Origin of the sequence: Pseudomonas sp. ICBG1301 (assembly GCF_016918385.1) — a bacterium.
Lineage (GTDB): Bacteria > Pseudomonadota > Gammaproteobacteria > Pseudomonadales > Pseudomonadaceae > Aquipseudomonas > Aquipseudomonas palleroniana.
The window spans coordinates 510756-609888 of the sequence record NZ_JAEKGB010000004.1; the positions used below are offsets into that span (position 1 = coordinate 510756).

The window sequence follows — 99133 nt, forward strand, 5'->3', positions numbered from 1 at the left end:
GCTCGACGGCACGGCCAAAGGTGGCGTGATCTTCGCCTTGGCAAAACAGTTCGGGTTGCCGATTCGCTACATCGGCGTCGGTGAAGGCATCGACGACCTGCGCACCTTTGAAGCCGAACCCTTTGTACAGGCACTGTTTGCCGAACGGGAGCGTTCATGATTCGATTCGAACAGGTCGGTAAACGCTATGCCAACGGGCATGTGGGCTTGCATGAGCTGAGCTTTCGAGTGCGTCGCGGCGAATTTCTGTTTGTCACCGGCCATTCCGGCGCCGGCAAGAGCACCTTGTTGCGCCTGCTCTTGGCCATGGAGCGCCCTACCACCGGCAAACTGCTGTTGGCCGGGCAAGACCTGGCAACCATCAGCAATGCGCAGATTCCGTTCCTGCGTCGCCAGATCGGCGTGGTGTTCCAGAACCACCAATTGTTGTTCGATCGCACGGTGTTCAATAACGTCGCGCTGCCGTTGCAGATCCTCGGGCTGTCCAAGGCCGAGATCATCAAGCGCGTGGACTCGGCCCTGGAGCGTGTCGCGTTGTCGGACAAGACCGATCTTTATCCTGGCGACCTGTCCACCGGCCAGCAACAACGCGTCGGCATTGCCCGCGCCATCGTCCACCGCCCGGCCTTGCTGCTGGCGGACGAACCTACCGGTAACCTCGACCCGCGCCTTGCGGCCGAGATCATGGGCGTGTTCGAAGACATCAATCGTCTGGGCACCAGCGTGCTGATTGCCAGCCACGACCTGGCACTGATCGCCCGCATGCGTCACCGCATGCTGACCTTGCAGCGTGGCCGCCTGATCGGTGACGGGGAGGCGGGTGTATGAGTGCAACACGTAGCCCTAAAGTTTCCGAGCGCGTGGCGCCGAAAGCGGCTGACCCACAACCGCAGAAGAAGAAAAAACGCGACGATGATGAGGGCCCGGACTTCGGCACCCTGCTGCACGCCTGGATCGAAAGCCATCGTGCCAGCTTGCTCGACAGTCTGCGCCGCCTGGGCAAGCAGCCGATCGGCAGTTTCTTCACCTGTCTGGTGATGGCAGTGGCATTGAGCCTGCCGATGGGGTTGTCGCTGCTGCTCAATAATGTGGAGCGCCTGGGTGGCTCCTGGCAGCGTGCGGCACAGATTTCCCTGTACCTGAACATCGACGCCAGTGCCAAAGATGGCGAGGACCTGCGCGATGACATCAAGCAATTGCCGGGTGTCGCCGATGCTGAATACATAAGCCGTGACCAGGCCCTTGAGGAATTCCAGCAACAATCCGGGCTGGGCGAGGCACTCAAGGAGTTGCCGCAGAACCCGCTGCCGGGTGTGGTGCTGGTGACGCCCAATGAAGTCGACAAGCCGGCCCTGGAAGCCCTGCGACAAAAACTCGCAGAGATGCCCAAGGTGCAACAGGCGCAGCTTGATCTAGTCTGGGTGGAGCGCCTGGCCGCGATCCTCAAGCTGGGTGACCGCTTTGTATTCGGCCTGACGGTGCTGTTGGTGTCTGCATTACTTTTGGTGATAGGTAATACCATTCGTCTTCATATTGAAAACCGTCGCACCGAGATAGAAGTGATTAAACTGGTCGGCGGCACAGACAGCTATGTGCGTCGTCCTTTTCTGTACATGGGCGCGCTTTATGGCTTTGGTGCAGGGATTTTGTCCTGGGGCGTGCTGGCGTTTGGCCTTGACTGGCTGAACGACGCGGTTGTCGGGCTTGCCGGGTTGTACGGCAGCGATTTTGCCTTGGCCGGCGTGCCGGTGGCCGATGGTCTGAGTCTCTTGCTTGGCGCTGTCTTGTTGGGGTATATCGGTGCGTGGATTGCGGTCGCTCGTCATTTACGCGAGCTGGCACCGAAGTAGTTAATGTCAGATTAATGTGGTTTCGTTTGTATTGACCGTATGGGTGGTTTAGGGAACTTGTCCTACGGTTCCCGGTCAATTTTCGCAGTGCTTAATTGCACGAGTTATGTGAGTCGGAGGTTTTTTCGTATGACCACTTCTTTGCAACCTGCTTATGCCTTGGTCCCGGGTGCGAACCTGGAGGCCTATGTGCACACGGTGAACAGCATTCCATTGCTGACGCCCGAGCAGGAGCGTGAACTGGCCGAGAGTCTCTACTATGAGCAGGATCTGGAGGCGGCTCGGCAGATGGTGCTCGCCCACCTGCGGTTTGTCGTACATATCGCCCGTAGCTACAGCGGCTACGGTCTGGCCCAGGCTGACCTGATCCAGGAAGGCAACGTTGGCCTGATGAAGGCTGTAAAGCGCTTCAACCCGGAAATGGGTGTGCGCCTGGTGTCGTTTGCCGTGCACTGGATCAAGGCGGAAATCCACGAGTTCATCCTGCGCAACTGGCGCATCGTGAAAGTCGCGACCACCAAGGCCCAGCGCAAGCTGTTCTTCAACCTGCGCAGCCAGAAGAAACGCCTGGCATGGTTGAACAATGAAGAAGTCCACCGCGTGGCCGAAAGCCTCGGCGTGGAGCCACGTGAAGTGCGCGAGATGGAAAGCCGCCTGACCGGCCATGACATGGCCTTCGACCCGGCCGCCGAAGCGGACGACGACAGCGCCTTCCAGTCGCCGGCCAACTATCTGGAAGACCACCGGTATGACCCGGCCCGTCAACTGGAAGACGCCGACTGGAGCGACAACTCCAACCACAACCTGCACGAAGCGCTGGAAGTGTTGGACGACCGCAGCCGTGACATCCTCTACCAGCGTTGGCTGGCGGAAGAAAAAGCCACGCTGCACGACCTGGCGCAGAAGTACAACGTGTCGGCCGAGCGGATTCGCCAGCTTGAGAAAAGCGCGATGAACAAGCTGAAGTTGTCCATCGCTGCTTAAAGCGCGGCCTGGTCAAAATGTGGGAGGGGGCTTGCTCCCGATAGCTGTGTTTCTGCCAGTTCATCTGTGACTGACGCACAGCAATCGGGAGCAAGCCCCCTCCCACAGTTGTTTCTGCGTTGTGTCAGTCGGACCAGGGGGCTTTTCTGGAGTTGTTCAGCTCAGCCAGGTAACCATCCCCACCCAGCTGGCTCATTTGCTGGCGAATCCAAGCTGCCCGTCTTGCCACATAGGCTGTTGGATGACTTGCACTCCATACTCGTGGGTTGGGCAGCACTGCAGCCAGATAACTGGCCTGCTGGCGAGAAAGCGCCTTGGCACTCACTCCAAAGTGATGCTCTGCTGCCGCTTGCGCACCAAATACCCCTTCATCCCATTCCACGCTGTTGAGGTACACCTCAAGAATCCGCTGCTTGGGCCACAACACCTCGATCAGCCCAGTGAACCAGGCTTCCAGGCCCTTGCGGAAATAGCTGCGGCCGGCCCACAGGAACAGGTTCTTGGAGACCTGCTGGCTCAGGGTACTGGCACCGCGAATGGAGCCGCCGCGCTCGTTATGCAGAATCGCCGCCTGGATCGCGCCGAAATCAAAGCCCCAGTGTTGCGGGAAGCGCTGGTCTTCACCGGCCATCACCGCCACTTTCAGTTCATCGGAGATCTCATCCCACGGCACCCAGGTGCGCTGCAGGTCAATCGGCTCGCCATCAATCCAGGATTCGATCTTGCGCTCCACCATCAGCGCCGTGAACGGTGGCGGCACGACACGCAACAGCAGCACCAGCAATACACTGCCGATGGCAAACCATTTCACGACTGTGAGGAAACGCTTGAAGAGGAAACGCAGCATAGAGATGGCTTGGCCGAACCCGTTGAGCGGGCCATTATACAGACCCGGCCCTTTGAGTCTGACTGGAGTTCCTCATGCTGCGTAGCTTTCTGATGCTGGCTGCCTTTTTCGGCTTTACCGGGGTCGCCCTGGGGGCTTTCGCCGCCCACGGCCTGAAAAACCGCCTGAGCGCCGAGTACCTGGCGATCTTCCATACCGGCGTGACCTATCAGTTGGTGCATGCCCTGGCGCTGTTCGGCGTGGCGTTGCTGGCTGCGCATATCCCGGGCCGATTGGTGACTTGGGCGGGGCTCTCATTTACCGTCGGCATCCTGCTGTTCTCCGGCAGCCTGTATGTACTGACCCTGACCGGGATCAGCAAACTGGGGATCATCACGCCATTTGGCGGGCTGGCGTTTCTGCTCGGATGGTTCTTCCTTGGCTTGGCCGCGTGGCGCTTGCAACTGACCGCTTGACGCTTGGAGCTGACCTTGAGGTCTCAATCGCGCTAGAATGCTGGCCCCTAAAAACGATGACGGCCCGTGGCATGCGCATTCTGTTGAACGGCGAATCCTTTGAACTGCCCGACGGTGAAACCGTTGCGGCCCTGCTGACCCGCCTGGACCTGACCGGGCGTCGCGTCGCAGTGGAGCTCAACCTGGATATCGTCCCGCGTAGCCAGCACGCCGAGACCGCGCTCACCGAAGGTGACCAGGTCGAAGTGGTCCACGCCATCGGCGGCGGCTAGCCGTCAGGCGCTCAATCGCGCCAACCCGCATTCTGCAGAACCTCACCCCATTTCGAGGATTTCCCATGAGCATCGTTCGTAGCGACAAGCCCTTCGTTCTGGCCGGTCGTACTTACCAGTCCCGTCTGCTGGTCGGTACCGGCAAGTACCGCGACATGGAAGAAACCCGTCTGGCCATCGAAGCCTCGGGCGCCGAGATCGTCACGTTTGCCGTGCGCCGCACCAACCTGGGCCAGATCGAAGGCGAGCCGAACCTGCTCGACGTGTTGTCGCCGGATCGCTACACCTTCCTGCCGAACACCGCCGGTTGCTACGACGCCATTGAAGCCGTGCGTACTTGCCGCCTGGCCCGTGAGCTGCTCGACGGCCATAACCTGGTGAAACTGGAAGTACTGGCCGACCAGAAAACCCTGTTCCCCAACGTGATCGAAACCCTCAAGGCCGCTGAAACCCTGGTCAAGGAAGGTTTCGACGTGATGGTCTACACCAGCGATGACCCGATCATCGCGCGCCAACTGGCAGACATCGGCTGCATCGCCGTGATGCCGCTGGCCGGTCTGATCGGTTCCGGCCTGGGTATCTGCAATCCGTACAACCTGCAGATCATCCTTGAAGAAGCCAATATCCCGGTATTGGTGGATGCGGGCGTGGGGACTGCCTCCGACGCCACCATCGCCATGGAACTGGGCTGCGACGCGGTGCTGATGAACTCGGCCATCGCCCATGCCCAGCAACCGGTCATGATGGCTCAAGCCATGCAACATGCCATCGTCGCGGGTCGCCTGGCGTATCTCGCCGGCCGCATGCCGAAAAAACTCTACGCCAGCGCCTCCTCGCCGCTGGATGGTCTGATCAAGTAAGAGCTATTGATGACTGAATCAAACGAAACGCCAAACACCGTGGAAGAAGGTGACGAGTCCAAGCACCGCCGTATCAAGAGTTTTGTGATGCGCGCCGGTCGCATGACCGAAGGCCAGCAAAAGGGCCTGGAGCAGGGCACGCCGCTGTTCGTATTGCCACTGGCTGACGCGCCGGTGGATTACGACCAAGTGTTCGGCCGTTCGGCCCCGCGTTCCCTGGAAATCGGCTTCGGCATGGGTCACTCCTTGCTGGAAATGGCCGCCGCTTCGCCGGAACAGGATTTCATCGGTGTGGAAGTACACCGTCCGGGTGTCGGCGCGCTGCTTAATGGCGTATTGACCCAGGGCCTGACCAACCTGCGAGTCTATGACTGCGACGCGATTGAAGTGCTCAACCGCTGCATCGCCGACAACAGCCTCGATCGCCTGATGCTGTTCTTCCCTGACCCGTGGCACAAGGCTCGTCACCACAAGCGTCGCATCGTCCAGGCTTCCTTCGCGGAACTGGTACGCAGCAAGCTGAAAGTGGGCGGTATCCTGCACATGGCGACCGACTGGGAGCCGTATGCCGAATACATGCTGGAAGTGATGAACGTCGCGCCCGGCTACCGCAACCTGGCCGAAGACGGCAAGTGCGTGCCACGCCCGGCCGAGCGTCCGATCACCAAGTTCGAACGCCGCGGCGAGCGATTGGGGCATGGGGTGTGGGATTTGAAGTTCGAGAAACTGGCCTGACCCGGCTGCAGTTTTGAAATGCGGTAAAAAATGTGGGAGCTTGCTCCCACATTTGTTTTTGCAGTGTGCTTGGAATTAGCGGCGGTCTGCGACAACGCCAATCAACACCAGCACGACCACCAGCACCGGTGCCAGGCTGTAGTTATTGAACTGGCTCAACCCCCGCACAATCCACGGCGTGGCATAGATCAGCGCCGCGCCGCTGCCGATCATGCACACCAGCGCCATCAGCGGTACGCGCAAAGCGCCAGCAATGCTGCCCAGGCGCGCTTCGACCCAACCCTTGATGTCGGCGCCGAACAGCACCAGCAAACAGCCCACGAGGGCCAGGGAGATTTCCGACAGGTTGCTACGGCTCCAGCGGGACACGGTGGCGAGCAGGTCGAGTACCAAATCCATGTGATTTCCTTAAGAGCGATCAGCTCAAAAACTTCTGCAACAGGTCATTGAGAAAAAGTTGCCCGCGGTCGGTCGCCGCCAGGCGTGACGGTTCGACCTGCATTAAGCCACTTTGTTCTGCCTCGCGGCGGCCTTCGTCGAGGCTTGCCAGGTCAAGGCCGGTGCGTTCGGCATAGAGTCTGGCTTCGACACCTTCGGTGAGGCGCAAGGCGTTCATCAGGAACTCGAACGGCAGTTCCTCGTTCGTCAGCTCTTTGGCTCCAGCCTGGAAGCTTTTGGCCGGGTTGAGGTAGTCCTTCGGCGCTCGCGTCTTCCAGGTGCGCACAATACGCCCGTCCGGGTGGCTGAGCTTGCCGTGGGCGCCGGCGCCGATGCCGATAAAGTCACCAAAGCTCCAGTAGTTCAGGTTATGCCGCGCCGGGCGACCCGCCTGGGCATAGGCCGACACTTCATATTGCCGGTAGCCATGTTCAGCAAGCAGCGCCTGGCCGGCTTCCTGGATGTCCCACAGCGTGTCGTCTTCCGGCAGCGCAGGTGGCTGGTTCCAGAATACGGTGTTGGGCTCCAGGGTCAGTTGGTACCAGGACAGGTGCGTAGGCTTGAGCGCAATGGCCTGGCGCAGGTCGCTCAGGGCGTCGTCCAGGGACTGATCGGGCAGGCCGTGCATCAAGTCCAGGTTGAAGTTATCAAAGCCCGCCTGACGCGCCATATCGGCAGCCCGTACGGCTTCATCGCCATTGTGGATACGCCCCAGGGCTTCGAGCTTCGCCTGCTGGAAGCTCTGGATGCCGATGGACAGCCGGTTGATCCCCAGCTTGCGGTACGCGACAAATTTTTCTTGCTCGAAAGTCCCTGGGTTGGCCTCCAGGGTGATCTCGATGTCGTCGGCAAACCGAATGCGCGCTTGCACGCCTTCGAGCAAGCGCCCCAACGCGGCGGCGCTGAACAGGCTGGGCGTGCCGCCACCAAAGAAGATCGAACTCAGCTCGCGGCCATACACCGCATGCAGGTCCTGATCGAGGTCGGCCAGCAAGGCATCCACATACTCCTCTTCCGGCAGCACGCTGCTGGCGGTGTGGGAGTTGAAGTCACAATAAGGGCATTTGCGCACGCACCACGGAATGTGGATGTACAGCGCCAGGGGCGGCAAGTGGGGCAGGGCCGCCCGTGGTGTTCGCGCGCCGCCGTGAATCAGCGGCTGCGCGGAGGTGTTTTGAGTCATTTCAGGCCCAGGCGTTGGCGCAGCAAATCCATTGCGCGGGCGCGGTGGCTGATCTGGTTCTTGTCGGCCGGGCTCAGTTCGGCGCTGGAGACATTGCGCTCCGGTACCCAGAACAGCGGGTCATAGCCAAAGCCGTGTTCACCGCTGGGCGCGTGCAGGATACGCCCGTGCCACAACCCTTCGCAGAGGATCGGCAGCGGGTCGTCGGCGTGTCGCACCAGCGCCAGTACGCACACAAACTGCGCGCCACGCATGGCGTCCGGCACATCCTTGAGCGCGTCCAGCAGCTTGGCATTATTGGCCGCGTCGCCCTTGCCATCGGCATAACGCGCCGAGTAGATGCCAGGGGCGCCGCCCAGGAAGTCCACCGCCAGGCCCGAGTCATCGGCCAGCGCCGGAAGGCCGGAGAGGCGTGCGGCATTGCGCGCCTTGAGGATGGCATTTTCGACGAACGACAGGCCGGTTTCTTCCGGCTCGACCTGGCTGAATTCGCCGATCGAGCGCAGCTGCACGGAGCCACCGAGCATGGCTTGCAGTTCTTTGAGCTTGCCGGCGTTATGGCTGGCCAGTACGAGTTGGGTGAGGTTCATCATTCGGCCGGGAAAAGTTCTTGGACAAAACTGAAACCGTGGGCCTTGCCGCCGGTTTCAACATTGATGGTGAAGGTCTTGAATTCCTGCTGCGGCACCGAGTAGGGCGCGAGGTAGTTGGTTACGCCTTTTTCGGTGATCTGCTTGAAGGTCAGTACTTCGCTCTTGCCGAGCGAGTCCTTGATGGTGCCGGTCACTTGCGCCGCCACGGGCGTCACGCCCTTGAACACCGACACGTTGATCAAGCCCTTGTTCTTGCTGCGCACTACGCCCACTGCCTGGGCGGTTTCCGGCTGCAGGAAGCTGGAGGTGAAGGTGTTGTAGCGCACGGTGATATCGCCGAATTCCTTCGTGCGATTAGGGTCGATAACGTCGGCGGCCATGGCGTTGACGCCAAGCAGTGCGGTCAATAGAACAACAGCCAAACGGCTCATGTGCGTCCCTCTGGAAAATGATTAGACGGCAATCTTATGGTCGGCCAGGCCAGGACTACTGACCCGGTAAATCCCGATTTCTCCCAACAGGTTCGGCCACAGCTTACTCGCCCAACCGTGGCGGTGCTGTTGATCGACGGCAAGGCGGTTGATCACCTTGGCTTCACGCTCGCCGCACAGGGCTTCGAAGTCTTCGAAGGTGCAGAAGTGGATGTTGGGCGTGTTGTACCACGTGTACGGCAGGAAGTCCGAGACCGGCATGCGGCCCTTGGTCGCCAGGTACCAGCGGCAGCGCCAGTGGCCGAAGTTGGGGAAAGTGATGATGCACTGGCGGCCCACGCGCAGCATTTCGTCGAGGATGCGGTCCGGGTAGTGCACCGCCTGCAGGGCTTGGGTCATCACCACGATATCGAAGCTGTTGCTGGCAAAATTGCCCAGGCCCTTGTCCAGGTCCTGCTCGATCACGTTGATGCCCTTGGCCACGCACTGGGCGATGTTGTCCGGGTCGTTTTCCAGGCCATAGCCGGTGACTTGCTTGTTGTCACGCAGCCAGCTCAGCAGTTCGCCGTCGCCGCAGCCCAGGTCGAGCACGCGGCTGCCGGCGGGTATCCAGTCTTGGATGATTTCCAGGTCAGCTCTCATGGCGTTCTCATACAGTAATACGGTTCATGTAGTTGCCGAACGCCTGCAAGTAACGCGGGATCGGGATCAGGAAGGCGTCGTGGCCTTGCGGAGCGTCAATCTCCAGGTAGCAGACGTCCTTGCGTGCCGCCATCAGCGCGTCCACCAGCTCGCGGGAGCGGGCCGGCGAGAAGCGCCAGTCGGTGGTGAATGACATCACGCAGAACTTGGCCGTGGCATTTTCGAAGGTTTTCGCCAGGTCGTCGTCGTGGTTGGCCGCCGGGTCGAAGTAGTCCAGGGCCTTGGTCATCAGCAAGTAGGTGTTGGCGTCGAAACGCCCCGAGAACTCCTCGCCCTGATAACGCAGGTAGCTTTCCACCTGGAACTCGACGCTGTGGAAGTCGTAGTTGAGCTTCTCGCTCTTGAGGCCGCGACCGAATTTCTCGCCCATGGAGTCATCGGACAGGTAGGTGATATGCCCCACCATCCGCGCCAGCATCAGGCCGCGCTTGGGGATCACACCGGCTTCCTGGAATGAACCGCCGTGGAACTCGGGGTCGGTGAGGATGGCCTGGCGCGCGACTTCGTTGAAGGCGATGTTCTGTGCCGAGAGTTTTGGCGCCGAGGCAATGGCCAGGCAATGGCGCACGCGATCCGGGTAGGTGATGGTCCATTGCAGGGCCTGCATTCCGCCCAGGCTGCCGCCGATCACCGCAGCCCATTGGCCGATGCCCAGCAGGTCGGCAAGGCGAGCCTGGCTGTGTACCCAGTCTTCCACGGTCAATACCGGGAAGTCGGCACCGAAGGGTTTTCCGGTTTCCGGGTTGATACTGCTCGGGCCGGTAGAACCGTTGCAGCCGCCGAGGTTGTTCAGGCTGACCACGTAAAACTTGTTGGTGTCGATGGGCTTGCCGGGGCCGATGCAACTGTCCCACCAGCCGGGCTTGCGATCATCGGCAGCGTGGAAGCCCGCCGCGTGGTGATGGCCGGACAGGGCGTGACAGATCAGCACGGCATTGCTCGCCGTGGCGTTCAGTTGGCCGTAGGTTTCGTAGATCAGGTCGTAGGCGGGCAGCGAGCGGCCACAGGCCAGGGCCAGCGGCTCGCTGAAGTGCGCCACTTGGGGTACGACCAGTCCAACGGAATCGGGGGGAAAGGCAGCTGGCATCGACCCTGCTCTCGTTTAAATGAGGCGTAAGTCTAAAGAGCGCTGCACCCAGCGGCAAGCAAACCCTTCCCGGCGGATCGTTCCCACGCTCTGCGTGGGAATGCCTTTTGTGATGCTCTGCGTCACGCTTCGGGACGCGGAGCGTCCAGTGCTGCGTTCCCACGCGGAGCGTGGGAACGATCGTTGCGTGTCAGATCAGGCCGAACAGTTCCTTGGGCATGAACGCGTAGTAAGCCAGGCGTGGAATCACCCAGCTTTGCAGGAGCTGGATCGCGATAAACGCGAAGATCGGCGAGATATCCAGGCCGCCCAGGTTAGGGATCAAGCGGCGGAAGGGCGCCAGCACCGGCTCGGTGATCTGGTACACCAATTCGGCGCCCGGGCTGCGGCTGCCAGGTGCGACCCACGACAGGATCACGCTGATGATCATCGACCAGAAGAGGATCTTCAAAAACAGCGAGAAAATGCCGATCAGGCCCCACGGCAACAACAACACCGTGTTGGCCTGGTAGCCGTTGAGCAGCAGGATCACGGCGAACAGCAGGATCTGCAGCAGCAGCGCCAGCACCAACGAAGACATGTCCAGGCCGAACATGCTCGGGATCACCCGGCGCAGTGGCTTGAGCAGCGGTTGGGTGGCCTTCACCACGAACTGGCACAGCGGGTTGTAGAAGTTCGCCCGCACCAGTTGCAGGATAAAACGCATCAGCACGATCAGCAGGTACAGGCTGCCCAGGGTCTGGATGATGAAAATGGCAGCGTCATTGATTCCGAGCATGTTGGTTTCCTAATGAAGGGGACGACTATTTGCCCAGCTGTTCGGCCATTTCAGCCGAACGATGCGCCGCGGCACCCAGTGCTTTTTCCACCAGGGCTTCAAAGCCCCCGGCCTGGAAGGATTCGATGGCGGCCTGCGTGGTTCCGCCTGGGGAGGTTACGCGACGGCGCAGCTCGGCGGCATCCACCTCGCTGCCGACGGCCATGTGCGCGGCCCCCAGCGCGGTTTGCTCGGCCAGTTGTTCAGCTACTTCGTGGGACAGGCCCAGCTTGACGCCGGCGGCGGTCATGGCCTCGATCAGCAGGAAGAAGTACGCCGGGCCGCTGCCGGAGACGGCGGTGACGGCATCCAACTGCTGCTCCTGTTCCAGCCACAGGGCGCTACCCACGGCGGACAGCAGCTCCTGGGCCTGGTCGCGTTGTTCGGCGCTGACGCTGGAAGTTGCATACAGGCCGCTCACGCCCTGGCGCAGCAGCGCCGGGGTGTTGGGCATGCAGCGCACAATCGGCTGGGCGCCGAGCCATTGGCTCATGCTGGCGCACGTGATGCCGGCAGCTATCGACACCACCAGTTGCTGCGGTTGCAGGCTCGGGCGCAGGCTTTCGCACACGGCCTTCATGGCTTGCGGCTTGACCGCTAGCACAATCACGTCGACGCCCTGGATGGCTTCGGCGTTGTCGGCGAACGTTTCGATACCGTGCTCGGCGCTGACGCGGGCACGGGTTTCGGCACCGGGGTCGCTGGCACGGATCTGCTGGGCTTGCAGGCCCTTGGCCCGCAGGCCGCCGATCAGGCTGGCCGCCATGTTGCCGGCGCCGATAAAGGCAATACGCGTGTTGCTCATGACAGGTCCTTATTCAGAGAGAAGTCAGCCATTTCACGGCTGGCCGTAGTCGCGGGCGCCAAACAGGGCGGTACCGATCCGCACCCAGGTGGCGCCTTGGGCGATCGCCGACTCAAGGTCATGGCTCATGCCCATCGAAAGTGTGTCGAGCGGGAGGTTCAAGCTCGCTTGCAGGTCTCTGACCGTTGCGAACGCCGCATCTTGCGCCGCGCGGTCTTCAGTCGGCTCGGGGATCGCCATCAACCCGCGCAGCTTCAAGCGTGGCAGGGCGCTGATGGCATGGGCCAGGGCCGGCAGGTCGGCGGGCGTGCAGCCGGACTTGCTGGCTTCGCCACTGACGTTGACCTGGATGCAAATGTTCAGCGGCGGCAGGTCGGCCGGGCGTTGTTCGGACAGGCGTTGTGCGATTTTCAAGCGGTCCACGGAATGCACCCAGGCGAAGTTCTCGGCGATCGAGCGAGTCTTGTTCGATTGAATGGGGCCGATGAAGTGCCAACTCAAGGGCAGGTCGGTTAATTCGGCCTGTTTGCCCAAGGCTTCCTGCAGGTAGTTTTCGCCAAAGTCGCGCATTCCGGCGGCAAAGGCTTCGCGCACGGCTTGCGCGGGTTTGGTCTTGCTCACGGCCAGCAGATGGATGCTGTGTTCATCACGTTGCACGGCATGGGCCGCGGCACGGATCCGCTCGCTAACCAAGCCAATGTTGTCTGCTATCGTCGACATTCAAGATGCACCCGTGGATATGGAGTCCGCGGCATTCTACTGGAAATGGAAAGCCCTATGGATATCACGCAATTGCTCACGGCCAGCGTGCGCCGTGGCGCCTCCGACCTGCATTTGTCCGCCGGTCTGGCGCCGATGCTGCGCATCGATGGCGAAGTCTGGCCCCTGGAGGGGTCGGTACTTTCGCCACCGCAAGTTGCGGACTTATTGAGCCCTTTGCTCAATCAACACCAACAAAAGGATTTCGAAACATCTCTTGAAACGGATTTTGCATTTGAATTGCCTGGCGTGGCGCGCTTCCGGGCCAATGTGTTCCGACACGATCGCGGCATGGGGGCGGTGTTTCGTACCATTGCTCAGGTGCGAAGCCTGGAAAGCCTGGGCCTCGGGGAGGTGTTCCAGCGTATCGCCCAATTGCCTCGTGGGCTGGTACTGGTGACCGGGCCGACCGGGTCGGGCAAGTCCACGACACTGGCGGCGATGATCGACCACCTCAACCAGCATCGGCGCCAGCACATCCTCACCCTCGAAGACCCTATCGAATTTATCCACAAACCCAAATCGGCGTTGATCAACCAGCGGCAGGTGCACCGTGATACCCACAGCTTCTCGGCGGCCCTGCGTTCGGCGTTGCGCGAAGACCCGGATGTGATTCTGGTGGGAGAGCTGCGCGACCTGGAAACCATCCGCCTCGCGCTGACGGCGGCCGAGACCGGGCACCTGGTCCTGGGCACCCTGCACACCGCGTCCGCGGCGAAAACCGTGGACAGGCTGGTGGATGTATTCCCGGCGGGGGAAAAGGCCATGGTGCGTTCGATGCTGTCGGAGTCTTTGCAGGCCGTGGTGTCCCAGGCGCTGGTCAAGAAGATCGGCGGCGGGCGGGTAGCGGCTCACGAGATCATGCTGGGCACGCCGGCCATTCGTAACCTGATCCGCGAGGACAAGGGTGCGCAGATGGTTTCAGCGATCCAGACCGGTGGGACATTGGGGATGAAGACGTTGGATATGAGCTTGAAGGCGCTGGTGAGCGAGGGGCTGGTCAGCCGGGAGGCTGCGCGGGAGCTGGCGAGGGTTCCCACAGACATATAGCTTCTGGGGGCCAGTGAAAGCCAAAATGTGAGAGGGGGCTTGCTCCCGATAGCAGAGTGTCAGTCAACACATGTTTGACAGATCTACCGCTTTCGGGAGCAAGCCCCCTCCTACATTTACTGCATTTCAGCCTGAGATCAGCGTTGTACCACGCGCAGGTTGTTCTGCTCTTTAGGCAGGACCCGCTTGGCGATCACGTAGTTCTTGTCCCAGAACGGTTTTTTCAGCGTGTCGATGCTGACCGACTTGCCACGACGCGGTGCGTGGATGAAGCGGTCGTTGCCCAGGTAGATGGCGACGTGGTTGACCTGGCGGCTCTTGAGTTTGAAGAACAACAGGTCGCCCGGTTTCAGGTCCTTGCGATCTACCTTCAGCCCGTGGCCGGCAGCCATGGCGTTGGAGGTGCGTGGTAAATCCACCGCTTTGACGTCATTAAATGCATATTTCACCAAACCACTGCAGTCGAACCCTTTACTTGGGCTGCTTCCGCCCCAACGATAAGGAGTACCCAGCACGTTGACGGCGCGGCTGAGCACGGTGCTGCTTTGCTTGCCGTTCGCGGCCAGTTGGGTATGAAGCGTTTTACCGTGGGCCTTGCTCACTTGAGTCGGGCGGTTGACGGTCAGCTTTACCGACTTGGCAGTGCTGGGTGTGCTGTGGACTTTAGGGGTGAAACCGTTGACGTTCGGAAGTCGTTGCTCACGATTGGTGGCGTGGGCGGCCAGTGGCATTAATAGGCAAATGGTTAGCCATGTCTTGAAAAATGGTCGCATTAGGCGTGGCTCATATAGGTTTGCGCGCAACTTTATAACAGCTTTTTGTGCCGTTCTCAGGCCGTTTGTCGACTGAACCTTGGGGTCAAATACAGGAAAAGCGCGACGTTTTATCGCAATTGTCCTACACAAGTCAGGCGGTACAAGGCTTTGAGGGGAAGGAAGATACCATTTGCCGTACGTCGGGCGCCCGTAAAAAAGTCACAAAGAAAGTGAAAAAATTTATCTATCGAGGCAAAAGAGGTACTTCATGAACACCTATCGACAGGATGTTTCGCAGCAAGACACCCACAGCAAGGTGATTGGTTACCTGCTCTGGATTTTCGGTTTTACCGGTGCCCATCGCTTCTATTACGGCAAACCGGTCACCGGTACGATCTGGTTTTTCACCTTCGGCCTGCTGGGTATCGGCTGGCTGATCGACTTGTTCCTGATCCCGGCCATGGACCGTGAAGCCGACCTGCGTTTTACCGCTGGGCCCATCGAATACAACGTGGCCTGGGTACTGCTGGCATTCCTGGGGGTGTTTGGTTTGCACCGCATGTACCAGGGCAAATGGATCACCGGCCTGATCTACCTGCTGACCGGCGGTTTGTTCCTTGTGGGGGTGTTGTATGACTTCTGGACGTTGAATACCCAGATTTCCATCCGCAATGCCGAGCGCATTAGCGGCCGTTGAGCTTGCTATCCATAGCGAGATCCAAATGTGGGAGGGGGCTTGCTCCCGATAGCGGTGGATCAGCCAGTTTTTCTGTAGCTGACCCACTGCAATCGGGAGCAAGCCCCCTCCCACACTTGAGGTGTGAACGATTAAATCGGGTAGGTGATCCGCCCATCCACCAGGGTGTAACGCACCGTCGCCGGCAGGCTATGGCCGATGAACGGGCAGTTTTCGCCCTTGGACAGCCAGTGTTCCCCGGCTACCGTGGAACTGCCTGTGTCAAACAGCACCAGATCCGCCGCAGCCCCCACCGCCAACTTGCCTACCGGCAAGCGCAGCGCCTGGGCCGGGCCTGTGCTCAGGCGTGCCAGCAATGTCGGCAAATCGAGCAAACCTTCATCGACTAACGTCATGGCCAGTGGCAGCAGCAACTCGACGCTGCTGATGCCCGGCTCTGTCGCGCCGAAGGGTGCCAGTTTGGCATCGCGCTCATGGGGTTGGTGATGGCTGGAGATCGCCGACACCACGCCGGACTTCACCGCCGCCCGCAAACCTTCACGGTCGGCACGGGTGCGCAGTGGCGGCTGCACGTGATACAGGCTGGAGAAGTCGATCAGCGCCTCATCCGTCAGGATCAGTTGATACAGCGCCACATCCGCCGTCACCGGCAAGCCACGGGCCTGGGCCTGCGCGATCAAGGCGACGCCCCGGGCGCTGGTCAGTTGGCTGAAGTGTGCGCGTACGCCGCTTTGTTCCACCAGCAGCAGGTCGCGGGCCAGGGCGACGGTTTCGGCGGTCTCCGGGATGCCCGGCAAACCGAGGAAGCTGGCGACGGCGCCTTCATGGGCCAGGCCGCCTTCGGCCAGGTCGTGGTCCTGGGAGTGGAAGACCACCGTCAGGTCGAATGTGGCCGCGTATTCCAGGGCGCGTAACAGCGTGCGGGTGCTGCGAAAGCTTTCCAGCCCATTGCCGAAGGCCACGCAACCGGCGTCGCGCAGGGCGATCAGCTCGGCGAGTTGCTCACCGTCCAGGCCCTTGCTCAAGGCGCCGACAGGGAACACTTTGCAATTGCCGGCTTCGCGGGCGCGGTCGAGGATCAACTCGGTCACGGCCGAGGTATCCAGTACCGGCTTGGTATTCGGCGGGCAGCACAGGCTGGTCACGCCACCGGCGGCGGCGGCGCGGGTTTCGCTGGTGATGTTGCCTTTGCGGCTGTAGCCCGGTTCACGCAGGGCGACGTTCAGGTCCACAAGGCCCGGAGCGGCCACCAGGCCCTTGGCGTCGATGGTCTCGTGGGCGCTGAAACCGCTGGGCGCGGCACCGATGGCGATGATCTTGCCGGCTTCCAGGTGAAGATCGACAACTTGATCCAGGCCACTGGCCGGATCGATGACACGGGCGCCGAGAATGCTGAGCTTCACTGGGCGTTCTCCTGCTCGAATTGACGTTGCGCGGTTTGCCCGCTCATGGCCATGGACAGTACCGCCATGCGGACCGCGATGCCGTAGGTCACCTGGTTCAAGATCACCGACTGCGCACCGTCGGCCACCGCCGACTCAATCTCCACGCCACGGTTGATCGGGCCTGGGTGCATCACTATGGCATCCGGCTTGGCGCCGGCCAGGCGCGTAGTGGTCAGGCCGAACAGGCGGTAGAACTCGCCTTCGCTGGGCAGCAGGCCACCAGCCATGCGCTCGCGTTGCAGGCGCAGCATGATCACCACATCTACATCCTTGAGCCCTTCGGTCATGTCGGTATAGACCTTCACGCCGTATTGCTCGATGCCGATGGGCAGCAGGGTTTTCGGGGCGATCACACGGATGTCCGGGCAGCCCAGGGCTTTCAGGGCGAGCATGTTCGAGCGTGCAACCCGCGAGTGCAGGATGTCGCCGACGATGGCCACCGAGAGGTTTTCAAAGCTGCCCTTGTGCCGACGAATGGTCAGCATGTCGAGCATGCCCTGTGTCGGGTGGGCATGACGGCCGTCGCCGCCATTGATGATCGCCACCTGCGGGCATACGTGCTCGGCGATGAAGTGCGCGGCGCCGGAGTCGCCGTGGCGGACCACGAACATGTCGGCGGCCATGGCTTCCAGGTTACGCAGGGTGTCGAGCAGGGTTTCGCCCTTGCTCGCCGACGAGGTGGACACGTTCAGCGTGATCACGTCGGCCGACAGCCGTTGGGCGGCCAGTTCAAAGGTGGTGCGGGTGCGGGTGGAGTTCTCGAAGAACACATTACAGATCGTCTTGCCGCGCAGCAGCGGGACCTTCTTCACCGCCCGGCCACCGACTTCGAGGAACGAGTCGGCCGTGTCGAGGATTTCGGTGAGCAGTTCGCGGGGCAAACCGTCGAGGGACAAGAAGTGTTGCAACTGACCCTGAGCATTGAGCTGCAGCGGGCGCTTGGCATCTAGAGGCGTCATCGCGGGGACTCTTTACAAGGCGGTTTAAAGGGCGAGGTCTTGCAGTTCGAGTTCGAGCGGCGTGGGACCGGACAATTTTACCCGCTGGTGGGCCTGCAGCGACAGTGTGGCACCGACCACATCCGGGCTGATCGGCAATTCGCCAGCATCCAGGTCCAGCAGGCACACCAGCGTCACGCTGGCTGGGCGACCGTAGTCGAACAATTCGTTCATGGCGGCACGGATGGTGCGTCCGCTCATCAGTACGTCGTCGATCAACACCAGGTGCTGGCCTTCAATCTCGAACGGCAGGGCCGAAGGGCGTACTTGCGGGTGCAGGCCGTTCTGGCTGAAGTCGTCGCGGTAGAAGGACACGTCCAGAGTGCCGAGCGGCGACTCGCTGCCCAGCGCTTCCAGCAAGGCTTGAGCCACCCAGACACCGCCGGTGCGGATGCCGATGAAGCGCGGTTCGCTGATGCCGCGGTGTTGCAGATGGGCCGTAAGGCGCGTCGCCATCTGGCTGATCAGGTCGGCGGGATTGGGCAGGCTCATGGGTGCTCCTTCTAGGTCTCGCGCTGGCAAGATCCGGGCTCAAACGTAAAAAGACGCGGCAAGCCGCGTCAGTCAGGATTCAAATAAAGCGGTGTTTTCGTCCAGCCAACCCTGCAGCAACAGGGCGGCGGCAATAGCGTCCACGGGGTTGTCGCGGTAGCTGCCTTTCTGGCCGCCACGGTCGCGGCGCTCGCCCTTGGCTTCAAAGGTGGTGAGGCGTTCATCATGGGTATAGAAGGGCAGGTTGTAGCGCCCATTGAGGCGGCGGGCGAACTTTTCGGCGCGCAGGCACATGTCGCTGGGGGTACCGTCCATGTTCAAGGGCAGGCCGACCACGACGGCGTCGGGTTTCCACTCCTTGATCAGGGCTTCGACCTGGTTCCAGTCCGGCACGCCGTTCTGGGCTTTCAAGGTACACAGCTCGCGGGCCTGGCCGGTAATCACCTGGCCGACCGCTACGCCGATCTGTTTGGTGCCGTAGTCAAAACCGAGGATCAGACGCAAAGCCATCAGGCGTGCCCCGCCTGGCTGGTCAGCAGGTTGAGGTTGACGCGCAGCTTGGCGGCGGCCGCTTCCAGGCGCAGTTCACTGGCGGTGTTGAACAGAATGTCGGCATCGAAGGGGCAGGTCAGCCAGGCGTTACTGGCCAGTTCCGCCTCCAGTTGCCCGGCCTCCCAGCCGGCGTAACCGAGGGTGATCACGCTTTGCTCAGGGCCAACGCCGTCGGCAATGGCGAACAGCACATCCTGGGACGTGGACAACGACACACCTTCCAGGTCGACCGTGGCCTGGAACTTCGGCCCGGTGGGGTGCAGCACAAAACCGCGATCGGTTTGTACCGGCCCGCCGATGTAGATCGGTACGCCCTGGCAGCGGGCCGGTGGGTCAACCTCCGGTCGCAGTTGCTCGAGGATGTCGGCCAGGTTCAGCTCTTGCGGGCGGTTCACCACCAACCCCATGGCACCCTTGGCGGTGTGCTCGACGATATAGGTCAGGGTCTGCGCAAAGTTCGGGTCGGCCATATGGGGCATGGCGATCAGGAATTGGTGCTTGAGGTAGGTCGGGTTGACGTTTTTCATGTCCACTAGTGTGGCGTTGGAGGGGCTAACTGACAAGCTGGGGATGTGCGGCAAATGGCAATTGTCATCAATTGCTGGACAACCGATCACCCCGGGCAAACTTCCAGGTGCGGATGATTTCCAGGCGGTCCACGTCGTTCAAGTCACCGCTGAACGGCGCAAAGGGCGCTGCCAGGCGCACGATGCGCTGGGCGGCCTGGTCGAGCAGGGGCTGGCCGGACGACTCCAGCACTTGCACTTCATAGAGCGTGCCGTCGCGGTTGATCGACACCAGCAAGCGAAGATTGCCGTAGATCTGCTGGCGCCGTGCCTCATCCGGGTAATTGAGGTTGCCGATGCGTTCGACCTTCTTGCGCCACTCGTCCTTATACCAGGCACCCTTGTCGCGCATGGTCGAGGCAGCGTTCAAGCGATAGATGCGTGGGCGCTTGGCATAAAGTTGTTGTTCGTTGGCCAGCTCCGCCTCCAGGCTGGAAATCTGGTCGGAGAGCTGCGAGCTGTCGAAAGTCGGCGCCGGTTTCACCGGCTCGGGTTGCGGCTCGGTCTTGGTCTTCTCGCGCTGGGCCGGGGCTTTTTGCGGTTTGGGTGCGACGGTGGTCACGGCAGGTTTGGGCGTGGCTTGCTTGACCTCGGGCTTGGGCGTCGGCGGTGGGGTGACTTTATTGACCTTGTTGTCCTGGAATGGCGCCACTTCGGTGGTCTTGGGCACCGCTTTCTTGTCCAGGGTGCCGCTGCCTTGCTGGTTTTCCTGTGCCAGAAAGTCTGCTTTCTCGGGCTTTTTCTCGCTCTTGAACGTGGCGAGGGTGATCTCCAGGGTCTTGGTGATCTGCTTGGGTTCGGCGAAAGTGAAACCCAGGCCGAGGAGCAATGCGAGGTGGACCAGTGCCGCGAGGAACAGGGTAAATCCGAGCCGATCAGCCGGGCGCACGCCGCTGTGGGAGAGTTCGGGGGGCAGATTGGACGGGAGGGTCATGGCAAGAAAACCAACATCGCGCGTTTCACAGGTGGCGCATGATAACGCAATGTTGGTTTGTGTCCGGCTGTTCTATGTCACTTGGCTTGTAGCTTGCGCTCAATCGCCGCCATCAGCATTTCGCCGATATTCGTGCCGAAAGCATTGTCGATCTCGCGAATGCAGGTCGGGCTGGTGACGTTGATTTCGGTGAGGTTTTCGCCGATGACATCCAACCCGACGAACAGCAGGCCCTTTTCACGCAGGGTGGGGCCGACCTGGGCTGCAATCCAGCGATCCTTGTCCGACAGAGGGCGCGCTTCACCGCGCCCCCCGGCCGCCAGGTTACCGCGCGTCTCGCCCGCCGCCGGGATGCGTGCCAGGCAATAGTCCACCGGTTCTCCGTCGATCATCAGGATGCGTTTGTCGCCGTCCTTGATCGCCGGCAGATAGGCCTGGCCCATGATCTGCTGGGTGCCCAGGGCGGTCAGGGTCTCCAGGATCACCGACAGGTTCGGGTCGCCGGCGCGGTGGCGGAAGATCGACGTACCGCCCATGCCGTCCAGCGGCTTGAGGATCACGTCACCGTGCTTGGCGGCAAATTCACGCAATACATCGGCGCGACGGCTGACCACGGTCGGCGGCGTGCACTGTGGGAACAGCGTGGCGAACAGCTTTTCATTGCAGTCACGCAGGCTCTGCGGCTTGTTGACGATCAGTACCCCGGCGCGCTCGGCCTGCTCCAGCAGGTAGGTGGAGTAGACGAATTCCATGTCGAACGGCGGGTCCTTGCGCATCAGGATCACATCCAGATCGCTCAGCGGGCTGTCGATTTCGTCCGCAAGTTCGAACCACTTCTCAGGGTTGGCAAACACCTGCAGCGGGCGCATGCGTGCGCGGGCCTCGCCGTCGCCCTGGTACAGGTCGCGCTGCTCCATATAGAACAACGTCCAACCGCGGGCCTGGGCGGCCAGGAGCATGGCCAGCGAGCTGTCCTTTTTATAGGAAATGCTGGCGATAGGGTCCATGACAATGCCGACGCGAACGCTCATGGGGGATTTCCTCTAGCAAATAAGGGCGCATAAAAGTGGCGTCAGAGTGGCGCTGCGGCTGTTGTGGGTCAAGGAAAAACCACTGGGCGGGCCGCTCGATAGATTGCGCCCTGAGACTGTGCTAAAAAGACTGCCACGGCGCAGCAGCCCTCCAATTCCAAGGCTTCTGGCGTTCATCCTGTGCAACATCAGGCAGTACACACCGAAAACCGATTCGCTGTGGCGATGGTAGAGCAGATATGGAACAGCATTCCCACGCCTTGAGAGTGATGGTGATCGACGATTCGAAAACGATCCGCCGCACCGCCGAGACCCTGTTGAAGAACATGGGGTGCGAGGTCATCACGGCCATCGATGGTTTTGATGCCTTGGCGCGGATCGTGGATCATCACCCGCACATTATCTTCGTCGACATCATGATGCCGCGCCTGGATGGCTATCAGACCTGCGCACTGGTGAAGAACAACCCGGCGTTCAAGTCGATCCCGGTGATCATGCTGTCCTCCAAGGATGGCCTGTTCGACAAGGCCAAGGGGCGTATCGTGGGTGTCGATCAGTTTTTGACCAAGCCTTTCAGCAAGGAAGAGCTGCTGAGCGCGATCAAGGCCTACGTGCCTGCCTTCGCCGCAGTAGAACAAGCACACTGATACCGCCTCACAAGGGCCGGCATCCATCAAAGTAATGGGGAAAACCATGGCACGTGTTCTGATCGTCGACGATTCGCCGACCGAAATGTACAAACTGACCGGCATGCTGGAAAAGCATGGCCACCAGGTACTGAAAGCCGAAAACGGCGCGGACGGCGTGGCCCTGGCCCGCCAGGAAAAACCCGACGCCGTGCTGATGGACATCGTGATGCCGGGCCTCAATGGCTTCCAGGCCACCCGTCAGTTGTCCAAGGAGCCGGAAACCAACGGCATCCCGATCATCATCATCACCACCAAAGACCAGGAAACCGACAAGATCTGGGGCGCGCGCCAGGGCGCCAAGGATTACCTGACCAAGCCCGTGGATGAAGACACCCTGATCGCCACCCTGAACAAGGTGTTGGCCGGCTGACGGTTCACCATCATGACCGAGTCGCAAACCGCCTTCGAGTTGCTGCTGGACATCGACCGCCGCTGCCGCCTGCTGGCCGCCGACCTGCCGTCCCAGGAAACCCGCCAGCAGCGCTGGAGCGGGATCGCCTTTCGCGTGGGGCCGAACGGTTATGTGGCGCCCATGGGCGAAGTCGCCGAGGTGCTGCATGAACCGCGTTGCACCTTGATGCCCGGGGTCAAACCCTGGGTCAAGGGCGTGGCCAACCTGCGCGGGCGCCTGCTGCCGGTGATGGATCTGGGTGGGTTCCTCGGCCTTGAGCGGTCACCGGCACCCAAGCAGCGGCGGGTGCTGGTGGTGGAGTTCAACGACCTGTTCGTCGGTCTGCTGGTGGATGAGGTGGTGGGCATGCAGCATTTCGCGCAAGACGCATTGATGGCGAGCGCCAACCCCGGCGCGCCGTATATTCAAGGCCAGTTCGACGGCGACCCGCCGTGGCAGGTCTTCAGCCCCTTCGCTTTGGCCCAGGCCCCAGGTTTCATGGATGTTGCCGCATGACCACCGCTACCACGTCCAAACCCGAGGCTGGGTCGCGCAGCCGTTCGCAGATCATCGTGCTGTTTATCGCGTTGATCGTGTTCATCATGCTGCTGTTTGCCAACTTTGCGTACCTCAACACCCAGTCCACCTACGACAAGCAGTACATCGGCCACGCCGGTGAATTGCGCGTGCTGTCGCAGCGTATTGCCAAGAACGCCACCGAAGCCGCCGCCGGCAAGGCCGCGGCGTTCAAGTTGCTGGGCGATGCGCGCAATGACTTTGCCCAGCGTTGGGGTTACCTGAAAAAAGGCGACCCGCAAACCGGCCTGCCGGCGGCACCCCACGCCGTGCGTGCCGAAATGCGTGCGGTGCAGACCGACTGGGAAGCGCTGCTGAAAAATACTGACGCGATCCTTGCCAGCGAACAGACCGTGCTGTCCCTGCACCAAGTGGCTGCGACCCTGGCCGAGACGGTGCCGCAGTTGCAGATGGAGTCGGAAAAAGTCGTCGACATCCTGCTGCAACGCGGCGCCCCGGCCAGCCAGGTGGTGTTGGCCCAGCGCCAGTCGCTGTTGGCCGAACGTATCCTCGGCGCGGTGAATACCGTGCTGGCCGGCGACGACACCTCGGTACAGGCCGCCGATGCCTTTGGCCGCGATGCCAACCGTTTCGGCGAAGTGCTCAATGGCATGCTCCAGGGCAACCCGGGGTTGCGCATCAGCCAGGTCGAGGACCACGACGCCCGGGCGCGGCTGGCGGAAATTGCCGAGCTGTTCGAGTTCGTCTCCGGCTCCGTGGATGAGATCCTTGAAACCTCGCCGCAACTGTTCCAGGTACGGGCCTCGGCGAGCAATATCTTCAACCTTTCGCAAACCCTGCTCGATGAAGCCTCGCACCTGGCCACCGGCTTTGAAAACCTCGCCGGCGGGCGCAGCCTCGACACCATTGGCGGCTACGTGCTGGGCCTGCTGGCGCTGACTTCGATCATCCTGATCGGCTTGGTGATGGTGCGCGAAACCAACCGGCAGCTGCATGAAACCGCCGAAAAGAATGAGCGCAACCAGAACGCGATCATGCGTCTGCTCGATGAAATCGAAGATTTGGCCGACGGCGACCTGACCGTCACGGCCTCGGTGACCGAAGATTTCACCGGCACCATTGCCGACTCCATCAACTATTCCGTGGACCAATTGCGCGACCTGGTCGCCACCATCAACCTCACGGCCGGGCAAGTGGCCGGTGCGGTGCAGGACACCCAGGCCACCGCCATGCACCTGGCCCAGGCTTCGGAGCACCAGGCCCAGCAGATCGCCGAGGCCTCCACCGCAATCAAGCAAATGGCCCAGTCCATCGATCAGGTGTCGGCCAATGCCGCCGAATCCTCGGCGGTGGCCGAGCGCTCGGTGGAGATTGCCAACAAGGGCAACGAGGTGGTGCACAACACCATCCACGGCATGGACAACATCCGCGAACAGATCCAGGACACCGCCAAGCGCATCAAGCGCCTGGGTGAGTCGTCCCAGGAAATTGGCGATATTGTCAGCCTGATCGACGACATCGCCGACCAGACCAACATCCTCGCCCTCAACGCCGCGATCCAGGCGAGCATGGCCGGGGATGCCGGGCGCGGGTTTGCGGTGGTGGCCGATGAAGTACAACGGCTGGCCGAGCGTTCGTCGGCCGCGACGCGGCAAATCGAGACCCTGGTGCGCGCGATCCAGGCCGACACCAACGAAGCCGTGATCTCCATGGAACAGACCACCACCGAAGTGGTACGTGGCGCGCGACTGGCCCAGGACGCCGGCGTCGCGCTGGAAGAGATCGAGGGCGTATCGAAAACCCTGGCGGCGCTGATCCAGAGCATCTCCAACGCGGCGCAACAGCAGACGTCGTCGGCTGGGCAGATTTCCCTGACCATGAACGTGATCCAGCAGATCACCACCCAGACGTCGTCGGGTTCCACCGCCACCGCTGAAAGCATTGGCAACCTGGCGAAAATGGCCAGCCAGTTGCGCAGGTCGGTATCCGGGTTCACCTTGCCGGCGGCCAAGCAAACTGATGATTGAAACGCGATGCAACTGTGGGAGGGGGCTTGCTCCCGATGGCGGTGCATCAGTCACCTGAGCCATTGGCTGAACCACCGTCATCGGGAGCAAGCCCCCTCCCACAGTTGGCCGCCGCAGGCCACAGGTTTCAAGAACACCAGCCACTCATGAATTCTAAGCGGAGCAGTTATGGTTGATCGGCACGACTACGTGGCCCTCGAATGGGTCAAGGGCGACATTGCCGAAACCCTGAAACAGGCTCGTTCGGCGCTGGACACATTTGTCGAAACCGGCGACAGCGAAGCCATCGACGAGTGCCTGGCCGGCATCCACCAAGTGCAGGGTGCGCTGCAAATGGTCGAATTCTACGGTGCCGCCTTGCTCGCCGAAGAGCTCGAAGAGCTGGCCCTGGCGTTCCAGGCTGGGCGTGTCGGCCAGCGCGATGAAAGCATCCGCCTGCTGCAACAGGCCCTCGGCCAATTGCCGCTGTATCTGGACCGCGTCCACAGTGCCCGGCGTGACCTGCCGCTGGTGGTACTGCCGCTGCTCAACGACCTGCGCAGCGCGCGCGGTGAAAGCCTACTGTCGGAAACCAGCCTGTTCAGTCCGCAACTGCTGACGATTGCGCCGTTGAGCGATGAGGTCCTGGCGCAACGTGCGCCGCCTGAACTGCATGAGCAACTGCGCCAGTGGCACCAACTGCTGCAACAAGCCTTGGCCGGCCTGCTGCGTGAAGATCACGGCCCCAGTAACCTGGTGGACATGGCGCGGGTCTTTGCGCGCCTCGAAGCGTTGTGCCAAGGCGCGCCGTTGTTGCCGTTGTGGCAGGTCACCTCGGCGCTGGTCGAAGGCATGCTCACCGGGGTGATCGCCAACAGCCCGGCTTTGCGCAGCCTGCTCAAGGCCAGCGACAAACAACTCAAGCGCCTGCTGGCCCAGGGGATCGGCGGGATCAACCAGCCGGCACCGGATGAACTGCTCAGGAGCCTGCTGTTCTACGTGGCCAAGGTCACTCGGCCGACGCCGCGCATGCAAAGCCTCAAGGAACGCTACGGCCTGGACGAAGCCTTGCCCGACAGTGCCGTGGTTGATGCCGAGCGTGCGCGCCTGGCCGGGCCGGATCGCGACGGCATGGGTTCGGTACTCGGCGCTTTGTGTGAAGAGCTGGTGCGGGTCAAGGAGCGCCTGGATCTGTTCGTGCGCAGCGACCGGCAACACACCAGCGACCTTGATGCGTTGCTGGCACCGCTGCGCCAGATTGCCGATACCCTGGCGGTACTCGGGTTTGGTCAACCGCGAAAGGTGATCATCGATCAATTGGCCGTGGTCCTAAGCCTTGTCCAGGGGCAGCGTGAACCCAACGATGCGGTGCTGATGGATGTCGCCGGCGCCTTGCTGTACGTCGAGGCCACCCTGGCGGGCATGGTCGGCACCGTGGAACCGCAAAGCCGTGAAGAAAGCCGTCTGCCCACGACCGACCTGACCCAGATTCACCAACTGGTGATCCGCGAATCCTGCCAATGCCTGCGGCAAGCGCAGGAGCTGGTCATCGACTGCATCGAAGCGGCCTGGGACCGCCAGCGCCTGGAGTCGCTGCCGCAGCTGTTGAGCCAGGTGCGCGGTGCCCTGGCGATGATTCCCCTGCCACGGGCGGCCAGCCTGATGCGGGGTTGCTCGGATTACGTCGACGAACAGTTGATGCTCAGCGACAGCCCACCTGCCGAGGTGCAATTGGGGCACTTTGCCGAGGTGGTCAGCAGCCTGGAATACTACCTGGAGCGCATGCTCCAGGACCCTGACGCTTCGGGTGAGCGGGTGCTTGAGCTGGCGACCCAGGGTCTGGCCGCGCTGGGCTACCTGCCTGCCGAAAAGCCCTGGCGCCAGGCGCTGGTCGCGCCCGATGGGGCGCTGTCGGCCGAGATCATCCCCAGCCAGTCCCAGTTCGATGCGTTGGCCAGCCCGGCCTCGCGCTTGAACCCGCCGGCCCTGCACCGCCCCGGCAGCTTGCTGCCGCCACCGGCCGACGAAGAACCGATTGACGATGAGCTGCGCGAGGTCTTCCTCGAAGAAGTCGACGAAGTGCTCGAGGTGTTGCACCGCTACCTGCCGGACAGCGCCGACAAAACCGCCCAGGGCGAAATGCGCCGGGCGTTCCACACCCTCAAGGGCAGCGGTCGCATGGTGCGCGCGCTGGTCCTGGCCGAGCTGGCCTGGGCGGTGGAAAACCTGCTCAATCGGGTCCTGGAGCGCAGCGTGACCCTTGGCCTTGAAGTGCAACAGGTGCTGGATGAAGCGGTGGCCCTGTTGCCGACACTGGTCGCCGACTTCGCCAACGACGAGCAGCGCCAGCGCGATGAAGTCGATGCCCTGGCGGCCCGCGCCCATGCCTTGGCCAGCGGCGCCGAACCGCATGACCCGCTGTTGCTGGAGATCTTCCGCAACGAAGCCCAGAGCCATCTCGAGAGCCTCAACCAGTTCCTGCAACAGGCCGCCGAACACGTGCCGCTGCAAGTCAGCGATGAGCTGCAACGCGCCCTGCATACGCTCAAGGGCAGTGCCTATATGGCCGGTGTGCTACCCATCGCCGAACTGGCGCGCCCCCTTGACCACCTGACCCGTGAATACAAAGCCCACCGCCTGCCGCTGGACCTGGACGAAGTGGAGTTGCTGCTGGAGGCCGAAGGCTTGTTCCAGCGTGGGCTGCGTGATTTGGACAGCGACCCCCTGGCGCCGATAAAAGGCGCGCAAGACCTGATCAGCCGTACCCAAGGCCTGCTCGATCAACAACTGCAAGCGTTGCTCGACGCACCCAATACTGGTCTGCGTACCAAGCGCGACCCGCAATTGATCACCAACTTCCTGGCCCAGGGCATGGATATCCTGCTCGACGCCGAAAGCCTGTTACGGCGCTGGCAGCAGCACCCTGGCGAGCGCCAGGAACTGACGGCGCTGCTGGACGAATTGACCACCCTGGGCGAGGGCGCACACGACGCCGACCTGCACAGCATCGACGCACTCTGCGAAGCCTTGCTCGACCTGTATGGCGCCGTGGAAGAGAGCAGCCTGGCGGTCAGCGAACGGTTTTTCCAGGAGGCCGAACAGGCCCATGAAGCGCTGATCAACATGCTCGACCAACTGGCCGCCGGCCAGGAAATCAGCCCGGCACCGGCGCGGGTCGAAGCCTTGCGCGAGCTGCTGGATGAAGCCCTCGACCCCTCCGCCACCGGCCTGATCAAACGTGACGGCAGCCGCGCTCCGAGCATTACCGAACTGGGCGCCGCGACTGCAAGGCTCGACCATGACACGGCCGTGGACGATGAACTGGTCGAGATCTTCCTGGAAGAAGCGGTCGATATCCTCGACAGCGCCGGGCAATCGCTCAAGCGCTGGTTGCTGGAGCCCGACAGTGCCGCGCCGTTGTCGTCATTACAACGCGATCTGCACACCCTCAAGGGCGGTGCACGCATGGCCGAAATAGGGCCGATCGGCGACCTGGCCCATGAGCTGGAGGGCCTTTATGAGGGCCTGGTGGACCGCCGCTACAGTTATTCCACCGAGCTGTCCCAGGTGCTGATGGCCTGCCACGAGCGGCTGGCCTTGCAACTCGAAGAACTGCAGCACCACCAGCCCTTGAGCGACAGCGGCGAGCTGGTCGCCAGGGTGCGCACATTGCGCCAGGGCAGCACTGCGCCCGCTGCCGCCACGGCAGCGCCCACCCAGGGTGCCGACCCTGAGCTGCTGGATATCTTCCTCGAAGAAGCCGCCGATATTCTCGACAGCTCCGGCAGTGCACTGGCGCGTTGGCAGGCTGAGCCGAGTAATCGTCAGGAAGTGGAAACCCTGCTGCGTGACCTGCACACCCTCAAGGGCGGTGCACGCATGGTCGAAATCGCGCCGATTGGCGACTTGGCGCATGAACTGGAATTTCTCTGCGAAGGGTTATCCGCCGGCCAGCTGGCGCCTTCCGCCGAACTGTTCGCGTTACTGCAAGGCTGTCATGACCGCCTGGCGCAGATGATCGACGCCGTGGCACAGGGGTTGCCGGTAGGGTCGGTGGACAAGCTCATCGGGCGCATCAAAAGCCTGGTGCAGGCCGGCGACGAGCCGCCGGTACCGGTCGCCTTGCCCGGCGGCAAGACCGAGGCTGCGGTCGACCCTGCGGCGGATATGGTGAAAATCTCCGCCGACCTGCTGGACGACCTGGTTAACCTGGCCGGCGAAACTTCGATCCTGCAGGGGCGCATCGAGCAGCAAGTCAACGACGCACGCGTTGCCCTCAATGAGGTGGAGACCACGATCGAGCGCATGCGCGACCAGTTGCGTCGCCTCGAGACTGAAACCCAGGGCCGTATCCTCAGCCACCAGCAGGCCGAGGCCGAGCGCCTGGGCTATGAGGAGTTCGACCCGCTGGAAATGGACCGCCATTCGCAGCTGCAACAATTGTCGCGAGCGCTGTCGGAGTCGGCGTTCGACCTGTTGGACCTCAAGGAAACCCTCGACCGCCGCAATCAGGACGCCCACAACCTGTTGCAGCAACAAGCCCGCATCAACACCGAGTTGCAGGAAGGCTTGATGCGCACGCGCATGGTGCCGTTTGAACGGATGCTGCCGCGCCTCAAGCGTATCGTGCGGCAGGTGGCGGAGGAGTTGGGCAAGGACGTGGAGTTCGTGGTCGGCAATGCCGAAGGCGAAATGGACCGCAACGTGCTGGAACGCATGGTGGCGCCGCTGGAACACATGTTGCGCAACGCCGTCGACCATGGCCTGGAGTCGCGCGAGGTACGGCTGTTGGCCGGCAAGCCGGAGAAGGGCCGCATCACCTTGGACCTGACCCACGAAGGCGGTGATATTGTCTTCGACATGCGCGACGACGGCGCCGGCGTACCCTTGGACGCGGTGCGGCGCAAGGCGATCAAGCGCGGCCTGCTGGCTCCTCAGCAGGAGATGAGCGACCGTGATGTGTTGCAGTTCATTTTGCAGCCAGGCTTTTCCACTGCGGAAAAAATCACGCAGATTTCCGGGCGAGGCGTCGGCATGGACGTGGTGCATGAAGAAGTGCGCCAACTGGGCGGCTCGATGGTGATCGACTCGACACCGGGCATGGGCGTGCACTTCCGTATTCGCCTGCCGTTTACCGTCTCGGTCAACCGTGCGCTGATGGTGCAATGCGCCGACGATCAATACGCGATCCCGCTCAACACTATTGAGGGGTTGGTGCGCGTGCTGCCCCATGAACTGGCGGGGCACTATCAGCAAGACCCACCGAGTTATGAATACGCCGGCCAGCGCTACGAATTGTTTTACCTTGGCGATCTGTTGCATACCGGCGCCCGCCCGAAATTGCTCGGCCAGTACCAGCCGGTGCCGGTGCTGCTGGTGCAATGCAATGAACGTCACGTGGCGGTACACGTGGACGCCATGGCCGGTACGCGAGAGATCGTGGTGAAAGCCCTGGGGCCACAGTTTGCGGGCGTGCAGGGTTTGTCCGGCGCGACGATCCTGGGTGACGGACGCGTGGTGCTGATCATCGACTTGCTCGCCCATATCCGCGCCCGGCAACCGGCCTTGCCGGCCCAGGTGGTCGATGCGCCGCTGGTGCTCAACGACCCGCTGAAAAAGCGCCCGCTGCTGGTGCTGGTGGTGGACGACTCGGTCACTGTGCGCAAAGTCACCAGCCGCCTGCTGGAGCGCAACGGCATGAACGTCCTCACTGCCAAGGACGGCATCGATGCCATTGCCGTGCTTGAAGAACACACGCCGGACCTGATGCTGCTCGACATTGAAATGCCGCGCATGGACGGCTTTGAAGTGGCGATGCAGGTGCGCAACGACCCGCGCCTGATGCGCCTGCCGATCATCATGATCACCTCGCGCACCGGCCAGAAACACCGCGATCGCGCCATGGCCATTGGTGTCAACGACTACCTCGGCAAGCCGTATCAAGAGTCGGTGCTGCTGGAAAGCATCGCCTATTGGAGCAAGTCCCATGCTTGACCACCGTGCCAGCCTAGTCACCGGCCTGCTGCTACCTCTGGCTGACCGCCACCTGGTGTTGCCCAACGTCGCCGTGGCCGAACTCATCGACTTCCAACGCGGCGAACCGGCCAGCGATGCACCCCCTTGGTATTTGCGGCAAGTCACCTGGCGTGATCGGCAGTTGCCGCTGATCAGTTTTGAAGCGGTGTGCGGTGAAGCCATCGTCACAAGCGAACGCTCGCGGATCGTCGTGCTGAATACGCTGGGTGGGCGGCCGACATTGAAGTTCATTGCGATGGTGATCCAGGGGATTCCCCGCTCGTACAAGCTCGACAGCCAGTTGAGCTATGTGGACGTCCCCCTGTGCCCCCTGGAGTTGGCGGCGGTGCAGGTGGGGGAGCATGTGGCGAAGGTGCCGGACTTGGTGGGGCTGGAAGCGCTGCTGGTCGAGTCCGGCCTGGCCTGAATTGCTCTGTTTTCAGGCCTTGTACGAATCAACGTGTGGGGGGAGGCCACGTCGCGGGCCGGTTGATCTGCTGCGTCTGTACGTTCGTGTTTGCTACTCAGGCCGCACAAACCGCTCAATCACCGGCTGCTCCCGATGTTCGGCCTGCCACAGGTCGTAGGCACTTTGCATCGACAACCATAACTGGGCAGTACTTACGCCGGCCCGTTCCAGCCGAACGGCAAGGTCCGGGCTGACCGGGGCGCGGCCATGCAAGATCCTTGAAAAGGTTTCTCGCGCGAAGCCGAGGCGCCGCGCCATTTCCGTGATAGTGATACCCAGCGAGGGAACCACATCCTCAAGCAGAATTTCACCTGGGTGAGGTGGGTTGTGCATACCCATATCGATACCTCCACTCAGTGGTAGTCAAGATAATCGACCAATTCGACCTGGTCGTCGAACATCCGAAAAATGATGCGCCAGTTACCACTTATGCTGACGGACCAGTAGTCGATCAGGTCGCCCTTCAAACGATGGAAGCGCCAGCCAGGCATGTCCAGCGCATCAGGGTGCTCGGCTTTGTCCAGAATGAGCAGAACACGGCGCAAGCGCTTTGCATGGTTTGCGTTGATGCCTCTGGTTGAACCGGTCTCATAGAAGGCCCTAAGGCCCTTATGTTTCCAGCTGACGATCATGGCGTAATTGTGATGTGATGCATCACGCCCTGCAATGACCTTGCATCGAATTTAACAGTCGGATTCATGATGCCTGCCCGTGGCACGATTCGGATGGAAAAGGCTAGAGAGGCGAGTTCCGAGCAACAACCTGAAAAGCCTGTCGGAGCATTCTTTGCTGCCTGTAGGGGTAATGAGGGGAGGCGGTTGCTCAGGATTTTTCCTGCAAGATTTTGGGCCGTGCATGAACTTGTCGCGTGCAGTCGGCGCGCCTAGTCTTCGTCCCGTCATCGCAAAAAACGGTGACACGGACGTGCAAGTCCGGTTACATGTCGGCGCACCAGCGCCCATAGCCATTCAGTGGGCGTTTTTATGTCTGCTGTACTTGTTATGGCGGCTGTGCGTGGGAGATTCTTCGGAATCTGCCGGGGTCCGATATGCCCGGTCTTGCACACCTGCGCACGGCTGCCACCTTAATTCGCGTGCAAGCGGAAGAGGGCAGTTTCCATCCCATATCGGAGCTGCGAATCATGATCAAACCTACGCCTCACCCACCAATCTTCACCGTAAACCCTCATCAAAACACCGAAACCCTGCTGGTCAACGCCAGCGAAACCCTGTCCTCCCTCAACGTTCTCACCTGCAATCTGGCTTTTGACCTGGACACGTCCCAGCGCGCCGTTATGCTCGGGATCCAGCAAATGGTGGAGTTGGGGCAGTTGTTGGTGGATCGTGCGCTGGAGCAAGTCAGCCCGTCGCCGGAAGTGTGAAGCGGTCCCTCTGCGGGACTGCTTACTGACAAACACCACTGAGCGAGTGTGGGAGGGGGCTTGCTCCCGATAGCGGTGGGTCAGCCAAGGATGTATCGACAGGTAGCAAGCCATCGGGAGCAAGCCCCCTCCCACACACAAATATGTTCGTTTCCAGACCTAGGCATGCCATAGGTCGTAGGCACTTTGCATCGACAGCCAAAGGCGTTCGGCAACTTCAACTATGGGGTTACCGGCACGGTGCTGGGCATTCCGGAAGGCGTGCTGTTGCGAGCGGCCGGTGCTGCGCAAAAGGCGGCGGGGACGTCCCGGGCGGAGTTTGGAGACTGGTGGGGAGACGCGCCGTACGGCGATGATCAGATTGACCAGCACTGGATCAAGGAGGGTATCGAATATGCGAAAAGCCAAGGATATTAAATGGCCGGCTCAAGGCCTGCTCAACGGGCTGCTGGTGATGTGTCTCGGGTACTTGGCGATCAGTTGGTTGATGAGCTCCGGTACGCCGCAGTTGGATGAGGTAGTACTCAAGTATTCCCTGGGTAACGGCACCTCTATCTACGGCGCTCGGGATGGTCAGGGGGGCGCGACGGTGGGTTTTTCCTACAGGTACTACGTGCATAAGGATCTGGGAAATGATCAGGAACTACTCAAGACATTGGTCTCGGCGCATCCCTTTCTGAAAACCCAGGAGCCCACTGTGCAAGTCAGTGGGCATGAGGGCGTGCTTCGCTTGGATGTTCGGGGGCGAGTGTATGAGTACAGCAGCTACGTTCTTGAAAGCCTTGGAGGAGTCAAGGTGGTGATGGCGTTGTGATTGACCGATGCTGCGCGTTGGGCCTGCAATATTCAATGTAGTGAGCGGGCTTGTCCCGCGTTGGGTGGCGCAGCCGCCCCAAACCCAGGCGCCTCGGTCTATCTGAAACACCCCAGCGTCCCTGTTGGGGCGGCTTCGCCACCCAGCGCGGGACAAGCCCGCTCACTACAGGAAGTGTTTTTGCCTTGAGCACGTGGGCGCACCAGCGTCTATGGCCATTCAGTGGGCGTTTTTTATGTCTGCTGTACTTGTGATTGCGGCTGTGCGCGGGAGATCCCTTGTGCTTTAAAACTTGATCGTTCCCAAAATGGGACCTATCGTTCCCTTTTTGGGACTCTCTGGCCGCCTTCATGCATACCTTGCCGCTCAGCACTGTGCTCTTTACCGTCACTCAGCAAAAAGTGCTTGGCCTGCTTTACGGCAAGTCCGATCAAAGTTTCTTTACCAATGAAATCGCACGCTGGGCCCAAGTGGGCAAGGGCAGTCTCACCCGTGAGCTGGAGCGTTTGCAGTTGGCAGGTATCTTGAGCATGACGCGCCAGGGCAATCAGACCCACTACCAAGCCAACCCCCAATGTCCGATTTACTCGGAGTTGTTGGCCATCGTGCGCAAAACCTTGAGCCTGGACGAGCCATTGCGCAATGCACTGACACCGTTTGCCGAACAGATAACCTGGGCCTTTATCTACGGTTCCATTGCCAAGGGCGAGGCGCACTCATCCAGTGACATAGATCTCATGTTGGTTGGCGAAAGCCTCAACTACAGTGAAGTCATGGAGCAGTTGATGCCGCTGGAAGAACAGCTGGGCCGCACCATCAACCCGACGCTTTACACCCCTGAAGACTGGATAGGCAAATGGCATGCGGGGAACAGTTTTGTACGGCGGGTCATGCAGCAGGACAAGATCAACCTGATTGGGGACAACCCCCTGGAACCCACGGATGGACAACAAGGCAAACCTGGAGAACCTGCAACGTAGTGGTGGCCTAAAGGCTGTGATCGACGGCGCGACGACATTGCTGAGTAGCGTGGAGTATCTGTTGGCGAGCTATCAGTGGGAATGACTTGATCAAATGTGGGAGTACTGGAAAACCGCGAACCTCCCACAGAAAGTGAAGGCCTGTATTCATTCGGGTTATCGTTAACCCAAGCGTAACAGTCCAACGACCAGCTTGATTGATACCCCCCAGTTTCACTCCTAAGGTACAGCCCACGACAGCAATCCTCGTGGAGCGACCATGACAACAACAATCACCCCCGACTCGCGCTGGACGCGGCGGCGCGACGAGAAGCAGCGGCGCCTCGGGTTGGTCCGGCAATACGCAGACGGGGCCGTGTTGGCCAGTGACAAAATCGTCGAGGCCCTTGAAGCCCTGATCCTCCCCGGCGACCGTGTCGTGCTGGAAGGCAACAACCAGAAGCAGGCCGATTTTCTCTCGCGCTCCCTGGCCAAGGCCGACCCGGCCAAGCTCCACGATTTGCACATGATCATGCCCAGTGTCGGCCGTTCCGAGCACCTGGACCTGTTTGAAAAAGGCATCGCCCGTAAGCTGGATTTCTCTTTCGCCGGCACCCAATCCCTGCGCATCAGCCAGTTGCTGGAAGATGGCCTGCTGGAAATCGGCGCGATTCACACCTACATCGAACTCTATGCGCGACTGGTGGTGGACCTGATCCCCAACGTGGTGCTCTCCGCCGGTTTCATGGCTGACCGCGCCGGCAACATCTACACCGGCGCGAGTACCGAAGACACCCCGGCTTTGATCGAGCCCGCTGCGTTCAGCGATGGCATCGTCATCGTGCAGGTCAATCAGTTGGTGGACGACGTTACTGACTTGCCCCGCGTCGATATCCCGGCGAGCTGGGTGGATTTTGTGGTGGTGGCCGACAAGCCGTTCTACATCGAACCGCTGTTTACCCGCGACCCGCGTCACATCAAGCCGGTGCATGTGCTGATGGCGATGATGGCGATCCGTGGCATCTACGAAAAACACAACGTGCAGTCGCTCAACCACGGGATCGGTTTCAACACCGCCGCGATTGAATTGATTCTGCCCACCTATGGCGAATCCCTCGGTCTCAAAGGCAAGATCTGCCGTAACTGGACCCTCAACCCACACCCAACCCTGATCCCGGCCATCGAAAGCGGCTGGGTGCAGAGCGTGCATTGTTTCGGCACCGAGCTGGGCATGGAAAACTATATCGCCGCACGGCCCGATGTGTTTTTCACCGGCCGTGATGGCTCGATGCGCTCCAACCGGATGTTCTGCCAACTCGCCGGCCAATACGCGGTGGACCTGTTTATCGGCGCCACCCTGCAAGTGGACGGCGATGGGCATTCCTCCACCGTCACCCGTGGCCGCCTCGCCGGTTTCGGTGGCGCGCCGAACATGGGCCACGACCCACGCGGCCGCCGGCATGGCACACCGGCCTGGCTGGATATGCGCCACGACGACGCGCCGGAAGCCTTGCTTGAGCGCGGCAAAAAACTCGTGGTGCAAATGGTCGAGACCTTCCAGGAAGGCGGCAAACCCACCTTCGTCGACACGCTGGATGCGGTGGAAGTCGCCCGTAAAAGCGGCATGCCGCTGGCGCCGATCATGATCTACGGCGATGACGTCACCCACCTGCTCACCGAAGAAGGCATTGCCTACCTGTACAAGGCGCGCTCGCTGGAAGAGCGCCAAGCGATGATCGCCGCCGTTGCAGGCGTAACGGCCATCGGCATGCGCCATAACCCCAAGGACACCGCACGCATGCGTCGTGAAGGTTTGATCGCCTTGCCCGAAGACCTCGGCATCCGCCGTACCGACGCCACCCGCGAGCTGTTGGCCGCCAAGAGCGTGGCCGATCTGGTGGAGTGGTCCGGTGGTTTGTACAACCCGCCCGCCAAGTTCAGGAGCTGGTAAATGCGCGCCCTCAAACTGCATGAACTCAGCCTTGCCGATCGACTGGCCGACCTGGCCGTCGATGCGCTGATCGATGAGGCCGACCTGTCGCCCAAACCCGCCTTGGTGGACCGTCGCGGCAACGGCGCCCACAGCGATCTGCACCTGGGCCTGATGCACGCCTCGGCGTTGTCGTTGTGGCCGATGTTCAAGGCCATGGCCGAGGCGGCGATCGAATTCGATGAAATCGGCCTGCCCCTGCGCGAAGCCCTTGGGCAGATTGGTCGCGAAGGTGAGCAAGCGATGCTGATCACCACTCAAGGCGTGAACACTCATCGTGGGGCGATCTGGGCGCTCGGTCTGCTCACCGCCGCCGCCGCGTTGCAACCCCGCGCTGTCACGCTGACTGCCGCCAGGCTGGCCCTGCTCAATGACCGCTATGCGCCGCAGCCCTTGAGCCACGGCGTACAAGTTGCGCAACGTTACGGCGCGCGTGGTGCTCGCGAGGAAGCCCAGCTCGGCTTCCCTTCGGTGATGCAACGCGGCTTGCCGCAACTGCGTACAAGCCGCCTGCAAAACGTCGGTGAGCAGAACGCTCGGCTGGACGCGCTGTTGGCGATCATGACCGAGCTGGCCGACACCTGCGTGCTCTACCGTGCCGGCCCTGAAGGGATCAGCGCCATGCAGCAGGGTGCCCAAGCCGTGTTGGAGGCCGGCGGCAGCGCCACCCTCGCCGGGCGCCGCCGACTGCACGAATTGGACCTGCAACTGCTGGCCCTGAATGCCTCCCCCGGCGGCGCTGCCGACCTGTTGGCCGCCTGCCTGTTTATCGACCGCCTCGACGGAGCGTTGTGATGGAAACCTTATCCTTTGAATTCCCCGCCGGGGCGCCGCCCAAAGGTCGTGCATTGGTGGGATGTGTCGGTTCGGGAGACCTGGAAGTGCTGCTGGAGCCAGGCACGGCGGGCACGCTGACGATCCAGGTGCAAACCTCGGTGAATGGCGCCGAACAACGTTGGCGTCACCTGTTTGAGCGGATTTTCCAGGAGCAGACGCCACCGGCGTTGCACATTGATATTCACGATTTCGGCGCGACGCCCGGCGTGGTGCGGCTGCGCCTGGAGCAGGGTTTCGAGGAGGTCGGGCATGACTGACTTGCTGGCTAAACACAGCTTCGTCGAATTGGGCGCTCGTCAGCGGGCAAAGGCATTGCTGGACGCCGGCTCCCTGCGCGAACTGATCGATCCGTTCCAGCGCGTGATGTCGCCCTGGCTCAGTCGCCAGGGCGTGGTACCCCAGGCCGACGATGGCGTGGTGATCGCCAAGGGCAGCATGGCCGGGTTGCCGGTAGTGATCGCGGCCATCGAAGGGAATTTCCAGGGCGGCAGCCTCGGTGAAGTCGGTGGCGCAAAAATCGCTGGCGCCTTGGAGCTGGCGGCCGAAGACAACCGCAACGGTGTGCCCACGCGTGCCGTGCTGTTGCTGGAAACCGGTGGCGTGCGCCTGCAGGAAGCCAACCTGGGCCTGGCCGCGATAGCCGATATCCACGCGGCGATTGTCGACCTGCGCCAGTACCAGCCCGTGGTCGGCGTGGTGGCCGGCAGTGTCGGTTGCTTTGGCGGCATGTCCATCGCGGCCGGGCTGTGCAGCTACCTCGTTGTCACCCGTGAAGCCCGCCTGGGCCTGAACGGCCCGCAAGTGATCGAGCAGGAAGCGGGCCTGGATGAGTATGACTCCCGTGACCGGCCTTTCATCTGGAGCCTCACCGGAGGGGAGCAACGCTTTAACAGTGGCCTGGCCGACCGCTATGTCGCGGACGATGCCGTGCAGATCCAGCAGACCGTCACCGCGCTGCTGCAACAAGGCTTACCCGCTCAACAGCGCAGCCGTCAGGCCGAGTACTACTTGGCGCGCCTGGCCGAACTGGACGCCACGCCGCAGATCGATCCGACGACGGTGCGCAAGCTGTATCAAGGAGAACGCCCATGAGAGGCTTGCAGTGGTTCAACGCATTGAGCGCCGGGGCGACGCCTGTTGAGGGCTTGCCGGCTTCATTGAGGGTCGCCGACGTTGCCTTGGGCGGGCAAGCCGTGCGCTTTATCGCCGTGGTCACCGACCCACAAAACCGCTTTGCCCGTGCCCGCCATGGGGAAGTCGGCTTGCTCGAAGGCTGGGGCCTGGCCAAGGCGGTGGATGACGCCATCGCCCGTGGCGACCGGCGTCCGATCATTGCCATCGTCGATGTGCCCAGCCAAGCCTACGGGCGTCGCGAAGAAGCCCTCGGTATTCATCAGGCCCTGGCCGCCGCCGCCGACAGTTACGCCCGCGCTCGCTTGGCCGGGCACCCGGTGATTGCGCTCTTGGTGGGCAAGGCTATGTCGGGTGCGTTTCTCGCCCACGGCTACCAAGCCAATCGCTTGATCGCCCTGCGCGACCCGGGTGTGATGGTGCATGCCATGGGCAAAGCTTCTGCCGCGCGGGTGACCCTGCGCAGCGTCGAAGAGTTGGAAACCCTGGCTGCCAGCGTGCCGCCCATGGCCTATGACATCGACAGTTATGCCAGCCTCGGTCTGCTCTGGGAGACGCTGTCGGTCAGCCGGATCGAACAGCCTACTGCGGATGACGTGGCGCGGGTCAGCGACTGCCTGGTGCAGGCGATCAAGGATATCGCCAGCACCGATTTGAGCGGGCGCCTGGGCGCCGCCAATCGCGCCGCCTCCAGCCACGTACGCCAACTGCTGCGGGAGCAATGGTGAACGCGCACGATTTGCTCTGGGGCATGACCCCGGCGCAACTGCCTGCCGATGCACCGGCCTGGGCCCTGGACGCGATCAGCGCCGGCCACCCGGTGGTGGTGCGTCGCGCCGTCGCCGAACCTGGCTCTGTGGCGGTCGGTGTGCGTGGGCGTTTGCGCGAGCAACGTTTTGCCACGGCCATGCCCTTGCACTCGGTGCAGCGCAGCGTCACGCCGCAAGCCCTGCGTGAGCGGCGCTCGTCACGGCAGGTGCCGGCATTGCGCGCGCTTGATCAACTGCGCCCGTTGCTGGCGTCTTTGGACTGGGGTGTCAGCGGCAGCGCCGGCTTTGAGTTGGCCAGCGGCATCGAAGCGCTGCATGCCCACAGCGATCTGGATTTGATTTTGTGTACGCCTGAACCGCTTGATCGGCATGCCGCGCGGGACCTGCTGGCATTGTTGGACACAGCAGTGTGCGCGGTGGACCTGCAACTGCAAACGCCCTTCGGCGCGGTCGCTTTACGCGAATGGGCTGGCCCATCACGCCGAGTGCTGTTGAAAACCGTCAGCGGTGCGCACCTCGTATTCAACCCCTGGCAGGCCGTGGCATGAGCAGCCTGCTGGTGTTTCCGGGGCAGGGCGCGCAACGGCCGGGCATGCTCCAGCCATTGCCTGCCGTTGTGCTGGATGAAGCCAGCCATGCCTTGGGTGAGGACGTTCGCCAACTCGATTGCGCGCAAGCCCTTGAGTCGACGCGCGCCGTGCAATTGTGCCTGTTGATCAGCGGCGTGGCCCACGCCCGCCAGCTGCAATACACACCCGATTACGTAGCGGGCCTGTCCATCGGTGCCTATCCGGCCGCGGTTATCGCCGGTGCCCTGGATTTTGCCGACGCGGTCAGACTGGTCAGCCTGCGCGGCGAACTGATGCAGCAGGCTTATCCACAAGGGTATGGCATGACGGCGATCATCGGTGCTCAGCTAGCCACCGTCGAAGCCTTGCTGGCCGCTATCCACAGCCCGCAAACCCCGGTGTATCTGGCCAATATCAACGCCGACAACCAGGTCGTCATTGCCGGCAGCAACGCGGCGATGGCGCTTGTCGCCGAGCGCATCAAGGGCAACGGCATTGCCAAGCGCCTGGCGGTGAGCGTGCCGTCCCACTGCGCGCTGCTGGAGCAACCGGCCCAGGTGTTGGCACAAGCCTTCGTTGCACTCAAGGCGCCGCGCATCACCTACCTGAGCAGCACCCGCGCCCGACCTATCCACAACCCCGAGCAACTGCGCGATGACCTGGCGTTCAACATGTGCCGCATCGTCGACTGGCGCGGCACCGTGCAAAGCGCCTATGAGCGCGGCGTGCGCCTGCAAATCGAATTGCCACCGGGCTCCGTGCTGACCGGCCTGTCACGCCGGGTGTTCGAGCAAGGCACGGTGATCGCCTATGAAGGCGCGCGCCTGGACACCTTGCAGGCCCTGCTGCAAGAGGAGGAACGCCGCCACCGATAAAGCCCCACCCAAGGCATTCGAAGTACAAAAACAACAATTTCGATCGAGCACTTTGAGGACAACAACAATGATTATCTACGGTGTGGCATTGCTGGCGATCTGCACGCTAGCGGGCGTGATCATGGGCGACATGCTCGGCGTGTTGCTCGGCGTCAAATCCAACGTGGGCGGAGTGGGCATTGCGATGATCCTGCTGATCTGCGCCCGCCTGTGGATGCAAAAACGCGGTGGCATGACCAAGGATTGCGAGATGGGCGTGGGCTTCTGGGGCGCGATGTACATCCCCGTAGTGGTGGCGATGGCGGCGCAACAAAACGTGGTGACGGCCCTGCACGGTGGGCCGGTGGCGGTACTGGCGGCCATCGGTTCGGTACTGGTGTGCGGTTGCACGATTGCCCTGATCAGCCGCACCCACAAAGGCGAACCGCTACCCGCTGAAGAGCCGCTGATCGCGTCGGCAGGAGGTCGCTGATATGTGGGACCTCATCGAGAAAGGTCTGGAACATAACGGCCTGGTTACCGCATTCGCCTTCGTGGGTGTGGTGATGTGGATTTCCGTGGTGCTGTCCAAGCGCCTGACGTTCGGGCGCATTCATGGCTCGGCGATTGCCATCGTTATTGGCTTGGTACTGGCCTGGGTCGGCGGCACACTCACCGGCGGGCAAAAGGGCTTGGCCGATGTGGCGTTGTTCTCCGGCATTGGCCTGATGGGTGGTGCGATGCTGCGGGATTTCGCCATCGTTGCCACGGCGTTTGAAGTGCAAGCCACCGAAGCGCGCAAGGCTGGGTTGATCGGCGTGATCGCATTGCTGCTGGGCACGGTGCTGCCGTTTATTGTCGGCGCCAGCATGGCCTGGGCCTTTGGTTATCGCGATGCGGTCAGCATGACCACCATCGGCGCCGGTGCGGTGACGTACATCGTCGGCCCGGTGACCGGCGCGGCGATTGGCGCGACTTCGGATGTGATGGCGCTGTCGATTGCCACCGGCTTGATCAAGGCGATTCTGGTGATGGTCGGCACCCCGGTGGCGGCGCGCTGGATGGGCTTGGATAACCCGCGCTCGGCGATGGTGTTTGGCGGTTTGGCCGGCACGGTGAGCGGGGTGACGGCGGGGCTGGCGGCGACGGATCGGCGGCTGGTGCCTTATGGTGCGCTGACGGCGACGTTTCATACCGGGCTTGGGTGCTTGCTCGGGCCTTCGGTGCTGTACTTCATTGTGCGTGGGCTGGTTGGCTGACTCTGGAGTTTGTGTTGTCTGGTCTGGCGTCATCGGGAGCAAGCCCCCTCCCACACTTGATTGGGTTCACATATCAAAATGCAGGAGGGGGCTCCCACATTTGATTGGAGCGCAGATCAAAATGTGGGAGGGGGCTTGCTCCCGATAGCGGTCTGGCGGTTGGCATACATCCGACACTCCGCCAGCAACGCGAGCAAATTCGGGTCGCGTTCCTTGGCCTTCAAGAACACCACGCCAATATGCTGCTGCAACCGATACCGCGGTTGCAGCGGTATCAGTTTCACCCGGTTCTCATACACCGCCGCAATCCTTCCCGGCAGAAGGGCATAGCCCACTCCCGAACTGACCATGCTCAGTAACGTGAAAATGTCATTCACCTGCATCGCGACCTTCGGTTCGAACCCCGCTTGCTTGAATACGCGATTGCCATCCTGGTGGGTGGCGAAGCCTTGCGTGAGGGTGATGAAGGTGGCGTCGCGAACGGCGGCGAGGTCGATCTGCTGCTCGCGATCGAACGGCGAGTCGGCCGGGGTGGCGAGGAAGATGTCGTCCGAGAACAGCGCGATCTGTTCGCAGTCAGGGTCGTTGGCGTGCTCATCGAGGGAGATCAGGATCGCGTCCACTTCCATATTCTTGAGCTTGTAGAGCAGGTCGAAGTTGGAGCCCAGGATCAGGTCGATGTTGAGTTCGCTGCGCCGGATTTTCAGGCCCATGATCAGTTGCGGCACGGTCTTGACCGTCAGCGAATACAACGCGCCGAGCTTGAAGCGTTCGGCGGAGAAACCCGCGGCTTCACGGGTCAAGCGCACGCTGTCGACCACATCGGCGACCAGTTTTTGCGCGCGCTCTTCCAGCACGTAGGCACTTTCCAGCGGGGTGAGGTTGCGCCCTTCGTGTTTGAACAGTGGGCAACGCAGGGCATTTTCCAGGGAGTGGATGGCGCGGTGCACGCTGACGTTACTGGTTTGCAGCTCGGCGGCGGCGCGGGCCAGGTTACCGGTGCGCATGAACGCCAGGAAGATTTCCAGCTTCTTGAGGGTGAACTCTTCGTCGATCAGCATGGCCGTGGCTCTTGTTCGAATGCGTTCGATTGTGCCCGCAAAACCGCGTGGCGTCCTCGGAACGTCACAAGACGCTTGCACTCTTATGCGCAAGGTCGGACGCTAGCTCGCCAATGGTTAACGGTTAGGGAGGTCGGTGACAGATGTACCACGGTGAACGATTCAACGCCTGGAGCCATTTGCTCGGGACAGTGGCGGCGTGTATTGGTGCAGTGTGGATGTTGGTGGTGGCGAGCCTGGATGGCAGCCCGTGGAAGATTGTCAGCGTGGCGATTTATGGCTTTACGTTGCTGGTGCTGTACAGCGCGTCGACCGTGTACCACAGCGTGCGCGGGCGGCGAAAAGAGATCATGCAGAAGGTCGATCATTTCTCTATCTACCTGCTGATTGCCGGCAGTTACACGCCGTTCTGCCTGGTGACCTTGCGTGGCCCGTGGGGTTGGACGCTGTTCGGCATCGTGTGGGGGCTGGCGGTGATCGGCATCCTGCAGGAGATCAAGCCGCGCTCCGAGGCGCGCATCCTGTCGATCGTGATCTACGCGGTGATGGGCTGGATTGTGCTGGTGGCCGTCAAGCCACTGATCGCCGCGCTCGGCACGGCGGGGTTTACCTGGCTGGCGGCGGGTGGGGTGCTGTACACCGTCGGCATCATCTTCTTTGCCTTGGAGGACCGGTTGCGGCATTCCCACGGGATCTGGCATCTGTTCGTGATCGGCGGCAGCCTGCTGCACTTCGTGGCGATCATGCATTACGTCTTATAAGCGCTCCAGCAGCTCCCTGGCGCGCAGGCCGAAGATCTCCACCAGCTTGGCCAGCATATGCGGCGGCGGCTCGTCGGCGCGGGTCAAGGCATACAGGGTGATGGGCAGCGGCGGTGTGAGCGTGCGGATGCAGGTGGTGGCCGTCGAGGCACCTGATGCAGTGAAGGGATCGATCACCGTCAAGCCGGCGCCGGACTCCACCATGGCCCGGGCCAGGGAGTAGGTCTGTACGGAGAGGGTCACCCGAGGCGCCGGGTCGACGCTTTCCAGGTAACTCTCGAGTTTTGCCGCCAGCGGGTCAGCGCTGGACAAGCCAATCAGCGGTGCGCCGGCCAGATCCGATAAAGGCAAAGGTTGAGCCGACGCGGTTTCGGGCCAATAGCCTTTGGACGCCAACGCCACCAGCACACCGTTGGCCAGCACCTGGGTGGTCAGCCCCGGATGGCCGGAGAAGTTGAGCGTCAGCGCCAGGTCGATCTCGCGCATCAACAGCTTGTGGACCAGCTCGCGGCTGTGGTCGCTGGACAGCTCGCAGGCGATGTCCGGGTAGTCACGCTTCCACTCCAGCACCGCCGGTGGCAACAGTGACAATGCCAGCGCCGGAATCGCACCGATGCGCACGCTTTGCCCAGGCTCGTGGCGCAGGCTCTTGGCCAGGCGCCGCACCCCTTGCAGGCTCTGGGTGACTTTCTCCACTTCACTTTCCAGCGCCAGGGCTTCCGGGGTGGGCTGCAGTTTGCCGCGCACCCGCAGGAACAGCGGGAAGCCGAGCTGCAATTCGGCGTGTTGCAACACCTTGGTCACCGCCGGTTGCGAGACGTGCAACAACTGCGCGGCGGCGCTGACGGAGCCGGTCTGGCGGATGGCCTGGAAAATTTCGATATGCCGCAAGCGCATGGCAAGTCCATAACCTTTGTTTATAGGTGGACCATCTTTATTCATTGTCGGTGACCTGTCACCTGCCTCTACCCTTGGAACCTCTTACTTCAACCACGGGTGGCGGGGATGGCCAAGCGAGTTTGCATCATCGGCGGTGGCGTCATCGGTTTGGCCAGTGCTTACGCGTTGGTGCGGGCGGGCCATGAGGTGACACTGATCGAGGCTCGCGACAGTGTGGGCAGTGAAACCAGTTTCGCCAACGGTGGGCAGTTGTCTTATCGCTACGTCGCGCCGTTGGCCGACGCCGGTGTTCCCCTGCAAGCCATTGGCTGGTTGCTGCGCGGTGATTCGCCGCTCAGGCTGCGCCCGCGCCTGGACCTTCAGCAATGGCGCTGGATGGCCGCGTTTCTTGGCGCCTGCCGTGGCTCGGTCAACAAGAGCAATGCCGCCCACCTGCTGCGCCTGGCGTCCCTGAGCCAGGACACGTTGCAGCGCTGGCGCGAGGATGATCATCTGGACGGTTTCGACTGGCGGCGTAACGGCAAGTTGGTGACCTTCCGCCACTCGGCCACGTTTGAGCAGGCGCGCAGCAAAGTCACGGATATCCTCCAGCAGCAGGTACTGTCGGCGGTGGATTGTGCGCGCCTTGAACCTGCACTGGCAGACGGTGGTTTTGTCGGCGGCATTTACACGCCGAACGAGGAAGTGGCTGATTGTCATGCCTTCTGCCGGCGGCTCGCCGAGCGGCTTGAGGCGTCGGGCCGGTGCAGGTTTTTACTGGGGCGGCGGGTGACTGCGATTCGCCACGCCAACGGCGTGGTGCGGGCCGTCGAGTTGGGCGATGAAGTGCTGCCCGTGGAACAACTGGTACTCGCGGCCGGCCATCGCAGTGCTGAGTTGGGCTTGCCGGGGTTGGCGCTGCCACTGTATCCGCTCAAGGGCTACAGCCTGAGCGTGCCCATCGGCCCACAGCACCGGGCGCCGAGCGTGAGCATCACCGACTACGACCGCAAGATCGTCTACGCGCGCATCGGTGAGCAACTGCGGGTGGCGGCCATGGTGGACATCGTCGGTTTTGACGCCCGCCTTGAACCCAAGCGCCTGGCACTGATGAAGCGTCAGGCGTTGGAGACTTTCCCTCTGGCCGGCGACTATGCCCACGCGGTCGAATGGGCAGGCATGCGTCCGGCCACTCCGACCGGCGTGCCGCTGATCGGCGCCAGTGTTTATAGCAACCTGTGGTTGAACCTGGGCCATGGCGCGCTCGGGTTTACGCTGGCCAGCGGTAGCGGCCAACTGCTGGCCGAGTTGATTGGCCAGCAGGTTCCTTCCATTGATATGCAGGGCCTGGCGCCCCGCGCTGCATGAGGATGTCCCATGACCATCAGCCGAATCGACAGCAACGAGCGCCTCTCTGGCGCCGTCACCTTCAAGGATCTTGTATTTCTTTCGGGGCAGGTGCCGGGCGAAGGCCAGGACGTGGCGACACAAACCCGCGAGGTCCTGGCAAAGATCGATGCGCTGCTGGCCCAGGCCGGTAGCGATAAGGACCATCTGCTCAATGCGACTATTTATCTGAAGGATATCGGCGCGGGTTTTGCGCCGATGAATGAAGTGTGGTCCGCATGGCTATCCCCGGGCATGGCGCCAACGCGCACCACGCTGCAAGCGGAGCTGGCGCGGCCCAGTGTACAGGTGGAAATCAGCGTGATCGCTGTACGTCAATAATCCGAACAACCAACGGAGCATAACAATGAAAAAAATCCTGTTGAGCGGCTGCACCCTGGGGCTTTTACTCGGGGCACAGGCTTATGCGAACGAAGCACCGCTGGAGGGCGCGCTGAGCAAGATCGCCAGCAGCCGGTCCATCACCCTGGGCTACCGCGACGCATCGGTGCCGTTTTCCTACGTAGGGGATCAGAGCGGCAAGCCCATGGGGTATTCGGTGGAGTTGGCGAACAAAATCGTCGAGCGCATCCAGCAGAAAACCGGGGTGGCGGACCTCAAGGTCAAATACAACCTGGTGACCTCCCAGACCCGCATTCCCCTGGTGCAGAACGGCACCGTCGACCTGGAGTGCGGGTCCACCGGGGTGACGGCCGAGCGACAGAAGCAGGTGGCCTTCTCCTATGGCTTTATCTACGTGAAGGGCCAGTTGCTCACCGCCAAGGACAGTGGCATCCAGGGGTTCGACGACCTCAAGGGCAAGAACGTGGTGACCACTGCGGGCACCACCAACGAGCGCTTTCTCAAGAGCTATGACGCCGAGCACAAAACCAATATGTTCGTGATCAGCGCCAAGGACCATGGCGAAGCGTTCAAGATGCTGGAAACCGGCCGCGCGGCGGCGTTCTACATGGATGACGCGCTGCTGTACGGCGAGCGCGCCAAGGCCAGGGACCCGCACCACTGGGTGGTGGTCGGCAAGGAGCAATCGAGGGAAATCTACAGCTGCATGGTGCGCAAGGACGACCCGCAATTTCTGGCCGTGGTCAACGAGACGCTTGGCGACCTGTATCGCAGCGGGGAGATCAACGGGATTTACCAGCGCTGGTTTGAACAGCCGATTCCACCCAAGGGCCTGAACCTGGAATTCCCGATGACCGCTGAGTTGAAGGCGATTATCGCCAAGCCGGTCAGTGATCCGGTGGACTGATAACCCCGCCTGGATAGAGGTGGATGTGGGAGGGGGCTTGCTCCCACATTACCGGGATTAGTTTTACCAAACAGGCTTAGAAATCACCCCACAGTTGTTGGGCCACCGCCAGCGCCACCACCGGTGCCGTCTCGGTACGCAACACCCGTGGGCCAAGGCGGGCGGCATGGTAGCCGGCGCCTTGGGCGGTTTCGACTTCGGCGTCCGTCAGCCCACCCTCGGGGCCAATCAGGAAGGCCAGGCTCGAGGGCTTGGCATGGCTGACCAGCGGCGCCGCGACCGGATGCAGCACCAGCTTCAGGTCGGCCTCGGTCTGCTTCAACCAGTCCGCCAACAGCAGCGGCGGATGGATTACCGGCACCGTTGAACGTCCGCATTGCTCGCAAGCGCTGATCGCCACCTGGCGCCAGTGCAGCAGGCGTTTGTCGGCGCGTTCGTCTTTGAGGCGCACCTCGCAACGCTCGCTGAAAATCGGGGTAATGGCGTTGACGCCCAATTCGGTGGCTTTCTGGATCGCCCAGTCCATGCGCTCGCCCCGGGACAGGCCCTGGCCGAGGTGGATGTGCAGCGGTGATTCGGCCTGGCCTGCGAAACGTTCCGTCAGCTGCACGGTGACGCGCTTTTTGCCGACTTCCAGCAAGCTGCCCAGGAATTCCTGGCCGGAGCCGTCGAACAATTGCACGGCGTCGCCTTCCGTCATGCGTAGCACGCGGCTGATGTAATGCGCCTGGGCTTCGGGCAATTCGTGATCGCCGAGACTCAGCAGGGTGTCGGTGAAGAAACGGGACAATCTCATTTGTGTTCTCTGGAAAAGGGTCTGCAGAGCGGACGCGCAGCGTCCGGGGATGCGTTCCCACGCAGAGCGCGGGAACGATCAGTCAGCCGGGGTCGCGGAAGTCGGGGTGGAAGTTGTTGGGCACCGCCACGCTGACGCGGCTGTTGGTCGCAATATCGATGCCTTCGCTGGCCACCTCGGCGAGGAAGTCGATCTGCTGTGGCGTAATCACATAGGGCGGCAGGAAATACACCACGCTGCCCAGTGGCCGCAACAGCGCGCCACGTTCCAGGGCATGTTCGAAGACCTTCAGGCCACGGCGTTCCTGCCAGGGGTAGGCGGTCTTGGTGGCTTTGTCCTGGACCATCTCGATGGCCAGCACCATGCCGGTCTGGCGGACTTCCGCGACGTGGGGGTGGTCAACCAGATGCGCAGTCGCGCTGGCCATGTGCTGGGCCAGGGCCTGGTTGTTTTCGATGACGTTGTCTTCTTCGAAAATATCCAGGGTGGCCAGGGCCGCCGCGCACGCCAACGGGTTGCCGGTGTAGCTGTGGGAGTGCAGGAAGGCGCGCAGGGTGGGGTAGTCGTCGTAGAACGCGCTGTACACGTCTTCGGTGGTGACCACGGCGGCCAGCGGCAGGTAGCCGCCGGTGAGGGCCTTGGACAGGCACAGGAAGTCCGGACGGATGCCGGCCTGTTCACAGGCGAACATACTGCCGGTGCGGCCGAAGCCCACGGCGATTTCGTCGTGGATCAGGTGTACGCCGTAGCGGTCGCAGGCTTCGCGCAGCAGCTTGAGGTAGACCGGGTGGTACATGCGCATGCCGCCGGCGCCCTGGATCAGCGGCTCGACGATGACGGCGGCGACCGTTTCATGGTGCTGCGCCAGGGTCTGTTCCATGGCCTGGAACATAGTGCGCGAGTGTTCTTCCCAGCTCATGCCCTCAGGGCGCAGGTAGCAGTCCGGGCTGGGCACTTTGAGGGTGTCGAGCAGCAGCGCCTTATAGGTTTCGGTGAACAGCGGCACGTCGCCTACCGACATCGCGGCGATGGTCTCGCCATGGTAGCTGTTGGTCAGGGTGACGAAGCGCTTCTTGTTCGGCAGGCCCCGGTTGAGCCAATAGTGAAAGCTCATTTTCAGCGCGACTTCGATGCAGGACGATCCATTATCGGCGTAGAAGCACCGAGTCAGGCCCTCCGGCGTCATCTGCACCAGGCGCTCGGACAGCTCAATCACCGGCTGGTGGCTGAAACCGGCGAGGATCACGTGTTCAAGCTGGTCGACCTGATCCTTGATGCGCTGGTTGATGCGCGGGTTGGCGTGACCAAACACATTGACCCACCAGGAACTGACGGCGTCGAGGTAGCGCTTGCCTTCGAAGTCTTCCAGCCACACGCCTTCACCGCGCTTGATGGGGATCAGCGGCAATTGCTGGTGGTCTTTCATCTGGGTGCAGGGATGCCACAGCACCGCGAGGTCGCGTTGCATCCACTGGTTGTTCAAGCCCATCGGTTTTCTCCTCGAAGCGGTCCTGCGCACCACGCAGGCGAAACAATCGCGCAAGCCTATGCAATGGGCGGCCGTGTCACAACCCATTACGTGCGAATAGGCAGTAAACACAGGACGGTCTGTCACGTTTCTTCTGGATAGTCCTTAATCCCTTGTTAATTTAATCTGCCTACTCTCAATATCGTATTTCTCGATATTTCAAAGCAAAATTTTCCGCTTTAATTCGATAGGTAAATCGCTAGGCTTGGCACAGCTCTTACGGGATTAAGTACATGCAGCTACGCAATTCAGAGGCCCGCTATGGTTGGGTCAGTATGGTCTTGCACTGGGGCGTTGCCCTGGTGGTGTTTGGTTTGTTCGCCCTGGGCTTGTGGATGGTCGGCCTCGATTACTACAGCGCCTGGCGCAAAGAAGCTCCGGATTTGCACAAGAGCATTGGCATCACGCTGTTTGCCATCATGCTGGTGCGGATCGTCTGGCGCTTGATCAGCCCGCCGCCACCACCGCTGGCCAGCTATAGCCGCCTGACCCGTATGGGGGCCGCATTTGGCCACGCGTTTCTCTATCTCGGGCTGTTTGCCGTGATGATTGCCGGTTACCTGATTTCCACCGCCGACGGTGTCGGTATCCCGGTGTTTGGCCTGTTTGAAATTCCTGCCTTGGTTTCCGGTCTACCGGACCAGGCAGATACCGCAGGTGTGGTGCATTTGTATCTGGCCTGGGTGCTGGTGGTTTTCGCCGGTTTGCACGGCGTGGCTGCATTGAAACACCACTTTATCGATCGTGATGTGACCCTGACGCGAATGCTGGGGCGCAAAGCCTGATGTTCAACCTCGACTCACAAGGAATAGAAAGCATGTTGAAAAAGACTCTCGCCGCTCTGGCAATCGGTTCTGCCCTGCTGTCCGCAGGTTCGGCAATGGCTGCCGACTATGTGATCGACAAAGAAGGCCAGCACGCCTTCGTCGACTTCAAGATCAGCCACCTGGGCTACAGCTACATCACCGGTACCTTCAAGGACCTGGACGGCAAGTTCAGTTTTGACGCGGCCAAGCCCGAAGACGCCAAGATCGAAGTCAATGTGCGCACTGCCAGTGTGTTCACCAACCATGCTGAACGTGACAAGCACGTCAACAGCAAGGACTTCCTGGAGTCGGGCAAATTCCCGGACGCCAAGTTCGTTTCCACCAGCGTCAAGCCAACCGGCAAGAATGCTGATGGCAAGCAGACTGCCGATGTGGCGGGCGACCTGACCTTCCACGGCGTGACCAAGCCTATCGTGGTCAAGGCTACGTTCCTGGGCGAAGGCAAGGATCCATGGGGCGGCTACCGTGCCGGCTTTGAAGGGACCACCTCGATCAGCCGCAAGGAGTTCAACCCGGGTGGCATGGACGTAGGTCCACAGTCCGACGTGGTTAATCTGTACATCACCTTTGAAGGTGTGAAAGCGAAGTAATTTTCGCCTCGCATACAAAAATGCCCCGCATCTTTCGATGCGGGGCATTTTTTATGGGGCTTGAAAACTCAGCGGTTGCGGGTCAGCAGCGCTGGTTTTTCACCACGAGGACGGCCTGGCAGTTGATCCAACTGCTCGGGTGTCGGGAAGCGGTCGGCTTTGGACTCCTTGTGGATGATCTTCGGCGCCGGGCCACCACGCGGGTTCTGCACGGCAGGTTCAGACGAGCGAGGCTGGTCGTCACGGGCCGGGCGGCGGTTACGCGAATCTTCGCGACGGGCCTGGCCGTCACGTGATGCGCCATTACGTCCGCCATTGCGCTTGGCTGGTGGGGTGCCGGCGGTGCCGCCGCTGCTGTTGCGTGGGCCGTTCTGGCGGCCGCCTTGAGGCTGGCCGCTGCGCGGAGCGCCCGCGCCCTGTGCCGGAGCACCTGGGCGGCGGCCACGGCCTTGCGCCGGTTTGGCCTGAGGCACGTAGTCGACGCGGTTACCGAAGTTGTCGATATCGTCGTCCAGGAACTCGTCCGGAGCACGGTCGGCTGCGGCGCGGGGTGGCTGGCTCGGCTGGCGCTGTTCGCGGGCCGGGGTGCCTTCGCGGGGCTTCTGCTCGCGGGCTGGGCGTTCGCCACGGCCGTTGCTCGCGGATTTTTCCTTGCCCTTGTCTTTGCCCTTGTCGCGACGACCGCCGCCGCCGCCGTTCGGGCCATCGCCCTTAGGACCGCGTGGGTTGCGTGGGTTACGCACGTCCGGACGCTCGCGCGCTTCAGGCTTTTCAGCCTCTACGGCGCTGGCATCGAAGCCCATCAGGTCGCCGTCGGCGATCTTCTGCTTGGTCATGCGCTCAATGCTTTTCAGCAGTTTTTCTTCGTCCGGTGCAACCAGGGAAATGGCTTCACCCGAACGACCGGCGCGGCCGGTACGGCCGATACGGTGCACATAGTCTTCGTCGACGTTAGGCAGTTCGAAGTTGACCACATGCGGCAACTGGTCGATATCCAGGCCTCGGGCGGCGATGTCGGTGGCAACCAGGATGCGTACGGTGCCGGCCTTGAAGTCGGCCAGGGCCTTGGTGCGCGCGTTCTGGCTCTTGTTGCCGTGGATGGCGACGGCGGTGAGGCCGTGTTTGTCCAGGTACTCGGCCAGGCGGTTGGCGCCGTGCTTGGTACGGGTGAACACCAGCACCTGTTCCCAGGCGCCGGCGGTGATCAGGTGGGCCAGTAATGCACGCTTGTGGCTGGCGGCCAGGCGGAACACACGTTGCTCGATACGCTCGACCGTGGTGTTCGGCGGCGTGACTTCGATGCGCTCCGGGTTGTGCAGCAGCTTGCCGGCCAGGGCGGTGATGTCCTGGGAGAACGTCGCCGAGAACAACAGGTTCTGGCGCTTGGCCGGCAGGCGGGCGAGGACTTTTTTCACGTCATGGACAAAGCCCATGTCGAGCATGCGGTCGGCTTCGTCCAGCACGAGGATTTCGACGTGGGACAAGTCGACGCTGCCTTGACCGCACAGGTCGAGCAAGCGACCCGGGCACGCCACCAGCACGTCAACACCCCGGGACATGGCCTGAACCTGTGGGTTCATGCCGACGCCGCCGAAGATGCAGGCACTGACGAACTTCAAGTCGCGGGCATACAGCTTGAAGCTGTCATGTACCTGGGCTGCGAGTTCGCGGGTTGGGGTCAGGACCAGTACGCGCGGTTGGCGCGGGCCGTGACGCTGGGATTTGTCCGGATGACCGTTGGGGAACAACCGCTCCAGAATCGGGAGGGCGAAACCACCGGTTTTACCAGTACCTGTCTGTGCCGCAACCATCAGGTCGCGACCTTGCAACACGGCGGGAATGGCCCGCTGTTGCACCGGAGTAGGCTCGGTATAGCCCGCAGCCTCGATGGCGCGGACTAAAGCCTCGGAGAGACCGAGGGAAGCAAAGGACATGAGTAATCCTGTTTTAGTTAGGGCTTGGCCCAAAGGGATAATCTTGCCGGGCGTGAATGGCGCTTAGGGGAGCGCAACCCCGTCCGGTCCTGCTGCGTCTGGCGGGCACTCCACCGGCTCGCGCGGGCTGAAAGCTGCGCAGTAGCTGGGTTAGGTGCCTTTTTCAAGACCTCAGCGGCCGGGCGTAAGCCTGGCGGAAAGGCCGGAGTATAACAGAGCAATCACTGCGCGCTGCTTTCCTGCTGCTCAACGGTTCCTGCGGGCGTGGTAATCGGGGTGCTGTGTAGGTGGGCATCGCCGTATTTTGCGCTCAAGATGGCATAGGCCGGCTCTTGCTTGAAGCGCTTGAGCTCGGCGGCGAAACGTTGCACCAGCAGGTCCATGCCCGCGCCACGGCGTACGGCCAGAAATTGCTGCTGGCGACTGACCACCAGCGGTGCCTGGCTGACCTTGCCTTCCAGGCCCAGGTCCTTGATCACATGCATTCCCACGCGTCGGTCAGTGATCAGCAGGTCGATACGTCCCAGCATGAGTTTGCCGAAATTGGCTTCGTGGCTGGGGGCCGGCTCGCGGTTGAAGGCCGTGGAGTCACTGAAGGCGCTGCCATACAGGTAGCCTGGCGAGATGCCGACCGTCAGGCCGCGCAACTCGTCCAGGGTCTTGGCGGGGTGAGGGCGTTCGTTGGCGTAGAACAGCACGAATTCGACCTCCGATAACGGCTCGCTGGGGTAAAGCAGCAGCGCATCGCGGTCGTGGCTGTGGAAAATATCCAGCGCACCATCGGCGTGGCCTTGGTCGAGCATTGCCAGGCAGCGCTTCCAGGGCAGGAACTGCCATTGCACATCCACCCCCAGGCGCTGGAACACGGTCACCGTGGTTTCATAGTCGAGCCCGCGCATGGTGCCGTTGTCGTCGTAGACGTAGGGCGTCCAAGGCTCAGTGACAATGCGCAGCTTCTCGCCGTAAGCGGCCAGGCTCAGGCAAGCGAAAAGCGCAGCAGTCAACAGCTTTAAAATGACAGGCATGCCGGGAGATTACGACGCTCCAGCCCTAAAGAGAAGCTCTGGCACGCGCATTGGCGGCGCGAGCTATTTCGCCGCAGCGTCCATCAAGTGGGCATGGGCCTTGATCGGAGGTGGGGCGGATTTCGCAGTTCCGTGGCTACGTAAAACGACAAAGGCCCTCGTCTGGACGAGGGCCTTGGCACAACCGGGCAAGCGTTAGCGTGGCAGCTTGAGGTTGTTCCAGATGGCAAGGCTGGGTTCAGCCTGGTTCAGGGTATAGAAATGCAGCCCTGGCGCACCGCCTTGTAACAATTGTTCGCACATTTGCGTGATGACCTGTTCACCGAACGCCTGGATGCTCTTGACGTCATCACCATAGGCTTCCAGTTGCTTGCGCACCCAGCGTGGGATTTCAGCGCCGCAAGCGTCGGAGAAACGTGCCAGCTTGCTGTAGTTGGTAATCGGCATGATGCCCGGCACGATTGGGATGTTCACGCCCATGGCCCGTACACGCTCGACGAAGTAGAAGTAACTGTCGGCGTTGAAGAAGTACTGGGTGATCGCGCTGTCGGCGCCGGCATTGGCCTTGCGTACGAAGTTGCGCAGATCGTCTTCGAAGTTACGTGCCTGAGGGTGCATCTCCGGGTAAGCCGCCACTTCGATATGGAAGTGATCGCCGCTTTCTTCGCGGATGAAGCTCACCAGGTCATTGGCGTGGCGCAGTTCACCGCTGGCCATCCCCATACCGGACGGCAGGTCACCACGCAGGGCGACGATACGCTTGATGCCGGCTTGCTTGTATTGGGTCAGCAGGCTACGCAGGTCGGCCTTGCTGTCGCCCACGCACGACAAGTGCGGAGCGGCGGGAACTTTGACTTGGCTTTCCAGCTGCAGCACGGTGTTGATCGTACGGTCGCGGGTGGAGCCGCCGGCACCGTAGGTGCAGGAGAAGAAGTCAGGGTTGTAGCGGGCCAGTTGCTCAGCAGTGGCCATCAGTTTTTCATGCCCAGCATCGGTCTTGGTCGGGAAGAACTCGAAGCTGTAGCGACGGTCTTGGGACATGGTCGGATCCTTGGAAACTCAAAATGCCGGGAGGTGTACACCGTCAATGTGGGAGGGGGCTTGCTCCCGATAGCAGTCGTTCAGTCAACAGAGCTGTTGAATGTGCTACCGCCATCGGGGGCAAGCCCCCTCCCACATAAAGCCCGCTCTCCCGTGAGTAGAGAGCGGGCAGCAGGCAAATCAGTAGCGGTAAGCGTGCGGCTTGAACGGACCTTCAACGGTCACGCCGATGTAGTCGGCCTGGGTCTTGGTCAGTTGAGTCACAACGCCGCCGAAGCCGCGGACCATTTCCAGGGCCACTTCTTCGTCGAGTTTCTTCGGCAGTACTTCTACCGTCAGGCGCTCGGCTTTCTGGGCCGGCGACAGGTCGGCGTACTTCTGGCCGAACAGGAAGATCTGCGCCAGTACCTGGTTGGCGAACGAGCCGTCCATGATGCGGCTTGGGTGGCCGGTGGCGTTGCCCAGGTTAACCAGGCGGCCTTCAGCCAGCAGGATCAGGTAGTCGTCGTTCTGCGGGTCGAAATCGCCGGCACCGGTACGGTGAACCTTGTGTACCTGCGGCTTCACTTCTTCCCATGCCCAGTTCTTGCGCATGAAAGCGGTGTCGATCTCGTTGTCGAAGTGACCGATGTTGCAGACAACAGCACGCTTCTTCAGGGCTTTGAGCATGTTCGCGTCGCAAACATTCACGTTGCCGGTCGTGGTGACGATCAGATCGATCTTGCCCAGCAGGGCCTTGTCGATGCTCGCTTCGGTGCCGTCATTGACGCCATCGATAAACGGCGAAACCACTTCGAAGCCGTCCATGCAGGCTTGCATGGCGCAGATCGGGTCGACTTCGGAGACTTTGACGATCATGCCTTCCTGACGCAGCGACTGGGACGAACCCTTGCCCACGTCACCGTAGCCGATCACCAGGGCTTGCTTGCCCGACAGCAGGTGGTCGGTGCCGCGCTTGATGGCGTCGTTCAGGCTGTGACGGCAGCCGTACTTGTTGTCGTTCTTGCTTTTGGTCACCGAGTCGTTGACGTTGATGGCCGGGATTTTCAGCTCGCCCTTGGCCAGCATGTCCAGCAGGCGGTGTACGCCAGTGGTGGTTTCTTCGGTCACGCCGTGGACGCGGTCCAGGATGGCCGGGTATTTCTTGTGCAGCAGCTCGGTCAGGTCGCCGCCGTCGTCGAGGATCATGTTGGCATCCCAAGGCTTGCCATCTTTGAGGATGGTTTGCTCCAGGCACCACTCGTACTCTTCTTCGGTCTCGCCTTTCCAGGCGAATACCGGGATACCGGCGGCAGCGATCGCGGCAGCGGCCTGGTCTTGAGTCGAGAAAATGTTGCAGGACGACCAGCGTACTTCGGCACCCAGTGCAACCAGGGTTTCGATCAGCACGGCAGTCTGGATGGTCATGTGGATGCAGCCGAGAATCTTCGCGCCCTTGAGCGGCTGCTCAGCGGCGTACTTGCGACGCAGGCCCATCAGGGCAGGCATTTCGGATTCGGCGATAAAGGTTTCGCGACGGCCCCAGGCAGCGAGGGACATGTCGGCGACTTTGTAGTCGTTGAAATCTGCAGGCGTGTTGACAGCGCTCATGAAGAGCCTCCATTCGTAGTGTGCGAATGGGCGCCGTTGTGCGTTTAGTATCAGGCCAGGGCAACCAGGCCGGACAACGCCCCATCCGAGCCTGACAGGTTGAACCTGCTGCAGCGCCCCTCGGACAGGTGGCGGGAGAACGGTATCAATCGTAGATGACCGTTTTGAAACGGTGGCGATTATAGCCGTGTGCGCCTGACTTCCCAAGCCTTTCCGTCGGTCATATGAAGATCGCTCATGGGGTTGATAGGCAATGGCTCATAGAGCCAGAGCCCAGGCTCTGCCATGATGTCACCCATCATTCGGCAAGACGCTTTGGAGTGACCATGAACTTCCACACCCGCAAGTGGGTAAAACCTGAAGACCTCAACCCCAACGGCACCCTGTTCGGCGGCAGCCTGCTGCGCTGGATCGATGAAGAAGCGGCCATCTACGCGATTGTCCAACTGGGCAACCAGCGCGTGGTGACCAAGTACATTTCCGAAATCAACTTCGTCAGCGCTTCGCGCCAGGGCGACATCATCGAACTGGGCATCACGGCTACCGAGTTCGGCCGCACCTCCATCACCCTGACCTGTGAAGTGCGCAACAAGATCACGCGTAAAAGTATCCTCACCGTGGAAAAAATGGTGTTCGTCAACCTCGGCGAAGATGGCTTGCCTGCGCCCCATGGGCGTACCGAGATCAAATACGTGAAGGACCAGTTCCAGGACGACGCCGTCGCCGGGTAGGTGTTGAATCTTTACCGGGTTATTCCGTAAGGATCTTTGCGTGGCTCTCTTATCACTCAGGCCTACACCCTGTAGAGAGAGCCCCGTGTATGAAAGTGTCAACCTCGCCTGTCCAATCTTCGTTTCCTCAAGCGCTCGAACAGGAGGTGAAGACGCCTCTGCTCAAGGAGGTGGGCCCGCGCAAGTTAAGCCTTCATCGTTACAGCGATGGCCGCGTAAAAGTGGTTCTGTCGCCGCCGGCGGTGAGCCATCTTGTGCTCAGTGGTGGCGGTGCGAAGGGTATCGCTTTCCCCGGAGTGCTACAGGCGCTCGAGCAGGCCAACAAGCTCCCTGGCGTCAAAGTGATTTCCGGCTCATCGGCCGGAGCGATTTCCGCGACCCTGATCGCCAGCGGCATGGGCGCGCAGGCGTTCGGTGAGTTGTCGAACAGTATCGACCTGCCCAGCCTGCTCAATAGCCAGGACCCGGTGACGGCCTGGCTGCAAACCATCAGCTCCGAACTTGGCAAGCTCGCCGGGCGTCTGCCAGGCGCCGCCGGCAACATTTCCCAACTGCTGCTGACCCTGTTGCCGCGCCTGCAAACCGAGGCCTCGCCGCTGGAGGAGATGATACGCAACGAGTCGCGCAAGTCGATCCTCGCCCATATCGCCGCAATGCCCGGGGCCAAGCCGCCCGCCGAGGTGATGAAGATCGCCGCCAGGCTCAGAGCCGGTGGTGCGCCGACGTTCCGCGATCTGGAGGTGTTGAGCCGGCATATCCCGGCGATCAAGTCACTCAATATCACCGGCACGGGCATGTTCGATGGGCGGCCGCAGTTGGTTGTGTTCAATGCCAGCCTCACCCCGGATATGGACATTGCCCGGGCAGCACGTATCTCGGGTGCCTTGCCGGGGCTGTTCAAAAGCCCTGAGGAGCAAGGCCATGAATTCCAGGCACAGGCTCAGATTACGGCGTTTCAGGACGGTGGCCTGCTGGTCAATACGCCCGCGCCGGGGGTGATCGGCGGCGCCGTTGCGCAGGGCCCGTTGAATCGGCCCGAGTCGCTGGTCGTCGAGTTTGAGTCCGCAGCAGCAGGGCCGAAAAAAAGTGGGGGATTCTTCAGTCATTTGGTCGACCGCTTTACCGGTACGCCCCACGCCGCAGCGGGTGCTTATCAGGAGCAGCGACTCAAGGCGTATCGCGATCAGACGGTGACCTTGCCGCTGAAAACCAGCAAAGGTGACTTTCGCGGCCTGCTCAACGGTACGGTCAACTTCACCATGACCCCCGAACAGAAACAGGAGCTGCAGGCACGCAGCCGGCAAGCGGTCGCAGGGCATCTGGATCAGCGTGCGCAGGCGCGTGAAGCGCACGAGTTTCCTTCATTGGAAAGTGCGGTGCTGGCGATGGACGATGAACTGCTTGCCGGCGTGCAAACGGAACTCCAGAAAGACCCGGCTGCCGCACAGGTGCTGATGTTTCGCAGGCATGCACAACAAGCCTTGCACGCCTTGGACAGCGCCATCAGCGAGGCCAATCAAGCCGGTGGTGCCCTCAAGGTCACGCCCAAGGTGGCGGCAGCCTTGCGTAACCTGGACGCGCTGGCCCGTAAACCTGAGCACATCGAGTGGCTGGCGCAGCGCTTGAATGCGCCGGGCCAGCGCAACTTCCAGCAGTTGCTGCAAGTGGCTGCCAAACAAGCTTCGCCCCTGTCCAAAGTGATGAGCAGTGCCGTCGCTGAGATGAAAAGACGCGATATCGCGGTGAAAGCCGAGAATTTCACGCGTGAAGTGATTTACCCCTCAATGCACCGCCCGGGCCAATCGAAGGCCAATCTTGAGTTATTGCAGCGCTCGGCGCGTGACTTGGCCGATGCGACCACGCCCGCCGAGTTCAACCGCGTACTCGACGGCATCATTGAGCACTACGGTGCGCGCAATAAACCCTGGAGCAAGCCGGTCAGGTCGACCACCGTTGAAATGGCCAAGGCCTGGCGCATTCCGGTTTAAATACGGTGCCACTGAACAGCCATCGTTGCGGCGTGTCGTAGCTACAGGAACCCCCTAAGGACACTGTAGATCATGGCCACCCCCGAAGACGGCAAGACCCCCAACCTGTCGCAGGAAGAGCAGCAGGACGTAGACAAAAACCAGCCGCCCCGCGCGGCTGTGTTGCATGAAATCATCCGTACCCAGGGCGACCAGGAACTGGAGCGCAACGTTGCGGCGTTGTGGTGGTCGGCGCTGGCAGCCGGGTTGACCATGGGGTTGTCATTGATGGCCATGGGGCTGCTCAACTCGCGCTTGCCGGAGGGCGAAGCCTTCAAGGTCATCGCCAGTTTCGGCTATTGCGCGGGGTTCCTCGCGGTGATCCTGGCGCGCCAGCAACTGTTCACCGAGAACACCCTGACCGCCGTGCTGCCGGTGATGAGCAAACCTACGCTGAACAATGCGGGTCGGCTGCTGCGGCTGTGGTCCGTGGTGCTGGTGGGTAACTTGTGCGGCACCTTGCTGGTTGCCTACGTGATGCTTCACTTGCCGATCTTCGACAGCAAGACCGACCTTGCCTTCCTCGAGATCGGGCGCAAGATCATGGAGAACGACGCCGGCCAGATGTTCGCCAAGGGCATCGTTTCCGGCTGGATGATCGCCACCATGGTGTGGATGATCCCGTCGATGGAAAGCGCCAAGATCTGGATCATCGTTCTGATCACCTACCTGATGGCGCTGGGCGACTTCACCCATATCGTGGTGGGGTCGGCGGAAGTGTCCTACCTCGTGTTTGCCGGTGAACTGTCGTGGCATGACTTCTGGCTGGTATTTGCCGGCCCGACCCTGGCCGGCAACATCATTGGTGGCAGCTTCATCTTTGCGTTGATCAGCCATGCGCAGATCCGCAGCGAAGGCAGCCTGCCCCGCAAACAAGCTGCGGACCCAAGGCATCCGCAGCCCATCAACAAGGATCAGTGAGGTTCGGGTGTGGCCTCGGGTTCGCCCTGGGTCACATGCTTGACCAGCTTGCCGATGCTCAAGCCCTGCAGCAGGATCGATGACAGCACCACGATGTAGGTGATGCTCAGCAACAGGTCGCGTTCCGGGCCCAGCGGCAAGGCCAGGGCCAATGCCACCGAAACGCCGCCGCGCAAGCCGCCCCAGGTGAGAATGCGGATGGTGCCACGCGGCACGCTGCGCCAGCGACGCAGCAGCAGGATCGCTGGAGCCACCGTCAGCAGGCGCGACAGCAGGATCGCCACGGCCAGCAAGCTTGCCGCCAATACATGCAGCCAGTTGAACGGCAGCAGCAACAGCTCCATGCCGATCAGCGCAAACAGCAGGGCGTTGAGCATGTCATCGAGCAGTTCCCAGAAACCGTCCAGGTAGCGCCGGGTCATGTCGTTCATTGCCAGCTTGCGGCCCAGGTTGCCGATGATCAGCCCCGCGACCACCATCGCAATCGGTGCAGAGACGTGCAGTTCGGTGGCCATCGCCGAGCCGCCGATGACCAGGGCAAGGGTCAGCATCACTTCGACCTGATGCTGTTCAATGCTTTTGATCATCAGGTACACCAGGTAACCAATCAAGCCGCCGAACACCACGCCACCCAACGCCTCGTGGGCGAACAGCATGGCGGTGGCACCCACGGTGGGGGTTTCGCCCAACTGCGCGATGCCCAGCAATACGGTAAACACCACGACCGCTGTGCCGTCGTTGAACAGCGATTCGCCGACGATGGTGGTTTTCAAGGGTTTCGAGGCGTTGGCGGTACGCAGTACGCCGAGCACCGCAATCGGGTCAGTGGGCGAAATCAGCGCGCCGAACAGCAGGCAGTAGAGGAAGCTCACGTGCCAGCCAAACAGGGCAAAGATGTAATACGCCAGGCTGCCGATCACCACGGTAGCAATCAACACGCCGAAGGTTGCCAGCAGGCCGATGGGCCAGCGGTAACTGCGCAGGTCGTTCAAGTTGACGTGCAAGGCGCCGGCAAACAACAGGAACGACAGCATCCAGTTCATCAGCAAGTCGCCGAAGTCGATCTGGCCGATCAGTTGCTGGATGCGGTCTTCCAGGCCAGGGTAGCCAAGCACGCTCAACCCTTGCAGGATCAGTGAGAAGAGCAGGGCCGTGACCATCACGCCAATAGTGGGCGGCAGGCCGATAAAACGGAAGTTCACATAGGTGAGCAGTGTGGTGAGGCAAATGAAAGCGGCGACAAGTTCAAGCATCCGGGGTCCTTGGAAGTGGTTTGGATCGTTCGTCAATGGGTGGATGGACCGCAGCAGCGGTGGGATGTTGCAAGCGCTGGATAGAACCTTTTCGGTTCGACAGGGCTCATAGCGGGTGAGTGCGGTCGCGAATGTTTAGTGCTAAAACTCTAACCGCTGGTTAAAACAACAAAAGGAATCTGTGATGACGGTGGCATTCTGGTGTGTATTGATCGCGATTTTCCTACCTTACCTGTGCACGGGAGTGGCCAAGTTCAGCGGCGGCAAATTCGGACCGCGGCAGAACCACGACCCACGTGCCTTCCTGGATACCCTCGACGGGGTAGCCAGACGCGCCCACAACGCACAACTGAACAGCTTTGAGGTGACGCCGGCATTCGCCGCGGCGGTGATTATTGCGCACCTGGCCGGTACGGCGTCGCTGGTGACGATCAACGTGCTGGCCGTGTTGTTTATCACCAGTCGCCTGCTGTACATCATTTGCTACCTGGCGGACTGGGCGATGTTGCGTTCGCTGGTGTGGTTCGTGGGCATGGCGTTGATTGCGAGTTTCTTCTTTGTCTCGATCTGACGCCTGACGCAAACCCCTGATGTAGTGAGCGGGCTTGCCCCGCGCTGGGTGGCGAAGCCGCCCTAATCCAGGCACCGCGTTCTTCCAGGCAGAGCTCAGGTGCCTGGTTTGGGGCGGCCTCGCCATAGGTCAACATCAGGTGCCGGCAGGTGCGTCCGGCACCTGTGGCAATGCAGCACCTTTAGGCCACAACATCCAGATCTGTCCCTGCTGCTTCATGTTCCCGGCCAATTCACCCGCCGCATCCCCCGTGCCCCAGAACAAGTCCGCGCGCACTTCACCGGTGATCGCACCGCCCGTGTCTTGCGCGGCAACGGGCCTTGAGATCGGTGAACCATCGGGTTTGGTGGTCGACAGCCACAACAGGCTGCCGAGCGGAATGACCTTGCGATCAACGGCCACGCTATAACCGGCCGTCAACGGCACATTCAAAGAACCCCGTGGCCCTTCGTTACTGTCGGGGCGGGCGCTGAAGAACACGTAGCTGGGGTTGCTCGCCAGCAGTTCCGGAATGCGCTGTGGATGGGCCTTGGCCCAGGCGCTGATGGCGCCCATGGTCACGTCGTCTTTTTTCAGTTCGCCTTGCTCCACCAGCCAGCGCCCGATCGGGCGATAGGGGTAGCCGTTCTGGTCGCCGTAACCCACGCGTAGTTGGCGCCCGCCTGCCAGTTGAATACGCCCCGAGCCCTGAATTTGCAGGAACTGCAGGTCCATCGGGTTCGTCAGCCAGGCAATCGGCTTGGCGGTCGAGCCTTGGCTGTTGAGGGTGCCGGCGTCGTCATAGGGCTTGAGTACGCGACCTTCCAGGCGACCACGCAGGCGCTTGCCCTTGAGTTCGGGGTAGATACTTTCCAGGTTGACGATGATCAGGTCGTCCGGTACGCCATACACCGGCACATGGGCCGTGGCGGTTTCGGTCAGGCTGCCGGGGTAGACCGGCTCGTAGTAGCCGGTGATCAGGCCGTTCGGAGTGTTGTCGGCCGAGCGCAGGCCAAATACATCCAGGCGTTCCTTGAGAAAACCGCGAACCGCCTCGGCATTGCCCGGCACGCTCACTGCGGCCGCACAGGTCGCACCCCACACCGGGTCGGCCTTGAGGCGTTGGCAGGCACTGCGCCAGGATTCAAAACCGGCCAGCAGGTCGCTGTCGGACACGCTTGGCAAGGCTTCCCACGGCGCGCTCACATAAGTGGCGATGGCATGGGGTTTGGGGGCTTGCGGTTGATTGGCGTCTTTGCCGCCGTCACAGCCCGCCAGCAGCGCGATGATCGGCAGAGCCCACGCCAGGCGGCTCCAAGGTTTGAAGGTGAGATTCATATACAAGCAATTCCTGAAGCGGTCACCCGTGCATTCACGCCAGCGGGCAACCCTTATTATTAATAGGGCTATTGGTCTTTGCGGGCGGGGCGAGGATACTGGCCGCCGTTCCCGTGACCTTGAAGCCATCATGACTTTTAAAAAACTGACCGTGGTACTGCTGGCCTGCCTGACGTTGTCCGCCTGTGGCGGTGTTGATCCGAACTCGCCGCTGGGTCAGCGCAAGGCGATCTTCAAGCAGATGCTCAAGACCGGCGAAGACCTGGGTGGCATGTTGCGCGGACGCATTCCGTTCGACGGTGCAAAGTTTGCCGAAGGTGCGGTCAAGCTGGACGCGTTGTCCCACGAACCGTGGAAACATTTCCCAAGCGTGCGTGAAGAAGACCATACCAGCGCCAAGGATAACGTGTGGCAACAACAGGCCCGTTTTCAGGAACTGGCGCGTAACCTTGAGGCGGCCACCGGTGAGCTGGTGATCGCCAGCCAAGTCCAGCCTTACAAAGCCAGCAACCTGGGGCCCGCCGTACAGAAGGTCGAAGATGCCTGCACCGCCTGCCATAAGCAGTTCCGAGACCACTGACCGGTTTTATTTGTCGAGTTCTTCCACGGCGTCCTGCAGTTCTTTGCGCGAGTCGGCGAGCTTGTCCTTGCGCTTGTTGATCTTGTCGGCGTCGCCCTTTTTCATCGCCTTGTCGAGGTCGGCCTGACGGCGGCTGACTTCGTGCTTGGCGTCTAGCACTTTGTTTTCACGCTCTTTGCGCAAGGAGGCGTCAGTGCAGTGGGTGGTGACTTCGCTCAGGGCTTTTTCCAGGCCGGCCTGTTGCTCGCTGTTGCCGTGCACCTTGGCTTGTTCGATCTGCGTGCTGATGGCCTGGCGCTTGGCGGCGCAACCGGTGAGTGGTGAGTCTTCTTCGGCTGCCAGCAACGGTGTGGTCATGAAGCTTGCGGCGGTCAATAGGGCGAGGGGTGCGAATAAATTCATGTGGAACTCCAAAGTCGCGATCCGATGGCAGGATGAATTCTGCCGGGGTTAAAGGTAGTTGGCCTGGGTTCAAAACCCGTCTATTCCGGCCGTACGTAATGTTTGAGCCAGCGCCTGCACTTGCGGGTCGTGAAAAAAAGCGCTGAGTTGCGCGGCGCGACCCGGGCCTATGCCGTCGGTGGCGAGCCAGGCTTGTGTGTCCCGGGCAGCCAGGGTGTGCCAGCCGCCTTCCAGGTTGTTGCGTGCCGAGGGCGGTACGCCCAGGGCTTTGAGCCATTGTGCAAAAGGGCGTTGCCGGGCGCTGAGGATGTTGTCGAGCACCCGCGCACGGCTGCGCTCGCCGAAGCCGTCAATGTTAGCAAGCTCTGTCGCATCCAGGGTTAACCAATCGAGAAAGCCTGCGATTAGACCGGCCTGGATCAATATGTTCCAGGTCTCGCGGCCCATATGCGGTAAAGCCAGGCCCTGGTTGCTGCTGAGCCAGGTCAGGCGCGCGAGCAACTGCTCCTCGCAGCCGGGGTCCAGTTGCCAGCAGCTCAAGGCATGGAACGCGTGGGCGTCGGGCACTTGCACTTGCACCCGGGTCTTGTTGCGCAGGATGACTTCGTCCAATCGTGGGATCACCTGGCCGGCCAGGCTGATGGACACCTGGTCTCCGGGGCGGATATCCAGGGTTTGCCAGCGCATGAGGGAGCCGACGCTGACCCGGCTGATCTGCCGATCATCCAGGCGCACGGGTTCCAGTTCCAGAATGGGAGTGATGCGCCCCGTGCGACCGATCTTGAATTGCACCTTGCGGACCAGTGCCAGGGCCTTGGCGGCCGGGTACTTCCAGGCGACTGCCCAGTAAGGTGCGGCGACTTGCCAGCGTTCGGCGGGTGCGCGCGCGGCCTGGTGCAACACCACGCCATCGCTGGCGAAGGGCAGAGGTTGGTTGTACCAATAAGTGCGCCAATGCGCGGCTTCGCTGATGTGTTTGATAGGGTGGCTGTAACGTTCGCTGTCGCTGAAACCCCAGCGTGCCAGGGTCGCCAGGCGCTCGGAGAAGCTGGCCGGGCCTTCTGGCCAGGCCCAGACGAAAAGGCCGATTCCGGCGGCTTCGACGTCACTCAACTGGTGGCGGTTCATCAGGCCGGCTACTTTGCTGCGGGCATTGAGCCCGCCCTGTGCCGACTGCACGTGTGCATCCAGGCGCCAGTAAAGCTCGCCTTGCAACACGACATCGATGGGCTCCGGCAGTTGCTGGACGATCGCGGCGATCTTGCTGGCGGAGGCGGACCAGTCCTGGCCGAGCACGCCATCGCCGCGACTGATGACTTGGCTCAAGCGCCCGTTGCGATACACCAATGTAACCGCCACGCCGTCGACCTTGGGTTGAATCCAGACGTCTTGGCGGTGCCCAAGCCAGTCGCCGACGGCCGATTCATCCAGCAACTTTTCGAGGCCGGTGTGTACCACCGGATGAGGCTGCGTGCCCCGTGAACTGGCCAGGGGTGAGTCGGTGTCCGATGTGGGTTGGGGAAAACATTCGCGCCACCGGCTCAGGCGCTGGCGGGCCTGGTCGTAGAGCTCGTCACTGACGGGGGATTGGCCGAGGCGGTGGTAACGGTCATCCCACAGGTGTATTTGCCTGGCCAGGGTGTCGAACTGTGAGCGGGTCCGGTCGGTGCAGTCTTCGGCCGTGGCCCAAAAAGGTAGAGCACTCAGCAGTAAAACCATCAGCAAGCGCATCATGAGCATCCTTGCTCGAAAAGGGTGCCCAGCCTAAGTGATCCACGCAGCCACAAAAAAGCCCCGAACGAGCGGGGCTTTTTACTGGGTGTTTCGGCTTACTTGAACAGCCCGCCCAAGGCTTTCACCGCGTCGTTGTTCTGTGCCTTGGCCTGCTGCTTTTGCTGGCTGGCGTCGACTTTGGCCTGGGATTCGGCGAGTTTGTTGCAACCTTTGTTGACTTGTTCCAGCGCAGCCTCAAAGGCCTTCACTTTCAAAACGTCGTTCTGGGCGTTGGCGGCATCGATCTTGGCTTGCAGGTCTTTGGCGTGTTGCTGGCAATCGCCGGAATTACCGCCGCCCAGTTGGGAGCTCAGGGCACCGCTCAATGCGCTCAGGTCTGCGGCGTGAGCCGGCAGGGTGAACAGGCTGAGCAAAAGGGCGGCAGGGGCGAGCGTGGAAATGCGCATGAAAAACCTCAATGTTCGATTGCCTGCGCGCTTATCCGTCCCGGGCGGGCGCAGTGCAATATCCAGATGGAGGTGAAGGGCCCGAGAGGGCGCGGATTCTAGAGGGCCATTATTTGGCCTGCAAGGTTTGGATCCAAAATATTTGACCGTTGTGCGTAAACCTGCGGGCAATAAAAAGCCCCGCCGGGCTAACCGGCGGGGCCTTGGGTACTGCGAGCGATTACAAACCGGCAGCGGTGCGCAGGTCGTTGGCGCGGTCGGTTTTTTCCCAGGTGAAGGTGGTGAAGGTGTCGTCGCCGACGGTCTTCTGTGCAGGTGTACGGCCGAAGTGGCCATAGGCTGCGGTTTCCTGGTACATCGGATGCAGCAGGTCGAGCATGGTGGTGATCGCGTAAGGGCGCAGGTCGAAAATTTCGCGTACCAGCTTGATGATCTTGTCGTCGCTGATCTTGCCGGTGCCGAAAGTATTCAGCGAGATCGATGTAGGCTGCGCTACACCGATGGCGTAGGACACTTGAATCTCGCAACGCTCGGCCAGGCCGGCGGCGACGATGTTCTTGGCCACGTAACGACCGGCGTAGGCCGCCGAGCGGTCAACCTTGGATGGGTCTTTGCCCGAGAACGCGCCACCGCCGTGACGGGCCATGCCGCCGTAGCTGTCGACGATGATCTTGCGACCGGTGAGGCCGCAGTCGCCCACCGGGCCACCGATGATGAACTGGCCGGTCGGGTTGATGTGGAACTGGGTGTCTTTGCTCAGCAATTCGGCAGGCAGCACGTGCTTGACGATCAGCTCCATCACGCCTTCACGCAGGTCGGCGTAGGACACGTCCGGGTTGTGTTGGGTCGACAATACAACAGCGTCGATACCGACCACCTTGCCGCCGTCGTAGCGGCAGGTCACCTGGGACTTGGCGTCCGGGCGAAGCCATGGCAGCAGGCCGGATTTACGGGCTTCGGCCTGGCGCTGTACCAACTGGTGCGAGAAGGTGATCGGCGCCGGCATCAGCACGTCGGTCTCGTTGCTGGCGTAGCCGAACATCAGGCCCTGGTCGCCCGCGCCTTGATCTTCCGGCTTGGCACGGTCCACGCCCTGGTTGATGTCGGGGGACTGCTTGCCGATGATGTTCATCACGCCGCAGGTGGCGCCGTCGAAGCCGACGTCGGAGCTGTTGTAGCCGATGTCGGTGATCACATCACGGACGATCTGCTCCAGGTCGACCCAGGCCGAAGTGGTCACTTCGCCAGCGATGATCGCTACACCGGTTTTCACCAGGGTCTCGCACGCCACGCGGGCGAACTTGTCTTGAGCAATGATGGCGTCCAGCACCGCATCAGAAATCTGGTCGGCGATTTTGTCCGGATGCCCTTCAGACACGGACTCGGAGGTGAAAAGGGAGTATTCGCTCATCTCGATGTTTTCCTGATATTTACCGATGGTGAGTGTCGCCAGCCGGTCGCTGAAAGTGGCGAACCTGGATCTGGAAACCATTACGTAAACCTACATAGAGGCTTTCCCCGGGAACGAGTCCCGCAGCGGTGGCCCAACGGGCCAGATCGTCCTGTTCAAAACCCAACCAGAGATCACCGCAGGCCTCCCTGGCCCAATTCTGGTTGTGGCTGCATAGATCCGTAACCAGCAGGCTACCGCCGGGGTGCAGCAACCCGGCCATTTGCTTGAGGGCGTCGGCGGGGGCAGCGAAATGGTGCAAGACCATATTCAGTACCACGCAGTCGGCCCGCAGGCTGGTGTGATTCAGGGCGTCAGCCAACTGCAGGCTGACATTGCCCAGTGCCTCGCGCTCGCATAACTGGCGCGCCAGCTCGAGCATGGCCGGGCTGTTGTCCAGCGCAGTGACCTGCTTGAAGCGGCGCGCCAGCTCCGGCAGGAAACCGCCATCGCCGGGGCCGACTTCCAGTGCGCTCGCCTCTTCACTGAAGCTCAGCTTGTCCAACAACGCCAGTACGCTCTCGCGGTACTGGGGCAAACCGGCGATCAGGTCCTGCTGGGCGCGAAACTTCTCGGCTACCCTTGAGAAAAAGTCCTGGCTGGCAGCGGCGCGTTGCCCGTGCACTTGAGCGATACGCGACTGTACATCCGACGGCAACCCGAGGTTGTCCACTTCCTCCAGCAAGGCCGCGTGCAACTTGCCGCCGAGCAGCTCGGTGTGGGGCAGGGCGCGGCGGTAGAAGATCGCATTGCCTTCACGGCGGGTGGCCACCAGTTCGGCCTGGGCCAGCACCTTCAAGTGGTGGCTCATGCCCGACTGGCCGATGGCGAAGATCTGCGCCAGTTCCAGTACGCCGAAGGAGTCGTTGGCCAGTGCACGCAATACGTTCAGCCGCAACGGATCGCCAGCGGCCTTGCACAAGGCTGCCAGTTCATCGCCGTCGTCGGGGCGCAGGGAGGGCACGGGTAGGTTCATAAGGCCAGCAGTCTAGTGGTGGGGGGAGGTCCCCGCAAGGTCAATATCAAAAAGTTTTGATATTGAACGATAAGTGGCGGTTATAAGCAGTCGGTATAGTCTTGGGACGAACCGGTGAAAGGTTTCTGCAGGCGATTGCCGCTTAAAGCACAGGAAAAACACCGCCAAGTGACTATCTGTCATTGCCCGCAGGCGGTGGCTGAGGGAAAATGCCGGTCCTTTTTTCCGTTTCTTTTATTCATTGTCTATTCAAAATCCCCAGGAGATCAGCGATGCCCAGCCGTCGTGAGCGTGCCAACGCCATTCGTGCCCTCAGCATGGATGCCGTGCAAAAAGCCAACAGCGGCCATCCCGGTGCCCCGATGGGCATGGCGGATATCGCCGAGGTACTTTGGCGTGACTACCTGAAGCACAACCCGAGCAACCCGTCGTTCGCCGACCGTGACCGCTTCGTGCTGTCCAACGGCCATGGCTCGATGCTGATCTACTCGCTGCTGCACCTGACCGGCTACGACGTCACCATCGATGACCTCAAGAGCTTCCGCCAGCTGCACAGCCGCACTCCGGGCCACCCGGAATTCGGCTACACCCCAGGCGTGGAGACCACCACCGGCCCCCTGGGCCAGGGCCTGGCGAACGCCGTCGGCTTCGCACTGGCTGAAAAAGTGCTGGGCGCACAGTTCAACCGCCCTGGCCACGACATCGTCGACCACCACACCTATGTGTTCCTGGGTGATGGCTGCATGATGGAAGGCATTTCCCACGAAGTCGCTTCCCTGGCCGGCACCCTGGGCCTGGGCAAGCTGATTGCCTTCTACGATGACAACGGCATCTCCATCGACGGCGAAGTCGAAGGCTGGTTCACCGATGACACCCCGAAGCGTTTCGAAGCCTACAACTGGCAGGTGATCCGCAACGTCGACGGCCACGACCCGGAAGAAATCAAGACCGCTATCGACACCGCTCGCAAGAGCGCGCAGCCAACCCTGATCTGCTGCAAGACCACCATCGGTTTCGGCTCGCCGAACAAGCAAGGCAAGGAAGACTGCCACGGCGCCCCGCTGGGTGACGCGGAAATCGCCTTGACCCGCGAAGCGCTGAAGTGGAACCACGGCCCCTTTGAAATTCCTGCCGACATCTATGCCGAATGGGACGCCAAGGAAAAAGGTCTGGCCACTGAAGCCGAATGGGATCAGCGTTTTGCTGCCTACTCCGCTCAGTTCCCTGAGTTGGCCAACGAACTGGTACGCCGCCTGGCCGGTGACCTGCCTGCCGATTTCGCGGAAAAAGCCTCGGCCTACATCGCCGAAGTCGCGGCCAAGGGCGAGACCATCGCCAGCCGTAAAGCCAGCCAGAACACCCTGAATGCCTTCGGCCCGCTGCTGCCTGAGATCCTCGGCGGTTCGGCTGACCTGGCCGGTTCCAACCTGACCCTGTGGAAAGGTTGCAAAGGTGTCTCGGCTGAAGATGCCAGCGGCAACTACATGTACTACGGCGTGCGCGAATTCGGCATGAGCGCCATCATGAACGGCGTGTCGCTGCACGGCGGCCTGGTGCCTTACGGCGCGACCTTCCTGATGTTCATGGAATACGCACGCAACGCCGTGCGCATGGCCGCGCTGATGAAGAAGCGTGTGATCCATGTGTACACCCACGACTCCATCGGCCTGGGCGAAGACGGCCCGACGCACCAGCCGGTCGAGCAACTGACCAGCCTGCGCACCACGCCGAACCTGGACACCTGGCGCCCTGCCGACGCGGTGGAATCCGCGGTGGCCTGGAAGCATGCGATCGAGCGCAAGGACGGCCCATCGGCGCTGATCTTCTCGCGTCAGAACCTGCAGCACCAGGTGCGTACCGACGCGCAGATCGCCGACATCAGCCGCGGCGGCTACGTGCTCAAGGACTGCGCCGGCGAGCCGGAACTGATCCTGATCTCCACCGGTTCCGAAGTGGGTCTCACGGTTCAGGCTTATGACAAGCTGACCGAGCAAGGCCGCAAGGTTCGTGTTGTTTCGATGCCTTGCACCAGCGTGTTCGAAGCCCAGGACGCGAGCTACAAGCAATCGGTATTGCCGCTGCAAGTCGGCGCGCGCATTGCCATCGAAGCGGCTCACGCCGACTACTGGTACAAGTACGTGGGCCTGGAAGGCCGTGTGATCGGCATGACCACCTACGGTGAGTCGGCGCCGGCGCCAGCGTTGTTCGAAGAGTTCGGCTTCACCCTGGAGAACATCCTGGGCCAGGCTGAAGAGCTGCTGGAAGACTAAAAGCACGTCTCCTTGTAGGTGCGAGCTTGTTGTGGCGAGGGAGCTTGCTCCCGCTGGGCTGCGAAGCGGCCCCAAACCGTGCGATCGATATGTGTCAGATACACTTCGTCAACCGGTCTGGGAGTGCTTCGCACTCCAGCGGGAGCAAGCTCCCTCGCCACGCAAGCTCGCTCCTACAATGGTTTATGTCGCCCACACTACGAGAACCCCATGCCTCAACCGCGTCCCTACAAAGTTGCACTCAACGGCTACGGCCGCATTGGTCGTTGCGTCTTGCGTGCTCTGTTCGAGCGAGGGGCGGCGGCTGGCTTTGAAATTGTCGCGATCAACGATCTGGCCGACATGGCCAGTATTGAATACCTGACACGCTTTGACTCCACCCACGGCCGCTTCCCTGGCGAAGTGCGGGTTGACGGCGATTGTCTGCACATTAATGGCAACTGCGTGAAAGTGCTGCGCAGTGCCACCCCCGAGGGCATCGACTGGGCGGCGCTGGGCGTCGACCTGGTGTTGGAATGCTCCGGTGCTTACCACACCCGTGCCGATGGCCAGCGGTTCCTCGACGCCGGCGCGCCACGCGTGCTGTTTTCCCAGCCGATGGCCAGCGAGGCGGATGTCGACGCCACCATCGTGTACGGCATCAACCAGGATTGCCTGACCGGTGATGAGTTGCTGGTGTCCAACGCCTCCTGCACCACCAACTGCAGCGTGCCGCTGTTGCGCCTGCTGGATCAGGCGATTGGCCTGGATTATGTGTCGATCACCACGATTCACTCGGCGATGAACGACCAGCCGGTGATTGACGCCTACCATCACGAAGACCTGCGCCGCACACGATCGGCGTTCCAGTCGGTGATTCCGGTGTCCACCGGCCTGGCCCGTGGTATCGAGCGCCTTTTGCCGGAACTTGCCGGGCGAATCCAGGCCAAAGCCGTACGGGTGCCGACTGTGAACGTGTCCTGCCTGGATATCACCATGCAGACCGTCAGCGACACCGATGCGACGGAGGTCAACCGGATCCTGCGTGATGCCGCCACCCGCGGCCCGCTCAAAGGCTTGCTGGCCTACACCGAGTTGCCCCACGCCAGTTGTGATTTCAACCATGACCCGCATTCGGCGATTGTCGATGCCAGCCAGACCCGCGTTTCCGGCCCCAGGCTGGTGAACATCCTGGCCTGGTTCGACAACGAATGGGGCTTTGCCAACCGCATGCTGGATGTTGCCGAACACTATCTGCACATCGCTTCTAAACAACCTCAACAGTAATTCAGGAACTGCGACCCATGACCGTGTTGAAGATGACCGACCTCGATCTGCAAGGTAAGCGCGTACTGATCCGCGAAGACCTCAACGTCCCAGTCAAGGACGGTGTTGTCACCAGCGATGCGCGAATCCTGGCCTCGCTGCCGACCATCAAGCTGGCCCTGGAAAAAGGCGCGGCCGTGATGGTCTGCTCCCACCTGGGCCGTCCGACCGAAGGTGAGTTCTCCGCCGAAAACAGCCTCAAGCCGGTGGCCGACTACCTGAGCAAGGCCCTGGGCCGCGACGTGCCGCTGGTAGCTGACTACCTGGGTGGCGTTGAGGTTAAAGCGGGCGATATCGTGCTGTTCGAAAACGTGCGCTTCAACAAGGGCGAGAAAAAGAACAGCGACGAACTGGCCCAGCAATACGCGGCCCTGTGCGACGTGTTCGTGATGGACGCCTTCGGCACCGCTCACCGTGCCGAAGGTTCGACCCACGGCGTGGCCAAGTTCGCCAAGGTCGCGGCGGCCGGCCCACTGCTGGCGGCTGAACTGGATGCACTGGGCAAGGCCCTGGGCGCGCCGGCGCAACCGATGGCCGCCATCGTGGCCGGCTCCAAAGTGTCCACCAAGCTGGACGTGCTCAACAGCCTGAGCCAGATCTGCAACCAGTTGATCGTCGGCGGCGGTATCGCCAACACCTTCCTGGCCGCTGCCGGCCACCCGGTAGGCAAGTCGCTGTATGAGCCGGACCTGCTGGACACCGCCCGCGCCATCGCCGCCAAGGTCAGCGTGCCGTTGCCGGTCGACGTGGTGGTTGCCAAGGAGTTCGCCGAGAGCGCCGCAGCCACCGTCAAGCTGATCGCTGACGTGGCCGCCGACGACATGATCCTGGATATCGGCCCACAAACCGCGGCTAATTTCGCCGAACTGCTGAAAGCTTCCCAGACCATCCTGTGGAACGGTCCGGTCGGCGTGTTCGAATTCGACCAGTTCGGCAACGGCACCAAAGTGCTGGCCAAGGCGATTGCTGAAAGCGCGGCGTTCTCCATCGCCGGTGGCGGCGACACCCTGGCGGCCATCGATAAATATGGCGTTGCTGATCAAATATCCTACATTTCTACCGGTGGTGGCGCGTTCCTCGAGTTCGTCGAGGGCAAGGTGCTGCCGGCCGTGGAAGTGCTGGAAACCCGAGCCAAAGGTTAAGGCGCGTGATCCGGAAAAGGAGCATTCCCATGATCAAGTCGCTGGCATTGGTGATGACCGCAGGCCTGTTGGCCGCCTGCGGTAGCACACCACGTGTGGCGCCCGAGGCGGACAAAGCCGATGCGCCTCGCAAACACAGTTGCTACCAGGCTGACTGGCAAGCCGAAACCATGCCGGTGATCAACAAGCGCATCGGCAACGAGCGGCTGGAGAAATACGACGCCGCGCCCAACGGTCAGGAACAGGGTTGCCCTTGACGGGTCTGATCAACTAACCGACAGCAGCAGCGGCCCTTGGGCCTGCGTTCGAGGATTGGCAATGAAAGGCGTTTTCGCCCTCGCGGCACTGGCCCTGTTGGCCGGTTGCAGCAGCATGAACATGTTCAACAAGGCAGAGCCTGCCGATAAGTGGACCACCTGGACCTGCGACAGCAAGGCTGAGGTCAACTGGCGCTTCGCGAACCAGGCCCGTTCCGAGGTGGATGTGCGCCTCGGGGGTTCGGAGCAGGTTTACCGCCTCAAACAAGAGGTTGCCGCCTCGGGCGTGCTGTACAGCGACGGCCAATTGGCGTTTCACACAAAAGGTGAGGAAGGCCTGGTCTACTGGGTTGCGACCGACGATTTGATCGGGCGCGGCTGCAAGGCCCAGTAACTGGAGCGCGGTCTCGAAGGTCATGAGATCCAAATGTGGGAGGGGGCTTGCCCCCGATAGCGGTGGGTCAGTCAAGAGATTCATCACTGGGAGGCTGCCATCGGGAGCAAGCCCCCTCCCACATGAGATTCGGTTCAAAACTGGAACTTGAGTCGCGCCCATCAGAAATAACGATTCAGCAGGCCAGGCTTACAAAACCTGACCGGCAATAACTTGAATAGCAGCCTGCGCTACGGCAGGCTTGCACGATTAACGACCCTCGATCGGGAGAGACAACACAATGGCACTTATCAGCATGCGTCAAATGCTGGACCACGCAGCCGAGTTCGGCTACGGCGTCCCAGCCTTTAACGTCAACAACCTTGAGCAGATGCGCGCCATCATGGAAGCCGCTGACAAGACCGACTCCCCCGTGATCGTCCAGGCTTCGGCCGGTGCCCGCAAGTACGCCGGCGCGCCGTTCCTGCGTCACCTGATCCTTGCCGCGATCGAAGAATTCCCGCACATCCCGGTGTGCATGCACCAGGACCACGGCACCAGCCCTGATGTGTGCCAGCGCTCCATCCAACTGGGCTTCAGCTCGGTGATGATGGACGGCTCCCTCGGCGAAGACGGCAAGACCCCGACCGACTACGAGTACAACGTACGCGTGACCCAACAAACCGTGGCCATGGCTCACGCCTGCGGCGTCTCGGTTGAAGGTGAGCTGGGCTGCCTGGGTTCCCTGGAAACCGGCATGGCCGGCGAAGAAGACGGTATCGGCGCCGAAGGCGTACTGGATCACAGCCAGATGCTGACCGACCCGGAAGAAGCCGCCGACTTCGTGAAAAAGACCCAGGTGGATGCCCTGGCCATCGCCATCGGCACCAGCCACGGCGCCTACAAGTTCACCAAGCCACCGACCGGCGACGTGCTGGCCATCGACCGCATCAAGGAAATCCACAAGCGCATCCCCAATACCCATCTGGTGATGCACGGTTCTTCCTCGGTACCGCAAGAGTGGCTGGCGATCATCAACCAGTACGGCGGCGACATCAAGGAAACCTACGGCGTACCGGTTGAAGAAATCGTCGAAGGCATCAAGTACGGCGTGCGCAAGGTCAACATCGACACTGACCTGCGCCTGGCCTCCACCGGTGCGATGCGTCGCCTGATGGCGACCAACCCGAGCGAGTTCGACCCACGTAAGTTCTTCGGAGCTACCGTAACGGCAATGCGCGACGTGTGCATCGCTCGCTACGAAGCGTTCGGCACGGCCGGTAATGCTTCGAAGATCAAGCCGATCTCGTTGGAAGCGATGTACCAGCGGTATTTGAAAGGTGAGTTGAACGCCAAGGTGAATTGAGCCTCAAGTGTTTGAAAAGAAGCCCGCAGTGATGCGGGCTTTTTTTCGGCTGGAGTTTGACGACTGCAGTTGTTTATTCGTGATCAATATCCAACTTGGCAAACGTCACCCGCGCGCCTTCCTTGCTATCCCCGCTGTTGTCCTGCACATACACCCCCGCCTTGAAGTACAACGGCTTGTTCCCCCACGCCGCGCCGATTCGTTCGTTCCACTCGCCGTCCGCGGCGTACACGCTGAGCAGGCCGGCTTTGTTGAGGTTGATCACGTAGGTAAAACTCTTCTCCAGCGGCACATTCGACGCGATGCTTACCACGCGGCCTTCGCCGTCGTCCGGGCGCATGCGCACCTTGGCGACGATGTTGCCGGTCTGGGTCTTTTCCTTGAACTGGTATTCGAGTTTGATCAGCGGCTTCTGGCTGTCATAGGCGTGAATCTGCCCGATCACGACTTTGCCGGACGACGGCACCTGGTTGACCTCCAGGGTCGCGCGCAGGAAGTTGTTCGCTTCTGGGTAGGTCCAGTTGCGCAGCCTCCCGTCGGCATAGGTTTCACGTAATTCGCTGCGAGGGTAGATGGCGTTTTCGGTGCGGGTGCCGGTCACCGGTGTCCAGAATTGCACGTTGCTGCCTTCGGCCTGGAAGTACTGGTCCTTGAAGCCGCTGACCAGCTTCGGTGTGTCGATAGTCGCGGGCGGGGAGCCGACAGGAATGCTCAGGTTCCAGGTGGAAAGGTCGATCATGGTGTTGGCCTTATTGCAGGGGTTGAAGGCTTTAGCCCGAGGGCTGCACGGGTTCTTTATAGGTCGGTTCAAACCGATTGTTAAACACTTGCTGGCAAATTTTTGGCGCCAATGGAATGCCAAAAAGCCATGTGTCCCATACCGCGTGGCCTGTAGGGCTGTACCGTTAGTCGGCTTCCTGGCTATTGGCGCAATGATGGTATCGACGTCGCTTCTGCTTTTTTAGAACCGGGTCTAGAGTGAGACCTCAGTGTTTGTCCGGTTTTAGTCTTAGAAGTGACCGGTGCAGCCCTTCAAGGAAGAGAAGTAGCATGGATTGTGCTCCACACCACGGCGATGGCAGTTCGGTTCTTTTGGTGGTCGACGACTACCCGGAAAATCTCATCAGCATGCGTGCATTGTTGCAGCGCGAAGATTGGCGAGTGATAACCGCCGCTTCCGGCCTGGAAGCCCTCGAATTATTGCTGGCCCACGAAATCGATCTGGTATTGCTGGACGTGCGCATGCCCGGCATGGATGGTTTTGAGGTGGCGCGCCTGATGCGCGGCAGCCAGCGTACACGAATGACCCCGATCATCTTCCTCACCGCCCATGCCCAATCGCCCGACGCAGTGCAGGAAGGCTATGCCAGTGGTGCCATCGATTACCTGTTCAAACCCTTTGACCCGAATATCCTCAAGCCCAAAGTGCAGGCACTGTTGGAGCACCAGCGTAACCGGCGCTCCTTGCAGCGCCTTAGCCTGGAACTGGAGGCTGCCCGTGCCTTCAATGCCTCGGTGCTGGACAACGCTGCCGAGGGTATTTTGGTGGTGGGTGAGGGCAGCGTCATCCAGTATGCCAACCCGGCGATTTCACGCTTGCTCAACGCTACGATGGCTGAGTTGCAGGGCGAAAGTTTCCTGAGTTTCCTGCAAAAGCCTCACGTGCCTGCCTGGTTGGGTTTCCCGATGTACGAGGCGTATCGCAAAGGCGAAACGTGGCGCCAGCACGACGCGATCTTGCGCACCCGTCGCGGCCAGCAAGTGCCGGTGGCCTTGTCTTGCGCGCCTCTGCCCGCTGAGCAGAAGGCCATGGTGGTGACGGTGCTCGACATGTCGGAGGTGCGCCATCTGCATCAACAGTTGGAGTTCCAGGCCGTCACCGATCCGTTGACCGGACTGTTGAACCGGCGCGGTTTCCAGCAGGCGGTGGAAAGCACCCTGGCGCGCAGCGAGCGCAGTGATCAATCACTGGTATTGCTGTACCTGGACCTCGACGGGTTCAAGCGGGTCAACGATACCTTGGGGCATGACGCCGGTGACCGTGTACTGCGTTGGGTCTCGGAACAGATGCAGGCGTGTCTGCGTTCCTATGACATTCTCGGACGCATGGGCGGGGATGAGTTCACCGCGTTGTTGGAATTGGAATTTCCGGAACAAGCGGCGAAAATCTCGGAAAAACTGATCGAGCGCGTGTCTGTCAGCCAACACGTCGACGGCTTGGATGTGATGCTCGGGGCCTGCATCGGGATTGCGACGTACCCGGATTGCGGTGCCGACCTGAGCGGCCTGCTGCGAGCGGCGGATATCGCCATGTACGAAGCCAAGCGCGCCGGCCGCCAGCAGTATCGTTACTACGATAAAGACATGAACGGCCGCGCGCGCTCACGGCTGATGCTCGAAGACAGTGTGCGCACGGCTATCCAGAACAAAGAGTTCACCTTGGTGTTCCAGCCGCAGGTGTCGTTGGAGGATGGGCGTTTGCGTGGCTTCGAGGCCCTGTTGCGCTGGCAGCACCCGAGCGTCGGCGACGTGCCGCCGGGGCTGTTTCTACCGTTGCTGGAAGAGGCTCGCCTGATCAGCCAACTGAGTACCTGGATCTACCAGGAGGTCGCGGTTCAGCGCGAAGCCTGGCAAGGCATTTTCGATAGCGAGCTGGTGTTGAGTGTCAGCCTCAGCAGCAGCCAGTTCAATATGCCTAACCTCGCGAACCAACTGCAGCAGGTACTGGAGCAGCATGGCTTGAAGGCGCGGCAGTTGGAGGTCGAGATCAGTGAAGACTGCCTGATGAACAACCTTCAAGACTCCACCAAGCAACTCAAGTTACTGCGCCAGATCGGTGTGCGCATTGCCCTGGATGATTTCGGCTCGGGTCGCTGTTCCTTGGCCCATCTGCGTGACCTGGAGTTCGATACGCTCAAGCTGGACCCGCAACTGGTAGCTCGCCTGCCGGGCTCGACACGGGACGCGGCGATGGCGCGCAGCATTATCCAGCTGTGCGAGCATTTCGATGTGTTGGTCATCGCCGAGGGCGTGGAGACATCGGAGCAGGCCCTGTGGCTTAAAACTCATGGTTGCCTGTTTATCCAGGGCCCATTGGCGGCGCAACCATTGCTCGCCGAGGAGGTTGGCGTCTGGTCTCACCCCCGTCAGCTGTGAATTCGCTACACTGGTGGCCTTTCGAGCCCCGTTGCAGATCCCATGACCGCGTTGAAATACCTCCAGGCCTATCCCGCCGCGCTCCAGGAGCAGGTGCGCCAATTGATCGCCAACGACCAGTTGGGCGCCTACCTGGAGCAGCGTTACCCCGAGCGCCACGCGGTGCAGAGCGATAAGGCGTTGTACGCGTATGCGCTGGCGCTCAAGCAGGAACACCTGCGCAACGCCCCGGCCATCGACAAGGTACTGTTCGATAACCGCCTGGACCTGACCCATCGCGCCTTGGGCTTGCACACCACCATTTCCCGAGTGCAGGGCGGCAATCTCAAAGCCAAGAAAGAGATCCGTATTGCCGCGTTGTTCAAGGAGGCGGCACCGGAATTTCTGCGCATGATCGTGGTGCATGAGCTGGCGCACTTCAAGGAATCGGACCACAACAAGGCGTTCTATAAACTCTGCGACTACATGATGCCGGGCTACCATCAGGTGGAATTCGACCTGCGGGTGTACCTCACGTATCGCGACCTGCAGGGCAAGCCCTGACCGCACAAGGCGATTGACTATGGATGTGAGCAAGACCAAAAGCAGCTTTTACCGCCGCCTGTACGTGGCGTATTTGATCGACAGCCAGCAGGCCAGCACTGTCCCGGCACTGACTGACGTCACCGGCATGCCCAGGCGCACCGCGCAGGACACGATTGCGGCGCTGGCCGACCTGGATATCGTGTGTGAGTTCGAGCAGCAAGACGGTGCGCGCAACCATGCCGGGCACTATCGGATTCGCAGCTGGGGCGCGATTGATCGCCAATGGATCGAAGGGAATCTGGTGTCGATCAAGCAGGTGTTGGGTTACCCCTGAGGGATGCGGTGATAGGGCTGACGCAATCGGGGGCAAGCCCCCTCCCACACTGGATTGGGTTCACACTGTCAAAATGTGGGAGGGGCTTGCCCCCGATGAGGTCCTCAAGCGCGCCGCATACCAATATGTGGAATATCGTCCTCCAGGTATTCCTCACCCGCCACCACAAACCCATACCGCCCGTAATATTCCTGCAAATGCGCCTGGGCTGAGAGAAAGATCGGCATCTCGGGCCAGATTTCTGCAATGTGCTTGAGCGTCTCCTCCATCATCCGGTGCCCCAGGCCGCTGCCGCGCGCCGAGGGTGCCACGATGACCCGGCCAATCACCACGTCGCCGCCCTGGGACTCCGGGTCCAGCAAGCGCAGGTAGGCCACCAGTTCATTCTCTTTCCAGGCCATCAGGTGGTGGGTATCGCCGGACAGGTCCTGCCCGTCGATGTCCTGGTAAGCGCACCGCTGCTCCACGACAAACACCTCGCAGCGCAGGCGCAGGATGGCGTAGAGCTGCTCTTTGCCCAAATCGTCGTGATGCTTGCAGACCCATTCAATCGTCATCATATGTGCTCTTGGAAATGCCTGGAGAGGATAGTAAGCGCGACGGCGCTTGCTGTCTAAGTCGTGCATTTTTGTGAATGGCGTCAATTTGCCATCATTCTCTGCGCTCGCCGCTGACTTCTTTGTGTAATCTGCAATACAAGCTCATTGATGAGCTACTGTTATAAAGCCATCACGTGCCCGCCAAGGACTTTGAGCATGCTGCGAAGTTATCGTGCCGTTGCTTTGATTGCAGTGCTGTTGCTGGCCCAACCGGCGCTCGCGCAACGCCTGCGTCTGGTCGCGGACGCCTGGCCACCGTTTACCGATATCACGCTGGTCAACGGTGGGTTGGCCACCGATATTGTCAGCACTGCGTTGGCCCGCGCCGGCTACGCCAGCGATTTCGAGCAGGTGCCCTGGGCGCGCGCGCTGATGGGGGTCAGTGAGGGGCGCTACGACGTGCTGATCAATGCCTGGTACGACGATGCCCGCACGCAGTTCGGGCAGTTCTCCGCCGAGTACCTGCTCAACCGGGTGCGTTTCATTAAACGTGGCGATGACCCGATCGACTATCAGAACCTGGAGCAGTTGCACGACGAACCTATTGCTGTCGTGCGCGGGTATGCCTATTCGCCAGCGTTCGATCAGGATGCACAGTTACAGAAAATACCGGTGCATAACTTCGCCATGGCCGTGCGCATGCTCGCTGCACAGCGGGTGAGGCTGACGCTGGAAGATGAGTATGTGGCCCGCTACTACCTGGCGCGGGAGTCGCCGCGGGTGCGCAATTCGGTGGAGTTCCTGCCCAAGCCGCTGAGTGAGAACAGCCTGCATATTCTCGTCAGCCTGAAGAACCCGGAGCATGCGCAGATCGTTGCCGGCTTCGATCGGGAGATCGCCAAGATGAAGGCCGACGGTAGTTATGACCGGTTAATGAAAGAGCATGGGATGTAGCGTTCTTTCTGGCCTTATCGTCCTGCCTTTGGAATGCAGTCCCCTGTGGGAGGGGGCTTGCCCCCGAAGCGGCCTAAGCTGCGCCGGTGTCTTTGATCAAGTGTGCAGCCAATGTGCGCAACGGCCCCAACTGCCGACAGATCAACGCCAACTGCGTCTGCACCAGGCGCTGCCCTTCATCGATCTCATCCGGCATCTGCTCCAGCTCCGCGGCCATCGCTTCCTCGGCATCGCTTTGAATCGCAATGGGCTGCTTGTTGGCCAGCCCCGTGGCGATTTCATCGATGCTTGCCGCCAGGGTATTGCCGGCGCCCTCGATCAAATGTTCACGCGCTTCGGCCGGCAGTTGGGTTTCGCGGTGCGCGCCCAGCCCCGATAAATAGCTGAGCAGGGTGTGGGACAACACCAGGAAGCGAAAGCCCACGTCTGCCTCCTTACGGAAGTGCCCCGGCTCCATCAGCATGTTCGCCAGGGTCGTGGACAGCGCTGCATCGGCGTTGTGTGCATTGCGCCGGGCCAGGCGGTAGGCCAGGTCGTCGCTCTTGCCGGCGGCGTATTGCTGCATGATCTGGCGCAGGTAGATGCTGTTGCAGGTCAGGGTGTTGGCCAGCACTTTGTTCAGGCGCCGGCCTTGCCAGTCCGGCAGGAACAGGAACACTGCCAGGCCCGCGATCACGCTGCCGAGCAAGGTGTCGAACAGACGCGGCAGGAACAGCCCGTAGCCATCGCCGACCTGGTTGAAGCAGAACAGCACCATCAGGGTGATCGCCGCCGTGGCCAGGGTGTAGCGGGTGGTGCGGTTGATAAAGAACACCAGGCCGGCGGCGATGGCGAACATCGACTGCACCAGCGGGCTTGGGAACAGGTCGAACAAGGCCCAGGCCACGGTGAGGCCGATGGCGGTGCCGATGATCCGCTGGCCGAGTTTGCGCCGCGTCGCGCCGTAGTTGGGCTGGCAGACGAACAAGGTAGTGAGGATGATCCAGTAACCCTGGGACGGGTGAATCAAATGCACCATGCCGTAGCCGATGCTCAGTGCCAGCGGCAGGCGCAACGCGTGGCGAAACAACAACGACGTCGGCGTCAGCTGGGTGCGCAGGCGCGTCCACATTTCCTTGAGGTTGCGCGGCGAGCGGTCAAGCAGGCTGCTGTCGGTGGCGTCGGCCAGGGCGTCGGGGTTGCTGGCGTCGCTCAGCAGGCGGTCGAGCGTGGACAGGTTGGCCGCCAAGGCCCGCAGCGAGCGCAGCAGGCCGCGCCAGGCCGGGTTGCTCTGGATGCGCAGATGCTCCAGGGACGCGTTCAAGTCGCCCAGGGCTTCGGCGAAGCTGTCGTCATAGATGAACGGCTGGCGTAGCTGGATTGACTCGGCGAGGGTCTGGCAGGCTTTGCCTTGCTGACGCAGCAGGCGCTGGCAACGGAACAGCACGTCGCTGTGGAAGAAGGCTTCGGCCAGGGCGTTGTAGGGATAATGGGATGAACTGGCGCGTTCGTGAATGTCCTGGGCGAGGAAGTACAGCTTCAAGTAGCGGCTGACTTTCGAGCCTGGCCGACCATTGCCCACGCGGTGCAGGATGATTTCCTTCGCCGCATTCAGCGCCGCGACCACCCGGCCATTTTGCTGGGCCAGTTCCAGGCGGCGCGCTTCCACGTCCAACTGGCGGATGGGCTCGAACAGCGACGACTTCAGTTTAAGGTAGCGTCCCAGCTCGCGGAACAACCGCGCCAGGCTCTGCTGTACCGGCTGGTTGGAAAACAGTGCCTGCCACACTACCGACAGCACGCCATACCAGGCTGCACCCGCTACCAGCAGCAGGGGCTCATGCCAGAAATCGGTGACCGCGCCACCGCGCTGGTCCACGCCGATCATGGTGTACACCGACAGAATCAGCGTCGCCGAGGCAATCGCCCCATAACGTTCACCCAGCGCCCCGAGCATGGTCAGGCCGAAACTGGCCAGGGCCAGGGCTATCGCGAAGATCCAGGGGTAGGGAAACAGCAGCTCCACCGACAGTGCCGCGATGCTGAAACACACCAGCGTCACCGCCAGGGCATTGAGGCGGCCTTGCCAACTGTCATCGGTCTCGGCCAGGGCGCTGGCGATAATCCCCAGGAACAACGGGATCAGCAGCGTCATTTCATCCTGATACCAGCACAGCGCCATGCTGCCGGTGAGGGCGATGAATACCCGTACGCTGTAACTGAATTTATCCAGCGCCCACAGGCGCCGCATGGACTGCTTGAACGAGGTCGATGACATGAAGTCTGGAGTCTTCCGGGACGATGCCGCTAAATTGAGCCAGTAATGACGCCACGGCAAGCGTGGCGATCACATCCGACAGCAAAATATATTCCCGCCCGCCATTTTCAATATGCGATCGGGGTGGGAGGGGGCTTGCTCCCGATAGCGGTGGGGCAGCGGCAGATAAGCTGGCTGATCCACCGCTATCGGGAGCAAGCCCCCTCCCACATTTTTTGATCCGGTTTCGTCAGGCGTATTGTGCAGCGGCGTAGCCTGACGCCCAGGCCCACTGGAAGTTGAACCCGCCCAGGTGACCGGTCACATCCAGCACTTCCCCGATGAAGTAGAGCCCTGGGCTTTTCAGCGATTCCATGGTCTTGGACGACACTTCCCGCGTATCCACCCCGCCCAGCGTCACCTCAGCGGTGCGATAGCCCTCGGTGCCGGCCGGCACCAACTGCCAGCTCGACAGCTTTTGCGCGATCTCGGCGATTTCGGCGTGGGTGTACTGCTTCATCGGCTTGGACACGAACCAGCTTTGCGCCAGCAGGTTGGCCATCTTCTTGGTGAAGATGTCGCCGAGCAGGGTTTTCAACTCGCTGTTGGGATGCTCGACCTGTTGCTGTTGCAGCCAGCTGTGGGCGTCATGATCGGGCAGCAGGTTGATCTCGACGGTGTCGCCGGACTCCCAGTACGAAGAAATCTGCAAAATCGCCGGGCCGCTCAGGCCGCGGTGAGTGAACAGGATGTTTTCGCGAAAGCTCTGGCCGTTGCAGCTGACCAGGCAGTCCACGGAGGTGCCGGACAACTCGCCGCACAGTTCCTTGAGCTGGTCGGTAATGGTGAAGGGCACAAGACCTGCGCGGGTCGGCAGCAGTTCGTGGCCAAATTGCCTGGCGACCTGATAACCAAAACCGGTAGCACCCAGGGTCGGGATCGACAGGCCTCCGGTGGCGATCACCAGGGATTCGCAGCGCAGCTCGCCCAGGGTGGTCTGCAATTGATAGCCACCGTCGACCTTGGCGATCTCCTGGATGGAGGTGTCCAGGTGCAGGTGCACACCGTTCTGGAGGCATTCATCGAGCAGCATGCCGAGGATGTCGCTGGACTTGTTGTCGCAGAACAGCTGGCCGAGTTTCTTTTCGTGGTACGGCACGCCGTGCTTGGCCACCAGCCCGATAAAGTCCCATTGGGTATAGCGGGCCAGGGCGGACTTGCAGAAGTGCGCGTTGTGCGAGAGGAAGTTGGCCGGCTCGGTGTACAGGTTGGTGAAATTGCAGCGGCCACCGCCCGACATCAGGATCTTCTTGCCGGCCTTGTTCGCATGGTCGACCAACATCACCTTGCGCCCACGCCCGGCGGCAGTCAGCGCGCACATCAAGCCTGCGGCGCCGGCGCCAATGATCACAACTTCGGTCGAGCGCAAAACGGTGTCCTCATGTTTATCAGATCGTTCCCACGCTCTGCGTGGGAATGCCGCAATGGACGCTCTGCGTCCGCAGGGTGACGCAGAGCGTCACGGGATGCTTTCCCACGCAGAGCGTGGGAGCGATCCTGTCAGAGGATGCGCACGCGCAACGAACGGCCTTTGATCTTGCCGTTATTCAAACGCTGCAGCGCCTGCTTGGCGATCCCGCGCTCCACCGCCACGAATGCCTGGAAGTCGAAGATCGCGATCTTGCCGACCTGGGCACCCGGGATGCCGGCTTCACCGGTCAATGCACCGAGGATGTCGCCTGGACGCACTTTGTCTTTGCGGCCGGCGGCGATGCACAGGGTGCTCATCTGCGGCAGCAGCGGGCCACCGCTTTGTGGCTTGAGGTTGTCCAGTTGGTCCCAGTTCAGCGGGGTTTTCTGCAACTGTTCGATGGCTTGGGCGCGGTGTGCTTCGGAGGGCGCCACCAGGCTGATCGCGATGCCGGTCTCACCGGCGCGGCCGGTACGGCCTACACGGTGGATGTGGATTTCCGAGTCGCGGGCCAGTTCGACGTTGATCACCATATCCAGCGAGTCAATGTCCAGGCCACGGGCGGCGACGTCGGTGGCAACCAGTACCGACGTGCTGCGGTTGGCGAACATCGCCAGCACCTGGTCACGGTCGCGCTGTTCCAGGTCGCCATGCAGGCCGACGGCGGAAATGCCCTTGGCGGTCAGGTGGTCCACGGTTTCCTGCACTTGCTGCTTGGTAAAGCAGAACGCCACGCACGAGGCCGGGCGGAAATGCGCCAGCACCTTGGTTACCGCGTCCATGCGCTCTTCTGGCGAGATCTCATAGAAACGCTGTTCGATCTGGTCGTCGGAGTGGAACGCCTCGGCTTTCACCTGTTGCGGCGCCCGCATGAACTTGGACGCCAACTGCTTGATGCTCACCGGGTAGGTGGCCGAGAACAGCAAGGTCTGGCGGCGCGGCGGGGTTTTGCTGATGATGTCTTCGATGGCGTCGTAGAAGCCCATGTCGAGCATACGGTCGGCTTCGTCGAGGATCAGCGTGTTCAAGCCGTCCAGTACCAACGAACCTTTGCGCAGGTGCTGCTGGATGCGGCCCGGGGTGCCGACGATGACGTGGGCGCCGTGTTCCAGGGAGGCGATCTGCGGGCCCAGGGACACGCCGCCGCACAAGGTCAGCACCTTGATGTTGTCTTCAGCGCGGGCCAGGCGGCGGATTTCCTTGGCGACCTGGTCAGCCAGCTCACGGGTCGGGCACATCACCAGGGCCTGGCAGCCGAAGTAGCGCGGGTTGATCGGGTTCAACAGGCCGATGCCGAACGCGGCGGTCTTGCCGCTGCCGGTCTTGGCCTGGGCAATCAGGTCCAGCCCTTTGAGGATCACCGGCAAGCTCTGCGCCTGGATCTGCGTCATCTCGACATAACCCAGCGAGTCGAGGTTAGCCAGCATGGCGGCGGACAGGGGCAAAGTATTAAAAGCGGTGGCGATGGTAGTCACGGGACTGGCTCTGCAAAACAAAATGTCGCGCAGTGTACCAGTCTCAAAGGAATTTCCCCGCAAGTTCTAGACGAGAAGCCGGTTAATGCTCGATGTCGTGTTCGCGGCTGACCACGCGTTTACCGTCCGTTGGCGACAATTGCAGGAAGATCGCCGCCGCCAGCATCGCCATGATGCCCACGGTGAGAAAGGTCAGTTGGAACGCGCCGAGCACGCTTTCCACGCCGTCATTGCCGGTTTGGGCGGTAAAGCCGCCGAGCAACGCACCGGCACAGGCCACGCCGAGGCTGAGGGACAATTGCGCGACCACCGATAGCAAGCTGTTGCCGCTGCTGGCCTGGGCGTCGTCGAGGTCGATCAGGGTGACGGTGTTCATCGCGGTGAATTGCAGGGAATTGATCGCCCCCAGTACCGCGAGCATGCACAGCAGCAATGGGTAGGGCGTGTGCTCGCTGACCAGGCCCATGCTCGCCAGCATGATGCCGAGGAACAAGGTGTTGCCGGTCAGCACCACGCGGTAGCCGAGGCGTTCGATCAGTACGCGGGCGATGGATTTTGCGAACATCGCCGCCGCCGCCAGCGGCAGCATGCTCATGCCGGCTTCCGACGGCGAATACCCCAGCGCCACCTGCAGCAGCAACGGCACCAGGAACGGCAGGGCGCCGCTGCCCAAGCGTGCAAACAGGTTGCCGAGGATGCCCACGGCGAAGGTGCGAGTCTTGAACAGCATCGGCGAAAACAGCGGGTTATCCAGATGCCCGGCGCGCAGCCAATACGCCGCCAGGCACGCCAGCCCGCCAAACAGTAGCAACATTACCCGCAGATGCGGCAAGTGCAGTTCGCCCAGGCCCTCCATGGCGATGGTGATCAGCACCATTGCCGCGCCAAACAGAAGAAAGCCGATGCCGTCGAAGCGTGTGCGCTCGCTGCCGCGCAGGTCGGGGATGAGTTTCCAGACGGCGTAGCAGCCGATCATCCCTACCGGCAGGTTGATCAGGAAGATCCAGTGCCAGGTCAGGTATTGCACCATCCAGCCGCCCATGGTCGGGCCAAGCAGCGGGCCGAGCAGGCCGGGGATGGTAATGAAGCCCATGATGCGCACCAGCTCCGAACGAGGGTAGGCACGTAGCACCACCAACCGCCCGACCGGCAGCATCAAGGCGCCGCCCAGGCCCTGGATCACGCGCGCGCCGACGAGCATGGTCAAGCTGCTCGACAGGGCGCACAGCAGCGAGCCGATACTGAACAACATGATCGCGCCGAAGAAGATTTTCTTGGTGCCGAAACGATCGGCGATCCAGCCCGATGCCGGGATCAGCAAGGCGACGGTGAGCATGTAGGCAATCACCACCCCTTGCATGCGCAGCGGGTTTTCCGCGAGGTCCCGGGCCATGGCCGGCAGTGCCGTGTTGAGAATCGTCCCATCCAGCGACTGCATGAAGAAGGCAATCGCTACCACCCAGGGTAGCCAGCGGGCGGTCTTGGCATCGAGAGGGGCGCGATTCGGCATGTGAACCCTTTTGTTAGCTGGCTACGTGTCGGCAATTATGCGCCATTCGTCGCGCCTTTTCCCACCAGGAAATCCAGCAGTTCACGGTGCACCGCCGCAGCCGCTTCGTTGGACTCCAGATCCAGCAAGTGGCCCGTGTGTTCGGCCACGGCAAAGCTGCTGCGCCCCACATAGTGCTTGAACAGCTGTGCCTCGGCGGCGGGGGTGTATTCGTCCAGGGCGCCGTTGAGGAAGTGCACTGGTGTTTCAATCTGCCTGAGCGCCGGCAGGTAGTTGCCGTCGCCCAGGGCCAGCACCTGATGAATGTGAAAGCGCGCCTGGCGATACTCGGTGGTGGCCATGCTCGACAGGTGTCGATGGTTATTGCGCTTGAGGCGCGGCGACAGGTATTGGCCGACAGTCTCGTTGAGCAGATGGCCGACGGCGGATTTGTCATCGGCCTCGATCAGCACGCGTACGCGTTCCACATAGTCGAGCATGGCCTGATTGAGGTGGGGCGCCAGGGCCATCACCACCGAGCTTTTGATCGACGGCGGATTGTGCGCCAGGGTCAACAGCGTGGAGATGCCGCCCCAGGAGGCCGAGACCAGATGGTTGACCTCAAAGCGCTCCACCAGCGCGCGCAGTATTTGCACTTCATCGTCCTTGGTCACCAGGTCGAGGTCGATATTGTGCTCGCGGGAGTAACCCGAAAAGGGCAAGTCAAACAGCAGCACGTTGAAATGCTCGGCCAGGCATTTACTGGTTCGCGCAAAGGACCGCGTGGTGGACAGTGCTCCATTGACCATGAGCACGGTGTTTTTTTGCGGATGGTTACCCAGCCGTTCAACGTGAACGTTGTAGTGCTTGAACAGCTTTTGTATGACAAAACTTCCATGGTCCATGTCAACGCTCCAGCTTGCCCTATCCCGGGCAAGGTCGTGCTCTCGTTGGGGGAGAGTGGCGGGATGCCACTAACCCTTATAACGAGGTTTTTTGCAGGCGACAACAGAGCACGCAGGAACAAGCGGAAGATGAGAATTTACGGTAGGAAGGGGGCGAGCTGGAGTATTTGAAATCTGCACAAAGCAGTGTGGGAGGGAGCAAGCCCCCCTCACACTGCTGTGTTCAGAGGGTCAGGGTCAGGCGTTTGACCAAGGCCCCCGGCAACAAGTTGGAGGCCGTGTTGCGTCGGTCGTAAGTGCTCGGCGACAGCAGCAATTCCCGCTCGGCGGTCAGCGCTTCCAGCTGTGAACCGAGCAGGTTGTACACACTGTCATCAAAGCGCATGGTGCTGACCGGCGCCTTGATTTCGCCGTCTTCGACCCAGAACGTGGCGAAGCGGGTCATGCCGGTCAGGCGTGCGGCCGGCAGGTCGGAGTAGTTCAGGTACCACAGGTTGCTGATATACAGCCCTGTGCCCAGCTGCTTGAGAATATCGGCATGGGCCAGGTCGCCCGCCGCCATTTGCAAGGCGCTCGGGGATTCGTCACTGCTCGCGCCGTTGGTGCTCAGGCCATATTCGGCGGCGCTGCGCGAGTTGATCAGTTGGCCTTCTGCCTTGCCTTGGTTGATCAGCGTGACATCGCCACGGGGGTAGCCTTCGGTGGAAAACGCCTGGCTGAGGGACCCGCTGACCTGCTCATCGAGCTTGATCAACGGGCTCAGCGCCTGTTCACCGGCATACAGCTTTTGCAGCGAACTGCCTTTGCTGGCGATGGCCTGGGCGGAGAACCCGCCCCAAGTGATGATGCTGATGATCTCTTCCAGCGCCGCCGGCGCGAGGTAGGCACGGTATTGCCCAGGGGCCAGTGTGTGCAGCGGACGGCCGAGAAATTCCAATTGCCGGCGTGCCTGCTGCAACCGTGCGGCGAACTCTTCGCTGTTCCATGTATGCCCGGCGTAGCTGGCTTTCACCGCTTCACCATTGGCATGGAACAGGCTGAAATCGAAGTTGAAGCTGTTGGCACGGTGCCAGCCAAAGGCCCCGTCCGAACTGGCGAAACCCCGGCTGATGGGGCCGGCGGCGTAGAAACCGACCAGGTCGACACCGTCAGCGGCCTGGCCGATCGCTTCCAATACCTGGGCCAGTTCCGGCAGTGGTCGCGCCTGTTCATTGTGGCTCTGCCAGGCATTGTGGTTCAGCAACAGGTAGGGGTCCCGCGGCAGCAACGGCAAGGTTTCACGCAGTTGCTGCAGGCCGTCGGCCAGGCGTTGGCGGTCCAGCGCAGGCTCACCGGACAGGGTGATGCCCAGGTCGGCGTGGCGGCCATCGTTGATCAGCTTCAGGTTGAGGCTGGCTTGTTGCACCTGCCCGGCCTGGCGCACCTGCGCGTGGTTGAAGCGTACGAACTCGGACGCTTCATCCGCATAGCCCAGGTGAAATTGTTCCTTGTCGGTGATGGCCTGCTTGAGCCATTGCACCAGTGCCTTGAAGTCGGTCATCAGGCATCTCCCCCAAATACATCGATATGACTGAACACACAGGCGGGCGAGGCATGGCCCACGCGGATCACCTGGTTGGGTTCGCCTTTGCCGCAGTTTGGCGTCCCCAGGACCTTGAAGGTGCTGGCGTCGCCGACGGCGCTGAGGTTGCGCCAGAACTGTGCGGAAATCGCTCGGTAGTTGGGGTTTTTCACCACGCCCTTGAGCTCGCCGTTTTCGATCAACTGGCCCCATTCGCAGCCGAACTGGAATTTATTGCGCGCATCGTCGATGGACCAGGAGCGGTTGGTCGACATGAGAATGCCGTTTTCGATGCCGCCGATCAGTTGTGCGAGGCTCTTGTCGCCCGCTTCGATATTCAAGTTGGCCATGCGATCGATCGGTGGACGGTTCCAACTGCTGGCGCGACTGTTGGCCACGCCGCCCAGGCCCGAGCGGAATTGCGACAACGCTCCGCCCAGCGGCTTGAGCAACAGCCCTTCGCGGATCAGGAATTGTTTGCGGGCCGGCGTGCCCTCGTCGTCATGGCCGTAGCTGGCGAGTTGTTCGGGAATATCAGGGTCGAAGGTCACGTTGAGCAGCGGTGAGCCGTACTGCAGCTGGCCGAAGTCGCTGGCTTTGACGAAACTGGTGCCGGCGTAATTGCGTTCATCGCCCAGGATGCGGTCCAGCTCCAGCGGGTGGCCGATGGATTCGTGGATTTGCAGGATCATCTGGTCGGGCATCAACAGCAGGTCACGCGCGCCGCTGGGCGTGTTTGGCGCGGCCAGCAGTTGCAGGGCTTCATCGGCGATGCGCGGCGCGGCGCCGACCAGGCCGAAGCGGCTGATCACCTCGAACCCGCCTTGCTGGCCGAAGTTGCTGCCGCCGAAGGTGCGGGTCTGGCTGTCGTTGCCGTCGTAGGCGGTGACATTGACGCCGGGGAATACAAAGCGCTGCGCCTGGCGCAATTCGGCGCCCGCGCTGTTGAGGTAGATCTGCTCGACGCGGGTCAGGCCCAGGCTCACGTCCCAACTGACCAGGCGCTCGTCCTTGGGCACGGCGGCCGACTCGTTACCCAGCAGTTGGTAGCAGTCGCTCAAGGACGGGAAGGGCTGGTCAAGGTCGGGGGACAGGTAGTCGGCGACGGCGCTGGAGACGGCTTGGTCGCGCAGGTCGAGCAGGGCGTGGGGCTTGATCAGGCGGGCTTGCTGTTCGGCGCGTTGGAGGGCCGCTTGCAGGCCGGCCAGGGAAATATCGTTGGTCGCGGCATAGGCTTCCACGCCATTGAGACGCACGGTCAGCATGGCGCCTTCGTCGTGCCTCAGGTGGGGCGGTTCGGCGACGTTTTTGCGCACTGACAAGTATTGGCCGGATTCGCGCACGTAGCGCAGCGAAAAGAATTCGGCGGTGGTGCGCAGGGCACTGAAATGTTTTTTGAGTGTGGCGTGGTGGTCGAACATGGGGCCTTCCTTGTGGGCGGCTCGGCGCGGGCAGGCGAACAGAGTAGGCCTGGGCTGGGAGCTGATCAAGGAAAGTGTAGGGCGGGGGGCGTGTCTTGTCTGGGCGGGCCTCATCGGGGGCAAGCCCCCTCCCACATTTGACTGCATTCACACATCTGAACGTGTGAACACCGTAGTGTGGGAGGGGGCTTGCTCCCGATGGGAGCGCTGCGGTTTATCAGTTACTGCGCCGTCTGGCCCACTTCACGCAACGGCTTGCCACGCACCGGCGCATCGCCGGCGACATAGTAGTCGGCGGTGCTGCGCGGCAGTGGCTGGCGGCCACGGATCTTGTCGGCGATTTTCTCGGCGATCATGATCGTCGGCGCGTTCAGGTTGCCGGTGGTGATGATCGGCATGATCGACGCATCGACCACACGCAGGCCTTGCATGCCATGCACGCGGCCCTGGCCATCCACTACCGCCATGTCGTCGGTGCCCATCTTGCACGAGCAGGACGGGTGGAACGCGGTTTCGGCATGCTCACGGATGAACTTGTCCAGTTGCTCATCGGTTTGCACTTCGATGCCCGGGCTGATTTCGCGGCCACGGTAGGGGTCCAGGGCCGGTTGCGCCATGATTTCACGGGTCAGGCGGATGCCGTCGCGGAACTCCTGCCAGTCCTGTTCGGTGGCCATGTAGTTGAAGAGAATGCTCGGGTAGTCCCTTGGGTTCTTCGACTTCAACTGGATGCGACCCCGGCTTGGCGAACGCATGGAGCCCATGTGTGCCTGGAAACCGTGCTCTTTCACACCGTTACTGCCGTTGTAGTTAATCGCCACCGGCAGGAAGTGGTACTGGATGTTCGGCCATTCGAATTCTTCACGGGTACGGATGAAACCGCCCGCTTCGAACTGGTTGCTGGCGCCGATGCCGGTGCCGTTGAACAGCCACTCGGCACCGATGGCCGGCTGGTTGTACCAGAGCAGCGACGGGTACAGCGACACGGGCTGGGTGCATGCATATTGCAGGTACAGCTCCAGGTGGTCCTGCAGGTTTTCGCCGACGCCTGGCAGGTCGTGGACCACCGGGATATCGAGGCTTTCCAGCAGCTTGGCCGGGCCAACACCGGAGCGTTGCAGCAGTTGCGGCGAAGCGATTGCGCCGCTGCACACGATGACTTCTTTGCGCGCACGGGCTTCGACGCGCTCTTCAGCCGCGCCGATCAAGTAACGCACGCCAACCGCACGCTTGCCTTCGAACAGCACTTTGTCGGTGAGGGCGTGGGTGACGATGGTCAGCGTCGAGCGCTTCTTGGCGGTGTCCAGGTAACCGCGTGCGGTGCTGGCGCGACGGCCCTTGGGCGTGACGGTACGGTCCATCGGGCCGAAACCTTCTTGCTGGTAGCCGTTCAAGTCTTCGGTGCGCGGGTAACCGGCCTGCACGCCGGCTTCAACCATGGCGTGGAACAGCGGGTTGTTGCCGGGCTTGGGCGTGGTCACGCTGACCGGGCCATCGCCGCCGTGCCAGTCGTTGGGGCCGATGTCGCGGGTTTCCGCTTTGCGGAAATACGGCAGGCAGTCGAGGTAGGTCCAGTCTTCCAGGCCCGGCAGTTTCGCCCAGCCGTCGTAGTCCATCGCGTTACCACGGATGTAGCACATGCCGTTGATCAGGGAAGAGCCACCCAGGCCCTTGCCGCGACCACATTCCATGCGCCGGCCGTCCATGTGTGGTTCCGGGTCGGTTTCGTAGGCCCAATTGTAGCGGCGGCCTTGCAGCGGGAACGCCAGCGCCGCAGGCATTTGCGTGCGGAAGTCGAAGCGGTAGTCAGGGCCGCCGGCTTCCAGCAGCAGAACGGTGACGCCTTCGTCTTCGGTCAGACGGGTCGCCAGGGTGTTGCCGGCGGAACCGGCACCCACAATGATGTAATCGTATTCTTGGGACATGAATGCACCCTCTTTTGGAGTTGGGTCAGCGGGGGCCTCATCGGGGGCGAGCCCCCTCCCACATTTGACTGCATTCACACATCTGAACATGTGAACACAGTCAGTGTGGGAGGGGGCTTGCTCCCGATGGCGGCCTCAAAGGCAACACAAGTCTCGGGCTGTCAGAACACCGAGACGTAGTCGCCCAGCTCAACCTGTACCGATTTGATGCGGGTGAAGTTGTTCAGCGAGCTGATGCCGTTCTCACGACCCACACCGGATTGCTTGTAGCCGCCGACCGGCATCTTCGCGTCGGATTCGCCCCAGGCGTTGATCCAGCAGATGCCCGCTTCCAACTGATGAATCACACGGTGGGCGCGGTTCAGGTCTTTGGTGACCAGGCCGGCAGCCAGGCCGAAGTCGGTGTCGTTGGCGCGGCGGATCACTTCTTCTTCGGTTTCGTAGGTGAGGATGCTCATCACCGGGCCGAAGATTTCTTCGCGCACGATAGTCATGTCGTCGGTGCAGTCGGTGAACACGGTCGGGGCCACGAAGGCGCCTTTGGCGAATTCGCCGTCAGTCAGGCGGTCGCCGCCGCACAGCAGGCGGGCGCCTTCTTCTTTGCCTTTGGCGATGTAGCCCAGCACGCTTTCCATGTGCGCAAAGCTGACCAGCGGGCCGAAGTTGGTGTTGTCATCTTGCGGGTTGCCCACGCGAATGCGCGCAACACGCTCGACGATCTTGGCTTCGAACGCCGCTTGCAGGTGTTTGGGCACGAACACGCGAGTGCCGTTGGTGCAGACCTGGCCGGAGCTGTAGAAGTTGGCCATCATCGCAGTGTCGGCGGCGCGGTCGAGGTCGGCGTCGTCGAAGATGATCAGCGGCGACTTGCCGCCCAGTTCCATGGTCACGTCTTTGAGCGAAGAGCTCGAAGCGCTGGCCATGACTTTCTTGCCGGTGTCGGTGCCGCCGGTGAACGAGACTTTCTCGATGCGCGGGTGCTCGGTCAGCCAGGTGCCGACTTCACGGCCGCTGCCGGTCAGCACGTTGAACACGCCCGCCGGAACGCCGGCTTCGGTGTAGATCTCGGCCAGTTTCAGGGTGGTCAGCGAAGTGACTTCGCTTGGCTTGAAGATCATCGCGTTACCCGCAGCCAGGGCGGGTGCGGATTTCCACAGGGCGATCTGGATCGGGTAGTTCCACGCGCCGATACCGGCCACTACGCCCAGCGGCTCGCGGCGGGTGTAGACGAACGCCGTGTCGCGCAGCGGGATTTGCTCGCCTTCGATGGCCGGCACCAGGCCCGCGTAGTATTCCAGCACGTCGGCGCCGGTGACGATGTCGACGTATTTGGTTTCGGACAAGGCTTTACCGGTGTCCAGGGTTTCCAGCTCGGCCAACTCGTCGTTGCGCTCGCGCAGGATGTCGACGGCACGACGCAGGATGCGCGAGCGCTCCATGGCGGTCATGGCAGCCCAGATCTTCTGGCCTTTTTCGGCGCTGACCACGGCGCGTTCAACGTCTTCTTTCGTCGCACGTTGCACTTTGGCGAGAACTTCACCGTTAGCCGGGTTGATGGCTTCGAAAGTGGCATCGCTGCCAGCGTCGGTGTAGCCGCCGTCAATGTAGAGTTTTTGCAGTTCGAAACGGGCCATAAAGTCCTCGCAAGTGCATAAGTGGTTGGCGTTAACCTCCAAACAGTGAGCCACAAGGTGCTGGCGGCACTGACCGGAAGCGGTTCAGGGGTTGAGCGGTTATGTGTGCTCTAACTCACCTGCTTGGCCAATTGGAAATCCATGTATTCGTACGCGATCCGTTGCGCCTGCTCCGTGTCGAAAGCGTCTCCCGACAGGGCGCCGCGCAACCACAAACCGTCGATCAGGGCCGCCAGGCCTCGGGCTGCTTTGCGTGCACGCGGCAGCGGCAGCACTCGGCGAAACTGGCAGCACAGGTTGGAATACAGACGTTGATCGTTGATCCGCTGCAACCTGTGCAATGACGGGTGGTGCATGCTGGCTGCCCAGAAGGCCAACCAGGTTTTCATTGCCGGGCCGTTGACCTGGCTGGCGTCGAAGTTGCCTTCGATGATCACCTGAAGGTGCGCCCGTGGGCTGTCATCCTTCAGGGCACGTCTGCGTTCGTGGACGTTCTCGATCAGCGCATTCATCAAGTACCGCATCGTTGCGGCGATCAGGCCGTTCTTGTCCTGAAAGTAGTGACTGATGATGCCGTTCGAAACGCCGGCCAAACGGGCGATCAACGCAATGCTGGCATCCCCCATTCCGACCTGATCGATGGCCGTCAACGTGGCTTCGATCAACTGCTGGCGGCGTATGGGTTGCATACCGACCTTGGGCATGTAGCACCTCTCGTTAGGCCTGCGGCGGACGTCAGACGTCCGTCGGCTTGAAGGCCAGTCTATTTTGTTTTGATTGAACGTTCAATCAACAAAGAATAAGATCTGCGACAAATGGTCGCTGCCTACAGATATTTCCTACCTGCGAGCCGCGACATCTGACACCTGCAAAAACCCTTGAAACAGGCCGTGACAGGGCTTGGCCACTGCTTCGGCGGGGTACAAGAATTTTCGGGGTGTCTTTATAACACCCGTCCGTCGACTGCCGAAAAATCGATGTCCCGGGATAACCGTTGCCTTGTGTTTCTCTTTCGCACTGCCCGGAGCATCTGCGCCATGAGTTCTGCCTCTCTTATAAAGACCCCACCGGAAAAGGTGCGGGTCAACGGTTGGGTGTTCTACACCTCTACCGTGCTGATTCTTTTGCTGACTGCCATTCTGATCATCGCCCCGCAGGAGGCCGGGCGCATGCTCGGCGTAGCCCAGGCGTGGCTTTCCAAAAGCTTCGGCTGGTACTACATGGTCGTCATCGCCGCCTACCTGGTATTTGTGGTGGGGCTGGCGTTTTCGTCCTACGGCAAGTTGAAACTGGGCAGCAAGGACGACACCCCGGACTTCAGCTACGGCGCCTGGGCCGGCATGTTGTTCTCGTCGGGCATCGGTATCTCGCTGTTGTACTTCGGCGCTTCGGAACCGTTGGACCACTACTTCAACCCGCCCGAAGGCGCCGCTGCCAGCAACAGTGCGGCGCGCCAGGCACTGCAACTGACCTTCCTGCACTGGGGCCTGCATGGCTGGGCGATCTACGCGCTGGTCGGCTTGGCCGTGGCGTACTTTGCGTACCGTCATAACCAGCCGCTGGCCTTGCGTTCGGCCTTGTATCCGCTGGTGGGCGAGCGTTGGGTGAAAGGTGCGGCCGGCCACGCGGTGGACGGTTTCGGCATGTTCGTGACCCTGCTGGGCCTGGTGACGAACCTGGGGATTGGTGCGATGCAGGTGTCGTCTGGGCTGGAAAACCTGTTCGGCATGGAACACAACAACACCAACCTGTTGATCGTGATCATCGTGATGAGCACGGTGGCGACCATTGCGGCGGTGTCGGGTGTGGAGAACGGTATTCGCCGCTTGTCCAACCTCAACATCATGCTGTTCAGCGGCCTGCTGATCTTTGTGTTGTTGTTCGGCCCGACCCTGCACCTGCTCAACGGTTTCGTGCAGAACATCGGCGACTACATGAACGGCCTGGTGCTGAAAACCTTCGACCTGTACGTGTATGAGGGTGACGCCGACAAGACCGAGCGCTGGATGGGCCTGTGGACCCTGTTCTACTGGGCCTGGTGGATTTCCTGGGCGCCATTCGTGGGCATGTTCATCGCGCGTATTTCCCGTGGTCGCACCGTGCGTGAGCTGGTGGCCGGCGTGCTGCTGATTCCGCTGGGCTTCACCCTGGCGTGGTTGTCGATCTTCGGTAACTCGGCCCTGGACCTGGTGCTCAACCACGGCGCGGTGGAGTTGGGCAAGACGGCGCTGGAACAGCCGTCCATGGCCATCTACCAACTGCTTGAGCATTACCCGGCGTCGAAAGTCGTCATCGGTGTGTCGATCTTTGTGGGGTTTGTGCTGTTCCTGACCCCGGCGGATTCCGGCGCGGTGATGATGGCCAACCTTTCCTGCAAAGGCGGCAACGTGGACGAAGATGCGCCGCACTGGCTGCGTATCTTCTGGTCGGCGGTGATTACCCTGGTGACCATCGGCTTGCTGTTTGCCGGTAACTTCGAAGCCATGCAAACCATGGTGGTGCTGGCGGGGCTGCCGTTCTCGGTGGTGCTGGTGTTCTTCATGTTCGGTTTGCACAAGGCCATGCGCCAGGATGTGGCCATCGAACAGGAGCAGGCGCAATTGGCCGAACGTGGCCGTCGTGGTTTCAGCGAGCGTTTGACTGCACTGGACCTGCAACCGAGCCAGGGCACCGTGCAACGCTTCATGGACAAGCACGTGACACCTGCGCTGGAAGAAGCGGCGACGGCGCTGCGCGATCAGGGGCTGGAAGTGCAGACCTTGTTGGGCAAGTCCAAGCGCTGCATCGGTGTGCGTATCGAGATGGCGGAGGGCAATCCGTTTGTCTATGAAGTGAGCCTGGATGCTTACTCGTCGGCACCGAGCGACCTGCCCGAGGAAGAGCGCACGCGTTACTACCGGGCTGAGGTCTACCTGCACAACGGGCCTCAGGAATACGACCTGATGGGCTTCACCCAGGAGCAGATCACTCGGGATGTGCTCGACCAGTTTGAAAGCCATCGGCAACTCCTTGGCCGTGTCTACAGCTAGCCGCTGAATGCTCGTTCCCACGCTCCGCGTGGGAATGCATCCTGTGATGCTCCGCGTCACGGCTTTTAAGAGCAGACGCGGAGCGTCGATGGCTACATTCCCACGCAGAGCGTGGGAACGATCAGATGGTGGAGGGCAGCACCGAGCGACCTGCCCGAGGAAGAGCGCACGCGTTACTACCGGGCTGAGGTCTACCTGCACAACGGGCCTCAGGAATACGACCTGATGGGCTTCACCCAGGAGCAGATCACCCGGGATGTGCTCGACCAGTTTGAAAGCCATCGGCAACTCCTTGGCCGTGTCTACAGCTAGCCGCTGAATGCTCGTTCCCACGCTCCGCGTGGGAATGCATCCTGTGATGCTCCGCGTCACGGCTTTTAAGAGCAGACGCGGAGCGTCGATGGCTACATTCCCACGCAGAGCGTGGGAACGATCAGATGGTGGAGGGCAGCACCGAGCGACCTGCCCGAGGAAGAGCGCACGCGTTACTACCGGGCTGAGGTCTACCTGCACAACGGGCCTCAGGAATACGACCTGATGGGCTTCACCCAGGAGCAGATCACCCGGGATGTGCTCGACCAGTTTGAAAGCCATCGGCAACTCCTTGGCCGTGTCTACAGCTAGCCGCTGAATGCTCGTTCCCACGCTCCGCGTGGGAATG

The 99133-nt window shown here is 61.4% G+C and carries 97 protein-coding genes, 3 pseudogenes and 1 riboswitch (1 of these 101 running past the window's edge); of the genes and pseudogenes, 53 read left to right on the forward strand and 47 right to left on the reverse strand.

What is annotated here, in order from left to right; all coding sequences use genetic code 11:
• From ftsY to rpoH, 4 genes are all read left to right on the forward strand, one after another.
• Positions 1-160, forward strand: the end of a protein-coding gene (gene ftsY, locus JBE38_RS12420; RefSeq protein WP_090368206.1) for a signal recognition particle-docking protein FtsY. It extends 1244 nt beyond the left edge of the window; 160 of the gene's 1404 nt are visible here — the last part of the coding sequence; its start codon lies beyond the left edge, outside the window; its stop codon occupies positions 158-160.
• Positions 157-828, forward strand: a complete 672-nt coding sequence (ftsE, locus tag JBE38_RS12425) for a cell division ATP-binding protein FtsE (RefSeq protein WP_003176700.1) — start codon at positions 157-159, stop codon at positions 826-828. The genes ftsY and ftsE overlap by 4 nt, the downstream gene beginning before the upstream one ends.
• A complete protein-coding gene (gene ftsX / locus JBE38_RS12430; RefSeq protein WP_205344382.1) occupies positions 825-1850 on the forward strand; it encodes a permease-like cell division protein FtsX in 1026 nt (341 codons plus the stop codon). The genes ftsE and ftsX overlap by 4 nt, the downstream gene beginning before the upstream one ends.
• Before the next feature lie 129 nt (positions 1851-1979).
• Positions 1980-2834, forward strand: a complete 855-nt coding sequence (gene rpoH / locus JBE38_RS12435) for an RNA polymerase sigma factor RpoH (RefSeq protein ID WP_060753475.1) — start codon at positions 1980-1982, stop codon at positions 2832-2834.
• A 124-nt stretch (positions 2835-2958) separates the two neighbouring features.
• Here the strand turns inward: rpoH and mtgA are convergent, their stop codons facing one another.
• Complete coding sequence (gene mtgA, locus JBE38_RS12440; protein WP_205344383.1) at positions 2959-3681, reverse strand: monofunctional biosynthetic peptidoglycan transglycosylase; 723 nt, start codon at positions 3679-3681, stop codon at positions 2959-2961.
• 74 nt (positions 3682-3755) lie between these two features.
• Between mtgA and JBE38_RS12445 the strand changes: the two genes are divergently transcribed.
• From JBE38_RS12445 to trmB, 4 genes are all read left to right on the forward strand, one after another.
• Positions 3756-4136 carry a DUF423 domain-containing protein gene (locus JBE38_RS12445; RefSeq protein WP_090368212.1) on the forward strand — a complete coding sequence of 127 codons (381 nt, stop codon included), beginning with the start codon at positions 3756-3758 and terminating at the stop codon, positions 4134-4136.
• Between the two features lie 71 nt (positions 4137-4207).
• Positions 4208-4408, forward strand: coding sequence for a sulfur carrier protein ThiS (gene thiS / locus JBE38_RS12450; RefSeq protein ID WP_031320180.1), 201 nt, complete (start codon positions 4208-4210; stop codon positions 4406-4408).
• A 65-nt stretch (positions 4409-4473) separates the two neighbouring features.
• Positions 4474-5268 carry a thiazole synthase gene (locus JBE38_RS12455; protein WP_090368216.1) on the forward strand — a complete coding sequence of 265 codons (795 nt, stop codon included), beginning with the start codon at positions 4474-4476 and terminating at the stop codon, positions 5266-5268.
• A 9-nt stretch (positions 5269-5277) separates the two neighbouring features.
• On the forward strand, positions 5278-6003 hold the full coding sequence (gene trmB, locus JBE38_RS12460; RefSeq protein ID WP_060753471.1) for a tRNA (guanosine(46)-N7)-methyltransferase TrmB: 726 nt from the start codon (positions 5278-5280) through the stop codon (positions 6001-6003).
• 75 nt (positions 6004-6078) lie between these two features.
• Here the strand turns inward: trmB and JBE38_RS12465 are convergent, their stop codons facing one another.
• From JBE38_RS12465 to JBE38_RS12505, 9 genes are all read right to left on the reverse strand, one after another.
• Positions 6079-6402 carry a DUF3392 domain-containing protein gene (locus JBE38_RS12465; RefSeq protein WP_016972961.1) on the reverse strand — a complete coding sequence of 108 codons (324 nt, stop codon included), beginning with the start codon at positions 6400-6402 and terminating at the stop codon, positions 6079-6081.
• A 19-nt stretch (positions 6403-6421) separates the two neighbouring features.
• The gene (gene hemW / locus JBE38_RS12470) at positions 6422-7624 is read right to left on the reverse strand and encodes a radical SAM family heme chaperone HemW (RefSeq protein ID WP_090368218.1); all 1203 of its coding nucleotides are present in this window, start codon (positions 7622-7624) and stop codon (positions 6422-6424) included.
• On the reverse strand, positions 7621-8217 hold the full coding sequence (gene rdgB / locus JBE38_RS12475; RefSeq protein ID WP_060753469.1) for an RdgB/HAM1 family non-canonical purine NTP pyrophosphatase: 597 nt from the start codon (positions 8215-8217) through the stop codon (positions 7621-7623). Before rdgB ends, hemW begins: the two co-directional genes overlap by 4 nt.
• Positions 8214-8648 carry a DUF4426 domain-containing protein gene (locus JBE38_RS12480; protein WP_090368220.1) on the reverse strand — a complete coding sequence of 145 codons (435 nt, stop codon included), beginning with the start codon at positions 8646-8648 and terminating at the stop codon, positions 8214-8216. The genes rdgB and JBE38_RS12480 overlap by 4 nt, the downstream gene beginning before the upstream one ends.
• A gap of 21 nt (positions 8649-8669) precedes the next feature.
• Entirely contained in the window at positions 8670-9290 is a 621-nt protein-coding gene (gene metW, locus JBE38_RS12485; protein WP_060753467.1) for a methionine biosynthesis protein MetW, read from the reverse strand.
• Positions 9291-9297: 7 nt separating this feature from the next.
• Positions 9298-10437, reverse strand: coding sequence for a homoserine O-succinyltransferase MetX (gene metX / locus JBE38_RS12490; RefSeq protein WP_090368222.1), 1140 nt, complete (start codon positions 10435-10437; stop codon positions 9298-9300).
• A 190-nt stretch (positions 10438-10627) separates the two neighbouring features.
• Positions 10628-11215 carry a YggT family protein gene (locus JBE38_RS12495; RefSeq protein ID WP_060753465.1) on the reverse strand — a complete coding sequence of 196 codons (588 nt, stop codon included), beginning with the start codon at positions 11213-11215 and terminating at the stop codon, positions 10628-10630.
• 25 nt (positions 11216-11240) lie between these two features.
• The gene (gene proC / locus JBE38_RS12500) at positions 11241-12059 is read right to left on the reverse strand and encodes a pyrroline-5-carboxylate reductase (RefSeq protein WP_090368224.1); all 819 of its coding nucleotides are present in this window, start codon (positions 12057-12059) and stop codon (positions 11241-11243) included.
• A gap of 33 nt (positions 12060-12092) precedes the next feature.
• Entirely contained in the window at positions 12093-12779 is a 687-nt protein-coding gene (locus tag JBE38_RS12505) for a YggS family pyridoxal phosphate-dependent enzyme (protein ID WP_205344384.1), read from the reverse strand.
• A 57-nt stretch (positions 12780-12836) separates the two neighbouring features.
• On the opposite strand from JBE38_RS12505, the gene JBE38_RS12510 reads away from it, so the two are divergent.
• Complete coding sequence (locus tag JBE38_RS12510; protein ID WP_205344385.1) at positions 12837-13868, forward strand: type IV pilus twitching motility protein PilT; 1032 nt, start codon at positions 12837-12839, stop codon at positions 13866-13868.
• A gap of 137 nt (positions 13869-14005) precedes the next feature.
• Here the strand turns inward: JBE38_RS12510 and JBE38_RS12515 are convergent, their stop codons facing one another.
• Positions 14006-14641 carry a C40 family peptidase gene (locus JBE38_RS12515; RefSeq protein WP_060753461.1) on the reverse strand — a complete coding sequence of 212 codons (636 nt, stop codon included), beginning with the start codon at positions 14639-14641 and terminating at the stop codon, positions 14006-14008.
• Between the two features lie 250 nt (positions 14642-14891).
• Between JBE38_RS12515 and JBE38_RS12520 the strand changes: the two genes are divergently transcribed.
• A complete protein-coding gene (locus JBE38_RS12520; RefSeq protein ID WP_060753460.1) occupies positions 14892-15320 on the forward strand; it encodes an NINE protein in 429 nt (142 codons plus the stop codon).
• A 131-nt stretch (positions 15321-15451) separates the two neighbouring features.
• Here the strand turns inward: JBE38_RS12520 and JBE38_RS12525 are convergent, their stop codons facing one another.
• From JBE38_RS12525 to gshB, 7 genes are all read right to left on the reverse strand, one after another.
• Positions 15452-16723: a dihydroorotase gene (locus JBE38_RS12525; RefSeq protein ID WP_104994927.1), complete on the reverse strand. Its 1272-nt coding sequence runs from the start codon at positions 16721-16723 to the stop codon at positions 15452-15454.
• Complete coding sequence (locus tag JBE38_RS12530; RefSeq protein ID WP_205344386.1) at positions 16720-17724, reverse strand: aspartate carbamoyltransferase catalytic subunit; 1005 nt, start codon at positions 17722-17724, stop codon at positions 16720-16722. Before JBE38_RS12530 ends, JBE38_RS12525 begins: the two co-directional genes overlap by 4 nt.
• Before the next feature lie 24 nt (positions 17725-17748).
• Positions 17749-18255, reverse strand: coding sequence for a bifunctional pyr operon transcriptional regulator/uracil phosphoribosyltransferase PyrR (gene pyrR, locus JBE38_RS12535; RefSeq protein WP_060753457.1), 507 nt, complete (start codon positions 18253-18255; stop codon positions 17749-17751).
• A 72-nt stretch (positions 18256-18327) separates the two neighbouring features.
• Complete coding sequence (ruvX, locus tag JBE38_RS12540) at positions 18328-18765, reverse strand: Holliday junction resolvase RuvX (protein ID WP_003195067.1); 438 nt, start codon at positions 18763-18765, stop codon at positions 18328-18330.
• Positions 18765-19334, reverse strand: coding sequence for a YqgE/AlgH family protein (locus JBE38_RS12545; protein WP_060753456.1), 570 nt, complete (start codon positions 19332-19334; stop codon positions 18765-18767). Before JBE38_RS12545 ends, ruvX begins: the two co-directional genes overlap by 1 nt.
• Positions 19335-19401: 67 nt before the next feature.
• Complete coding sequence (locus JBE38_RS12550; protein WP_060753455.1) at positions 19402-20307, reverse strand: energy transducer TonB; 906 nt, start codon at positions 20305-20307, stop codon at positions 19402-19404.
• A 77-nt stretch (positions 20308-20384) separates the two neighbouring features.
• On the reverse strand, positions 20385-21338 hold the full coding sequence (gene gshB, locus JBE38_RS12555; RefSeq protein ID WP_016976046.1) for a glutathione synthase: 954 nt from the start codon (positions 21336-21338) through the stop codon (positions 20385-20387).
• Between the two features lie 239 nt (positions 21339-21577).
• On the opposite strand from gshB, the gene pilG reads away from it, so the two are divergent.
• The 6 genes from pilG (at position 21578) to JBE38_RS12585 (ending at position 31403) form a co-directional block, all read left to right on the forward strand.
• On the forward strand, positions 21578-21985 hold the full coding sequence (gene pilG, locus JBE38_RS12560; RefSeq protein WP_060753454.1) for a twitching motility response regulator PilG: 408 nt from the start codon (positions 21578-21580) through the stop codon (positions 21983-21985).
• Positions 21986-22031: 46 nt separating this feature from the next.
• Positions 22032-22397, forward strand: coding sequence for a twitching motility response regulator PilH (gene pilH / locus JBE38_RS12565; protein WP_003234583.1), 366 nt, complete (start codon positions 22032-22034; stop codon positions 22395-22397).
• 12 nt (positions 22398-22409) lie between these two features.
• Positions 22410-22934 (forward strand): chemotaxis protein CheW, encoded by a 525-nt coding sequence (locus tag JBE38_RS12570; protein WP_090368232.1) that lies wholly within the window; start codon positions 22410-22412, stop codon positions 22932-22934.
• Positions 22931-24982, forward strand: coding sequence for a methyl-accepting chemotaxis protein (locus JBE38_RS12575; protein WP_060753452.1), 2052 nt, complete (start codon positions 22931-22933; stop codon positions 24980-24982). Before JBE38_RS12570 ends, JBE38_RS12575 begins: the two co-directional genes overlap by 4 nt.
• A gap of 168 nt (positions 24983-25150) precedes the next feature.
• Positions 25151-30955, forward strand: coding sequence for an Hpt domain-containing protein (locus JBE38_RS12580; RefSeq protein WP_205344387.1), 5805 nt, complete (start codon positions 25151-25153; stop codon positions 30953-30955).
• The gene (locus tag JBE38_RS12585) at positions 30948-31403 is read left to right on the forward strand and encodes a chemotaxis protein CheW (protein WP_205344388.1); all 456 of its coding nucleotides are present in this window, start codon (positions 30948-30950) and stop codon (positions 31401-31403) included. Before JBE38_RS12580 ends, JBE38_RS12585 begins: the two co-directional genes overlap by 8 nt.
• 93 nt (positions 31404-31496) lie before the next feature.
• Here JBE38_RS12585 and JBE38_RS12590 read toward each other — a convergent pair whose 3' ends face one another.
• A complete protein-coding gene (locus JBE38_RS12590; protein WP_060753449.1) occupies positions 31497-31784 on the reverse strand; it encodes a HigA family addiction module antitoxin in 288 nt (95 codons plus the stop codon).
• A 14-nt stretch (positions 31785-31798) separates the two neighbouring features.
• Complete coding sequence (locus JBE38_RS12595; RefSeq protein ID WP_205344389.1) at positions 31799-32077, reverse strand: type II toxin-antitoxin system RelE/ParE family toxin; 279 nt, start codon at positions 32075-32077, stop codon at positions 31799-31801.
• A gap of 509 nt (positions 32078-32586) precedes the next feature.
• Here JBE38_RS12595 and JBE38_RS12600 point away from each other — a divergent pair.
• The 13 genes from JBE38_RS12600 (at position 32587) to madM (ending at position 42009) form a co-directional block, all read left to right on the forward strand.
• The gene (locus tag JBE38_RS12600) at positions 32587-32826 is read left to right on the forward strand and encodes a DUF6124 family protein (protein WP_090368238.1); all 240 of its coding nucleotides are present in this window, start codon (positions 32587-32589) and stop codon (positions 32824-32826) included.
• 186 nt (positions 32827-33012) lie between these two features.
• The gene (locus JBE38_RS12605; RefSeq protein ID WP_205344390.1) at positions 33013-33243 is read left to right on the forward strand and encodes a polymorphic toxin type 44 domain-containing protein; all 231 of its coding nucleotides are present in this window, start codon (positions 33013-33015) and stop codon (positions 33241-33243) included.
• Positions 33221-33640, forward strand: coding sequence for a hypothetical protein (locus JBE38_RS12610; protein WP_205344391.1), 420 nt, complete (start codon positions 33221-33223; stop codon positions 33638-33640). Before JBE38_RS12605 ends, JBE38_RS12610 begins: the two co-directional genes overlap by 23 nt.
• 350 nt (positions 33641-33990) lie before the next feature.
• Entirely contained in the window at positions 33991-34620 is a 630-nt protein-coding gene (locus JBE38_RS12615; protein WP_205344392.1) for a nucleotidyltransferase domain-containing protein, read from the forward strand.
• Positions 34621-34879: 259 nt separating this feature from the next.
• A complete protein-coding gene (gene mdcA / locus JBE38_RS12620; protein ID WP_090368242.1) occupies positions 34880-36550 on the forward strand; it encodes a malonate decarboxylase subunit alpha in 1671 nt (556 codons plus the stop codon).
• The gene (locus JBE38_RS12625; RefSeq protein ID WP_090368244.1) at positions 36551-37384 is read left to right on the forward strand and encodes a triphosphoribosyl-dephospho-CoA synthase; all 834 of its coding nucleotides are present in this window, start codon (positions 36551-36553) and stop codon (positions 37382-37384) included.
• On the forward strand, positions 37384-37683 hold the full coding sequence (locus tag JBE38_RS12630) for a malonate decarboxylase subunit delta (protein ID WP_090368246.1): 300 nt from the start codon (positions 37384-37386) through the stop codon (positions 37681-37683). Before JBE38_RS12625 ends, JBE38_RS12630 begins: the two co-directional genes overlap by 1 nt.
• Positions 37676-38518 (forward strand): biotin-independent malonate decarboxylase subunit beta, encoded by an 843-nt coding sequence (locus tag JBE38_RS12635; protein WP_205344393.1) that lies wholly within the window; start codon positions 37676-37678, stop codon positions 38516-38518. Before JBE38_RS12630 ends, JBE38_RS12635 begins: the two co-directional genes overlap by 8 nt.
• A complete protein-coding gene (gene mdcE / locus JBE38_RS12640) occupies positions 38515-39285 on the forward strand; it encodes a biotin-independent malonate decarboxylase subunit gamma (protein WP_205344394.1) in 771 nt (256 codons plus the stop codon). The genes JBE38_RS12635 and mdcE overlap by 4 nt, the downstream gene beginning before the upstream one ends.
• On the forward strand, positions 39279-39875 hold the full coding sequence (locus JBE38_RS12645) for a malonate decarboxylase holo-ACP synthase (RefSeq protein ID WP_205344395.1): 597 nt from the start codon (positions 39279-39281) through the stop codon (positions 39873-39875). The genes mdcE and JBE38_RS12645 overlap by 7 nt, the downstream gene beginning before the upstream one ends.
• On the forward strand, positions 39872-40771 hold the full coding sequence (mdcH, locus tag JBE38_RS12650) for a malonate decarboxylase subunit epsilon (protein WP_090368254.1): 900 nt from the start codon (positions 39872-39874) through the stop codon (positions 40769-40771). The genes JBE38_RS12645 and mdcH overlap by 4 nt, the downstream gene beginning before the upstream one ends.
• Before the next feature lie 67 nt (positions 40772-40838).
• Positions 40839-41243, forward strand: a complete 405-nt coding sequence (madL, locus tag JBE38_RS12655) for a malonate transporter subunit MadL (RefSeq protein WP_090368256.1) — start codon at positions 40839-40841, stop codon at positions 41241-41243.
• 1 nt (position 41244) lies between these two features.
• Positions 41245-42009: a malonate transporter subunit MadM gene (madM, locus tag JBE38_RS12660; protein WP_060753435.1), complete on the forward strand. Its 765-nt coding sequence runs from the start codon at positions 41245-41247 to the stop codon at positions 42007-42009.
• A gap of 116 nt (positions 42010-42125) precedes the next feature.
• Here madM and JBE38_RS12665 read toward each other — a convergent pair whose 3' ends face one another.
• Complete coding sequence (locus tag JBE38_RS12665) at positions 42126-43070, reverse strand: LysR family transcriptional regulator (protein WP_060753434.1); 945 nt, start codon at positions 43068-43070, stop codon at positions 42126-42128.
• A gap of 143 nt (positions 43071-43213) precedes the next feature.
• Between JBE38_RS12665 and trhA the strand changes: the two genes are divergently transcribed.
• Complete coding sequence (gene trhA, locus JBE38_RS12670) at positions 43214-43831, forward strand: PAQR family membrane homeostasis protein TrhA (RefSeq protein WP_060753433.1); 618 nt, start codon at positions 43214-43216, stop codon at positions 43829-43831.
• On the opposite strand, the gene JBE38_RS12675 is transcribed toward trhA, so the two are convergent.
• A complete protein-coding gene (locus JBE38_RS12675) occupies positions 43826-44728 on the reverse strand; it encodes a LysR family transcriptional regulator (protein WP_060753432.1) in 903 nt (300 codons plus the stop codon). The two genes, trhA and JBE38_RS12675, sit on opposite strands and share 6 nt — an antisense overlap.
• Before the next feature lie 108 nt (positions 44729-44836).
• Between JBE38_RS12675 and JBE38_RS12680 the strand changes: the two genes are divergently transcribed.
• The 3 genes from JBE38_RS12680 to JBE38_RS12690 are packed head-to-tail and all read left to right on the forward strand — an operon-like array spanning position 44837 to position 47366.
• Entirely contained in the window at positions 44837-46078 is a 1242-nt protein-coding gene (locus tag JBE38_RS12680) for a D-amino acid dehydrogenase (protein WP_090368263.1), read from the forward strand.
• Between the two features lie 9 nt (positions 46079-46087).
• The gene (locus JBE38_RS12685) at positions 46088-46438 is read left to right on the forward strand and encodes a RidA family protein (RefSeq protein ID WP_060753430.1); all 351 of its coding nucleotides are present in this window, start codon (positions 46088-46090) and stop codon (positions 46436-46438) included.
• A 25-nt stretch (positions 46439-46463) separates the two neighbouring features.
• Positions 46464-47366: a transporter substrate-binding domain-containing protein gene (locus JBE38_RS12690; RefSeq protein ID WP_205344396.1), complete on the forward strand. Its 903-nt coding sequence runs from the start codon at positions 46464-46466 to the stop codon at positions 47364-47366.
• Positions 47367-47442: 76 nt separating this feature from the next.
• On the opposite strand, the gene JBE38_RS12695 is transcribed toward JBE38_RS12690, so the two are convergent.
• Both JBE38_RS12695 and JBE38_RS12700 read right to left on the reverse strand, forming a co-directional pair.
• Positions 47443-48162: a 16S rRNA (uracil(1498)-N(3))-methyltransferase gene (locus JBE38_RS12695; protein WP_205344397.1), complete on the reverse strand. Its 720-nt coding sequence runs from the start codon at positions 48160-48162 to the stop codon at positions 47443-47445.
• 82 nt (positions 48163-48244) lie between these two features.
• A complete protein-coding gene (locus JBE38_RS12700) occupies positions 48245-49651 on the reverse strand; it encodes an adenosylmethionine--8-amino-7-oxononanoate transaminase (protein WP_060753427.1) in 1407 nt (468 codons plus the stop codon).
• Between the two features lie 272 nt (positions 49652-49923).
• On the opposite strand from JBE38_RS12700, the gene JBE38_RS12705 reads away from it, so the two are divergent.
• Positions 49924-50475, forward strand: coding sequence for a cytochrome b (locus JBE38_RS12705; protein ID WP_060753426.1), 552 nt, complete (start codon positions 49924-49926; stop codon positions 50473-50475).
• 32 nt (positions 50476-50507) lie between these two features.
• Positions 50508-51107: a YceI family protein gene (locus tag JBE38_RS12710; RefSeq protein WP_060753425.1), complete on the forward strand. Its 600-nt coding sequence runs from the start codon at positions 50508-50510 to the stop codon at positions 51105-51107.
• A gap of 68 nt (positions 51108-51175) precedes the next feature.
• Here JBE38_RS12710 and JBE38_RS12715 read toward each other — a convergent pair whose 3' ends face one another.
• The 4 genes from JBE38_RS12715 to ahcY all read right to left on the reverse strand — a co-directional run bounded on the left by JBE38_RS12715 (position 51176) and on the right by ahcY (position 56697).
• Positions 51176-53041, reverse strand: a complete 1866-nt coding sequence (locus JBE38_RS12715; protein ID WP_205344398.1) for a DEAD/DEAH box helicase — start codon at positions 53039-53041, stop codon at positions 51176-51178.
• 221 nt (positions 53042-53262) lie between these two features.
• Positions 53263-54066: a substrate-binding periplasmic protein gene (locus JBE38_RS12720; protein WP_205344399.1), complete on the reverse strand. Its 804-nt coding sequence runs from the start codon at positions 54064-54066 to the stop codon at positions 53263-53265.
• Positions 54067-54261: 195 nt separating this feature from the next.
• A complete protein-coding gene (gene metF / locus JBE38_RS12725) occupies positions 54262-55107 on the reverse strand; it encodes a methylenetetrahydrofolate reductase [NAD(P)H] (protein ID WP_060753421.1) in 846 nt (281 codons plus the stop codon).
• Between the two features lie 180 nt (positions 55108-55287).
• Entirely contained in the window at positions 55288-56697 is a 1410-nt protein-coding gene (ahcY, locus tag JBE38_RS12730; protein ID WP_060753420.1) for an adenosylhomocysteinase, read from the reverse strand.
• Positions 56698-56718: 21 nt separating this feature from the next.
• Positions 56719-56825, reverse strand: a riboswitch (S-adenosyl-L-homocysteine riboswitch).
• A 198-nt stretch (positions 56826-57023) separates the two neighbouring features.
• Between ahcY and JBE38_RS12735 the strand changes: the two genes are divergently transcribed.
• From JBE38_RS12735 to JBE38_RS12745, 3 genes are all read left to right on the forward strand, one after another.
• Positions 57024-57428, forward strand: a complete 405-nt coding sequence (locus JBE38_RS12735; protein ID WP_060753419.1) for an acyl-CoA thioesterase — start codon at positions 57024-57026, stop codon at positions 57426-57428.
• A gap of 89 nt (positions 57429-57517) precedes the next feature.
• Positions 57518-59416, forward strand: a complete 1899-nt coding sequence (locus tag JBE38_RS12740; RefSeq protein ID WP_205344400.1) for a patatin-like phospholipase family protein — start codon at positions 57518-57520, stop codon at positions 59414-59416.
• Between the two features lie 72 nt (positions 59417-59488).
• Entirely contained in the window at positions 59489-60376 is an 888-nt protein-coding gene (locus tag JBE38_RS12745; protein ID WP_060753417.1) for a formate/nitrite transporter family protein, read from the forward strand.
• On the opposite strand, the gene JBE38_RS12750 is transcribed toward JBE38_RS12745, so the two are convergent.
• Entirely contained in the window at positions 60370-61629 is a 1260-nt protein-coding gene (locus JBE38_RS12750; RefSeq protein ID WP_060753416.1) for a cation:proton antiporter, read from the reverse strand. The two genes, JBE38_RS12745 and JBE38_RS12750, sit on opposite strands and share 7 nt — an antisense overlap.
• Before the next feature lie 184 nt (positions 61630-61813).
• On the opposite strand from JBE38_RS12750, the gene JBE38_RS12755 reads away from it, so the two are divergent.
• Positions 61814-62200, forward strand: a complete 387-nt coding sequence (locus JBE38_RS12755) for an MAPEG family protein (protein WP_205344401.1) — start codon at positions 61814-61816, stop codon at positions 62198-62200.
• Between the two features lie 135 nt (positions 62201-62335).
• Here JBE38_RS12755 and mltA read toward each other — a convergent pair whose 3' ends face one another.
• Positions 62336-63517: a murein transglycosylase A gene (gene mltA, locus JBE38_RS12760; protein WP_060753414.1), complete on the reverse strand. Its 1182-nt coding sequence runs from the start codon at positions 63515-63517 to the stop codon at positions 62336-62338.
• Between the two features lie 130 nt (positions 63518-63647).
• Here mltA and JBE38_RS12765 point away from each other — a divergent pair, with 130 nt between their 5' ends.
• Positions 63648-64097, forward strand: coding sequence for a c-type cytochrome (locus JBE38_RS12765; protein WP_064454500.1), 450 nt, complete (start codon positions 63648-63650; stop codon positions 64095-64097).
• A gap of 6 nt (positions 64098-64103) precedes the next feature.
• Here the strand turns inward: JBE38_RS12765 and JBE38_RS12770 are convergent, their stop codons facing one another.
• From JBE38_RS12770 to JBE38_RS12790, 5 genes are all read right to left on the reverse strand, one after another.
• Positions 64104-64499: a DUF1090 domain-containing protein gene (locus JBE38_RS12770; protein WP_205344402.1), complete on the reverse strand. Its 396-nt coding sequence runs from the start codon at positions 64497-64499 to the stop codon at positions 64104-64106.
• Between the two features lie 69 nt (positions 64500-64568).
• Positions 64569-66233, reverse strand: a complete 1665-nt coding sequence (gene ligB, locus JBE38_RS12775; RefSeq protein WP_205344403.1) for an NAD-dependent DNA ligase LigB — start codon at positions 66231-66233, stop codon at positions 64569-64571.
• A gap of 95 nt (positions 66234-66328) precedes the next feature.
• Entirely contained in the window at positions 66329-66679 is a 351-nt protein-coding gene (locus JBE38_RS12780; protein WP_060753410.1) for a hypothetical protein, read from the reverse strand.
• Between the two features lie 220 nt (positions 66680-66899).
• Positions 66900-68090, reverse strand: coding sequence for a methionine adenosyltransferase (gene metK / locus JBE38_RS12785; RefSeq protein WP_060753409.1), 1191 nt, complete (start codon positions 68088-68090; stop codon positions 66900-66902).
• Between the two features lie 19 nt (positions 68091-68109).
• Positions 68110-69105, reverse strand: a complete 996-nt coding sequence (locus JBE38_RS12790) for an ArsR/SmtB family transcription factor (protein ID WP_060753408.1) — start codon at positions 69103-69105, stop codon at positions 68110-68112.
• Between the two features lie 272 nt (positions 69106-69377).
• On the opposite strand from JBE38_RS12790, the gene tkt reads away from it, so the two are divergent.
• From tkt to fba, 6 genes are all read left to right on the forward strand, one after another.
• Positions 69378-71375, forward strand: a complete 1998-nt coding sequence (gene tkt / locus JBE38_RS12795; protein ID WP_090368286.1) for a transketolase — start codon at positions 69378-69380, stop codon at positions 71373-71375.
• A gap of 210 nt (positions 71376-71585) precedes the next feature.
• Positions 71586-72641 (forward strand): erythrose-4-phosphate dehydrogenase, encoded by a 1056-nt coding sequence (epd, locus tag JBE38_RS12800; RefSeq protein WP_090368291.1) that lies wholly within the window; start codon positions 71586-71588, stop codon positions 72639-72641.
• 17 nt (positions 72642-72658) lie between these two features.
• The gene (locus tag JBE38_RS12805) at positions 72659-73822 is read left to right on the forward strand and encodes a phosphoglycerate kinase (RefSeq protein WP_060753405.1); all 1164 of its coding nucleotides are present in this window, start codon (positions 72659-72661) and stop codon (positions 73820-73822) included.
• A 29-nt stretch (positions 73823-73851) separates the two neighbouring features.
• A complete protein-coding gene (locus tag JBE38_RS12810) occupies positions 73852-74079 on the forward strand; it encodes a hypothetical protein (protein WP_060753404.1) in 228 nt (75 codons plus the stop codon).
• 61 nt (positions 74080-74140) lie between these two features.
• Positions 74141-74473, forward strand: a complete 333-nt coding sequence (locus tag JBE38_RS12815) for an MliC family protein (RefSeq protein ID WP_060753403.1) — start codon at positions 74141-74143, stop codon at positions 74471-74473.
• 280 nt (positions 74474-74753) lie between these two features.
• Positions 74754-75818: a class II fructose-bisphosphate aldolase gene (gene fba, locus JBE38_RS12820; RefSeq protein ID WP_003177554.1), complete on the forward strand. Its 1065-nt coding sequence runs from the start codon at positions 74754-74756 to the stop codon at positions 75816-75818.
• 73 nt (positions 75819-75891) lie between these two features.
• Here fba and JBE38_RS12825 read toward each other — a convergent pair whose 3' ends face one another.
• Positions 75892-76557 (reverse strand): polysaccharide lyase family 7 protein, encoded by a 666-nt coding sequence (locus tag JBE38_RS12825; protein WP_205344404.1) that lies wholly within the window; start codon positions 76555-76557, stop codon positions 75892-75894.
• A gap of 311 nt (positions 76558-76868) precedes the next feature.
• Between JBE38_RS12825 and JBE38_RS12830 the strand changes: the two genes are divergently transcribed.
• Genes JBE38_RS12830 through JBE38_RS12840 form a run of 3 tightly spaced genes read left to right on the forward strand, consistent with a single transcriptional unit; the run spans position 76869 to position 79833 of the window.
• Complete coding sequence (locus tag JBE38_RS12830) at positions 76869-78974, forward strand: putative bifunctional diguanylate cyclase/phosphodiesterase (protein WP_205344405.1); 2106 nt, start codon at positions 76869-76871, stop codon at positions 78972-78974.
• A gap of 42 nt (positions 78975-79016) precedes the next feature.
• Positions 79017-79517, forward strand: a complete 501-nt coding sequence (locus JBE38_RS12835; RefSeq protein WP_060753399.1) for a M48 metallopeptidase family protein — start codon at positions 79017-79019, stop codon at positions 79515-79517.
• 19 nt (positions 79518-79536) lie between these two features.
• Positions 79537-79833 (forward strand): winged helix-turn-helix domain-containing protein, encoded by a 297-nt coding sequence (locus JBE38_RS12840; protein WP_205344406.1) that lies wholly within the window; start codon positions 79537-79539, stop codon positions 79831-79833.
• A 104-nt stretch (positions 79834-79937) separates the two neighbouring features.
• Here the strand turns inward: JBE38_RS12840 and JBE38_RS12845 are convergent, their stop codons facing one another.
• A complete protein-coding gene (locus JBE38_RS12845) occupies positions 79938-80390 on the reverse strand; it encodes a GNAT family N-acetyltransferase (protein ID WP_060753677.1) in 453 nt (150 codons plus the stop codon).
• A 198-nt stretch (positions 80391-80588) separates the two neighbouring features.
• Here JBE38_RS12845 and JBE38_RS12850 point away from each other — a divergent pair, with 198 nt between their 5' ends.
• Positions 80589-81326: a substrate-binding periplasmic protein gene (locus JBE38_RS12850; RefSeq protein WP_104994897.1), complete on the forward strand. Its 738-nt coding sequence runs from the start codon at positions 80589-80591 to the stop codon at positions 81324-81326.
• Positions 81327-81380: 54 nt separating this feature from the next.
• Here JBE38_RS12850 and yccS read toward each other — a convergent pair.
• From yccS to betI, 10 genes and pseudogenes are all read right to left on the reverse strand, one after another.
• A pseudogene (gene yccS, locus JBE38_RS12855) lies at positions 81381-83583 on the reverse strand (YccS family putative transporter); the annotation flags it as partial.
• A gap of 229 nt (positions 83584-83812) precedes the next feature.
• Positions 83813-84991, reverse strand: a complete 1179-nt coding sequence (locus JBE38_RS12860) for an NAD(P)/FAD-dependent oxidoreductase (protein WP_205344408.1) — start codon at positions 84989-84991, stop codon at positions 83813-83815.
• A gap of 131 nt (positions 84992-85122) precedes the next feature.
• Positions 85123-86460, reverse strand: coding sequence for an ATP-dependent RNA helicase DbpA (gene dbpA, locus JBE38_RS12865; RefSeq protein ID WP_232966058.1), 1338 nt, complete (start codon positions 86458-86460; stop codon positions 85123-85125).
• A 130-nt stretch (positions 86461-86590) separates the two neighbouring features.
• Positions 86591-88018 (reverse strand): multidrug transporter subunit MdtD, encoded by a 1428-nt coding sequence (mdtD, locus tag JBE38_RS12870; RefSeq protein WP_090368309.1) that lies wholly within the window; start codon positions 88016-88018, stop codon positions 86591-86593.
• Between the two features lie 35 nt (positions 88019-88053).
• Entirely contained in the window at positions 88054-88902 is an 849-nt protein-coding gene (locus JBE38_RS12875; protein ID WP_090368311.1) for an alpha/beta fold hydrolase, read from the reverse strand.
• A 223-nt stretch (positions 88903-89125) separates the two neighbouring features.
• Complete coding sequence (locus JBE38_RS12880; protein ID WP_205344409.1) at positions 89126-90442, reverse strand: TldD/PmbA family protein; 1317 nt, start codon at positions 90440-90442, stop codon at positions 89126-89128.
• Positions 90442-91884 (reverse strand): TldD/PmbA family protein, encoded by a 1443-nt coding sequence (locus tag JBE38_RS12885; protein WP_205344410.1) that lies wholly within the window; start codon positions 91882-91884, stop codon positions 90442-90444. Before JBE38_RS12885 ends, JBE38_RS12880 begins: the two co-directional genes overlap by 1 nt.
• Positions 91885-92105: 221 nt before the next feature.
• A complete protein-coding gene (gene betA / locus JBE38_RS12890) occupies positions 92106-93809 on the reverse strand; it encodes a choline dehydrogenase (protein ID WP_161548682.1) in 1704 nt (567 codons plus the stop codon).
• A 161-nt stretch (positions 93810-93970) separates the two neighbouring features.
• Complete coding sequence (gene betB / locus JBE38_RS12895; protein WP_090368320.1) at positions 93971-95443, reverse strand: betaine-aldehyde dehydrogenase; 1473 nt, start codon at positions 95441-95443, stop codon at positions 93971-93973.
• Between the two features lie 110 nt (positions 95444-95553).
• Positions 95554-96147, reverse strand: a complete 594-nt coding sequence (gene betI, locus JBE38_RS12900) for a transcriptional regulator BetI (RefSeq protein ID WP_060753387.1) — start codon at positions 96145-96147, stop codon at positions 95554-95556.
• A gap of 390 nt (positions 96148-96537) precedes the next feature.
• Between betI and JBE38_RS12905 the strand changes: the two genes are divergently transcribed.
• From JBE38_RS12905 to JBE38_RS12915, 3 genes and pseudogenes are all read left to right on the forward strand, one after another.
• Positions 96538-98472: a BCCT family transporter gene (locus JBE38_RS12905; protein WP_235594017.1), complete on the forward strand. Its 1935-nt coding sequence runs from the start codon at positions 96538-96540 to the stop codon at positions 98470-98472.
• Between the two features lie 81 nt (positions 98473-98553).
• A pseudogene (locus JBE38_RS12910) lies at positions 98554-98784 on the forward strand (BCCT family transporter); the annotation flags it as partial.
• An 81-nt stretch (positions 98785-98865) separates the two neighbouring features.
• A pseudogene (locus JBE38_RS12915) lies at positions 98866-99096 on the forward strand (BCCT family transporter); the annotation flags it as partial.
• Positions 99097-99133 lie beyond the last annotated feature (37 nt).

Coding starts and splice junctions, on each gene's coding strand:
- ftsE (WP_003176700.1), top strand. CDS start 157: ATGATTCGATTCGAACAGGTCGGTAAACGCTATGCCAACGGGCATGTG.
- ftsX (WP_205344382.1), top strand. CDS start 825: ATGAGTGCAACACGTAGCCCTAAAGTTTCCGAGCGCGTGGCGCCGAAA.
- rpoH (WP_060753475.1), top strand. CDS start 1,980: ATGACCACTTCTTTGCAACCTGCTTATGCCTTGGTCCCGGGTGCGAAC.
- mtgA (WP_205344383.1), bottom strand. CDS start 3,681: ATGCTGCGTTTCCTCTTCAAGCGTTTCCTCACAGTCGTGAAATGGTTT.
- JBE38_RS12445 (WP_090368212.1), top strand. CDS start 3,756: ATGCTGCGTAGCTTTCTGATGCTGGCTGCCTTTTTCGGCTTTACCGGG.
- thiS (WP_031320180.1), top strand. CDS start 4,208: ATGCGCATTCTGTTGAACGGCGAATCCTTTGAACTGCCCGACGGTGAA.
- JBE38_RS12455 (WP_090368216.1), top strand. CDS start 4,474: ATGAGCATCGTTCGTAGCGACAAGCCCTTCGTTCTGGCCGGTCGTACT.
- trmB (WP_060753471.1), top strand. CDS start 5,278: ATGACTGAATCAAACGAAACGCCAAACACCGTGGAAGAAGGTGACGAG.
- JBE38_RS12465 (WP_016972961.1), bottom strand. CDS start 6,402: ATGGATTTGGTACTCGACCTGCTCGCCACCGTGTCCCGCTGGAGCCGT.
- hemW (WP_090368218.1), bottom strand. CDS start 7,624: ATGACTCAAAACACCTCCGCGCAGCCGCTGATTCACGGCGGCGCGCGA.
- rdgB (WP_060753469.1), bottom strand. CDS start 8,217: ATGATGAACCTCACCCAACTCGTACTGGCCAGCCATAACGCCGGCAAG.
- JBE38_RS12480 (WP_090368220.1), bottom strand. CDS start 8,648: ATGAGCCGTTTGGCTGTTGTTCTATTGACCGCACTGCTTGGCGTCAAC.
- metW (WP_060753467.1), bottom strand. CDS start 9,290: ATGAGAGCTGACCTGGAAATCATCCAAGACTGGATACCCGCCGGCAGC.
- metX (WP_090368222.1), bottom strand. CDS start 10,437: ATGCCAGCTGCCTTTCCCCCCGATTCCGTTGGACTGGTCGTACCCCAA.
- JBE38_RS12495 (WP_060753465.1), bottom strand. CDS start 11,215: ATGCTCGGAATCAATGACGCTGCCATTTTCATCATCCAGACCCTGGGC.
- proC (WP_090368224.1), bottom strand. CDS start 12,059: ATGAGCAACACGCGTATTGCCTTTATCGGCGCCGGCAACATGGCGGCC.
- JBE38_RS12505 (WP_205344384.1), bottom strand. CDS start 12,779: ATGTCGACGATAGCAGACAACATTGGCTTGGTTAGCGAGCGGATCCGT.
- JBE38_RS12510 (WP_205344385.1), top strand. CDS start 12,837: ATGGATATCACGCAATTGCTCACGGCCAGCGTGCGCCGTGGCGCCTCC.
- JBE38_RS12515 (WP_060753461.1), bottom strand. CDS start 14,641: ATGCGACCATTTTTCAAGACATGGCTAACCATTTGCCTATTAATGCCA.
- JBE38_RS12520 (WP_060753460.1), top strand. CDS start 14,892: ATGAACACCTATCGACAGGATGTTTCGCAGCAAGACACCCACAGCAAG.
- JBE38_RS12530 (WP_205344386.1), bottom strand. CDS start 17,724: ATGACGCCTCTAGATGCCAAGCGCCCGCTGCAGCTCAATGCTCAGGGT.
- pyrR (WP_060753457.1), bottom strand. CDS start 18,255: ATGAGCCTGCCCAATCCCGCCGACCTGATCAGCCAGATGGCGACGCGC.
- ruvX (WP_003195067.1), bottom strand. CDS start 18,765: ATGGCTTTGCGTCTGATCCTCGGTTTTGACTACGGCACCAAACAGATC.
- JBE38_RS12545 (WP_060753456.1), bottom strand. CDS start 19,334: ATGAAAAACGTCAACCCGACCTACCTCAAGCACCAATTCCTGATCGCC.
- JBE38_RS12550 (WP_060753455.1), bottom strand. CDS start 20,307: ATGACCCTCCCGTCCAATCTGCCCCCCGAACTCTCCCACAGCGGCGTG.
- gshB (WP_016976046.1), bottom strand. CDS start 21,338: ATGAGCGTTCGCGTCGGCATTGTCATGGACCCTATCGCCAGCATTTCC.
- pilG (WP_060753454.1), top strand. CDS start 21,578: ATGGAACAGCATTCCCACGCCTTGAGAGTGATGGTGATCGACGATTCG.
- pilH (WP_003234583.1), top strand. CDS start 22,032: ATGGCACGTGTTCTGATCGTCGACGATTCGCCGACCGAAATGTACAAA.
- JBE38_RS12570 (WP_090368232.1), top strand. CDS start 22,410: ATGACCGAGTCGCAAACCGCCTTCGAGTTGCTGCTGGACATCGACCGC.
- JBE38_RS12575 (WP_060753452.1), top strand. CDS start 22,931: ATGACCACCGCTACCACGTCCAAACCCGAGGCTGGGTCGCGCAGCCGT.
- JBE38_RS12580 (WP_205344387.1), top strand. CDS start 25,151: ATGGTTGATCGGCACGACTACGTGGCCCTCGAATGGGTCAAGGGCGAC.
- JBE38_RS12585 (WP_205344388.1), top strand. CDS start 30,948: ATGCTTGACCACCGTGCCAGCCTAGTCACCGGCCTGCTGCTACCTCTG.
- JBE38_RS12590 (WP_060753449.1), bottom strand. CDS start 31,784: ATGGGTATGCACAACCCACCTCACCCAGGTGAAATTCTGCTTGAGGAT.
- JBE38_RS12595 (WP_205344389.1), bottom strand. CDS start 32,077: ATGATCGTCAGCTGGAAACATAAGGGCCTTAGGGCCTTCTATGAGACC.
- JBE38_RS12600 (WP_090368238.1), top strand. CDS start 32,587: ATGATCAAACCTACGCCTCACCCACCAATCTTCACCGTAAACCCTCAT.
- JBE38_RS12610 (WP_205344391.1), top strand. CDS start 33,221: ATGCGAAAAGCCAAGGATATTAAATGGCCGGCTCAAGGCCTGCTCAAC.
- JBE38_RS12615 (WP_205344392.1), top strand. CDS start 33,991: ATGCATACCTTGCCGCTCAGCACTGTGCTCTTTACCGTCACTCAGCAA.
- mdcA (WP_090368242.1), top strand. CDS start 34,880: ATGACAACAACAATCACCCCCGACTCGCGCTGGACGCGGCGGCGCGAC.
- JBE38_RS12625 (WP_090368244.1), top strand. CDS start 36,551: ATGCGCGCCCTCAAACTGCATGAACTCAGCCTTGCCGATCGACTGGCC.
- JBE38_RS12630 (WP_090368246.1), top strand. CDS start 37,384: ATGGAAACCTTATCCTTTGAATTCCCCGCCGGGGCGCCGCCCAAAGGT.
- JBE38_RS12635 (WP_205344393.1), top strand. CDS start 37,676: ATGACTGACTTGCTGGCTAAACACAGCTTCGTCGAATTGGGCGCTCGT.
- mdcE (WP_205344394.1), top strand. CDS start 38,515: ATGAGAGGCTTGCAGTGGTTCAACGCATTGAGCGCCGGGGCGACGCCT.
- JBE38_RS12645 (WP_205344395.1), top strand. CDS start 39,279: ATGGTGAACGCGCACGATTTGCTCTGGGGCATGACCCCGGCGCAACTG.
- mdcH (WP_090368254.1), top strand. CDS start 39,872: ATGAGCAGCCTGCTGGTGTTTCCGGGGCAGGGCGCGCAACGGCCGGGC.
- madL (WP_090368256.1), top strand. CDS start 40,839: ATGATTATCTACGGTGTGGCATTGCTGGCGATCTGCACGCTAGCGGGC.
- madM (WP_060753435.1), top strand. CDS start 41,245: ATGTGGGACCTCATCGAGAAAGGTCTGGAACATAACGGCCTGGTTACC.
- JBE38_RS12665 (WP_060753434.1), bottom strand. CDS start 43,070: ATGCTGATCGACGAAGAGTTCACCCTCAAGAAGCTGGAAATCTTCCTG.
- trhA (WP_060753433.1), top strand. CDS start 43,214: ATGTACCACGGTGAACGATTCAACGCCTGGAGCCATTTGCTCGGGACA.
- JBE38_RS12675 (WP_060753432.1), bottom strand. CDS start 44,728: ATGCGCTTGCGGCATATCGAAATTTTCCAGGCCATCCGCCAGACCGGC.
- JBE38_RS12680 (WP_090368263.1), top strand. CDS start 44,837: ATGGCCAAGCGAGTTTGCATCATCGGCGGTGGCGTCATCGGTTTGGCC.
- JBE38_RS12685 (WP_060753430.1), top strand. CDS start 46,088: ATGACCATCAGCCGAATCGACAGCAACGAGCGCCTCTCTGGCGCCGTC.
- JBE38_RS12690 (WP_205344396.1), top strand. CDS start 46,464: ATGAAAAAAATCCTGTTGAGCGGCTGCACCCTGGGGCTTTTACTCGGG.
- JBE38_RS12695 (WP_205344397.1), bottom strand. CDS start 48,162: ATGAGATTGTCCCGTTTCTTCACCGACACCCTGCTGAGTCTCGGCGAT.
- JBE38_RS12700 (WP_060753427.1), bottom strand. CDS start 49,651: ATGGGCTTGAACAACCAGTGGATGCAACGCGACCTCGCGGTGCTGTGG.
- JBE38_RS12705 (WP_060753426.1), top strand. CDS start 49,924: ATGCAGCTACGCAATTCAGAGGCCCGCTATGGTTGGGTCAGTATGGTC.
- JBE38_RS12710 (WP_060753425.1), top strand. CDS start 50,508: ATGTTGAAAAAGACTCTCGCCGCTCTGGCAATCGGTTCTGCCCTGCTG.
- JBE38_RS12715 (WP_205344398.1), bottom strand. CDS start 53,041: ATGTCCTTTGCTTCCCTCGGTCTCTCCGAGGCTTTAGTCCGCGCCATC.
- JBE38_RS12720 (WP_205344399.1), bottom strand. CDS start 54,066: ATGCCTGTCATTTTAAAGCTGTTGACTGCTGCGCTTTTCGCTTGCCTG.
- metF (WP_060753421.1), bottom strand. CDS start 55,107: ATGTCCCAAGACCGTCGCTACAGCTTCGAGTTCTTCCCGACCAAGACC.
- ahcY (WP_060753420.1), bottom strand. CDS start 56,697: ATGAGCGCTGTCAACACGCCTGCAGATTTCAACGACTACAAAGTCGCC.
- JBE38_RS12735 (WP_060753419.1), top strand. CDS start 57,024: ATGAACTTCCACACCCGCAAGTGGGTAAAACCTGAAGACCTCAACCCC.
- JBE38_RS12740 (WP_205344400.1), top strand. CDS start 57,518: ATGAAAGTGTCAACCTCGCCTGTCCAATCTTCGTTTCCTCAAGCGCTC.
- JBE38_RS12745 (WP_060753417.1), top strand. CDS start 59,489: ATGGCCACCCCCGAAGACGGCAAGACCCCCAACCTGTCGCAGGAAGAG.
- JBE38_RS12750 (WP_060753416.1), bottom strand. CDS start 61,629: ATGCTTGAACTTGTCGCCGCTTTCATTTGCCTCACCACACTGCTCACC.
- JBE38_RS12755 (WP_205344401.1), top strand. CDS start 61,814: ATGACGGTGGCATTCTGGTGTGTATTGATCGCGATTTTCCTACCTTAC.
- mltA (WP_060753414.1), bottom strand. CDS start 63,517: ATGAATCTCACCTTCAAACCTTGGAGCCGCCTGGCGTGGGCTCTGCCG.
- JBE38_RS12765 (WP_064454500.1), top strand. CDS start 63,648: ATGACTTTTAAAAAACTGACCGTGGTACTGCTGGCCTGCCTGACGTTG.
- JBE38_RS12770 (WP_205344402.1), bottom strand. CDS start 64,499: ATGAATTTATTCGCACCCCTCGCCCTATTGACCGCCGCAAGCTTCATG.
- ligB (WP_205344403.1), bottom strand. CDS start 66,233: ATGATGCGCTTGCTGATGGTTTTACTGCTGAGTGCTCTACCTTTTTGG.
- JBE38_RS12780 (WP_060753410.1), bottom strand. CDS start 66,679: ATGCGCATTTCCACGCTCGCCCCTGCCGCCCTTTTGCTCAGCCTGTTC.
- metK (WP_060753409.1), bottom strand. CDS start 68,090: ATGAGCGAATACTCCCTTTTCACCTCCGAGTCCGTGTCTGAAGGGCAT.
- JBE38_RS12790 (WP_060753408.1), bottom strand. CDS start 69,105: ATGAACCTACCCGTGCCCTCCCTGCGCCCCGACGACGGCGATGAACTG.
- tkt (WP_090368286.1), top strand. CDS start 69,378: ATGCCCAGCCGTCGTGAGCGTGCCAACGCCATTCGTGCCCTCAGCATG.
- epd (WP_090368291.1), top strand. CDS start 71,586: ATGCCTCAACCGCGTCCCTACAAAGTTGCACTCAACGGCTACGGCCGC.
- JBE38_RS12805 (WP_060753405.1), top strand. CDS start 72,659: ATGACCGTGTTGAAGATGACCGACCTCGATCTGCAAGGTAAGCGCGTA.
- JBE38_RS12810 (WP_060753404.1), top strand. CDS start 73,852: ATGATCAAGTCGCTGGCATTGGTGATGACCGCAGGCCTGTTGGCCGCC.
- JBE38_RS12815 (WP_060753403.1), top strand. CDS start 74,141: ATGAAAGGCGTTTTCGCCCTCGCGGCACTGGCCCTGTTGGCCGGTTGC.
- fba (WP_003177554.1), top strand. CDS start 74,754: ATGGCACTTATCAGCATGCGTCAAATGCTGGACCACGCAGCCGAGTTC.
- JBE38_RS12825 (WP_205344404.1), bottom strand. CDS start 76,557: ATGATCGACCTTTCCACCTGGAACCTGAGCATTCCTGTCGGCTCCCCG.
- JBE38_RS12830 (WP_205344405.1), top strand. CDS start 76,869: ATGGATTGTGCTCCACACCACGGCGATGGCAGTTCGGTTCTTTTGGTG.
- JBE38_RS12835 (WP_060753399.1), top strand. CDS start 79,017: ATGACCGCGTTGAAATACCTCCAGGCCTATCCCGCCGCGCTCCAGGAG.
- JBE38_RS12840 (WP_205344406.1), top strand. CDS start 79,537: ATGGATGTGAGCAAGACCAAAAGCAGCTTTTACCGCCGCCTGTACGTG.
- JBE38_RS12845 (WP_060753677.1), bottom strand. CDS start 80,390: ATGACGATTGAATGGGTCTGCAAGCATCACGACGATTTGGGCAAAGAG.
- JBE38_RS12850 (WP_104994897.1), top strand. CDS start 80,589: ATGCTGCGAAGTTATCGTGCCGTTGCTTTGATTGCAGTGCTGTTGCTG.
- dbpA (WP_232966058.1), bottom strand. CDS start 86,460: ATGCTGGCTAACCTCGACTCGCTGGGTTATGTCGAGATGACGCAGATC.
- mdtD (WP_090368309.1), bottom strand. CDS start 88,018: ATGCCGAATCGCGCCCCTCTCGATGCCAAGACCGCCCGCTGGCTACCC.
- JBE38_RS12875 (WP_090368311.1), bottom strand. CDS start 88,902: ATGGACCATGGAAGTTTTGTCATACAAAAGCTGTTCAAGCACTACAAC.
- JBE38_RS12880 (WP_205344409.1), bottom strand. CDS start 90,442: ATGACCGACTTCAAGGCACTGGTGCAATGGCTCAAGCAGGCCATCACC.
- JBE38_RS12885 (WP_205344410.1), bottom strand. CDS start 91,884: ATGTTCGACCACCACGCCACACTCAAAAAACATTTCAGTGCCCTGCGC.
- betA (WP_161548682.1), bottom strand. CDS start 93,809: ATGTCCCAAGAATACGATTACATCATTGTGGGTGCCGGTTCCGCCGGC.
- betB (WP_090368320.1), bottom strand. CDS start 95,443: ATGGCCCGTTTCGAACTGCAAAAACTCTACATTGACGGCGGCTACACC.
- betI (WP_060753387.1), bottom strand. CDS start 96,147: ATGCCCAAGGTCGGTATGCAACCCATACGCCGCCAGCAGTTGATCGAA.